The sequence below is a fragment of the Occallatibacter sp. genome (assembly GCF_035317045.1).
Classification (GTDB): domain Bacteria; phylum Acidobacteriota; class Terriglobia; order Terriglobales; family Acidobacteriaceae; genus Telmatobacter.
In genome coordinates, this window is record NZ_DATHHT010000023.1 from 1 (window position 1) to 115,343 (window position 115,343).

The following is a 115,343-nucleotide window of genomic DNA, read 5'->3' on the forward strand; positions in this document are numbered from 1 at the left end:
GGCCAACGGGATGGAATCCCGATACCCGCAAGCCCCGGTAAGCGCTGAAGAAACGCACGATTCAAACAGATTTCAACTTGGCAGAAGCACAAATCCTCAATGAATTTGCTACAACACGGCGAATTTCAACGAGTTCCTAGGTTACGTTGTTGGGAATCAATCTGGGCCTGGTGAGTTGCGCGGAGATGTTGCCGAAGATCCCCGTCAAACTGAGGTTTGGATTGCTTGCCGAGGTGCATTGGCCCTTGTTCTGAGACGCTGTGGCGTCTGAATAGAAGTCGGGTGCATTGCTCGGCGACACGTACCCCGAAGACATCTGCGCCATGGCCTGACAAGGCGAGATGGAGAGACCGCCGGTGTCGGTGGAACAGCCCGAACTCGAGGCGCCGTAAGCGATCGAATACACCGTTGTTCCGTTTGCCGTAGCGTATTGCGCCGCGGTTATGGCCTGGTGGCATTGGTCATCAAGCGAGGGATAGGTGTTGCCATTGTGCCCGACATTCGTCCCCGGTGGGCTCTGCATTTTTCCGCTCGAGGCACTTGCATCACCGTCGCTGAGGATGATCATGATGTTGCGAGACCCCGGAGCCGCCGCCTTTGCAGCCACAAGCGATGACTGGGCGGCATAGATGGCTCCGGCGTAGTAGGTTCCGTCGCCGCCCACTGAGTCTATACCCGAGCAGGATCCTGTCGGTCCGCCAACACCGTTTACGAGGGACGAGGAGCTACTCAATGCTCCACCTACCTGGTTGGAAGAAGTCCAGTTGCTCGTATATGTGGTGAGCTGATAGGTGCCGGCCGTTCCTGTTGGAGCCGACCAAGTGGCTCCTTTAACGGGAGTAGTGTACGGAAGGATGGTTGGTGCGGTGCCGCTGCAATCGGTGTCATACGTCGTCGTATTCGCCTGGATGGTGGGGAACGTAAACAGGCTCACTTGATCATAAGGAACGCATGTCGCCGTCGATTTTGAAGTTGAGGCGCTGCAGGGCGCGAGAAGGCCCAGCATGGTTCTGACCCCCTGCAATGCGCAATAGATTCGTGTCTGTCCGCAGCTCGCGTCCGTGTCGTTGGTGTTCATGGATGCCGTAGCATCAACGACCATGGCAACGTTCACCTGGTCGTTCTGTCCGCTCGCCATGGTCGCGGACGCTGTTGATGTCAATTTGAGCGACTTGGCTGGGTTGATGCCGATGGCTGACAATACCCTGATAAAGAAGGTCGGGATGGTCGCGGTCTGTGTAACGTGAATTACGTTGTACCCAGTGTTCGAATCTTGGCAGGACGCCTGAACCATGTTGGAATCTGACACGCAACTGAAAGTCACGGATACTGTCGGACTGGGTAGATTGGTATCGAAGTTAGCACCGCCGGTCGTCGAGGCGTAAAGGCCAACCTGGGTAGTGACGCTACCCTGAGTCGCTGTTCCGTTGCCCAGTTCAACTGCGCCGGCAAGAGCTGCGGCGTCTGTCGATGCCTGGAGTTGCCGGTAGCAGACATAAGCGTGACCAAGATCGATGGAGAGGCCAGCAACGCCGATAATCAGCACGCTGAGAAACCCCATCCACGGGATAATCTGACCGCGCTCATCTACCAGAAAGCAGCCGAACAAGGAATGAACTCTCCGTTTCATTGAATGACCTCCGTGACCTGGGTAGTGACCGAACAGCTTCCTAGTTTGGTGTTATAGACAAAAAAGCTGCACGGATATGTCGCCTGAATCTGTGCCGGCCAACCTGTCTGTAACGCGGCGGCGCCGCCATTGCCCGCGGCTGTGCATGTAGGAGCTGTACCCTTTGTCCCGCCATAAATCGTGCCGCCGGTTACCGTACCACTGGTGTTCGAACCGCCCAGCGTGAAGGTGAGCGTCATGCTGGATTTTGCCAGGGCAGGCGCGGCCGCGTAGATGGCATTGGCCGTCGTTGCACAGGGATCTGTATCACCGCGCTCAAGCGCCATGACGCGACCGGCGTTGCTGACGGCCTCGCCAAGTTGGAGTTTCTGATAGAGAACGACGGAGAAGGAGAAGATGCCGGTCAGCATCGCGAGCATGATGGGCATGACAAGCGCCATTTCAACGAGTGCGCCGCCGTGGTCTCCACGAATCGAATGCCGAAGCATTCGAGTAGGTCTTGATCTTGATCCGAAAAGTTTGAGAGCAGCATGGGAAGGCGGAACGGCGCTAGGCGCCCAACCTGTGGCAGCAAAGCCTGGGACATACATCGTTGCCCTTTCATCTCAGGCTAGCGTCCGCCTCCAGAGGCGACGGTTGGAAGTGTCACCGCTGAACGCAAGCCTAAACGGATTCTAAGAGTGATCGACTTAATACGAAATGGCTCGAATGGGCAATTAGTACCTACCTCTTCCGTAACGAAGGAGTTCAAATCTGAGTACGAAAGTCCACTAATTCTCCCGCAAGGACCGGAATCAAGTAATCTTTGAAATTTCTTGCAATTCGATTCAGAGGGACCGACGATTTTGTGAAGAGGGCTCGAAGCGCATCGCGATTCAAAAGTACCGCCTTGTGCTGCGAAAGTTGTATTTGCAGTATGGCGAAGCGCACTTATGGTTTGTCTGGGCCCCTCTTGGTTGGTGACGGGTGGACTGGGTGAATGGATGCTTCCAGCCGACGCAGATCAAAATCCGACGCTCCCCGCCTCGGCATCGGACGACGCAGATGGACGTTCGCCAAAGAAAGACGAACAGTTTCGGGTTTATAACCGCTCCGGGGAAAACTTTCTCAGCTTAGAAGTCGCAATTTTCGACACGACTGCAGAACCCCTGAAGAGACTTTTTGATTTCCTCATCCACGGCTCCGATATCGGATTGTGGTTAAAACCCTACCGAGGTATTCCGGCTTCGCAGGGTGCCAAATATTTCGATCTGGTTTATCTCGACGAAGAGAACCGCGTCGCGTGGAACGTAGATCATTATCCCAATCCCCAATTCCTCGTATTAGAGGAGGAGCCGGCGAGCGCGCTGCTTCTGCCGGCGCACACCGTTTTTGCTTCGCAGCTTCGCTCAGGCGATCAACTTTCAATATGCGGCCTGTCGGAACTCGAGGGCATCCTGGAAACCCTCGCCATCACAGATGGGGATGCGCGCGCGCATGACGTGGAGATTGCGGAACAAACACAAACTGGCCGCAACGAATTTCTCCGATCGGACTCCGGCTCACACCGTGTGCCTGTGCAGCAGGTCGCGGACGTGGCTGAGTCGAAGCCGAAAAAAAGCCCTTCATTTGCCGCCAGGATGAAGAAGTGGTTTTCCTCGGAATCGGAGAGCAGCCAGCGATCGAACCGTAAGATTCTTCCGGGCCTGGTTGCGTATCACTGGAGCGGTGGGACGCCGCAACCCTACCAGCTCGGCAACATCAGCGAATCCGGATTTTTCCTCCTCACTGACGAACGCCCATATCCGGGAACCCTGATTCTCATGACGCTGCAAAGAACGGGGAGCAAAGGCGAGAAACTCGGGAATTCGATCGCGGTGTACTCGAAGGTGATTCGCTGGGGTCCTGACGGTGTGGGATTTGCATTCATTGTCAAGGAAAACGAAGACCCGAGAGAGGACGATCGCGCACCGGGAAAACTGGCATGCAGGAAGTCTCTGCAAGAGTTTCTGAAGAGAGCATCGTAGTTTGGAAATGTAGTTCAAAGATGAGTGGATTCGATTGTATGAGTCAGTCCAACTGACTTTGTAAACGGTGGGGAAATGGTCGGTCCCGCCGGGTTTCACCCTCTGGAGGACCATCACAGGCAGGCATGGTAGCCAAGCCGCCACAGCGACTCGACACGCCTTCGCGATTCGAGTAGGGAGTCACTGTGAGATTGCCAAAGGATGAAACAGGGCAGACGCTCGTGCTTGTCGCGTTGTGCATGACGCTCCTGCTGGCATTTATGGGGCTGGCGATTGACGTGGGCCTGCTGTTTCGCGCACGTCGCAACGCGCAAACGGCGGCCGATGCTGCTGCCATCGCTGCAGCTCTGGACTACAAATACAACAGCTCAGCCACATCTGCGAGGACCGCTGGAAAAGCGGCATCTTCTGCCAACGGGGTGACTGACGGCACAGGTGGCGCGACTGTCTCGATCAATATTCCCCCGAGCGTTGGGCCCTTCGCAGGGGAAAGCGGATTCATCGAGGCAATTGTCGTCGATCCAAGTCCGACAATCTTCATGAACATGCTCACGCATAAGAGTTCCCTAAACGTCGGAGCAAGGGCTGTTGCCGGAACCGGTTCGACGGACGGATGTATCTGGACACTCGCCAAGTCGGGCACGGACGTTTCGCTGACCGGCTCGGGCGCGATCACTGCGACCAATTGCGACATCTACGACGACTCCAGCAATACATCCACGGCGCTGACGTTGACTGGAAGCGGTTCGATAACGGCTCAGGAGATTGGCATCGTGGGCGGTTACAAGGAAACAGGCTCGGGGAGTATCAGTCCAACGCCAGTGACGGGAATTGCGCCTGCGGCAGACCCGCTTGCAGGACTGACGGCGCCTCCAATTCCAACGGGTACTTGCACATCCTGCGATAAAAGCTTCAGTGGCTCCAGCAACAATACATTGAGCCCCGGAACTTATCATTCGATCTCCAACACGGGAAGCGGCACGCTTACCCTGACCGCTGGGAATTACATCATCAACGGCGACCTGAAAAATACCGGCAGCGGAGGCCTGATTTTGGGAGCCGGGAATTACACGATCGGCGGGGACTTTACAACTACTGGCAGCGGTGCGCTGACAATTGGTTCTGGTCTATATATTGTCGGCGGCGATCTGTCACTGACCGGTTCGGGATCGCTGACCGGGGGATCCATCACCTTTTACACCGAAGGCAGCACGACCGTGACGGGAAGCGGCAACATGAATCTTACGGCGCCGACTTCAGGAACCTACAACGGTGTGCTGTTCTTCCAGTCACGAACCGATTCGAGCGCATTTAAGCTGACCGGTTCCGGCGGGGACAAAATCCAGGGAATCCTTTATGCACCGGATTCGCCTCTGACTTTGACCGGGTCGGGCAGCATGAATGTGTCACTGGACATGATCACAGATTCCATGACCGTTACCGGAAGCGGATCCATCAAAGACACGAATTATTCAGTGGTAGTCAACCCCAATTCTGTTCTTTCAAAACTTGCACTTGTGGAGTGAAGATGAAGACTTTGGTTTTTCGTGATTCGAAGGTCGTGCGCTCCTTTTCGCGGGCTGCAGTGCGGACAAAATGCGATGCGGGAAGCGCGCTTGTGGAGTTCGCACTGACGCTGCCAGTACTTGTCGCGATGATCTTGGGAGCAGTTGAACTCGGATGGGTGACGTACGGGTCGATTGAGGTAATGAATGCCGCGAGGGCAGGTGCTTCTTATGGCTGCCAGAATTCGACCGCGGCAGGGGATACGACGGGAATACAGAACACCGCCGCGCTGGACGCACCGGATATACCTTTAGGAACGACAACCGTCAACACCTCGTGCATCTGCTCGAATGGAACGGCCTCCACATGCCAGCCAACGGACTGCTCCGGTTCGAGCATTGAGACAATTCTCACGGTGAATACCCAAGCCACTGTAACTCCGTTATTTCGTGTGCCGGGACTGCCGACAACGCTTACGCTTCACGGAAAAGCCGTGGAAAAGGTGCTGCAATGATAAAAACAGCGCACCTGACGCGAGAGACAGGCATTCTGATGCAAAGAGATTGGGAACATCTCAACCGCATCAGCTTTTCGATTGGTGAGCAACACATTCATGGTGCGAGCGGCGATGAAGGGTCAGCCATTGTGGAGATGGCCGTTGTGAGTTCGCTCCTGTTTGCGGTTCTGTTTGGAATCATCGAGCTGTCGCTGGCACTGTATACCTACAACTATGTTTCGGACGCCGCAAGGGAAGCGACACGGTATGCCATTGTTCGTGGATCGGCATGCACTCAACTCACCAACTGCGGAGTGACTTCAGCGCAGGTTCAGAGTTATGTGCGGAGTCTGGGATATCCTGGAATGACTTCCACAAACACGACTGCGACAACGACATGGTACAGCCCGAGTTCTGCTCCCCCCACGACGTGGACGGCATGCGGAACGCCGTGCAATGCGCCGGGCGACGCAGTGCAAGTGAAAGTCACTTACAGTTTTCCTCTGAGCATTCCGTTCGTTCCCAAATCGACGCTCAGTCTCAAGAGCACGTCGTTAATGGTGATTGCCAACTAGGCGAAATCTGCCGCTTCCTGATACTCGACACGTGTTGTATCCTCCCGCTAATGTCGTTCCTTCGCGATTTCCAGCGACTGAGTTCGTCGCAGCGTCACACGTTTGTCGCGTCTTTCCTTGGATGGACGCTGGACAGCCTTGATTTCTTTCTGCTGATCTTCTGCGTGAAGGCGATCTCCGCGGACTTCCACGCCAAGCCGTCGGATGTGCTGAGCGCCGTATTTTTGACGCAGGCCTTTCGTCCTGTTGGCGCGCTGGTATTCGGGATGCTGGCCGATCGGTATGGCAGACGGCCGGTGTTGATGTTCAACATTTTCAGCTTTTCGGTGATCGAGTTGGCCTGCGCGTTTGCGCCCTCACTGGGCGTACTGCTGGTTTTGCGCGCGCTGTTCGGCATCGCCATGGGCGGCGAGTGGGGGGTGGGTGCGGCGCTGGCTTTTGAGACGCTGCCCACAGAGGGTCGCGGCGGCTTCTCGGGAATTCTACAGGAGGGCTATGCGTTCGGATCGATCCTGGCTTCGGCGGCCTATGCGCTTCTGTTTGCGGGGACGCACTGGCACGGGATGACCATCCTTCCGGCAATCGGTTGGCGCGGGCTGTTCATGCTGGGGGCGAGCCCGGCGCTGCTGGTGTTCTATGTGCAGGCGCGGGTGGAGGAGTCGCCGGTGTGGCTTGCCGCAGATCGCAAGCGGCGGTCCGATCCACCTGGTGAGTCTTATGCAAAGAAGATTGCGTCGCTCAAGGCATTCGTGCCGACATTTCTTTTCCTGATCGTGCTGATGACGGCGTTCATGTCGTTTTCGCATGGGACGCAGGATGTGTATCCGACGTTTCTCCAGGTACAGATCGGGTTGTCGCCGAGCGTGGTGGGGACGATCGGAGTGATCTACGGATTTGCGCAGATCCTGGGCGGATTCGTCTTCGGGACGCTCTCGGAGAAGTGGGGCCGCAAGCGCGCGATTATCACGGCCGCGCTGCTCTCGCTGCTGGCAATACCGGCGTGGGCTTATGGGCACTCGGCAGTGACACTGGCTATCGGCGCCGTGGTAATGCAGTTCATGGTGCAGGGTGCGTGGGGAGTGGTGCCTGCGTATCTCGCCGAATTGACGCCCGCACCGGTGCGCGCGACTGCGCCGGGACTGGCGTATCAGCTTGGCGGACTGGTGACTTCGTGGAATGCGAATGCGCAGTCGCTGGCGGCGGAGAAGTGGGGAAGCTATCGGAATGTGCTGGCGATTACGGTGGTGATTGTGGCGCTGTCCCTGGCGCTGCTGGCTTCGCTGGGCCATGAGGTGAAGGGCAAGGATATGGCGGCGGACTGATGAACTCACGAGCAGTTGGTCGTTAGCGGCTGTAACGTGCCATGAGTTTGCCGCGAGCGACGACGTGGGTGTTCATGGCGTCTTCAACCTGGGCTCGAGTTGCGCCGGCGGGCAGATCGAGGGTCGAGTTGAGCGCAAAGAGATCGAAGAAGTAGCGGTGGGTTGAGCGGCGCGGCGCGCAGGGACCCGCGTAACCGATTTTAGCGAAGTCGTTGCGTCCCTGGCGCGAGCCGTCGGCAAGTTGATCCTGTTTTGGGATATTTTCGGGGAGGCTCTTTGCACTGGCAGGCAGGTTAAACAACACCCAATGGGTGAATGTGTGCGCATCGGGATCAGTCACGGTGAGAACCAGGCTTTTGGTATTTGACGGCGGAGCAGTCCAAGCAAGTGCCGGAGAGGTGTCTTCGCCGTCGCAGGTGAACGCCCTGGGAAATTGGCCGTCCTGCAAACTGCTGCTGGAGAGCACAAGAGCAGCGTTCGGTTCGGCGCCTGCAGTTGCCACTGGTTCTCTCACCGGATCGCTGTGGCGACATCCGGCGAAGAAGGGCGCGGCCAGCAAAAGAGCGAGAAGCAGCAGAATGCGCGCCATGAGCCCCGCGGAATAGTCGATCAACCTGGAAGGGAGAGCCGATTCGCAGAGGTGCATCAGCAGGCCTCCTTTGTCGTTGCCCTTGGTGGGCCTGACGATCGTGGGGACCAGTATAGTCTTGCGGGCGGCGCAGATGTGGCCTGCTATTTCGGACGGATGAGTTCGATGCGATCGCGGGTGCGCACCCAGGTGTTGCCGGCCATGCGGCCAACGGCGTCGAGACCGGCGGGGTCGACGCGGAAGTCTTCGATCAAGTCTTCGCGGACGTGGAAGCGGACCACTTCTCCAAGCACGACAACGCCGCTCGCTGGCTTATCGCCCGTGTAGATGATCTGCGTAACGCGGCACTCCATCTGTGCCGGCGACTCGGCAACACGCGGCGCCATTACTGCTTCACTCTTGAGCGGGGTCAAGCCGGAGAGTTTGAATTCGTCCACTTCAGGGGCGACATTGGCAGCGGTCATGTTGGTTTGCGCGGCGATGGCATCGCTGACAACGTTGACAACAAATTCACGAGTCTCTTCCACATTGCGGAGAGTGTCTTTGCGCTCCCCGGCTCGATCTTCGTTACCGGGCCGCAATGCTGGGCAAAACAATACTGTAGGCGGCGCGGCGCCAACGCCGGCGAAAAAGCTGAAAGGCGCAAGGTTCACATTTCCGGCGGCATCGACGGTGGAGACCAACGCGATGGGGCGGGGAACGATGATCCCGACCATCAGCTTGTAGATCTGCCGTTGGGGGTGTTGGGCGGGATCGAAGCTCAGCAGTGACTTTCGTGTCGAACTTGAATCACTCATTCTGTTAGCCTAGAACACCGGACTCCAGCGTGGGCGACGGGTTGGATTGGTGACCTTGGCGCGCAAGCCGTGTCAAATCAGATGCTGCAAGGGAAATTTGTCACCCCTTAACATGGGCTGATGCACAATGGTCTTTAGGAGAAAAACGGGCCGTGCCGCGAATTCACTTTCAAATTCAGCTTGCTGAACTCAAAGACAAGCTGCTTGCCATGGCTGCCCTGGCGCAGCAGGCGGTGGAGTCCGCGGTCGACGCCTACATCCTCCGTGACCAGAACCTGTGCCTATTCGTCAAGCAGAACGAGACGGCGATCGACTCCGCCCAGCGCGAACTGGACGAGATGGCGTATGAATTGCTCGCCAAGGAACAACCGATGGCGATCGATCTGCGCTTCATTCTTGCAGTGATCAAGATCAATGGCGACCTTGAACGCATTGGCGACCAGTCGATGGGGATTTCGCGGCGCACGCGCGACATTATGAAGACCGAGCCGGCGGAACTGCCGGTGGACTTTACGGCCATGGGCGAGGTGGCTGGACGGATGATCCGAACGGCGATCCTGTCGCTGCTGGAAGGCGACGCGCGACTGGCCGATGCGGTGCGCGAAATGGACGACGAGATCGATCGCATGAATCGCCGGGCGCAGTCTGACCTGCTGAAGATGATCCAGGAGCAGCCGAAGTTTACGCAGCAGGCGATGAACGGGCTGATGGTTTCACGGAGCCTGGAGCGGATCGCTGACCACGCCGCCAATATTGCGACTGACGTGATCTTCTGGATTCGCGGCGCTGATGTGCGCCACCAGCTTAGCCTGTCGATGGACTGAAGCCGTTTCGCATACATCAGCGGCCTTCAGATACCCATATCTGCGCGGTAAGTATGTTTAGCTCAGAGGCTTACCGAGTCGGGACTTACCCGCCAACCGTCGCTTCGAGCTGCCGGGTTTAGAACGGACCGAAGGAATTATTGCTTTGGCCCCACTGGATTGCTTCGCTCCTTGGATTTCCGCGCAATGGCCTCGACCACTGCTTCAAGAATCCATTCACTGGGTGTTTGTCCGCTCGACTTCGCCGCGGCCGTAACTTTCTTCAATACTTCCGGCTGAAGGGCGATTTCCACCATTTCCTCCGCGTCTTGAATACTCGGTACCGTCCGGTGCCTATCCGGTTTGAGGTTCCGCACATTGTTCGACACTGCAGCCATTGCGCTGTTCTCCTGTCCAGAGGGCCTATCAGTTTTTATTGAATCACGGTCCGGGTACGAAGGTCGATCATCGCCACATCCAACCAAACGCAAACCAAACCTGTCCTGGCGATTGAAGTGCGTTGCCTTGGCAAGCCGAACAAAAGTTCAATGAGTGGCGAGTCAATCCCGAAGTGGTCATCGAGATCTAAGGTTCGTTCCGTTTGCACGAGAATAATGTACAAACCGGTCACTTTCTATCGGGGAATGTCTTATTTTTTTGATTTCTTTTTGCACCTGACAACCGCAGTTCTTTTGGAGCGCTGGAGTTACCGGGCGGGTGAGTCGTTGCGAATGCGGGCTGAGTATTTTGCTTCCTCCCTGATACGAAGTGTTCGAGCGGCGACGCCATTCAAATACTAGTGGCAACCATCAGCCAACAATGAGTGCACCTTAGCCACTGCCCCGCAACGGCCAATTGCGTAAGTCCTTATCGGGTGAATCGCTTTAGCGACCAATTATACTCAGGCACGAATAGCAATTTCTCCGATACTATTTTTCCTATTAGAAACAGCTTCAGAGGACGAAGACATGCCTGACACACCCGACTATCTATTGCGAATTCGGCGGCATCGATCGGGCAAAGATCCGTTGGAGGCGCAGGCACAAACGCCAAATATTCTGGCGGAACTCGTTGGCAAGGTCTCTGACGCACGGCTCACAGAACGACCGGGTCCCGGCAAGTGGTCGATCGGGGAGATTCTTGCGCACCTTGCCGAAGACGAGATTGCAACAGCATGGCGTTACCGCCAGATAGTGGAGCATAGCGGCATTGAACTGGCCGAGTTCGATCAGGATCTCTGGGCGAAGATCGGCAACTACGGCGGGCGTGTTCCTCAAGAATCCCTGACGTTGTTCAAGCTGCTGCGCGGCGCAAATCTGGAATTCCTGCGCGGACTGAGCGCGGAGCAGTGGGACTGTTTCGGGATCCACGCCGAGCGAGGCCGCATCACCGTTATGGATCTGGCTGCTCACATGGCCGGCCACGACGCCAATCATATTGAGCAAATTCGACGGATCCTGGGCTGAGTCCGGGTGTCATTCGATGGCGAATACGGCATAGAACGAGACGGTGCACTCTATGCGTCGTGAATTGATTGCCAGCGGCTGGTTTCCGTTCTGTATGCCAGAAATGACTCCGGTTCCCATTCCAAATCGATCTGCAGCGAACGCTGGTCCGCCGTAAGAATCCGGTGTCTGATTTTGCGCCACACTGATGAGTTGACCGAGGCGGACGTCGGACTTCTGCACGATCTGCTGGGCAAGCGCGCGGGCCCCGGCAACCGCTTTGGCTGATGCCTCTGCCTGTAGAGTGCCAGGGTCCTGGACAATCCATTCGATCCATCCGCTTTCGTTTGCTCCGGCGTTGATTGCAGTGTTCAGTGCCCCGGCCGCATCGTCGGGTTTTACGCGAATGATCCAACTCTGCAGGGCGGTGAACTGGCGATTTCGCCACTCATCCGTGTTCGTTGGGTACTGCTGATATTCATACTGAGGAGTGTGCTGGAGGATCTGGCTGGTGCTTTCAATGGCGCTCTTCGGAATACCGGAACGCGTCAAGGCGTTCATGACGGCACTGGATGTCTCCGTGGCATTCGCATAGACAGCTTTCGCATCTGCGCCGTAGAGCTTATATCCAACGCGCACAATTGCGAGATCGGCATCTGCGTTGACTCTGCCGATGCCAGTCACGGAGATGGTTCGCTTGTCAGGGCAGGTATTGCACTGAGCGAAGGACGAGGAAGGGACTCCTGACAGAACAGACAGGAAGAGAATTGAGCTGACGATCAAGCGCATACGGGAATCTCTCCTTGAAACGCAGGTGTTTGACGTTCTATAGAATCGCAAGTGAGTTTCTCACGCGTGTCCACCCCATCGACCAGGACCTGTCATTGGGGACCCCGCACCTGGGGCAGAGGCAATTTCTGGGCTACTTCTTCAGACCTGCGAAGCCGTCGGGCCATTGATGCGCTACGGCGCCGGACGCATCGAGAAACTGCATGGTGGGGGTTCCGTCCGCGGCGACGCGCAGCAGGATGCGTGTGCGGCCTTCGGGATCGCGCAGGCGCAAGTCGGCGGACTTGTCGGGATCGCGTTCGATGGAGGCGCGAGGGTGCAGCTTGATCGGATACTTCGCCTTGAGATCCGCGAGGGTTCTTTGCTTTTCAGGACCGTCGGGCATGGCCATGGCCTGCTGATATTTCGAGTAGACTTCGGGCGTCATCAGAGTGACGTTGTTGTCGTTGATCTGGTAACTGCTGGCGCGTTGCTCGCCCTCCTGGTATGTATCGAGAGACAGTGTCTGGTCCTGCTCGTATTCATCAAAACTCAAGTGGCCGAAGGAGTGGAGCGATCCATCCTTGTCCTTGTAGCCGCCGATCAGCAAGCCGCCGTTCTCGCTGCCCTCGTCGTTGATGAAGAGCATTCCCGCCGAATCGCGGCGGTCGGGGCGCGCGAACTCCTTTGCGTGGTAGAAGGAGCCGGGATATTCGGCCTTGTCCGCAATGATCAGGCGAGGCGTGCCATCCGGCTCAACAATGTTGATGCGATGGACGGTGATCTGGTCGAAGTCCGCACGTTGTCCCGCTTTCTGTTCAGCGGCAGAGACGCGGCTCGATGCAAAGACTCCGCGCGCGAGTCCGAAATACACTGTGCAAACAAAAACGATCGTCAGTACGCAGGAATAGATTGCGAGAAAGCGCGTATTCGAAATCAGTCTCATCCTTTTTAGGATGCGAAGCCCGCATTTGCGTTGCTGGTTTAGAGGGACGCAAAAAAGGCGCCGTTTCCGCTTGGAAATGGCGCCCTCGATCGACTGTGAATGGTTGAAAGGTTATGCGATCTCGACCGGGTGGGTTGCGTAGTGGAGCAGGCAGGCTACGGCGCAACTGGTGAGGCGCGTTTCGGCAGAGTCTGCGCGGCTGGTGAGGATGACAGGTACGCGAGCGCCAAGGACGATGCCGGCAAGCTGCGCGCCGCCGAGGTATTCGAGCTGCTTGGCGAGCATGTTGCCGCTCTCAAGGTCGGGGACGACGAGAATGTCAGCCTGTCCCGTAACCGGCGATTGAAGGTGCTTGATCTCCGCAGCATGGGCGCTGACAGCGGTATCGAAGGCCAGCGGCCCATCGAGGATGCCTCCGGTAATCTGGCCGCGATCGGCCATCTTGCACAGCGCGGCTGCTTCCATCGTGGAAGGTATCTTCGGGTTTACGGTTTCGACGGCGGAGAGCAGTGCGACCTTGGGCTCGGGAATGCCGAGGGCATGGGCCAGGTCGATGGCATTCTGCACGATGTGAATCTTATCTTCGAATTCGGGCTTGATGTTGATGGCGGCGTCGGTGATGAGGAGGGTGCGCGCATAGGCCGGCGTATCCATGACAAAGACGTGCGTAATGCGGCGCGAGGTGCGCAGGCCGGTATCGCGATGCATGGCGACCTTCATCAACTCGTCGGTGTGCAGGCTACCCTTCATCATGGCCTGGGCGCTTCCGCTGCGGCACATGCTGACGCTGATCTCGGCGGCCTTCACTTCGCTGTCCGCATCGAGGATGGGGTACTGCGAGATGTCGACGCCAATTTCCGCGGCCAGGGCTCGCATAGCGGCTTCGTCACCGATGAGCGTGGGCTTGATGAGGCCTTCCTCCGCGGCTTCAGTGGCGCCTCGGAGCGCGACGTCTGAAAGTGGCCAGCAGACGGCGGTGGTGATCGCGGGCAGCGATTTGCAGCGGTCCAGAAACTTGTGAAAGACGTGGTAATCGGCAGGGTGGCCGACCAGCGGATCGACGACAACTGCTTCGGCAAGGGGGGCAAGATCGCTCATCGTGTTCATTCTCCATGGCCGGGGCAGGATTCGGAGCCGTTCGGCCTGACGCTTTCATTCTTACCCGGCAGCGGAAAATGGGGTGTGCGGAAGGTCACACCACGGCTCGAGTTGCGCAATGCGGTATTGGGAAGGAGCAGGGAACTAGGGACTTAGGGACTAGGGACCAGGGATAACTCGAAGGTCCAGAGGTGTCCTCCATCCTAACCGCAAGGGAGCGGTTAGGATGGGGCAGCCAGATTTGATGCTTTCTACTTATTCAGCTCGGAGGGCGGTGACGGGATTGACCTGGGCTGCGCGGCGTGAAGGCAGGTAGCAGGCTATCCAGGCGATTGCAATCACAACGACGGTGGCAAGCGAATATGTCCAGGGATCCATGGGGCTGACCTTGAACAGGATCGACGCCATGAAGCGCATGGTGGCAAAGGCAGCGCCTACTCCGAAGACCGCGCCGATGGCCGCCAGCAACAATCCCTGCCTGACAAACATCCCCGTGAGTGTGTCGCGCTGCGCTCCGAGAGCCATGCGAATACCAATCTCGCGCGTGCGCTGTGAAACCGCGTAGGAGATCACGCCGTAGATGCCGACGATGCCCAGCAGCAGGGCCATGCTTCCGGCGACGCAGAGCATCACCAGCGTGAAGGATGTGCGCGCCATCGACTTGGTGTAGAGTTCTTCAACTGTGACGGGTTCGGCCAGGGGCAGGTCTCCGTTAATCGACCATACTGCCTGCTGCACCTGGCTCAGGAATGCGGCTGAGCCCGCGCGCGGCGAGCGAATGACAAACGATACGCCGCGGTGGACGTCTTCCGGCTGCCCTTCAAATTTGGCCAGCAACACCGGCCAATAAATCGTTGTCGGCGGCTTCTGGCTCACACCGTCGTAGTAGACGTCCTTGGCGACGCCGATGATCTCGCGCCAGTCGTCCGTATTTCCTACGCGAATGTGTTTGCCGAGCGCGTTTTCGGCAGTGCTCCAGTACTCGCGCGCCATGTTTTCCGATACCAGTGCGACTGGACGCTTCTCGTAAGTCTCAGCCCAGGTCAGGTCGCGCCCTGCAACCAACGGCGTGCCCATGGCGGAGAAGAATCCGGGAGACACCCAGACGAAGCGCCGGATCGGCGGGATCTCATTATCTCGATAGGTGCGATCCTGCGCGAACAGAACATCGTTTGAATTGTTTCCATCCATAGGAACATGCGTAGAAAAAGCTACTGAGGAGACGTTGGGAATGGCGGCAAGCTTGTCGGCAATCGCCTGCTCCATGTGAACCACGTTGGCTCTTTGAGTTTCGGGGACGGTCGTTTCAGGAACATAGATGCGGAATTTCAGAAGTGTTGTGGGATCGGCGAATCCCGGGGACACATTTGCCAGTGCCTTGAATGTGCGAATCATCAGGCCGGAGCAAATCAGCAATACAAGCGCTAGAGCCACTTGCACAACCACCAGCACTTTGCGTGCGCGATGCCGTTCGCGGCTCTGGCTCAAAGCGCGTCCGCCTTCGCGCAGGCCGGTATTGATCTGCACTCCAGAGTACTTGATTACCGGAAGCAGGCCGATCACCATGCTGACAAAGAGCGCTGTCCCGGCGGCAAACAACAGAACAGGAAAATCGATTCCGATCTCGTGAAGTCGAGGCAGGCCTGTGGGAGCGGCCGCGACCAGCACGCGCAGTGCTCCAAAGGCCAGGGCGAGGCCGATTACGCCGCCGGTAACTCCCAGGACCGCGCTCTCGAATAACAGGCCCATCGTGATGTTGGCGCGCCCTGCGCCAAGAGCTGAGCGGACTGCCAATTCCTGTCGGCGGCCTTCAACGCGCACCAGCAGAAGATTGGCAACATTGGCGCATGCAACCAGAAGCACCACGACAATCGAGCCCATCAATACCCAGAGGACATTTCCCACATCCCCCACTACATCCTGTTTGAGGGTGTGCAGGTTGGCGCTGATTTTGACTTTGTCGAAGAGCGCTGCACTGAATCCATCGGGCGCCGGAAAACCGTGATTTGCGATCGGCAGCAGGCGATCGATATCCGCATTAGCCTGCTTCAAGGTCACTCCGGGCTTCAGGCGGGCGATTCCGGTAAAGCTGAAGTTGCCGAGCTTCACCTTGCTGCGGTCCAGTTGCATGGGCAAAAACAGCGCGGCGTCGTAGTTGTCCATAAACTCGAAATTACGGGGCAGCACGCCAATGATTTCGCGGTTCGTGCCATCGATATTGAGGGTGCGGCCGACGACGGAATCGCTGCCGCCGAATTTCTTCTGCCAGTAGTTGTAGGAAAGAATGACCGTCTTGGGCGCGCCGGCGGTGTCATCTCGGCGGGTGAAAAGCCTTCCTAAAACCGGTCGTGCGCCTACCAGCGGAAGGGTCCCATCGGTGACGTCCATGCCTGTCACGTGCTCCGGTTGCCCCACGCCCGTGATGGTATTGGAATCTCCGTTGTACATGCCGACGTCTTCAAAGCTCGTGCTCTGTTCACGATCGATGAAGTAGAGATAGGGCGCCATGTTCAGGCTGTCAAAGCCGATCGCCGGTGCGGAGTGCCAGATACCGACGAGGCGATCTGCCTGCGGGTAAGGCAAGGGCTTCAAAAGCACGCCTTCAACAACGCTGAAGACGACCGTATTTGCCCCGATGCCGACGGCCAGCGTAATCAGCGTGATCGTCGTGAACAAAGGCGCTCGTGAGAGCCTCCTGAAGACTTGTTTGAGCTGATCCTTGAAGAACGCCATGGCTGGCTCCCTGACCTGCGGGGGATGCGCGGACTTCCGCACGCAGCCGCGACGAGCATGCGGCCGTAAGAAAGGGTACGGCTCGATCCGGTGAAAAGTTCGCAGAATTGTGACGAAGCGGAACGTTGGCAGGACAAATCGGCTTGTCCCACCAGCCGGGGGTCTACTTGATGCCGACGACCATGGAGTCGGGGCCGACTAGATGCTCGACACGGGTTTCGCGGAATCCGGCCTCCTTCATCCAGCCAATGCAATCGGCGCCGGTGTAGTCGAAGCCGCCGGGGGTTTCGATCAGCATGTTCAGGCTCATCATCAGACCAAATGCGTTGGTTCGCCTGTCGTCATCGATGATGGAGTCGTAGGCAATAAACGCGCCGCCTTCGGGGATGGCTTCGTATGCCTTACGGATGAGCATTTTTTTCTCGTCGAGGTTCCAGTCGTGGAGGATATGTCCCATCAGGATGACGTCGACCTTGGGCAACGGATCTGCGAAGAAGCTGCCGGGCCTGAAGCTGACCCGCGAGGACAGGCCATTGTGCTCGACGTACTCTTCAAAAATCGGAGCTACTTCAGGAAGGTCGAAGCCGGTGCCGGTAATGTGAGGATTCTTCAATGCGACCTGTACGATGAGATCGCCCTGCGCCGTGCCGCAATCGGCAGCGGTTTTGTATTTGCTCCAAGGGAACTTGCCCGCGATGGTGATGTTAGCGCCGTGGCTGATGCCGGTCATGGCGCGCAGAAAGCCTTTGAGCCGGGTGGGATCGGCGTAGAGCGCGGCAAACGGCTCTACTTCTCCTGAGGCTTCATTCTGGTTTTCGCCGGTACGGATGGCCGTGGTGAGATGCCGCCAATGATGGTAGAGACGCTTGTTGGCCATCTCGAGGATTCCACCGAGGTACGACGGCTTGTGCTTGTCGAGGAAGAGATCGCTCGAAGACGTGTTGCGATAGTGGCCGTTCTCGCGCTCAAGGAAACCGAGGGCGACGAGGGCATCGAGAAAGTCGCGCGAGGAGCGGGGGTGGAGGCCGAGACGGCCGGTCAACGCGTCAAGGCTCTCAGGGCCCTTGGCGAGTTCGGTGAAGACTTCCATCTCGACGGCGCTAAGCAATGTTTTCGAGGCCCAGAAGGCGAGGCCGGTTTGCAGTATGTGATCGGGTGAGGGAATCGAGCCTGTTGGATTCGCTGCGGGCGCGGTTGCTGTTTCGGACATCATTTATGACCTCTTTGAGATTTTGTTTGGTACGGAATGTTGAGTGTTTCAGGCTTCAACTTGCTCTGTTTCGGATTGCGCGACCGGAGCGAACGCCTTTTGTATACCCTCGAAGAACGCGCTTTCGTCGGACCCGTGCAGTTCAATCCACATTTCATCTGATAACTGCTTGCGCCAGTTAACCAGGCCGGCAGCATCGGGCCCGGCCAGGTGACGCAACTGCGTGGTACCGCTCTCAAAAACGTCGAGTATCTTCTGCGCAACAAGGCTGGGCGGAATTGGATTTTTGAGCGATGCGGTGAAGACAGCCGAAAATCGCGCGAGGTGGGGATAGATTGACGCGCTTGCGGCGTTGCCGAGCCGTCGTGCCATGGAAGTATCGATGATTCCGGGCTCGATGATGGCGACACGGACGTTGAAGGGTTTCATCTCGCAGGCAAGACCTTCGCTGAGGGCTTCAAGCGCCCACTTGGAGGCGCTGTAGGCGGTGAGCGGCGGGTTGGAGAGTATACCCGCGACTGAAGTGATGTTGATGATGCAGCCGCCGCAACGTTTCCGCATCTCAGGGATCAGAGCCTGGATGCAGCGGAGCGCACCGAAGTAGTTGGTTTCCATGGAGGCGCGAAACTCCGATAATGAAAGTTCCTCGATGGAACCGGCGCGTTCGATCCCGGCGTTGTTGACAAGAATGTCGATCTGGCCGTGGTCATTTCGAATCGCGGCGATTGCAGAACTGACGGACGAATCGGAATCCACATCCATCTTGAAGATGTGAATAGGCAAGTGCTCGCTGGCTGCGATCTGACCGAGTTCAGGGGAATCAGACGGGCTGCGCATCGTAGCGAAGACGGTGTGTCCGGCTCGGGCGAAGGCGAGGGCAGTTTCGAAGCCGATTCCTTTGCTGGTTCCGGTGATGAGTACCGATGGCATGGAGCCTCCTGGTATTTCTTCAGCGATTAATGAGAGGGAGAAGCCATGTGGGTAGGCAAACCGTAAATTGCAAAGGCATGGACGGTCAATTGAATTGTCAGGAATGCAGCGAGCGGTCGAAAAGGCACAGGCTGCAAGGGAGAGCGCTGCGGCAGTTTGCCTTGCTTCCCGCCGCGCACCAGAACTGGTATGCTGCGTGCGCGGTGGCGGAAACAAGTCAATGCTCCAGCGCAATCTCAATATGCCGGTGGATGGTGTGCGGCTGGGCAGGGCCACACTTGGTTAATTCTGCATCCTCGCAGGTTCGGCCGCTCGTCACCACGGGGTTGTCCATGCTGGCGGAGAGTATTTTGCCGTCCGCCGTACTTACGATAATTGTGTCGTCGAAGGTCTCTTTGCCAACTGCCGCCGTGTACTTCCCGTCCTGGGTCTTCGCAATTTCTGCCCAGTTGTTTGCCGTGTCCGCGACAGGAGCCTGCATCCACTCCGCTGAAAGCTTCAAGTCGGGATGGGATGGAGGCACGTGGCGGACGACAACCACGGCTGTCTGTTTCGCCGTGTCGATCGATTGAAGCGTCAGATCGAAGTCGATGTGGCTCTTTCCAACAAGTACCCTCGTGCCATCTGCCCATGAGCTAGCCTGTGGATTTGGCACGCGAAAGTGATCCCCAGCGTGCTTGAAAATTCCGATTTTATTCATGAGCCACACATCGACATAGAAGGTCATCAGATCCGTAATCGGCCCAATCAACTTCGGATCCACTTTGGTCAGATCGGGCATGGAAGGCGTCCAGTTGGGGTCAAGCGAAAGCGGCTGGCGAAACTGGGCCATCGCCGGTCCCATCGGACTGGGCTGTCCATTGGACGTCATGCCGGTCCAGCGAAATTCTTCGACGAAATTACCGTTGGCCGTCTTCTCCACCGTGTCGGAGGCATCCGCGGTGTAGTGCCAGTCTTCATTGGTTGCGGTCATGTGATAGGTCAGCGTTTCACCATCGCGATAATGGCGCGCAATGGGATTGCCGGCCGGTGGGGGTGTTTGCGCGGAGACGAGCGTGGTGGCAAGAAGAACTGCGAGCAGGGTAAACGAGCATTTCATTGTGTCTTCCTCAGGATGCCTTGGGTAAAAAACTGCATTTGCTCCCGAACCACCTTGGCGGTCTGCTGAAAGGGCGGCCCTTCAACAGCCCACAGAGCAGTCAGGCCCAGATGCATAGTCTTGAAACTCATAATGAGTTGTGAAACGTCGATGTCGGCCCGGAGCAGTCCGCGCTTTTCGAAGGTCGTGAAAAGTGATTGCAGCGGAGGATCGATGTATTTCTGCATTTCCACCATGTACGGCAAGAAGCGATCGGTATCCATAAACATCTGCGCCAGAAATACCCGCACGAAGGCGTGGTAGGGCTCTTTCAGACGAAAGTGCAGCAGAACGTAATCGGCCAGGGCGCGATGAACTGACCGCCGCTCCTGTCTGAAGCGGCTGATCTGCGGCGCCATGTTCGCCTCCAGATCGACCATGAAGGCCACGATGATGTCTTCTTTCGTGGCGAAGTAGTTGTAGATGGTTCCCTTGCCGACATCGGCAACCGCAGCAACCTCGTCGATCGTTACTGCTTCGAAGCCACGCTGCGAAAAAAGCTTGATCGCCTTGGACAATATCTGGGACCGAACGGCCACTTTCTTCCGTTCGCGCCGTGTGCTGACTACAGTCATAGATGACTGTGGTCATAATTCTGAAACCCTCCATTGTCAAGCAAAGATGTCGTGCAAATGGAAATATCCTCTTGTGATCGGAGAGAAGGGAAGGAATTTTCAACGCCGGGTGTAAGAATTGGCTTCGTGAAGTACGTGAGGCCGTTTTCCGGCGTCGACTAAAGCTGGTATGCTGCGTGCGCAGAGAAAACCGATTTACGCGAGGAGTGCAAGGAATGTGGTTCCTGGGAATGGATGTGGGTACGGGTGGCACGCGGGCCGTTGTGGTGGATGCCGACGGAAGGCTGATCAGCGGAGCATCGTGCGAGCATGCTGCCTTTCGCACGCCGCATCCCGGATGGGCTGAGCAAGATCCCGAGGACTGGTGGCGCGCCGCGCAGGAAGCCATCAAGCTGGCGCTGGCGGCCGCGCCGGAACCACACCAGCCCATTGCCGGAATCGGATTGACCGGGCAGATGCACGGGGCGGTGATGCTGGATGAGAACGGCGCGGTGCTGCGGCCTGCGCTGATCTGGTGCGACACGCGTACGCAGCCTGAGTGCGACTGGCTGACGGAGAAGATCGGCTACGAGAAGCTGATTGAGTTGACGTGCAATCCGGCACTGCCGAATTTCACGCTGACCAAGCTGTTGTGGGTCAAGACGCATGAGCCGGAGATTTTCAAAAATATTCGCCACATCATGTGTCCGAAGGATTATGTGCGCTACCGGTTGACGGGTGAGTTTGCAATCGATGTGCAGGAGGCCAGCGGTACATTGCTGCTGGATGTGACGCATCGGCGCTGGTCGAAGGAAGTAGCCGAGGCTGCGGGAATTCCGGAAAGCTGGTTGCCGAAGGTGTATGAATCGCCCGAAGTGTGCGCGCGCATCAGTGAGACGGCGGCGGGGCTGACGGGAATGAAGGCGGGAACGCCGGTCGTCGCGGGTGCGGGCGACCAGGGCGCGGGCGCGGTGGGCATGGGGATTCTGCAGCCGGGTTCGGTGTCGGCGACGATCGGAACGTCGGGCGTGGTGTTTGCGGCGACAGCGAAGCCGACGAAAGATCCCAAAGGACGCATGCATACGTTCTGCCATGCAGTGCCGGGTTTGTGGCATGTCATGGGGGTAACTCAATCGGCGGGGTTGAGCCTGAATTGGCTGAAACAGACTTTCTTTGCCGGTCAGAATTATGACGGCATGACGGCAGCAGCGGAGAAAATTCCCGCCGGGAGCGAAGGGCTGATGTGGGCTCCGTATCTGCTGGGCGAGCGGACACCACATCTCGATCCGCAGGTGCGGGCGGCGTTCGCGGGAATCTCGACGATTCACACAGCGGCGCATTTTACCCGCGCGGTGTTGGAAGGCGTGGCCTATTCGCTCGAGGACACATTCACGTTGTTTGCGGAGCTTGGGATTCCGGTGAGCGCGGTGCGACTGGGTGGAGGCGGCGCGCGCGGTCCGCTGTGGCGCAAAATTCAGGCTGGCGTTTACGGGCAGACGGTTGAAGTGCTCACGGCGGAAGAAGGTGGGGCATTCGGTTGCGCGCTGATGGCCGGTGTTGGCACTGGACACTGGGCGAACCTGGATGCGGCATGTGGGCAGGCGATTGAGGTAGCGCAGCGCATCGAACCGGATGCAGCCGATCTTGCCGCGTACAAGGCGGGATATGCGGAGTGGCGAAAGCTGTATCCGGCGCTAAAAAGCTTGGAATAAGCGAGCGTTTCGGCTTCGGTTAGCCGGTTTTTTGATCATTTGATGCTGAAATGACGATTTCTGCGTATACAAGCGGAATGGCCATGCTGTAGCCTTGCTGCAAATTGTTTTGCGGTGAGGGCTTGATGCGTCTACTTCTTTCTTTGATTTCATTGCTATTTTTGTGCGCCGGTTCCGGCGCGATTGCGCAGGCGAACGCTGCGCCGACTTGTGCGGATTTAAAGCTGGTTCCGGCGGTTAGGGAGTGTCAGGACGTTAAGGAAATCAAGCTTGAGCAGCACGGACCAAGCTATTCGTCTGATAAAGGCTCTGCCGATGAGGTTGAGATCCTGCATGATTTAGCAGAGTCCCTTCATCGATCGACTCCGGGAGTTGTTTCCTTCGACACAAACACAATCGTCCTTTCGCATCCGAACACCGCTCTCGCGCGGAAACTCCTCGCAAAATATCACTTGAATTTCGAGCCGGCGATGCATGAAGAGGGGTACATCATCGTCCCCTCGGTTAACGCCGGGTTGGCGGTGATCGCGGAAACCTCCGCCGGGCTCTTCTATGGCGCCCAGACGGTGAAGCAACTCATTCGCGGCTCGGGCAAAGACGCGGTTCTTCTCGTCCCGACCATTCGCGACTGGCCGGCCATGGCGCATCGCGGACTCTCAGACGATTGGTCGCGCGGGCCGCTGCCGAATATGGACTTCCTCAAGCGCGAGATTCGCACGCTGGCGGCGTACAAGTACAACATCTTCTCGCCGTACTTCGAGCACACGTTCGCGTATGCCGGCACGCCGGTCGCGGCGTTTCCGGGTGGAGCGATGACGCCGGAAGAAGGGCGGGAACTGGTCGAGTACGCGGCTAAGTATCACATCACGATCATTCCGGAGCAGGAGGCCTTCGGGCATCTGCATCACGTGCTCAAGTTCGAGCAGTATTCGCAGCTGGGAGAAACACCGCGCGGCGCAGTGCTGGCGCCGGGTGATCCGGGAAGCCTGCCGCAGATCGGCGAGTGGTTCGGCGAATTGGCCAAAGTTTTTCCCGGACCCTATGCGCACATCGGTGCAGATGAAACTTCGCAGCTTGGACTGGGACGCACGCACGACGAAGTAGCGCAGAAGGGACTGGGGACGGTCTATCTCAGCTTCCTCTCGCAGATTCACGAGCAGCTTGCGCCGCTGCATAAGCGGCTGCTGTTCTGGGGAGACATTGCAGAGAATTCGCCGGAGTTGGTGGGTACGCTGCCCAAGGACATGATTGCTGTCTCGTGGCACTACGACGCGAAGCCGGACTTCACCAAGAACCTCGAACCGTTCCTCAAATCCGGGTTGGAAACATGGGTGGCGCCGGGCGTGAACAACTGGAATCGCGTTTACCCCGATAACAACGAGGCCCTCGGCAATATCCGCGCGTTTGTACGCGACGGGCAGAAGCTGGGCGCAACGGGGATGCTGAACACGGTGTGGAACGATGATGGCGAAGGCATCTTCGACGAGAACTGGTTTGGTGTTTTGTTTGGAGCGGCGGCGGGATGGCAACCGGGCGAAAGTTCTGAAGCGGAGTTCACTGCTTCGTACAGCCAGGCATTTCATAGGGATGAAACAGGCAAGATCAGCCAGGCGCAGCAGGAATTGATGGCGGCACACACAGTTTTGAAGAAAGCCGGTCTCTATGATGCGCAGGATTCGCTGTTCTGGGTCGATCCGTTTTCGCTGGAGGGACAGCAGGTTGCAGTGAAGCTCGTACCCGTTGCGCCGGAGATGCGGCTGCATGCCGAGAAGGCCATCACACTGCTCGCGCAGGCTCGCGCGGCTGAAAAGCTGGACAACACGGAAGCGCTCGACGCGATGGAACTCGGCGCTCGACGTATCGACTTCATTGGTTACAAATTCGAAGCGGCGGAAGATTGCGCCGGTCTGTATGCGAAGGCGCAGGCTGCCGCTGGGGACAAGAGCCGGTGGAGCGAGGTGTCGGAGGCGCTGTATACGATCGGCTCAAACAACGGCCGGCTTGAGGACATTCGCGACGGATATTCGCAGCTTGGACAGCTTTTCCACGATGCATGGCTGCGTGACAATCGGCCTTATTGGCTGGCGAACAACATGGCTCGCTACGATCGCAATACCGAGATGTGGATCGGACGCGGCAATGCGTGGAATAACGTCATCCAGAATTGGTGGAACACGCACACGCTGCCGCCGGCGAGCGAAGTCGGCCTGCCTGCGCCACTTGCCCCTGCTGAAAAATAGACGCTCGCTGCCCTCTTAATTCGCGAAATTTCAGAGGAGCAGCGGTGCGCTCCTGCACAATTTCTTGCCACTTGCTCATTGTCCGCTCGCATGCGTAGCAGGTCGCGTGAATTGGCTGAGTTTTTGCTTGACGGTCCCACACCCTGCGCGGAAAATTGGGTTCCCACCGAAACTGACCATGGAGGTCCTATGTCCCCAACAACTCTTCGCAATGCGCTGTTTCTCTGTTCTGCCGTTCTGATTGCGGGTTCGTATCAGAGCGCCTCGGCCGCAACCCTGTGTGTAAATCCCACAGGCTCGCATGGATGCTACTCAACAATTACAACCGCCGTTGCTCATGCCTCGGCAGGCGATGTGATCAATGTTGGCCCCGGTACGTATAAGGAAGACGTCGTGATTGGAATGCCGCTCTCGCTGATCGGTGCAGGTGCGGGCGACTCTATCATCGACGCCACTGGCCTTGCCGACGGCATCTTTGTCGACGGTTTTGATAACGCGGGTCTGAGCCATGTGACCATTGCCGGATTCACGGTCAAGAATGCGAATTGGGAAGGCGTTCTTGTCGTAAGTGCTTCCGACGTCACCATTCGCGATAACAAAATCACAAACAATACCAAGGCCAACGCAGTTTTCACGGGCGCGCCGATGGGCTGTGCCGGCCAGCCGGCATTCGAACTGGACGAGACGGGCGACTGCGGCGGTGGATTGCACTTGATTGGCGTTTGGGATTCGACCGTTTCTGGAAATACGATCACGAAAAATGATGACGGCATCCTGGTGAGCGACGAGACCGCGGCGAGCCATGACATCCTGATCCTGCAGAACAACGTCACGGATAATCCGGGAGAGTGCGGCATTGTTCTTGCCTCGCATCCGCCTGTGGGTGCAATCGGGTCAAAACATCACGGTGTATTTCACATCACCGTCGATGGAAATGACGTAGAAAACAACGGTGTCGAGGTTGGTGGCGCGGGTGTAGGCATGTTCTCTGACGGGAACGGCCAGGGGCGTTCCTCACAAAACGTGATCACCCACAACAAGCTGATCGGCAATGGACTCGGCGGCGTCGCCCTGCACAGTCACGTTGGTCCGAACTTCGGATTGCTGCCCGACAACATGGATGGCAACGTGATCACCGGCAACTACATTGCCAAGAATCTTGCGGACCTGGACGATACCGCGACAGGCGGCCGTGTGGGCATCAATATCAATAGTGGTATGGGCGGAACGCCGATCAATGGCACCATCATTTCCGGCAACGTCATCACCGACGAGGATATTGACATCGCGTTCAACACGCCGGCCTGGGTCAATATTCACTTGAATGATCTGCGCGGCGGAAAGGTCGGCGTGGCGAACGTCTGCACTCTCGATGATCCGAGTTGCAAGGGCGGCATCATTGCCACTGAAAACTACTGGGGATGCTCGAAGGGGCCGGGCTCAGGGAACTGCTCGACTACAAGCGGTCCCAACGTCCTGTTCACTCCGTGGCTGAATAAGTCTGCGACCGATCTCGATCACGATCACGATTAGTCGCAAGTGCACCGAACGGAAAAGGCCTGCCGATATCAGTCGGCAGGCCTTTCCATTTGCGAGAGTGATTTCTAGTTGATGGTCAGGTCGGCTTGCAGGGGAGTGTTCTCGCCGGAGTCGGCCAGGGTCGATCGTCCAGTTGTGCTCTGACTCATCCCAGTGGCTGAAGGCGCGCGCATCGAGCGAGAGCGTCAGATGCTTTGTTTCATGTTGCGCCAAGTAACTGGCGCTGTAAGTTCCTTCTTTCGTTTCATTTGTGACCACAGTCACAGGAAGGAGTGAATGCGGTCACTGCCACGGTCCCAATGCGGGAGGAGACTCAGTAAACGTCAAGGTCCGCATCGACCGGCGCATCCGGCGCCAGCCGAGGGTGGTGCAACGAGGGAAGTCATGAGTTTCGCTTCTGGTTTAACGACGATTGTCGTAGCAACGGATCTGGATGGGCGCGCGGATGCAGCATTGGAATACGCGCGCAAGTTGGCCCATGCATACGGCGCGCGGATCGTGCTGGCCCATGGGCTCGATCCCCTGGATTACGCTTCAGTCGTTGCGGTGCCCGGCAAGGTTCTGCGCAATCTGACGGAGCAAGCTCGCGCGACTCTCGATCAGATGTCTGCAGACCTGGTACGCGAGGGGATTCTGAGCCATTCTGAGATTCACCAGGGAGAAGTGGTGCAGATGCTGGTGGATGTTGCGCACCAATACGAAGCCGGGCTCATCGTCATCGGAACGGAAGGGCGACAAGGCGCAGGTCCGGTGGTGGTTGGAACAATTGCTGAGCAGTTGGTGCGCCTTGCGCCGTGTCCGGTGCTGGCGGTGGCGGCCGACTATAACGCAGGAAGCTTTCGCCCGGTGCCGGGCGGTCCTGTGATGCTCGCCATGGAGCGCAACGAGGCAACGGCGGAGGCCGCGGCCACGGCCTGCTCGATGGCAGAAATCTTCCACAGAACATTGATCGTGGTGCACGCACGCAAGCCCGAGGAAGCCATCGCATTTCTCAATCCCATTGCCACGACGATCAAGGAATTCGGGATTGTTAGCGAGGGGCGCTTTCCGGTGCGCTGCATCGTGAAGGATGGCAAGCCTGCGGATGCCATGGCGGAAGCAATCGGACAATTTCATCCCAGTGTGCTGGTGATCGGCGTCAAGCGCGCCAGCGAAACTCCGGGGCCGCATGGCACCGCATTCACCCTCCTGGCCCGGTCGCGCGTGCCGGTGCTCTGCGTTCCACCTGCGGCGGTAGTCACCGCGCGAGAACAGGAAACCTGCGCTGGCGTTCAATCCTGAGAACATCAGCAAGGCTCAACGAACGGAGCGGCAACGGAAGGTAACGGCGCCGCGAGCCAGATCCACATGGAACCGCAGCTGGTTGAAAGACGAGTTGCCGCACTTGGCAGGGGAAGCCGCCGAATTCCGAAGAGGGAAGCGAGACCGCGGGTGAGCGAACGAGCCAACCGCGGTCAGTCTGCAATGCAGCCCCTGGCGCCCAAACCAGGAAAGGGGACACGGAATGATGCAATCGAAGGCAATACCGGAGCGACACGATGTCGCCGCGCCCCACCCGATTGCGGAATTGCTGGCCTGTCCGCCGACTGTCGGCAATATGCTGAATGCGTCGGCGGAGAGCATTGAGTTTGATGCCGGCGATATCCTCTTCCAGCAGAATGATCTCTGCAGGGGGCTGTACGTACCGATTTCCGGATACTTGCTCCGTAAGGCGGCGCGCCTGGACACCCGCCTGACGCTGGGAACGGTGCGAGCCGGGGAAGTGGTGGAGTTGGCTGCAATGTTGGGTGACGTACGTCACACATATACGCTTATGGGGCAATCGAAGGGAACGGCGATGCGCTTGCCCAGGGAGGCGCTGCAGCGCGCGTTCGAGTTATATCCGACCCTCAGAATGCGCCTGCTGGAAGAGCTAGCTCGCGAAGTATCAAGGGCATATGGCATGTGCTGTGTTGCGAAGCTGTCGGGATTACGGCGCAAGCCCACAGCCACACTGCCGACGGAAATTGATGTGCATTGATCACAACGGATCATTGAGGTCCGGAAAATCTACACAAAAGAAACATGGTTTCGGGGCCTCTGCGTATCGAGATGTAGAAGAAGTGGGATATACTCTGAACAATTCTTCGGAAATATTTATGGCTGGACTACATACTCATCACCCCCCGGAAGACTGTCTCAACTGCGAGCACCGCCATCTGCGGATGTTCTGCAACCTCACATCCGAGGCACTTCAGGATTTCGACAAAATCGGAGTCATGATGAGCCATGCGCGTGGGGCGAAGCTGTTTACCGAGGGTGATGTGGCACGGAACGTTTTCATCATCTGTTTCGGCCAAGTCAAGATTTCGTCGACTTCGCGCGACGGCAAGACGATGATTCTCAAAATTGCCGGTCCGGGTGATGTGATGGGCTTGAGCGCGGTTCTGGCCAACGTTCCACACGAAGTGACCGCCGAAGCCATTGAGCCCTGCCAGGTCAAGACGATTCGGAAGCAGGAGTTCATCGACTTCCTGGGGCGTCATGGAATTGCCAGCATGCATGCGGCGCAGTCACTATCGGGCGAATACCTCACGGTCTTTCACGATGCGAAGCGACTGGCTCTTTCGGGCTCCGCTGCGGGCCGTCTGGCGCGGCTGCTGCTTGACTGGGGCAATGCGTCTTCCAGCGGGAAGCCGGAAATTCGCTTCACGATGGCGCTCACGCATGAAGAGATCGCCAATATGGCCGGTACTTCACGCGAAACCGTGACGCGCTTGCTGAACCAGTTTCGCCGCGACCAGTGGATCGTCATCAAGGGCGCCAGTATGACCATCTCCAAGCCCGATCAACTCGAACGCCTCACCGCGTAAACTTCTTCCCTGAGTACCTTCTCAATTGCCGAGAGGAGTGGTACCTGTGTCTCGGGAAGAAACCCTGCAGCCGATCATCGATTTCATTCGCGAGCTAGACAAGCTGAAGGGCGTGGAGCGCAAGACTCGCCCGCTGGGACTGGCGCGCTTTGAAAACTCCGCGGAACATAGCTGGCAACTTGCCGTTTTCGCGATGGCCTTGTCACGTTATGCCGAAGGTCCGGTCAGGCTCGAACGCGTCGTCAGCATGCTCTTGCTGCACGACATCGGCGAAATCGATACGGGCGACACCATTGCTTATGCCACTGAAGGCATAGAGCAGCGCAAGATTGCCGAACAGGCCGCGGTCAAGCGCATCTGCGCGATTCTGCCGGGCGAACTGAGCGGCCAATTCGAATCGTTGTGGCAGGAGTTCGAAGCGGCCGAAACGCCGGAAGCGAAGTTCGCTCATGCCATGGACCGGTCGATTCCGATCATTCTGAATCTCGCCAACAACGGGCAGAGCTGGCGCGAAAATGGAATCCGCTACGAGCAGGTCATCAAGCGCAACGGGCCCGCCGTCGAGACAGGATGTCCGGCGTTGTGGACGTACCTCCAACAACAGCTCGAAGAAGCACAGGCGAATGGCTGGTTTGGTTTTTAGCGGCTCGCGTTGTTCCCCTTGACATCTAGGGTTGAACGCGGCTAAGCTTCCGTTACCCTCGATATCTAGGGTAAGAGAACAATGGCTAAAAACGATCTGCAGGGCGCGCTCGATCTGCTCATTCTCAAAACTCTTTCGCAGCTCGATTCCATGCACGGGTATGGGATTGTCCTGCACATTCGCCGCGTATCCGATGAACGGATCATCGTCGAGGAAGGCTCGCTTTATCCCGCGCTGCACCGGATGGAGCAGAACGGCTGGGTGCGCGCGACGTGGGCAGTGACCGACTACGGTCGCAAAGCGAAGTGGTATGCGCTCACCAAGGGCGGCAAGGATCAGTTGGCCAGCCGCGAAAAGAACTGGGAGCAGGTGGTCAAGGGCGTCGACGCAATTCTGCGTTTTGCATGAGGTAAGGGATGTCACTTCTTGGTCGCATCGTGATGCTGGGCCGGCGTTCGCGCATGGAGCGCGAGATCGAGGCCGAATTGCAGGAGCACATGCAGATGTGCATCGACGACAACATGGAGGAAGGCATGAGCCGCGAGCAGGCGGTGCGCGAGGCGCGATTGCGATTCGGAAGCCCGACAGCGACGCGCGAACGAGTGTGGGCCGAGGATGCCGCGCTTGGCCTGGAGAGCCTGGGCCGCGATGTGCGCACCGCGCTGCGCGGGTTTGTGAAGAGTCCAGGCTTCGCGCTTGTGGTTGTCGCGACGCTGGCTCTCGGCATTGGAGCAAACACCGCGATCTTCGAGTTGCTGGATGCGGTGCGGATGCGTACGTTGCCTGTGCGCAATCCCGGCGAACTGGCCGAGGTGAAAATCGCGGGAGGCAACGGCGGATTTGGAATCAACAACGGCCTGCTTGGAAACTTCACGGTGCCCATGTGGCAGGAGGTGAAGGACCATCACGAGCCTTTTGCGGGGATTTTTGCCTTTCGTACGGACGACATGCTGATGGGAAAGCCGAGCGATCCGCGCCACGTGTATGGGCTCGAAGTCAGCGGGAACTTCTTCAACGTTCTGGGTGTTGCTCCATGGCAGGGGCGGTTGATCGGGCCGCAGGATGAGGCCGGATGCGGCCTGACGAAAGTGGTCGCGAGCTACGGCTTCTGGAAATCGGAGATGGGCGGAACACCGATCACATCCAACTCCACGTTAATGGTAGATGGAAAAACAGTGCAGGTGCTCGGGGTGACACCGCCGTCCTTTTTCGGACTGGTGGTGGGCGACCGGTATGATCTTGCGTATCCAACGTGCACGCCTCCCAATCCGCGTCGCGAGGTGTTCGCGTTTACAGTGATGGGGCGGCTCAAGCCGGAGTGGAGTCTGCAAAAAACAACCGCATACTTCAATGCGATGAGTCCGGGACTTTTCGAAAGCACCGCGCCCGAAGGGTACAGCCCAGACAGCATCAAGACCTTCAAGGCATTCCGCCTCGCAGCGTATCCAGCGGGAGCAGGGGTGAGCTACTTGCGAGACCAGTACAACTCTTCGCTGGAACTTCTGTTGGGCATAACCGGACTGGTCCTGCTGATAGCGTGTGCGAATCTGGCCAACCTGATGCTGGCGCGGGCAAGCGTCAGGCAGCGCGAAATGGCCATTCGCATGGCACTCGGCGCCTCACGCGGCCGCTTGCTGCGACAGATTCTGCTGGAGAGCGCATTGCTTGCAGCGATTGGCGCAACATTGGGCGTTGCCCTCGCACAACCGCTAAGCAGGGCGCTGGTGACTGCCCTGAATACGAGCCAGAACTCGATTCATCTGACGATTGCACCGGACTGGCGCGTGTTGCTGTTTGCCGCGGCGGTTTCGATCGCGACCTGCGTCCTGTGTGGAACGTTTCCAGCCATGCGCAACGCAAACGCAGAGCCGATCGCCTCGATGAAATCCGGCGAACGGGGAGTTGTCGGCAACCGCGAACGCTTCACGGTGCAGCGCGCGATGGTGATCGCGCAGGTGGCTGTGTCAATGGTGCTGCTAGTGGGAGCACTGCTGTTTGTCCGTAGCTATCGGAACCTGATGGCCTTTAACGCGGGCATCCGGGAGAGCGGAATGAGTTTTGGATATTTCGGCTTTCCCATGGCGAAGATCAAGCCGGAAAATCTCGCGGCCTACAAGCGGCAGCTCGTTGATGACGTACGCACTCTGCCGGGTATCGAAAATGCTGCGGCTACTACAAATGTTCCGTTGTCCGGGGGCAGCTGGAGCCACCACGTGGATGTGGGGGCGCTGGATGGATCGAGCAAGTTCACCTACGTGAGTCCGAGCTACTTTGCGACGATGGACATTCCGCTTCTGACGGGACGCGGCTTTACCGAGCACGACACCAGCGGCGCTCCCCTGGTCCTGATCGTGAACCATATCTTTATTCGGAAATATATTCGCACGCCCTCTCCTATCGGCCAGCATGTGCACGTCCGGCCTGAGCCCCAGTATCCCGATCGCACATACGAGATCATCGGGACGATTCCCGACAGTAAATACAACGACATTCGCGATGAGACGCCGCCGATGGCCTTCGTGCCCATCGACCAGTTTCCCGTGGAGGCGCAGGGACCGGGCATGGCCATCATGTTTGCGGCGCGCGATCGAGCGGCGGCTGTAGAGACGGTGCGGCACATGTTCGAAGAGAAGCATCCGGGGACGATCATGCAATTCCACGATTTCGAACAGGGAATTCGCGACAACCTCGTAGGCGACCGTATGCTGGCGATGCTTTCAGGATTTTTTGGTGTGCTTGCCGCTTTGCTGGTTGTGGTGGGTTTGTACGGCGTTCTGTCGTATTTCCTTGCGCAGCGGCGCAGCGAGATCGGCATCCGCATCGCGCTCGGAGCAAGCCGGGGACGCGTAATCGGCACGTTGTTGCGTGACGCTGCTGTCATGTTGCTCATCGGGCTGGGAGCGGGAACCGCGCTGGCACTGCTGGCAGGCCGCGAAGCCAGCAGCATGCTTTTCGGACTGAAGCCTTCGGATCCAATGACGCTCGCCGCGTCGGCCCTGCTGCTGGGCATTGTGACGCTGTTGACCAGTCTCGTTCCCGCACTCAAGGCAGCACACGTAAATCCGATCAACTCGCTTCGTGTGGAATGACATTGTTGGAAGGCTGCCGATTTAGAGGCTGATCTTGTCGTGTTCAGGCGGAAGCGGGGCGAGCACTTCTTCTTCGTCGCGGAGAGTGAGCACCGGGCAGCGGGCATGCGCCAGTATGCGGTAGACCGTACGATCGTGGGTGAGGTTGTGGAACGCCGAGCGATGCGTAGATCCAAGCACAATGAGATCGGCTCCGAGATCCACTGAAGCTGCGAGAATCTCGATCGCGGGGTGACCGTGCGCTACGCGCGCATCGACCTCGACGCAGCAAGAATCAGTGGCGCCGATCTCTGCTGCGAGAATGCGCAACTCGCGCATTGCTGTCGAGTCCAGTCCCGTAGGCAGATGCTCGCGCTGCATTTCATCGATGGGAGGCAACACGTGAAGCAGAACCAGTTTCGCTCTGCGGTTTGTCGCGATCTGGCAGGCAAGCGCTGCGCTCGGGCTTGAGGTCTCTCTTAACGTGGTGGCGTGCAAAACGACCCTTTGCCGGGCGTTGTCGCTCACCTCGAGATGAGCCTCGGGTCCCACGGTAATGACCGGGAGATTTACCGAGCGCAGCACTTGTTCCGCAACGGAGCCGAGGAGGAGCTTGCTGACCTTGCTCCGGCTCCTGGTCCCGAGAAATAAGCGATGGGCGCTGAACTGGCGCGCTGCTGCGATGATCTGCTGTGCGGGCGCGCCTTCGCGAACGATGGCATCGCAGGCAATCTCCTGCCCGCGCGCTTTCATCCTCCAGGGCTCTATCGCCCTGATCGCAAAATCGATGGCACTGGCCGGATCGTAATAGGGCATGCCTGCGGCGTCGGCCGCGATTCCAGCCCCGGGGCCGAGAACGTGAAACAGGATGATGCGCGCATTCGACTGGTGAGCTTGTTGCAGCGCAAATGGAATGAGCCGGTCCAGGTCGCTGAGATCCGTTGCGACCAGAATTACGGATGAATGAGCCCATCGGCTGAGTCTGGCTTCCGCCATGGCACACACCTTATACGCGAAAGCGTCGCACCGAAGACGTCGGCAGGATGTGCCCGGGCGCACGGGATCAGGTGAGTTGAATCACGTAAACTGCGCATTAAAGTCACATGCAAGCCTCGTCTCTGCTTAAGACGCTCGTCTTTTCAGCATTGGAAAGAAGGAGGCAACCGAGCCATCGAGGCGTGAAAAAGCTAAGGATTTATCGGGTTTCCTTATTGCTTCCTTATTTGTTTGCAATCTATTGTTGGGAATGGAACCCCAACTCCATACTTTCCATCCTTCTAAACATCCCAAGAAAAAATAGGCCGCATTGCGGGCATTTTGACGCCCTGTTCGCCTTATAAGGCGGTCGCACTTTTCAAGGGCGCAGACCAACAATTCACTGAAGCTTCTGGAGGTCCGATGCAAATGGTTCATCGACATACCCGGCGTGTACTCAGCGCAATTCTGATGGCGGTTGCTCTCGTGGTCGCCTTGCCAGTCAGCAGCTTTGCCCAGACGTTCCGCGGCGGAATCAACGGAACCGTGACGGATCAGTCCGGTGCGGTTGTCGCAGGCGCAGCGGTCGAAGCCACGGATGCTGCTACAGGCGTAGCCCATAAGACCGTGACCTCCAGCGCCGGAGAGTACAGTTTTCAGGACATGCCGCTCGGCGCCTACACCGTCAAGATATATGGCTCCGGCTTCAGGGAATCTGTGATCAAGAACGTGCCGGTGACAGCGGGCGTAATCTACACGCTGCCTGTGAAGCTTTCGGTGCAGGCTACCGGCGAAACCGTCGAGGTATCTGCATCGGGCCTTGCGCTCGATACCACTTCGGCCACGCAGACGACCGATATTCCGGAGACGACGGTTCAGGACATTCCTTTGAACGGCCGCGACTTCACCCAAATGATCGGCCTGGCGCCGGGCTTTGCCGGATACGCATTGGGCGGCTTCGGCTCCGTCAATGGTACGCGCGGAAATCAAGTGAATTGGCAGATCGATGGCGCCGACAACAACGATTGGTGGCATAACATTCCTGCCGTCAACCAGGGCGGCGTTGAAAACATCGCCGGTGTTACGTTGCCCATCGATTCCATTGAAGAATTCAGCCTGCAGACTCAGTCTTCTGCCGAAGTCGGACGAAATCCTGGCGGAAGCGTGAACCTGGTCACCAAGTCCGGTACCAACACCCTGCATGGCTCCATTTATTACTACGAAAGAAACCAAGCCCTAGCTAAGACCAACCCCTTCAATACGCTTGGCGATTTGCCTCTTGAGAATGTGCAGTGGGGCGCTTCACTTGGCGGTCCTTTCTACAAGGATCACACATTCTGGTTTACCAATTTCGAGAAGCAGAAGTTCAACATTGCAACCGGCAACTCGGGTCTTGAGCCGAATGCCTATTACCAGACAGCAGCCCTGCAATTGCTGAACGATGCGGATGTCCCGGTTGATGCGGCCACCCAGAAACTGCTCTCGATTTTGTGGCCCGCGAACCTGCTGACCGGAACAACACCAGGCTTCTTCCAGTCGGCGGCGCCCGAATTCGGATATAGCTACAACGGCGTTGCCAAAATCGATCACACCTTCAACGCAAAGCACAGCATCTACGCGCGCGCTTTCATGGGTCAGGGCAATCAGACGGCGCCGGTGGGAACGACCGACATCAATCCCTACTTCTTCGAAATCGGCCCGCTTCACGTCTACAATTTCTCGGCCGGTCACAACTGGGTGATCTCGCCTTCGATCAGCAACAGCGTCACGGCCGCAGTGAACTATTTCAATCAGACCTTCTCCGATGCAAACACGAACTTCACAAGCGTGACCGATGCCGGTTTCATCACCGGTGCGCCGTTCCCGAATGCGCCGAATATTCAGATCGGCAACGATTTTGAAACAACAGGCAACACGCCTCCCGAAGGCCGTCAGGACGTGACGGGAGTGATTGACGAAGCGTTCAACATCGTCAAGGGTAAACATCAGCTTCGTATCGGCGGCGAATTTCGTCGTGCCCAGGTGGATGAGTTCTACCACCGCCACGCTATCGGCAACTATCAGTTCCTCGGCGGGCAAGGACCGAATGGCGACGGCTCGACAGCTTGGAATACAGATGATCAGGACGTTGCGTCGCTTGCTGATTTTCTCGCCGGCTACCTGACCAAAGCTTCCATCGCTGTTGGAAATCCGGAGCGCACAGTATTTTCGTCCGGCTACGATATATTCGCCCAGGACAGCTTTCAGGCAACCCAGAGCCTGAATTTCAACTTTGGCATTCGCTACGACTACATGCAGCCGATGCATGACAGCAAGAAGGATCTCTCTGTCTTCAGACCGGGACTGACTACTAGTGGCATCGCCTTCCAGGGCACGGACATTAGCAGTATCTTCGAGCCCGATCACACCAGCTTCAGCCCGCGCATCGGCTTCAGCTACAAGCCGGCAAATTCACCGACAACTGTGATCCGTGGTGGCGCCGGAATCTTCTTCGATACGCCGAATGCGAACCCGTTCCTGGATAATCGTCCAGGCAACTCGGCACCGAACGGACTCGAAGGAAATCCCGGCGGCAGCAATCCGGTATTCACCCTTACCACCGCAGCAAGTACGGGAAGCCCCGTTCTCATTGTCCCCGGCCAGGAAATCATTCAGACTGAGACGCTCTCGTGCGCAGCGAATCCCTGCGGAGTTTTCAGCGTCGACAAGAACTTCCGCTCACCGTACAACGTTAACTTCAACCTGCAGATCGAGCGGCAGGTCGGCAAGGCCTTCTTCCAGCTCGGATATGTCGGCAGTGAAGGTCGCAAGCTTCTGAGCCTTCTGAATATCAACCAGCCTCATCTCGGCGGAGCTCCCGGTGCCTACACAGGCAGCGACGGCGCATTCGGAGGAAACCTCTACTCTGACATCAACCAGATCGAGAGCATTGGCACGTCGAACTACAACTCGCTTCAGGCTGTGTTCCGCACCTCGAGCTGGCATGGCGTGATTGCTCAGACCTCATATACATGGGGACATAACCTCGACGAAGTGACGCAATATCGCGGTGCGCTGCCGCAGGACAGCTACAACTTCAAGGGCGATTACGGCAACTCTGATTTCGATACGCGCAATGGTTTCAAGGGATACGTGAACTACTTGATCCCATCGGCACCAGCGATGAAGCTGCTGACAGGAGGATGGGAGCTCAACACGGCATTCGCATTCAACGGCGGCCAGCCCATCACTGTCTTTAACGGCGATGACACCAGCGGCACCGACGAATTCACGCAGCGCGTTAACCGGGTGTCGAATCCGTTTGCGGGAATCAGCCATAGCATTCAAACCGCGAACGGAAGCAAATTTGTTCAGTGGTTCAACCCGAATGCATACGTTGAACCGCCGGCAAACACCTGGGGAACAGAAGCCCGCAACAGTATCTATGGACCGGGATATTCCGATGTGGATCTTTCGGTAATCAAGAATACGAAGATTCCGATTAATGACTTCCCGGTGAACGTGCAGTTCCGTGCTGAAATGTTCAACCTGTTCAACCGCGTAAACCTCGCCAGCCCCGCCTGCACGCAGCTCTGCAACGACTACTTCGGCGGCGGCAGCTTTGGCAGGACGGGATCGACGATCGGTTCCGGCAACTTCTCGCCGGGCATTGGTCCTGGGGAACCCTTCAACGTTCAGCTGGCGATGAAGATACTGTTCTAATGGAAACTCCAGTGAACTGAATCTGCGGTCCGATTCAATCAACCGGATGCCGGTCGCCTTCAAGCGACCGGCATTCTTGCAGAGCCTCGCCGTTCTCTCCACTTCCAGCAAAAAGCCCCGTCCGAAGACGGGGCTTTCAACCTAAGAACTGAAAACTGACGACTGAAAACTGTGTTACGACAGGTGCGTGAAGGGCGTCCGTTGCAAACGCCGCGGCAACTCGGGCGGGGCGAGCCCGGCAGTGTTGCTGCCCATCACGGCGGTGAAGTCCTTGCGGAAGGCCGCCATCTCGTCGGGTGTGCCGACGGTGATGCGGAGGCTGTTGGGCCATGCGGGCCAGATACGTCCCACATACATGTCCTTCGCTGCCAGCGCGGCCTGAACTTCCTTGCCGGGCTTGCGAACATCGAGCATAAAGCAATTGCTTTCGGACGGCGTGGTCGCAAAGCCCTGACTCTTGAGCCATGCGATAGTCTCAACGCGCGTGTCGGCAACGATCTTTTTGCGTGTCGGGACAAGGTCGGCATCGAGCAGGCTGGCCTTGGCCGCGGCAACAGCGGTAACGGGCAGCGCATTCATTCCCCCGAACGCAGTGATCTTCGCCAGCAGATCGGGACGGCCGACGGCGAATCCCATGCGAATGCCGGCCATGCCATACAGCTTCGAGAAGGTGCGGAGAACGATGACGTTCTTGCCTTCCTTCACGAAGTCGAGCGAGCGCGGTGCGTCGCAGAGATGGATGTAGGCCTCGTCGATCAGCACCACCGCGTCCTTGGGGGCATTGGCCACGACGTATTCGATATCGCTGCGCGGGGTGCAGGTGCCGGTGGGATTATTGGGATTGCAGATGTAGATCACGCCTGCGTTCGAAGCGGCGGCCAGCATGGCCCTGACGTCGTGCTTGGCTTCGCCCTTGGGATCGGCCAGCGGCACCTTGAGAATCTGTGCGCCACTTACCTTGGCTGCCCACATGGGCGCTTCGTAGCCGGGATCGGCGACCACCAGCGGCCTGTCCTTGCTGGTGAACGCGAGCACCGTGTAGTGCAGCGGCTCGCTCGAACCGGCAAAGGGAGCAATCGACTCGACGCTCAGCCCTTCCTGCTTGGCGAAGATTTCAACCAATTCTGCTTCACCGTTGAAGAGGTAGCGGCCGCCCCGTGGAACGATGTTGACGATGGCCTGGCGCGCACCTTCCGAGGGGCCCATCGGGTTCTCGTTGGCATCGATGTGGATGCCCTTGTTCGGGTCGGCAAATTTGGGGCGGTCGGCGTAGGCGAGATGCGCCTCGGTGACGATGGGCAGGCTGGCCAGCGCGGAGGCTCCGGCGGCGAAACGGAAGAAGCTGCGGCGCGAAATTCCACTAGGAGCTAAAGGATCGACGGTCGGGTACATCGGCAGGACTCCTTAGGTTGGGAATGGAGTTGGACAGACCACCGCCGCGAACGCGGCGAAAGACAAGACCGGAGGAAAGAGGATGAAAGGAAGGGGAATGACAGTCCCATAACTCAAGGTATCGCTCCGGGCCAGCAAAAACAAGAAGGAAATGCGGTTCTGCAGGTCGAATTTGATGGTGCGAGACCGAGGTAAATTCTGCTAACCTGCGGTCAGCGCCAGGGACGCATCCGGTCCGCGGAAAGGGCTTTAAGCCCACCCGATTTACCCAATTCCACACACCTTCTTTCAGCCCGCACCGCGGACATCGGGCGCAACAATGAAAGGAGGCTGCATGTCCGCCGATTCTCCTCATCTACTTCCGGAACGTCCCAATCTTCGCCACCTCAAGGACCAGGCAAAAGCACTTCTCAAGGCTGGCAAAGCCGCGTCGCTCAGCGAGTCGCAACTGAAGGTTGCACGCATGTACGGCTTCTCAAGCTGGCCCCGTCTGAAAGCGCATGTCGACGAGAAGAACCTGGGGTTAGAAGTGAACGAGTTGAAGCAGGCGATCGATGCCAATGATCTCGATCGCGTGAAACATATGATGAAGCGGAACACCGCGCTGCATCGCGCTCCAATCGGCTACGGCAAGAATGGGCCGCTCACCTGGGTAGCGGAATGCCGCGTCCCCTGGGAACCACCAACTCCAGTCAGACTCGCAATGGCGCAATGGATGATCGACAACGGGTCGGACATCCACCAGGGGAGCGACGGTCCGCTGATGCGCGCGGCGCTCCGGGATGATCGCATTCCGATGATGGAACTGCTCTTTCGCAACGGTGCGGACGTGAACGCTGAGTGGGGAGGTTTCTTCCCAATCATTTTCGCGCCATGCGAAACGCTCGCGCCGGAATCGCTGCGATGGCTGATCGACCATGGCGCCAATCCCGATTGTGCGAGAGCTGGGCGAAAATATCCGGACACAGCACTGGACTATGTGATTGGCACGTATTCACGGTCAGAAAGGCTCGCCCGATGCATCGATACTCTGCTCGCCGCCGGCTGTCCGGCGAGACGCAACATTCCCGCAGTCCTCGAGATTCTGCGCGGACGCATCGATCGGCTGGGCGAACTTCTCGATGCCGATCCTGGGTTGGTGAGTCGCCGATTCGGTGAGCTCGATTTCGGAAGCACGGGAAATCGCAGCCTGACGCTTCGCGGGGGCACACTTCTGCACGTCGCAGCGGAATATGGAAATGTCGAGGCGGCCCAGCTGCTTCTGAGTCGCGGCGCGGTTGTCGACGCGTGCGCTGAGATCGACGAAGCTGGTGCAGGAGGACAGACACCACTCTTCCACGCGGTTTCGCAGTTCTTTGATTTCGGTTTGCCCATCGCGGAATTTCTGGTGATGCACGGCGCCGATCTCGGGGTTTCAGCCAGGATTCCGGGGCACTATGACCGCCCTGAAGAGGTAGTCGAATCCACGCCCTTTGGATATGCGCTGTTATTCCCGGGCGGCGAAAACAAGACGACGGCATTCCTTCGAGCGGCGCGCGCGCCTGGGTAGCGAATTTGTCAACCATCCGTACGTGTTGTGCTTACGGCCAACTGTGGTAGACTCCGTGCCGGAAAACGTACCCCTTTGCAACGGCTCGAATTCCTCGGGGGGTTCTGCGCCGCGAATTACGAGCCACGATTGTTTTGTATGAGAGCTTGACAACTATTGGAGTAAACCCATTTACTTATGGGCGAACGTCCGCGTCGCAACTGGATGTATTCACCCGATTGCAGGTGATTCAATGCTCGCTTCAATTCCAGGTTTAACGGCCGTTGGAATGCCCCCTTCTCCCGCGGCGCTTGTCGCCCTTGCCGCACCATCGCTCGCACATTTGAGTTGGCTCGATATCGCCATTATCGCGATCTACTTCGTGATGGTGATCTGGATCGGCTTCTACCTGAAAGGCCAGGCCAACACCAGCGAAGAATTCTTCATGGCCGGCCGCGAGATGACGGCGTGGATCGCTGGCTTGAGTTTCGTATCTGCCAATCTCGGCTCGCTGGAACTGATGGGCTGGGCAGGCTCCTCCTACCAATACGGAATCCTGGCCGCACACTGGTATTGGGTCGGCGCCATCCCCGCCATGCTCTTTCTCGGCATGATCATGATGCCCTTCTACTACGTCTGCAAAACTCACTCCGTCCCCGGTTACCTGAAGCTTCGCTACGGACAGGGATCCAGCACCGTGGCCGCAGTCTCTTTCGCATTCATGACTGTTCTCATGAGCGGCGTGAACATGTTCGCCATGGCGGAAGTGATGAAGATCGTTCTCGGCTGGGATCTGAACTTCTCAATCATTGTTTCCTCCCTCGCGGTTGCCGCGTATGTCGCGCTTGGCGGACTGCGCTCGGCCATCTTCAACGAAGTCCTCCAGTTCGTGCTCATCTGGGGCGGCGCAATGCTGGTTCCTATCCTCGGGCTGGTTGAAGCCGGAGGCTGGAACGGATTCAAGGCCAAACTCGCGCACAACATCGCGACCGGCGCAACGGCTCCAGGCGACTACACACACATGTGGCGAAGTATGGGCCACTTTGCCGATAATCCGATGGGTATCCACTGGACCGGCATACTATTTGGCCTCGGATTTGCCATCAGCTTCGGCTACTGGACTACCGACTTTCTCGTTGTCCAGCGCGTACTCGCCGCCAACAGCCTGCGTTCCGCGCGGCTGGCTCCGGTGATCGGGTCGTTCTTCAAGATGGCGGTGCCATTCATCGTCATCCTTCCTGGCCTGCTCGGTCTTGTGGTTCTGCAGAACGCCGACGGAAGCCTGATGCATCTGGTCGGCGAAAACGTGGTCGCCGCGCACCCTGGCGCGGGCCTGCATAGCTATAACGAAGTGCTGCCGCTGATGATGGTGCGCTATCTGGGACCAGGCTTGCTCGGGCTCGGAATCACCGCACTCATCGCCGGATTCATGAGCGGTATGGCAGGCAACGTGAGCGCCTTCACCGCCATCTTCACCTACGACATCTACCAGCCGCACATCGTCAAGCATGCCAGGGACGAGCACTATGTTCTCGTCGGCCGCATCGTGACCATTGTCGGCGTGGTCATCTCCATCGGCGCAGCGTACCTCGTCATGCATGCTGCCGGCATCATGGATTACGTGCAGGCGCTCTTCAGCTTCTTCATCTCGCCGCTGCTGGGCGTGGTGCTGCTGGGCATGTTCTGGAAGCGGGCCACTAAGGCCGGCGGATTTTGGGGCCTGCTTATGGGAACTCTCACCTCCATCGGGCTCTGGGCGTGGGTGTATTTCTACCCACCGGCGCTTCGTTATGTGGCTCTTTCGCCTGACGCGAAAAACATGGCCGAGAACATGTACCGCGCCCTCTGGTCCGTTAGCACAGCGGTCGGCGTCAACGTGATTGTCAGCCTGTTAAGCAAGCCGCGACCCCTTGCCGAGCTGGCCGGAGTGGTCTATGGCGCGACGCCGCTGCCCATCGAGGAGCCGGTTCCCTTGTACAAGAACGAATGGTTCTGGACGGCGATCGCCATCGTTATCTTCCTCGCCCTCAACATCTACTTCTGGTAAGGAGAACTTATGCACTCGACAGCCATCCCGATCTGGTTCTTCATCGGCGTCTTGCTCACCGTTTACGGCGCGCTGATTCTCGGTTACGGCCTCTACGAGCTAAGTACCGGAACCATGGCAGTCCCTAACTACCACGCCTCAGTCTGGTGGGGCGCGCTCATGCTGATTCTCGGCCTGTTTTACAGCCTGCGCTTTCGTCCGGGCCGCAACGGGTAACGTTTCACTGTGTCACTTCAAGGAGTAAAAGAAAATGGAAGCACAACGAAAAATGACATTCGGCGTAATCGTCGGCAATCGCGGATTCTTTCCTGATCACCTTGCCAAAACAGGGCGCGAAGAAATCATCTCAGTACTCGAGGCAGCAGGCGCGCGCGCAATTGTCCTTGGCCCGGAGCAATCAAAATACGGTGCGGTGGAAACCTACACAGAGGCACAACACTGCGCCGAGCTGTTCAAGAAGCATGCCGAAGAGATCGACGGCATTATCTTGACGCTTCCGAATTTCGGCGAAGAGCGCGGCATTGTTGATGCGATTCGTCTTTCGGGGCTGAAGGTTCCGGTGCTGGTGCAGGCCACACCTGACCGCTCCGAAGCCATGACGATTGCCACGCGGCGCGACAGCTTCTGCGGCAAGATGTCCGCCTGCAACAACATGATGCAGTACGGCATCAACTACTCGCTGACGACGCTGCATACCGAAGCGCTTACATCGGCGGAGTTCAAGGCTGACCTCGAATGGTTCTCGGCCGTCTGCCGTATCGTAAAGGGCCTCAAGAATCTGCGGATCGGCGCTATCGGCGCGCGTCCTACGGCATTCAACACGGTCCGCTACTCCGAGCGCATCTTCGAAACCAACGGCATTACGATTGAGACGATTGATCTGTCAGAGATCTTCGGCCGCATCAATCGCATGAAGGACAACGACGACGCGGCGCAGGGCAAGCTGGCTGCGATCAAGAAGTATGTAACAACGTCGGGCATCCCTGAAGAATCGCTGCTGAAGATGGCAAAACTCGGAGCGGTGATTGACGGCTGGATGAAGACCGCTCCGGTTACGATCAGCGCGGTGCAATGTTGGACATCGATGGAAGAGTTTTTCGGCGTCGTGCCCTGCACGATTATGAGCATGATGAGCGACAACCTCCTCCCCTCAGCTTGCGAAACGGATGTGCCCGGCACCTTGAGCATGTACATGCTTGCCTTGGCCTCCGGGACACCCTCGGCGTTGCTCGATTGGAACAACAACTACGGCAGCCATCCTGACAAGTGCGTGTGCTTCCACTGCTCCAACCTGCCTAAGCACTTCTTCAAAGAGGTCAAGATGGACTACCAGGAGATCATCGCCGGCACGGTGGGCAAACTGAACACCTTTGGCACCTGCGTGGGACGCGTGAAGGCGGGCGGGATGAGCTTTGCGCGCTACTCCACCGACGATCGCCGCGGCATCGTGCGCGGATATACCGGCGCAGGCCGCTTCACAGATGATCCGCTCGAGACCTTTGGCGGCGCCGGCGTAGCGGAGATTCCGCAATTGCAGAAGCTGCTGAAGTTCATTTGCCGCGAGGGATTCGAACACCATGTTGCCGCAAACTTCAGCGACGTGTCGAAATCGGTGCACGAGGCTGCCCGCTACCTTGGATGGGAAAGCCACTATCACCCGCAACTCGAGGACTGATTCATTTGCGTGCAAAGGCGGGCGTCGACTGCTGCGTCGCCGTCCAAATTTGTTTGAGGAGATTTTATGGATACGGCAAGCATGACCAAGCGGATCAATAAAGACCTGGTAGTAAATGGGACCACAATCGTAACCGAAGCAGCGTGGAACGAGGAATTGAATGCGAAGCATGACAAGCTTGTCACTTGGCTTCGTGCGCAGGAACTCGAAGGCGTGCTTCTTCGCCGGCACGAAAACATTGCCTGGCTGACGGGCGGTGCGGCGGAGGTTCGCGTATTGACGCCGGGCGAAACCGGAGTGGCTTCGCTGCTGGTGACGGCGGAGGGCAAGCGTTACTACTTCACCACCGAGAACGAAGCGCCCCGCCTGCAGGACGAAGAATTTTGCGCGCTCGACTTCGAGCCTGTGGTGTTTCCCTGGTTTGCCGACAGTACGTTTGAGACGGCGCAGCGATTGGCCGGCGCCCATCTCGGCTCTGACACTGCGGGTCCCGGGCTGATACCGGTTAATCTTTATCCGCTGCGCCAGTCCTTGAACGAGAGCGAAATTGCGCGCTACCGCTGGCTGGGAGCGCAGACGGCCGACGCAACCGTTGTGTCGCTCCAAGAGGTCGAACCCGGCTTGAGTGAATACGATCTCGAAGCGCTTACGGCGGCGAATCTTCTGCGGCGCGGCATTATGCCGTCGGTCTATCTCTTTGCTGCGGACGACCGCATCTACAAATACAAGCACGCGGTGGCGCGGGGTGCGCGGCTAAAGAAATTCGGGATGCTCAACCTCTGCTCGCGCAAGTGGGGCCTGGCGATTTCGATTACGCGCTTCGTACATTTCGGCGAACTTCCGGCAGAGCTTGGTGCGAGATTTAGATCGTCTGCACAGGTGAATGCGGCATTGTTGGATGCGACGAGGGTCGGCGCGACTTCGGCTGAGCTGTTCCGCGCGGCACAGGCTGCGTATGCTGCCGAAGGATTTCCCGGCGAAGAGCGGTTTCATCACCAGGGTGGGCCTACCGGTTATGGCGAGCGCGAGTGGGTTGCAACGCCCGACGGGAAGCAGACCGTCGTCAATCACCAGGCCTTCGCATGGAATCCGAGTATTCGCGGCGGGAAGGCGGAAGATACGGTCATTCTGCGCGGTGAGGAGATTGAGTGGCTGACGGCGACGCCGGAACTGCCTGTGATCAATGCGACTGTAAACGGAATCGTCTATCCAGCGGCTGGAGTGCTGGTGAGATAAGGCAGGGATGAGGGATTAGGGAACAGGGAGTAATAGCAGATTCCTGAGTTACTCCGCCGCTTTTGTACCTATCGGCTGCAGTGTTAATCGCGCGGTGAGCACGACAAGCGCGGCCCACAAAATATCAGCACCTAAGAGATGCGCGACCTGCAGCCACACCGGGGCCAGCAGCACTACATCGAGTACGCCCAGAACGTACTGAGCGGCAAGCAGGATCAATACCAGCGCCGACAATCCGCGATTGTCCCATTCGGTAGTCCGCTGGGCTGCGCGCACTAGGATCCAGATCAGGAAAATGCTCGCCAGAAACGCGATCGTTGGGTGCGTCCATCTCCAGCGCACGAGCCAACCGCTTGTTGAAGAAAAATCTGCGGCCAGCGCGGATCCAAGCGACGTTGCCGGGAAGAGCGTGTCCCCAAGCGCAGCTAGCGATCCTGTCACTCCCACGCCGAGCACAACCAGGATCCCGGCGATTGCGCCAGATGGAGCAACCAAGCGAATTTCGCCGCGCATGTATCCGCGTTTGCGGCTCAGCAGGTGTGCGGTGAGCGTGAGCGCGGCCAGCAGCAGGAGCGTGTTGGTGAGATGGAGCGCGAGATACCAGGGCCGCAGCGGCGACTGGCTCTGTGCAGTCAGACCTAGCTTGACCAGCATGGCGCCCAAGATCGCCTCAATGAGCGTGAACCCGACCGCCGCCACCGACGCCCTGCGGGCCAAATGCCCACGCATGGTTGCAGCAAAGGTCCATACGAGCAGGGCCACCGCAGAGAAGAACGACAGTCCGCTGGTGATGCGGTGCGTGAATTCGATGATCGTGTTCGCGCTGGCGGAATATTGCATTACCGTTCCGTTGCACAAGGGCCAGTGATTGCCGCAGCCCGCGCCCGCGCCTGTGGCCCGCACCACCGCACCCCACAGGATAACGGCGACGAAATAGGCGAGCACTCCCCACGCAAAGCTGCGAAGAGCCTTCGACGGCGGGGGTTTAAGGCGAATCGGAGTTGCGACAGTATGCATGAAAGCTCAGTTCGCGTTCATTTATCAGTTTAGAACAACGGCCATTCCGTGTGGGTTGGATGCCGGCTTTTGCGGTAAGCGTCAGTCACCCAGCAGGCGCACGACATGATTCACAATCATCAGGTCTTCGGCAGGCGGGATCACGCGAACCTGGACGCGCGAAGTGTCGGCCGAAATCACCGCTTCGCCGCGCACGTTGTTCCGTTCCGGATCGATTACGATGCCCAGCGCTCCCAACCCCGCACAGACTTCGGCGCGGCATGCGATGTCGTTTTCGCCGATGCCCCCGGTAAACACGAGCATGTCGAGTCCGCCCAGCTCTGCAATATAGCCGCCAATCCACTTCTGGATCGTCCAGACGAATTTGTCCACGGCCAGTCGCGCCTTTGCGTTGCCTTTGCTGATAGCCTCGCGCAGATCGCGCATGTCATTGGACAAATCGCTGACGCCTAGCAGGCCAGCCTTCTTGCTCGCAACGGCCTCCAGCTTGTCCGCGGCCTCGCTTGCGTCGCTGGTAGTCTCCGCAATTTTGCGGAGGATGAACAACAGCACGCCGGGGTCGATGTCGCCGGTGCGGGTTCCACTGATGATGCCGCCGGTCGGTGTGAGGCCCATCGAGGTATCCAGGCAGACGCCATTGCGAATGGCGGAGATCGAAGCGCCGTTGCCCAGGTGCGCCGCAATCAGCTTCTCCGGAACGTTCGGCTGCAACTGGTAAACAATCGACTCGTAAGAGATTCCGTGTGCTCCAAAACGCCGCACACCCATCGCCGAGTACTCCTCCGGGATCGGCATGTGCATTACCACTTCCGGCATTGTGCGATGAAAATAAGAGTCGAGGCACACAAAGTTTGGCACGCCGGGGAACAGACGCAGCGACTCACGCATGATGTACACGGCGATCGGCGTGTGCAGTGGCGCAAACGCGGTGTACTTCTCCATTTCGTCGATCAGCGCCGGCGTGATGAGCTGATTTTCAAGAACCGTCGGACCACCGCAGACCATGCGGTGACCGATGGCTGCAGGGGCAGGGAAGTCCTTTGAGTGAAGCGCGTCCGCGACCAGGCTGAAGGCTACGGCGCGGGTCGGTAGAGCAGGCGTCTGATCCACCAGCTTGTTGCCGCCGGCATCCTTGATCCAGAACTTGCCAAGATCGGTGCCGATCCCGTCGACCGCACCTTCATGAAGTTTGGTGCGCCGGCCATTGCCGGCTTCGTAGATTGCAAATTTGATAGAAGACGAACCGCTGTTCAAAACCAAAATCGGTAAAGACGACATTCAAAAGAACCCCATGCTTTCAATCTGAACTTCTTCCAATGAAGATCTATTGTGTTTTATCCGGCTGCCACTTCCAGTTCTGAATCTCGGGCAGATCTTCGCCATTTTCCGAAACGTAGAGCCGGTGCCGCTGTATCTCCTCGGAGTACCATTGACGCGCCTCGTCGACCTGCGCTGCCAGCCGCGAAACGCGCGTAATGGCGTCGAGTGCGAGCTGGAATCGATCGATATTGTTCAGCACGCACATGTCAAAGGGAGTGGTCGTTGTGCCCTCTTCCTTGTAGCCGCGCACGTGCAGGTTGTCGTGATTATGCCTGCGGTATGTGAGCCGATGGATACCCCATGGATATCCGTGGAAAGCAAAAATCGTCGGCACCTTAGGTGGGAAAACGAGGTCGTATTCCTCGTCCGACAGCCCATGCGGGTGCTCGGATGATGGCTGCAGCGTCATCAGGTCAACTACGTTGACAAAGCGAATGCGCAGGTCGGGCGCCTGCGTGCGAAGCAGCATCACCGCGGCGAGCGCTTCCATCGTCGGCACGTCGCCGCAACTCGCGATCACAACATGGGGATCGCCGTTGTCGTTCGAGGCCCACTTCCAGATTCCCAAGCCCGTGGTGCAGTGCGCGACAGCTTCATCCATCGTGAGCCACTGCGGAGCAGGCTGCTTTCCGGCAACGATCAGGTTGATGTAGTTCTTGCTGCGCAGGCAGTGGTCGGCGACGGAGAGCAGGGTGTTCGCATCGGGTGGAAGATAGATGCGCACCACGTCGGCCTTCTTGTTCACCAGGTGATCGATGAACCCCGGATCCTGGTGCGAGAAGCCGTTATGATCCTGCCGCCACACCAGTGAACTGAGCAGGTAGTTGAGCGATGCGATCGGCTTGCGCCACGGAATCTGACGCGTCACCTTCAGCCACTTGGCATGTTGATTCACCATCGAATCGATGATGTGGATGAAGGCTTCGTAGCAGTTGAAGAATCCGTGACGGCCCGTGAGCAGGTAGCCTTCGAGCCAACCCTGGCACATGTGTTCGCTCAGGATCTCCATGACGCGGCCAGTGCGCGAAAGGTCTTCGTCAACCGGAAGCGTCTCGGCCTCCCAGGTTTTTCCGGTTCCGACGATTACATCCTGCAGGCGGTTTGAGGCTGTTTCATCGGGCCCGAAGACGCGGAAGTTCTTCGTGTCCTTGTTCGCTTCCATCACCGCATGCAGTAATTTGCCCAGCACGCGGGTGGACTCTGCGGTCGTCGCTCCAGGCGTGTCGACCTTCACCGCAAAATTGCGGAAGCTCGGCACTTTCAACGGCTGCCACAGCAGGCCGCCGTTGGCATGTGCATTCATGCCCATGCGTAGCCGGCCCTTTGGCGCGATATCGGCCAGATCTTCCCGGAACGCGCCTTTCTCGTCGAACAGTTCTTCAGGCTTGTAACTGCGCATCCAGTCTTCCAGCAGGCGCAGGTGATCGGGCTTCTCGCGCAGTTCAGCGAACGGAACCTGGTGAGCGCGCCAAGTGCCTTCCACCGGCTTGCCATCGACTTCCTTCGGGCCGGTCCAGCCTTTGGGCGTGCGCATGATCAGCATTGGCCATGCCGGTCGATCCGTCGATCCGCCTTCACGCGCAGCTTTCTGGATAGCTGCGATGCGATCGAATATTTTGTCGAAGACCGCCGCAGCTTTCTGGTGCATGGTTGCAGGGTCGTGGCCTTCCAGGGTGAATGGCTCGTATCCATAGCCCCGCATCAGGTCTTCAAGTTCCGCATGAGGAATGCGCGCCAGGACCGTAGGATTTGCGATCTTGTAGCCATTCAGGTGAAGGATCGGCAGTACCGCGCCATCGGTTGACGGATTGATGAATTTGTTTGAATGCCAGCTCGTGGCCAGCGGTCCGGTTTCTGCTTCGCCGTCACCCACCACGCATGAAACGATCAGGTTGGGATTATCGAAGGCTGCGCCATACGCGTGCACAAGGGAATAGCCGAGTTCTCCGCCCTCGTGGATGGAGCCCGGGGTCTCCGGCGCAACGTGGCTTGGAATGCCATAGGGCCAGCTGAACTGCCGGAAGAGGCGCTTGATGCCGTCGCGATTCTGCTCGATGTGCGGATAGATCTCGGAATACGAGCCCTCTAGGTAAGTATTCGCGACGAGTCCGGGTCCACCGTGTCCGGGACCGATGACGTAAATCATGTCAAGGTGGCGTTCGCGGATCAGGCGGTTCCAATGCACGTAAAGGAAGTTGAGCCCGGGCGTGGTGCCCCAGTGGCCAAGGAGACGCGGCTTCACGTCGTCGAGCGTAAGGGGACGTTCAAGCAGTGGATTGTCTTTGAGATAGATCTGACCGACGGAGAGATAGTTAGCGGCGCGCCAGTAGGCGTCCATCTTTTGCAACTGCTCGGGACTGAGAGGGCCTTCGCTTTTTGCCTCGGCCCGTTTGATTTCTTTTGTCGCGGTGGTCATGAGGGCACCTTGGGGGAAGATTCCCGTTCCAATTCAGCCTAGCAGCGAAGTGTTAACGCCGGGGGTGATTGGAGTCACAATCTGCTGAGATGCGGAATCACAGAATGGGACGGCGCTGGAATGCCTGGAAGTGGGGTTCAGGGGACCCGAGAACCGGGCGACCCGGCACTATCGAATCACCCGGAGCGGAAGTTCTCTTCGAATTGACGCGGAGTTTAGTTGCCACTGACCGTCAGCGGAATCTCCAGGGAGCCGACGCGTACGCCAAGGATGTCGTGCACGGCAATGCGAAGTGACTGCTCCTCGGCGGAAAGATCAAGAGCCATCCTAACGGGAATTCCGGTTTTCATGAGCTGTGCGTACTGGCTGGAATTGAGCGAAAACTTGGTGGCGCGGTCCATAAGGTTCAAGCGCTTTCCGTCGGGGTCGTAAGCGACGAGCGTAAATTCGATCGAACCGGTTCGTGTTCCGTCCCCGGATGAGTCGAAGATCACCGTGTGCGGATCGACGACAAGGTCAACGATATAGCGATGTGCGGGACCCTTCAGCGATGCGGACAATTCGCCGGCTGGACCAGCTGGAAAGTTGACTTCCTTGAACTCGGGATCAGTCGCCGGCAATATGCGCGTCTGGAACAGAACCTGCGTCGACAGCGGCCCGCCATGCAGCGTGGCAGCGGTCATCAGGCTTGCCTGGTTGAATAAAAGCGAGCCCGGCTTGTCTGGCGGATCGGCATAGTATCCCGGACGGTATTCAAGATCGTACTTGCTGTTGTCGAGCTTCACCTTGATTTTGCGGAAGTCTCCATCGAATTTCTTCGACTCCGGAACATAGCCAATCGTGTAATAGCTCTCGCCGTTTTGGATCGCACTGGCAATCGCAGCTCGAAAGCCATTTGTGTTGAAGAAGGCCTTCCCGCCCGTATCGCGGGCGATCTGTTCCATGCTGAAGTGTGAGTTGGTATCGGCTGACATGGCCCGGGAATTGATATTGGCGAAGCCTCCTCCGCGGTTGGGAGAATTAAGGCCATTGTTTGCGCTGTCGAAGCCGGGCAGCGTCATCATGCCCCTGGCATCGACGGGGTAGACTGCGACACGCGCCGCCGAGAGCAGATCGCTGGTTGCGCGGACCTGTTCTGCGTAGCTCCGCACGTTCTGCAAGGATTGATTTCCAGGATCCGGGCCAAGAGCAATGGGGAACGAACCGGAAAACCAGATCAGGTTCTTGCGACCAGGAACAGCGCTGAGATAACGCGCAAGTTGCTGCATCGCCTCGAGGGTGATCTGGACGCGGCGGTCCGTCTGAATTGCGCCGACATCTGATTGAAACCCCTGGATCAAGGCGATTGTGTCTGCTGGCGCACGTACCATTGTGAGATTGCCAATTGCGGAGTCGAACGCGTCGCCGGCGCTTGTGTCCAGCCCCACCGATTTCTGAGGCTGGGTCTTGGTGCTGTCGAGCGCTTTGACAAGGTCGTCAATGTTCGAGGTAAATCCCTGCACCATGCGCAGCCGCGATGCCAGCGTGAAGATCGCCAGTGTTGTTCCCGGCGTGATGGTTTTGACGTACGCGATCATCTGCTTGCGTACATACCCCTGATCGGCCACCGGAGTATTGAGGCCGTCAAGCAGGAGAATGTTGACTGCACTGCCCGGGGCGTGGTTCGGCACATTGTCGTAGTAATGCGGCGGCAGCGCATGCCTCTGCGCCGTAGGCCCGGCGCCTGACTCCGGCTTATGCTCGTCAAAGAAGCTGATTGGTTGTTCGCGGCCGTTCTCATAGATGTGGAATTGCCTGGGATCAATGCCATGGACCGCAACGCTCTCGTTGGTGACAACCACATCCACCAGGACGGAGTAGCTTGTGGTCTTGAATATGGTCTCTTGCTGGATCTTGTCGGAGGACTGCGGCCCGGAGCTTGCCGTCGGAGCGGCTGATTGTGCCTGGACGGCGATTGCCAAACCGCTGACGAACAGGGCGACTGCCAACTTGACGACGTGCATCGTGAGACCTCGACCGGGAATGTGCGGATGTACCTAATTATCCTGACGGGTTTTGGCGGGATTTGTTCTCAAAAAACCGCTTGAGCCGAAGGATTCTGGACTCAAAGCCGTACCAGAGTGCCGTGGCGACCAGGGTGGTGGCGACGAGTCGAAAAACGACGACGGCTATGCTGCCGGGCATACCGTAGTGGTCCATGCGGGCGTCGAACCAGCCGAAGTAGATGAAGACCATAATGTGCGTCATGTAAAGGCCGTAACTGATGCGCCCGTAAAAGGCGAGCGGGCCCCGGCTGAGGATTGCATTGATCGGATTGCGTGCGCCGGTGGACGCAATCGAGGACAGGACTGCGCCTGCGAAGAGCGTGGTGAGCGCGGTATCGAGAAAGGCTGTGCCCCCGGCGATGGTACCGGCAGAGATGAAGCCAAGGGGCATGGCGATGAGGCCGATGGCGAGCCAGACGCGCCGACTGATCGGCAGCGTGTAAAGGCCCAGCGAGAGCAGGCTGCCCATGGCGATGCCGTCGATATGCGTGAGCGTGTGCGTCGACGTGATCCACGAAAAGTGACTCATCCGGAAGAGCGGCGCAGCGATGAGGAAACTGCCGAGAGTGCAGGCGAGCAGCCACGGTGCGCGCAGGACGCGCACCACCGGCGCCCACAGAAAGTAATACTGCTCTTCGATAGCCAGCGACCAGGTTGGGCCGATGGCAGGCGGCAGCGCGAGGTGGAACAGGTTCTGGATAAAGAGAATGTACGCCCACCACGGTGCTGTCCTGATCGCAACCCAGACGGTAGGACCGATAAACCACGGAGCGTTGAGATAGCAGACGACCAGGACCAGTACGTATACGGGCCAGATGCGGAGCGCGCGGCGTCCATAGAAATTGCGGAAGTAGTGCGGCCTGTTGCGCGACTCAAGCAGGATCGAGGTGATGAGGAAGCCGGAGAGAACGAAGAAGAGGTTGACGCCGGTCCAGCCCCAGAGCGATGCGGGGTATAACCATGTGCCGGTGAAGCGCGGATGGCAGTGATACAGGACGACGGACAGGACGGCGATGCCGCGCAGTCCCTGAAGTTCGGGAATGAAGGAAGGCAGCCAGGATGGGCGTAGGATGGGCAAGGTTGAAGGTTAACAGTTCGCCGCTTCAGGATTAGTGGATTCCCATGTCTCAAAACGAGACATGGGGCACCCAGCATTTCCAGATTGCCGCGGTTATCCGGCGGCCAATTGCTTGGCGCGTTCGGTGGCGCGCATCACCGCTTTGATGAGCGTAACGCGGAGGCCGCCTTCCTCTAATTCCAGAATGCCATCAACAGTGCAGCCGGCAGGGGTGGTCACTTCGTCCTTGAGCAGTGCCGGATGATAGCCGGTTTCAAGCACCATCTTTCCCGCGCCGTAAACCGTTTGCGCCGCGAGTTGTGTCGCCGTGTCGCGAGGTAGTCCGACCTTGACGCCAGCTTCGGCCAAGGCCTCGATGACGATATAGATGTAGGCCGGCCCGGAAGCAGAGAGGCCGGTGACGGCATCCATATGTTTCTCGTCGACGATGACAGAGCGGCCCACGGTTTCGAAGATGCGCTGCGCCAGGTCCATTTGCGCAGCTTTGACGAAGCGGCCGCGGCAGAGCCCGGCAATACCGGCGCCGAGCGCAGAAGGCGTATTGGGCATGGCGCGAATGACCGGGATTTCGATGCCGGCAGCGTCCTCAATGGCGCGGGTCTTCACCGATGCCGCAAAAGAGACAATGGTCTTCGCGGTAGTCAGCGCGGGCCTGATTTCGGCGATCAGGTCAGGCACCTGGAACGGCTTGACGCCAATCAGGATCAGGTCAGCCTGTTGCGCGGCAGCCACGTTGTCCGTGCCGACATCGACACCCCATTGGGCCGCGCGTGCGACTGCCTTTTCAGCGTGGGCGACAGTGGCGTGGATCTGGTCCGCAGCAAAGAGATTCTGCTTGAGAAAGGCCTGGAGCAGAATTCCACCCATTTTGCCCGCGCCGAGAACGGCGACGTGCAGATCGGGCAGTTGCGCGGGTACTGCGGTGGACTCAACGGCTATCTCCGCCATGGTGTTCCTTTGAGGTAAGAGTGATCTTCAGTTTCAAGGATAAACGTTGCGGGAAGCCGATGCGCCCGGCTCATGAGACTCCCGGCCACGTTTGCGGCTCAGCGCGAGTAAGAAAATGTGCCGCAGACGTCGCTCGAGTTACCCAGGGCTTCTGGCGTCATGACCGGCACGTCTGATCCGGAGAAGAAAGCGACATGGAGGGCGCGACCCTGGACGTAGGTTGCGAGCCATTGCGTGTCATCCGAGCCACAGAGGGTGTTGCGGTGGAGGAATCGTTTCTGCGCCGGCACATTGAGCCGGTAGAGATATCCGCCGCCGGCCGCGCCGGGGTCCGCATCAAACACCGCGCTGAATTCTGCCGGCTTAAGAGGTCGAATCTGGGCGATGGGGAAAGCACTGAAATTGATCGTGATCTTGTCGTTCGTAATTGATACGTCGCCGGTGATGTCGTTGGCGTTGGAACTGACAGCGCGCCAGTAACCCTTATCCTGTGCTGCAAGAGGAAGGGAGCAAACCAGCATCAGACTGGCAACGGCGCCGAGCAGAATTCCACGACTCATCTTCTGAGGATGACATTCATTGCCGCACTCGAGCAAGCGACCGATGTTCAGTCGTCTTGGCCGAATGGATCGAGCCAATTTGTGACGAACGAGAATACTTTTTGAGACCTCCATGCCGATCGTTCGTCTTACACTGAGCCAGTCCCCGGTTTCGCCCCATCCCACGATGGTTTGAGGTTTCAATCATGGGTGCACTGAAGATTGCCTTGGCGGCAACTGTGGTCTTTGTCGCGACTTCCGCCCGCTCTCTGGCCCAGACGCCTTCTTCTGCGGATGCGGCGGACCCTCGTTCGGCCTCGTTCGACGTTGCCGACGTTCATCTCAGTCCGCATAGTTTGCGTCCCTTCATGGACGGCGGCAATCTGAATGGCGATCGTTACGTGGTGCACCAGGCGACGCTGGCCGACTTGATTGCCACGGCCTACAACCTCGATTCCACCCATGTGCAGGGCGGCCCGAGCTGGCTTGACTGGGATCGCTTTGAGATTGTTGCCAAGGCTCCGCCGACTACTTCGAAGGCCGATCTTCGGTTGATGCTGCAGGCGCTTCTGACGGAGCGCTTCGGACTTGTGACGCACGAGGGCAGTGCGCCGATGCCGGCCTTTGTGATGAAAGCGCAGACCGGCAAAGTGAAGCTGAAGGAAGCACAAGCCGCGGAGGGCGAAGGGAACTGCGAACCTCAGCCTCCGCCCGCGAATCCGCCGGCCGGGGCGATTCGCCAGATTGTCGTGATCTGCAAGAACGAGACGATGCAGAAATTCGCCGACGATATTCACGACATGGCCGGCGGGTACCTGGACAAGCCCGTCGTGGATGCTACAGGCCTGAAGGAGGCTTACGACTTCACCATCACCTGGACGCCGCGTGGTCAGTTGGGTGCCGCCGGCGCCGAGGGGATTTCGATCTTTGACGCAGTCGACAAACAACTCGGGCTGAAACTGGCGCTTGAAACTGCGCCGCGGCCTGTGTTGATGGTCGACAGCGCAAACAAGACTCCTGCCCCCAATCTGCCGGATCTTTCCGAAAGACTGCCCGCGCTGCCGCCAGCGCAATTCGAAGTGGCCACGATCAAGCCGTCGAAACCGGATACCCAGCCCGTGGGCCGCGTGAACAATGGCGAGGTGGATGTACATGGGCTGACTGTGAAGCAGATCATTTCGTTTGCCTGGGATCTAAATCCGGCTGACAGTGAAGCGATTGTGGGAGCGCCAAAGTGGATCGATGGCGATAAATTCGACATCCTGGCGAAAATCTCAACCGACGATTCCGGTGATGCAGCGAAGAAGGCTCCGCAGGTCGATGCCGAGGAATTACGGCAAATGTTGCGGGCGTTGCTTGAGGACCGCTTCAAGATGAAGGATCACTGGGAGGACCGGCCGGTAACGGCTTACACCCTGAAGACCATGAGCCCGAAGCTGACAAAGGGAGACCCGACGGCGCGCACGCGATGCGATGAGGGGCCGGGTCCGAATGGAAAAGACCTTCGGCTTGGAAACCCGATGATCAACCGGCTGATCTTCTGCCAGAATGTGACGTTGGACCAACTGGGCATCCTGCTCCCGAATCTTGCGTTCGGATATATCTATTATCCCGTTGCTGACGGTACCGGTCTCCAGGGATCGTTCGATCTCACGCTGGCCTTCAGTTCAGTAGATCGCACGCTGGCGCCGCCGCCGGGAAGCAACAATCAACAGGCCGGTGGGGCAATGGCAGCGGATCCCAGCGGTGCGGTGTCGCTGTTCGATGCCTTCAAGAATGAGCTGGGATTGAAGCTGGAGAAAGAAAAGCGGCCGATGCCGGTGCTCGTGATCGATCACATTGAGGAGCAGCCAACGGCGAATTGAGGGGCGAACGCCGTTGACGCTATGCGATCCGCTTCTTGGCGCGTTTCTCTTTGTACATTGCCTTATCCGCGCGGGAGACAATGCTTTTCAAAGTCTCTTCCGTGCTGTGGTCGCTTGCCGCATAGCCCATGCTCAGGCTCAGGAAGAACTGATTGCCGGCGAGTTGGGTCCTTGCAGCGGCGCCGGAACGCAGGCGATCGATCGCGTTCGCGATTTCTTCAGAGTCGAATTGTCCAGCTACCACGAATTCGTCTCCACCGAGGCGGCCGATTACATCGGTCTCGCGGAATGTTGCAGATAGGAGCTTCGCAGTTTCGATTAGCGATATAGAGCCTGCGTTGTGTCCTAGCTCGTCGTTAATGATCTTAAGGTTATCCATGTCGACGAACAGTATGCCAAATGGCATTTTGGCGCGGCGGGCCAGGCGAAACGCCTGCTCGGCAAATAGGTTGAACCCGCGAAAGTTGTAGAGGCCGGTCAACTCGTCCCGCAGCGTCAGGCCGTGAATTTCGGTCTGCATGTTGTTGATGAGGCGTACCAGAACAAGCAGCAACGCAAATGAAACGACGGTTGCGATAGACGCGAGGATTGCAGTGGCGTAAGGCATGGAAACCACGTGCGTACTCAACAATCGAGCCCGGCCCAGTTCACGCAGGAAAGGCAAGATGAGCAGAATCGGGGCCAGGATTCGTGCGATCCGGCCGCCGATTCCATCACCGAGAAAAACTGAAAAGACTCCGTATTCCGCTCGGCGAATAATCGAAACCAGAGCCAGCAAAGCAAGGCAAACCAGGGTGGGAATGGAGGGAAGCGCTTCGGTCGACGATCCCGGGATTCCTGCTGTCGCAAATATGTACTCAAACAGGACGATCAACACCAGCATCACAAGGAACGTAGCTGCTGCATCTGCGATGCTGCCGAAGAGCGAGTCGCGGGAACGCAGGAAAAAAATCACTATGCCCAGAAGCACGAAAGCCAGAGCAACAGCATGCATTGGACCCCGGCTCTGGGAAATCTGTCCTCGATTGAGAAACTGGTCGAGCTGTGCGAGCACAACGGCAGCAGGCGCCCAAAACGTCATGGCTGCCGTCAACGTCGTAAGGCCGGCAAGAACTTTTCCAGCGCGATAGAGCCTTTGGTAGCGTCTGCCTTCCGTGAAGAAGAGAGCCAAGGTCGCGGAAAGCACGGCGAGCGCCGAATAGACCCGCATGTGCAGCATACCCGCGGGCAACAAATTGTTTACGACGACGAAGACACGCGAAAGCAGGTTGATGAGGACAATTTGAATGGCCAGAGCGAGGCAGATCTGCTCGGCGAAGTAGGCCTTGTGAAGGAGGTTCTGGTTCGGCTCGTGTGCCGGAAATGTGGATTCAATCTGCATCAGTCCGGCAACCATCACCAATTGCGGCTTCTGCGAACAGTCGCAAATTCCTGGATGTCGTGTCTCTTTATAGCAGCATCGCGTCAGCCGGCAAATGCAACTTCCGTTTGACGGATGTGCCACAGAATGAGCGGATACCGGCTCCGGCGGTGATCCCGAAATCGCAGGAAAATGGTCGCAAATTGCTTTTGCTGTAAAGCGACTGTTACTGGGCCTTGGGAGGATGGAGGCTGGATGCCTGTTCGACGGTGGCGGTGATGGGGAAAAGGTGGTCGGTCTTCGTGGTTTTGAAGAGATCGAGAACACGAGGCGTAACGCCGGCTGCGATGAGCCGGACACCCTTGTTCTGACAACGGACGAAGTGACCGATCACGAGGCCGAGGCCGCAGGAGTCCATGTAGGGAACTTCAGTGAGATCGAAGATGTTGACTGAGGGCGCGGGGTGGGGCGGGGCGGTTTCGAAGATGTTGCGCAGGGCAACGGGGCTCAGCGAGGAATACATGTCCCGTGCGGTAAATGGACCGGAGAATCGGAAAATGACCGCATCGGCAGCGGGGATTTGTTTGCGTTCGATGGTGAAGGTGGCGCCCTGCCAGATCTGATCTTGCATTTTGGACATTAAGTCTTCCTCAACGGAGCCGCGGCTGCTTGCGTCGCGCATTTGCCACATCGACAAAAAGCGGGGCCAGACGTCGTTTTACGACGCGGCGACACACTACGTCCCCGGATTGTTACTGGACTTGAGGGAAAAGGCAAGGTGAATCTTGCCGGAATTCAACCAGAATATTCATTTCAGAGTGACGTATGTTACTTACAAAACCACCCATTTCTTGTGTAGAATCCAAATAATCAATCAACAGCTGGAAAGCTCGGGCTGATCTCGCGGCTCCACGTTTTGGGGACTGCCAGGGGCGATTTCTGTTGGGTTCAATCCAAACGCGGATGCGCGCTTGGGGGTCCTTTTGTTGCCTTCGTTGTCTGACGGATTCGTGTGCCTGGGTGGCGGCTCTGCAATTTCTGCCGAGCAGCGCCTGAAAACATCCGTAAACAATCGACTGGCGGCGGGGTCCGCAAACGGCATTTCGCCGCCGCGGCGATCCTTGCTTTTTGCCATGTCGTGCTGTGTCCTATGCGTCTTGGGCTCCAGCGCTGCGGCGAGGGCAGACGGGACAGCCTACTACATCAACAATCAAGCTGGCTCAAACTGCAGCGATGGCGGCCCGCACACTTTGGCACAGCCGTGGTGCAGCTTTGCGCCGGCAAACAAGATCAGGAGTTTCCTGCCGGGCGATCAGATTCTTCTGGCGCGAGGCGGCTCCTGGAACCAGGAACTGTCGCTCACTGGGCGCGGGTCGGCGACTGAGCCGATTACGCTGGGTGCTTACGGAAGCGGCGGGAACCCGAAGATCCTGCGCAACCAGCAAATCAGCGATCTCTGCGTTCTTCTCACCGACGCCAGCTATTGGAAAATCAGCGACCTCGAAGTGGGCCGGGCGAGCGTCGGGATTCTGATGCATTACACGCAGCTCTTCAATAACGGGATTTCGATCAGCAATATTTATGCACACGACAACAAGGGCATCTGGGGCGGATATTCGACGGAATATGCGGTGCGTCATCACGTGCGGGATCCCTTTGCTACGAGCTTGAATATCAATCTTTCGTCGGGGATCCTGTTTAATGTCGCGTCCTATTTGACCTACTGGAACTCGCAGTATGTGCTCCGGGATGTGACGGTGAGCAATGTGCGAGGAACGAACAACCTGGACAGTGTGGCGTTTGATGCCGAGGCCGATACGATCGACAACCAGGACGGGCACAACGCATTCCAGAATGTGACGCTGAAAGGGCTGTTTCTCTCAAGCGATAACGCCGGTAGTTCGAAGGCATACGAGGCAGCCGGGTTGGGGTGCAGCGACTCCCTGCGGCTGTTGGGGATGACGAACGTGACAGTGATGAATTCTGTCATGTTTGAGGAAGCCGGTTGTCGCACGGGATCAGGAACCGCGGCGGTGATCGTGGGCCGCGTGAGCCACGTGACGTTCGTGAACAATATCATCTTCGGTGTCCCTTCAACCGGCAGTCCGGATGAAACAGGGATCGACTTTGAATGGTCGGAAGACCACGTGGCACTGCAGTCAAACCTCTTTGCGGCGAACGCGGGACCCGGTGTGGAGATTTTGAATATTCATCCCGGCGACCATTCAATTGAGCTCGACTTCGATGGCAACACGTTTGCGCAGAACGCAAACGCATATCGGCCCGGGGCTGCATCCGTGTGGGAAGAAAACAAGGGACGCGGTTTCGCGACGCCCGCGGGAAAGATCCGCAATAACCTGTATTTCGAGCCGCACGGAAGGTTTTTCAGCGGCAGGAGGATTGGCTCGATCGCAAGTGTCGGCAACTTGCAGACAACGCTTACAGCTAACTATGCGGCCGAGCAATTTTCAGCGACGCAGGGAAAGAACCAGTGGCGCTATCTGTACCAGACTCCCGATTCAATCTGGGCGGAGATGCCGCATTACTCCGCGACGGACATCGGCGCCTGGGAAGCGAAGCCAGGACAATATGTAAGTGCGTTCACGATGGCCCCGGGAGGTTGCACGGCAGGCTGCGAGGTGAGCGGAGTCGCCCGGGTTTGGGTTGCGGTTCATCCCGGAACGATCAGTATCCGCGGACTGGTAGTAGCGGCCGGCGGTGAGAGTGGAACGAGTGTTTCGGCAGCAATCAATCTTGTTTCGGGCAGAAATGTGATACCGATCTGGCCGAACCAGGGCGGAAGGCCGTTGATCGAGTCTCCGAACCAGCCGGGTCTCGCTACGGACGTGGACAACGTTCAGGTCGCCGCCGGGGACACGATCCGCTTCGAGGTGCATGGCAACGGCAGCAGTGCGAGCGATGCGGTGAGCTGGACGCCCTCGATCGGGTACGTGACGAACAAGCCGTAAGCTAACGAGTTCTGAGTTCGCAGTTCAGAGTTCACAGATCCGTAGTGCCCATCGCCAGAACCTTTGCTGTTGATCTCATCGTCAGGGCCCGGCAAACCTGGCGCTGCCTTTACGCGGAATCACAAAACTACGAACTCTGAACTACGAACGGTGAACTACGAAGTCAATCGACCCTCAGCGCCTCGACGGGGTTGATGGCTGCGGCGCGCCTGGCGGGGAGATAACTGGCGATACCAGCAGCCGCGGCCAGGACAAGCGGGACCGAGAGGTAAGTGATCGGATCGAGCGGACTGATCCCAAACAGCAGCGACTTCATGGACTGCGTAAGCGCCGCGGAGGCAAAAATTCCGACGCCGATTCCGATTGCGGTCAGCGTCAGGGCGGAGCGGACGAACATCCATTTAAGCTCGCGTTTTGGTGCGCCGAGTGCAAGTCGAATTCCCATTTCGCGGGTTCGCTGCGAGACGGCGTAGGAGATTACACCGTAGATGCCGATGATGCCGAGCAAAAGAGCCATGGAGCCCGCGATTGCAAGCATGGCCAGGGTGAAGGAAGTGCGTTCCATCGATTTTGCGTATATATCCTGCATTGTGCTCGTATTGGCCACCGGAATACTTCCGTCGATGGACCAGACCGCTTGCTGGATATCGGCTGCCAGAGACTCGTTTCCAGCGCGATTGCTGCGAATGGCGTAGGAAACCGCACGCGGAGGCTCAATGGTTGGTTTCGACGTGTAGGGACTATTGATCATGGCAGGCCAGTAGATAATGGCCGGCGCTTTTTCATCCACGCCGTTATGCCGCACATCCTGAACAACGCCAATGACCACCTGCCACGGCATTGAGGAGAACTGGCGAACACGCTTGCCCACGGCGGCGGGAGCAGAGCCCCAGTTTTCACGTGCGAAATTCTCAGAAACCATGACGTACTGCTGGAAGATGTAGATGTCGCTCCAAGTAAAGTCGCGGCCCGCGATGACACGGGTTCCTAGAGTTTGGAAGTAGCCGGGAGACACGTAATTGAAAAGGCGGAGCGGGGGCTCATCGTTGTCGTAGTGCTGACCCTCGACGCTCAGTTCGTCCCAATTGGGATCGATGCCCTCGATGGGCAGTCCGCCGCTGAAGCCAACGGAAGTAACGCCGGGAACCGCCGCGATTTTGTCGACGATTTCATTCTGTATTCGGGTCACGCGGACCGGATCAGTGACCAGTAAATCCGGGATATAAATGCGCATGGTCTCGAGATGAGTGGGATCGCTGAACCCCGGATCGACGTTGCGCAATGCGGCAAATGTACGGATCATTAGCAGCGCGCTAATCAGCAACACCATTGCCATGGCGACCTGAGCCACAACCAGAACGCTGCGCGAACGCTGGCGGTCGCGGTTGACACTGGAAGTACGACTGGTGCCGGAAAGCGCGGCGGCAGCTCCCGTGCGTGCGTACTTGTAGGCGGGAATGGAGCCAAAAAGGAATCCCGAAAAAACGGAGAGAGCGAGCGTAAAGGCGATGGATCGTCCGTCGAGAGCGATCTCACTCAGCCGAGGCAGATCGGCGGGTCCAAAGGCGATTAGCAGATGCAACGCGCCATACGCAGCTCCGAGCGCCAGCGCGCCTCCGATGATTCCGAGGGTGACACTTTCAAACAGAAGCTCACGGGCAATGCGGGCACGGCCTGCTCCCAGGGCCGCGCGAATTGAAAGTTCATGTTGCCGTGATTCCGCGCGGACGAGAAGCAGATTGGCAATATTGACACACGCAATCAACATCACCAGGCCGACCGTCGCCATCACGACCCAGAGAACTTTGGAGACCTGGCCGACGACCTGTTGTTTGAGCGAGCGGAACTGCGGCGTGATCTTCCAGACCCGGTAGTAGAACGGATTGGTTTTAGGCCCATTGCTATAAGAATGCATCCATGTTTCGATCAAGCGGCTGACGTCTGCGTCGGCCTGTGCAATGGACACGCCGGGCTTGAGGCGGCCGATTCCGTTGTAGCCAAATCCTGCGAGCTTGAGCGCTCCCCGGTCGAAGGCCACCGGAACAAGAAGATCGAAATCGCGATCGACAACACGAAAACCGCGCGGCATCACACCGACGATTTCACGCGTTTGCGAGTCGAGTTGGATGCTGCGGCCGATCACACCACGATCACCTCCGAAGCGCCGCTGCCAGTAGCCGTATCCGAGCATCACCGTCTTGGCGCCTTTGGGGTCCTGATCCTGCGCGGAAAACCAGCGGCCGACGGCGGGAGGAACATCGAGCGTCTGCAGGATGCCGTCACTGATCTCCAGCGTGTGAGCCTGCTCAGGTTGCGCGATGCCGGTGACGTTCGCGGTGCTCGGGACCCAAACGCCGAGCGACTGAAACGTGTGGTTGTGCTCGGCAAAAGTGAAATACATCGAGGGTGAGAGCCGAAGGCCCGCCTCGAAATTGGAGAGCCCCGCGGCGCCGGGCGCATCGAGCCACAGCGCGACTAACTGATTGGAATCAGCGTAGGGAAGCGGCTTGAGCAAAACGCCATCGACAACGCTGAAGACCGCGGTATTGGCACCGATGCCAATGGCCAGTGTCAGCAGGACAGTGATGGCGAATCCCGGAGATTTGCGAATGCGGCGGAGCGTGAATTTGAGGTCGGAGAGAAGCGATTCAAGCGCGCGCAACTGCCACTGTTCGCGGCTGTGCTGCTGTACGAGTGCGACATTGCCGAATTCCCGGCGCGCGGTCTGCTCAGCCTGTTTGCGCGGCATACCGTCTGCCTCGAGTTCGTCAGCACGTTCCTGGATGTGCTCGCGGATGGAGACGTCGATGTCGTTGTAGCGGCGGCTGCGACCGAAGATCCGGGAAAGGGTCTGCATCGTTGTTCTCCTTAAGCTTTGTCGAATGCGAGGACGCGCGTGATACCGGCGAACATTTTCTCGAAGCTCTGGACCTCGCGCTCGAGATGGTGGAGGCCCTCCTCGGTAACGCTATAGATCCGTGTGGGACGGCCTTTCGCGGAGATTCCTTCTTCGGACTGAAGCAGACCGTCGCGGAGCATCCGCTGGAGGGCTGGATAGAGGGATCCTTCTTCCACCTGGAGCAGGTTATCTGAGACCTGCTTGATGTGTTTCACCAGAGCGTAGCCGTGCATCGGCGTGAGCCGGAGCGACTTGAGAATCATGATCTCAAGGGCGCCGGGGAAGAGACCGCGGTCGTCAGGGTGCTTCGCCATAAGTAGGATAGTAGTCTGCGGATACCTATTTTGTAAATAGGTATCCGCGGCGGGGTTTTGCCGGCTCGACCCTCTCCGACCCTGCACCTGTCCCCAAATTGGCCCTACTTGCGAGTTGGCGGTAGGAACAGTCCCGCGATGTCGATGGTGGTGCCTCAGTTCGGCCTTCTACGCATTTCCGAGATGATCGATTTAAGGCGTTCCATGTCGGTCTTGGGTTCTCTTACTTGGTGGTCCGGTATCGGCGAGTCATGTTTACCGCCGGCGCTTTGTGTCGACGCGCTTGGCGGCCACACTGCTCGCCGAGGGGGCACCCTGCTTCGCCATCTGCGCCTGCCCCGCCTTGGTCTTCAAGCGCGATTGTTCGTACATCTCGATCCACTTCTCGCTGGAAATCGTCGAGATCAGCCCGCCAATCGCTTCGAGCGGCAAATCGTCCGGCGACTCGAAATGAACGCAACACTTCCCCATGTCGAGCTTTTTCCCCGCCGCCTTGAACGCCGCCTTCAACTGCTCGAGCTGACTCGCACTCCAAAATGCGCCCATCAGGTAGAGCGAGCAGTAGTTCTTCTGCGAAGAGAGCGCGACGTAGCAGATCGGCTGCTTGTTGTAAGTGTCTGGATATCGAGACAGGGGGATCGTCCAGCCGATCGTGCCCCAGACGAGGCACTCATCGTAGCCGCGCGGAATGTGCTTGTTCACGAGTGCGCGCACCTTCGCGATCGTCTTCGCGCGATCGGCGGGGAGTGAGGCGATGTATTGCGCTGGCGTCTTAACGTTCGATGGTGGTTTCATGGATTCGTCTCTGGCCTCACTACTGACCGCCGGTAGCTTCTTTCTGCGTGAGTGCGGCGTCAATATCCTCCGCGCGCAGCACCGAGCGTGCCGAATCTCGCGGGTCCACACGCACCATCACGTTGAGGCCTTTGCACGAGTCTGCCCAGTCCTTCGCGTCATCCTCGGGCCCAAAGGAGCGAGAGTAATCACCCGACTGCGGTTCTGGATTGCGATACGAGTAAGTGAGCAACGCCTTGTGCTCATAGGTCGTCGGAGTCGGGGGGCCGCCTCCCGCCAGCGGTTCGTCCTGCTCCCAGGTAGCGGTCGTCACGAGGTCGATTACCGCAGGAACCATCGGCCAATCGCGGGCCCATTTCTCTTCCCACCATTTGACCAAGTCTGGCCAACAGTTGACTTCGACCTGAACGAGGCCGATCGCAATGATACAAGCGAGAACAAACACCGGGAAGAAGTCAAACTTCGTCCCACCGCTAAGCAGGACGATGGCAATTGGCGCGATCACGGTTACGTTCGTCCTCGAAAAGTTAGGCCATTATTGCATGGGAACTGAAGCCGCCTATCAGAGAATTTGAATCCGAACTGCAGCCACATCGACGAGAAGGAATTCCTGCAGAGGCGGGGCCGTCTTATCGCTGTGTTCATTGGTTCCGGTTTTGTCGAAGTCGATTCGGAAGTAAGCCGAAAACAGCTTCACTTCCCAGCAGATTTCTGGCTGGCAATCCATGCTGTGATGCGTTCCTCGAGAACATCGAGAGGCAGCGCGCCGGAGTCAATGACCTGATCGTGAAAGGCGCGGATGTCGAACTTGTCGCCCAGCTCCTTCTTGGCGCGGTCGCGGAGCTCGAGAATTTTGAGCTGTCCGATTTTGTAGGCAAGGGCCTGGCTGGGCCACGCGATGTAGCGGTCGACCTCAGACTGGACGTCGGTCTCGTCGATTGCCGAGTGGTCGTGGAAGTAGTCGACCATTTGCTGGCGGGTCCAGTGCTGCGAATGGACACCTGTATCAACTACGAGGCGAATGGCGCGCCAGATGTCTCCTTCGAGGCGGCCATAGTCGGAGCGGGGGTCCTGGTAAAGGCCCACGTCTTTGCCGAGGCGTTCCGCATAGAGTCCCCAGCCCTCAGAGAAGGCGGTGTAGTCGTCGAATTTGCGGAATTCGGGAACGCCCTGCTGCTCCTGCCCAATGGAGATCTGGAGATGATGGCCGGGCAGGCCCTCGTGGTAGGCGATCGCCTCGACCGCATCCAGATTCCGATCGCTCGCGTTGTAGGTGTCAATAAACAATCGTCCTGGGCGGCTGCCGTCGGGCGCCCCCTGCTGGTAGTAAGCCGTTGATGAATTTTTCTCCAGATAAGACGGAACGGCCACGACTTCGAACGGGGCCTTGGGCAATTTGCCGAAGAGCTGCGGAAGCTTGGCTTGCATTGGAGTCAGATAAGCGCGATAGGCATCGAGTAATGCCTGGGGCGATGCAGGCTTCAACTTGGGGTCGGATTTGAGGCTGGCCTGAAAACTCTTCAGGTCCTGGAAGCCGAGCTTCTGCGCGATGGCGAGCATTTCGGCTTCATCTTTTTTTACTTCATCGAGGCCGATCTGGTGGATCTGGTCGGCGGTGAGGTTCGTGGTGGTGGTGCGGCGGATGAGGAACTGGTAGTACTTCGCGCCGTCGGGGAGGGAGGAGATGCCGGGATCGGTGCGGCCGGCGGGGATGTAGGCGGCTTCAAGGAAGCGGGCGAATCGGTTGAATGCAGGAAGGTCCTCTTTGGTGATCGCGGCGAGCATTTCGGTCTTGATCCGGGTCTGCTCGGCGGCAGAGATGGACGCGGGGATCTTTTTGAGCGGCAGTGCGAGCGGCGAGTCTTCAGGTTTTTGACTGGCGAGCTGCTTGACCTGCTCGAGAGTTTTTTCGAGGAGATACTTCGGCGGAACGCGCTTGTCGTCGATGCCGATGGACATGTTGGCGGTGACCTGGTCGAAGGCCTTGGGGATGGCGTGGAGGCGGGCGATCCAGTCGTCGTAGTCCTTCGTCGTGGTGAAGCTGAGCTGGGCGACGAGCTGTGGATAAGTGGAGTAGATGCCGCCCATCTGGTTGACAGGCATTTCCCATTCCTTGAATTCCGCTGACTCCTGATCTTCTTGGAGATCGCGAAGCAGAAGATCGCGGCTGGTCTTGTCTTGATCGGAGAGCCCAGTGGCATCGACGGCCGCGAGCTTCATCAAGTACTCCTGCTCGGTGGCGAGCCAGTCGTTGATGGCTTTCACGGAATAGTCGGAGACCTGGTCGTTGTAGCGCTTGTCGCCGAGGATGGAAGCGAACTCGGGCTGATTCTTTAGGGAGGCTTCCCAACAGTCGTGGAAGAGGACATGGAGGGCCTTGGTGCGATCTTCCGGCGTTGTGGGCGCGGCAGCGGAGGAGGTGAGCTGCGTGGAGAGGAGCGCGGGAGCGAAGAGAAGAGCGGCGAGAAGAAGCGAGGCAAGTCGTTTCAACGGGGTGATTCCTCTGGATTGAGTTGGGGAAAAGGGCATCGGCTTGAGTTTAGAGCATGGGGATGCCTCCGCGTCCAGCGAGGAGACATCGGCAGATCAATCAGAGTGGCAAAGGAGGACTGCCGGCGAGAAGCCGATAGAGGGTGGAGCGGCTGATGCCGAGCTGGCGCGCGGTTTTGAGTTTATTGCCGTGGTTCAGATCGAGAACCGCGCGGATGTGGTTGAGAATGACGGCGTCGAGGTTGAGGGTCTCCGGCGATGGGCGGGCGGGGCGCTGCAATGCCAGCGGAGTGGATACGATTGCGAGGTCTTCCGCGCGAATGATGCCATGGGCGCCATTCAGAACTGCGGATTCAAGGACACTGGAAAGCTCGCGTGCGTTGGCCGGCCAGTCGTGCTGCAGCACACGGGCGGTGGCGTCTGGAGCAAGACTGAAGCGCGGAAGGTGATAACGCGCGCTGATGCTTTCCAGAAAGAAATTGGCGAGAGGTACGATGTCTTCGCGTCGCTCGCGAAGAGGCGGGACGGCCAACTGAATGGCCGTGAGGCGAAAGGCGAGGTCGGGTAGGAATCGGCCTTCGCTGGCCATGTCGCGGAGGGAGTTCTCAGAGGATGCGAGCAATGCAAACGCTCCGGGGCGGCGATTTTGCAGCGAGCGGAGCACGCGCAGAAGCAAAGCCTGGCCGGGCGCTGCGAGCAGATCGACGCGATCGAGATAGATGAAGCCGGAGACGAACTGCGAATCAGCCTCGGCGAGCAACCACTCACGGGCGTCGCAACAGTGGAAGGCGGAACGCGCAAGAGCGGATCGGTGATGCATCAGTTGCCCCCGAGCTTGTTTGCCGACACCGGGTTCTCCTTCGATGGTGGCTATCTGCAGGTGCGGAGCGACAACCTCGACTTGTTGGACGAGCCTGCGTGCGGCGGTGCTGACGGCGATGTAGGGGGCTTGTGATTCGGCGTTTGAGAGACCGAAGGATCGCGGTCGAAGATCCTGCGGTTGCAGAAAGTTCTGAGCTGACATCCCCACGCCTCGCCTCTACGGCCGCGATCGGAGCGGCCCGCAGTGAATCTATCGGCGTAGATGAGAGGAACGTGAACGGCAGGAAAACTGGGGACCGAGGGAAAGAGGGAGCAAGAAAAAAAGAGAACAAGGGAAGTGAAAATCGGGCATAGGAAATGAAGGAACGCGGATCATTCATCAACGCGCAAGTTTCTAAACGCGCAAACGATTCTTCGCGAGGCCCGAGAAGGCCTCTTTCAGGATGACCCGATTGGAATATGCACCTATGCTATGTGCGGAAGCGCTTGGAAGGCTCGTCGGAGTAGATCTGGCCATCGCGAATATGGACGACGCGATGCGCATACTCGGCGATATCGGGCTCGTGGGTGACGAGCACGATGGTGTTGCCCTTGGCTTGCAGTGTGTCGAACAGCGCCATGATCTCGATGCCGGTCTTGGAGTCAAGGTTGCCGGTAGGCTCGTCGGCCAGGATGATCGAGGGGCTGTTGACCAGCGCACGGGCGACGGCGACACGCTGGCGCTGGCCGCCGGAGAGCTCATTGGGCTTGTGGTTCATGCGAGATTCAAGGCCGACGCTGATCAGCGATTGTTTGGCTCGTTCAATACGCTCGGCAGCAGGCGTGCCGTTGTAGATGAGCGGCAACTCAACGTTATGCAGGGAAGTGGCACGCGACAGAAGGTTGAAGGTCTGGAAGACGAATCCGATTTCCTTGTTCCGGATGCGCGCCAGTTCGTCATCGTCGAGTTCGCTGACGAGCTGGTCGTTAAGCCAGTACTTGCCTTTGGACGGCGTGTCGAGGCAGCCGATCAGATTCATCAGGGTGGACTTGCCGGAGCCGGACGGGCCCATGATGGCGACGTATTCGTTCTGCTTGATGCGGAGATTAACGCCGCGCAGTGCCTGCACCTGCTGTTCGGAACCCATGTCATAGGTGCGCCACAGATCCTCGACCACGATCATGTCGCCGTTCGGTCCAGAGGATTGCTGCATTTCCACCTCGGAGATGACGCTGTTCAGAGCCATGAGAACGTAATCCTTTTCTGCCTGTGCCTGCCGCACCCTGCGGATACTTCGTTTGACTTGCGCGCCTGTCCGTTCCGGGACGTCAACTCGTCGTTGCCGTTGTCGCCGGAGGTGTTGTATCGCGTTTCAAGAGTGCGCCGTTCTTCAAGACCCGCAGAGTCTTGTAGGGGCCAATCACAACTTCGTCGCCCTCGTGGAGACCGGTGAGAACCTCGATATCGGTTGCACCTGTGATGCCAGTGGTTACGGGGACGAATTTGGCCCGCTGTTTGCCATGCGCATCCTTTTCGACAATGTAGACGCCCTGCACCGGGGGGGTCTTCGCGCCGGAAGAGGTGGATGCGGCTTCGACGTTTCCGTTGCTGGTCGGAGCGGGCGGCGTGTACATAGTGAGTGCCTGGATGGGGAGCGACAACACACTCGGTTTCGCCGCTGTCGTTATCTTGGCAGTCGTGGAGAGTCCCGGCCGCAGCTCGTCGGTGGGGGTGTCGAGCGTGACAATGACCTTGAAGTCCTTCGCCTCTTCCGTGCCAGTTGTCGACTGCGAGGTAGCTACGCCCGTTGAGCGCAGCAGTGCCTGATCGCCTACCAGGGTGACGTGCCCCTTGAAGCTCTTGCCGGGAATGGCATCAACGCTGACCTCGGCGGGCTGACCGTTTTTAATATTTACGATGTCGGTTTCATCCACCTTGACCTCAGCGGTAACGACGCTCATGTCGGCGATCGTCATCAGCGTAGACCCTTCGGCATTCTGAATGCCGACGACGACCGTTTCTCCCTCGCGCACAGGCAGATTCGTAACGATGCCATCAAAAGGGGCGATCGAAACAGTCTTGCTCAATGCGTCTTCGTTAAAGCGGAGCTGGGCCACCTGCTGGTCAAGGTGCCCGCGGGCTGAGGCTGTTTGCGCCTTGGCCTGGTTCAGTTGGGCCTCGGCCTGGGATACCGAAGCCACATCGGTGTCATAGGCGGCCTTCTTGGCGTCGAAGTCCTGCTTGGCCATGATGCCCGCTTTCAGGAGGCTTTGCGCACGGTCCCAATCGAGCTGTTTTTGCTCGAGGTCGGCCTTGGCATGTTCGACGTTGGCTTCCGCGGTCTTTTCTGCGGCGATGTACGACGAAATGTCGGTCTTGGCGGCAGAGATGGTGGCTTTCTGGGACTGGACGTTTGCCTCCGGTTGCACATTCTCAACGGTGGCAATCACCTGGCCCCTCTTTACGTGGTCGCCTTCCTTCACCATGAGGTGCGTAATCCGGCCGAACGAGGTCGCGCCGACGTTGACATATGTCTTCGGCTTGATTTGGCCGGTTCCGCTGACAACAGTGGCAAGATCCTGGCGATGGATCTTGGCGGTGAGAACCTTGGTGTAGCCCGACTGCTGCTTGACGACGAAGACGGCAACAAGGACGATAGCCACAATAACGGCAGAAACGATCAGAATGATCTTTTTCATGGGCGCTGTAAGACTCCAGGAAGCTCCGAATTCATTCTACGCAAAACCTTCCCGCCCGGTTCCCAAAGTGTGTCAAATTCACGCGTGGCGCGAATTCAAAGTCTTACGGATTGCGACCGTGCGGCGCTGCATGCACGTAGCGCAGGCATCCACGCTGGTGATGTCCGGGCACCTGGCCCAGGCCCCGGAGGAACGACCAGCCAGTTTCAGAGAAGATTGCGTATTCTTTCTTGACGTGGGAGAGTTGCCGTTTGTCTCCGGATTTCGGGCTATTTTTGCGGAAAACAGGCTCTTGGAGGTGACCTATCGGTTACCCGGGCGTCCAATTGGCAGCGACAGTTGCATCATGCCTTGCTCCGCACGTTTTGGGCCCGTAGAATAAGGCACTGTAGGGAGTTTCCGACGCAATGACTTTCAATGGCCGTTCGATCCTCTTAGTCGCACTCGGCTGCGGCCTGATCGTAGTACCCAAGTTCCGGATTCAAGCACAGCAGACGCCAGACCCGTCCTTGCAGACGCGGCCCGCTTCCGACCAGGATCAGCAACCGGATCCCTTGAAGCGCCAGCGCTCGGATGAAGAGAAGTTCAAGGCACAAGCGGAAGTCCGGAAAGAGTTGAAGGGCGCCTACAAGACCTGGCTGGATCAGGATGTGGCGTACATCATTACCGAGGAAGAGCGGAAGGCTTTCAAGAACCTGAGCAATGATGAGGAGCGCGAAGCCTTCATTGAGCAGTTCTGGCTGCGGCGCAACCCCAACCCCGACTCCCCCGACAACGAATTCCGGGAGGAACACTACCGGCGCATTCAGTATGCGAATGACCACTTTGCCGCCGGGAAGCCGGGTTGGAAGACGGATCGCGGACATATGTATATTGCCTTTGGCGCGCCGGATTCCACTGAATCCCATCCTTCAGGCGGATCTTACCAGCGCCCCGTCGAAGAAGGCGGCGGCGAAACTTCAACCTTCCCGTTTGAAGTCTGGCATTATCGCTATCTCGCGGGTATTGGCGAAAACATCGACATGGAGTTTGTGGATACCTGTCAGTGCGGCGACTTCCACTTCACCATTGATCGCAGTGAAAAGGACGCGCTGTCCAAGGTTCCCGGCGCCGGTCTGACCCAATGGGAAGAGATGGGCCAGGCAAAGAAAGCTGATCGATTCAAGGGAGGGTTTGAGAACCTGGGTGCGGGTCCGATGTCGAGCCAAAATCAGTCGAAGGAATTCGACCGCATCGAATTGGCTGCCAAACTCTTTGCTCCGCCGCAGATCAAGTTTACGGATCTCGAGAGTGCCATGACCGAGCACAAACTGCTCTCAGGGCCGATCTTTCCGTTCGATGTGCGAACAGATTTCGTAAAGGTGACCTCCAGCACGGTGCTGGTGCCGGTCACAGTGCAGATCAAGAATCGAGATATCACGTTTGTGACCAAGGACGGGGTTGCCAAGGGTGTCGTGAATATCCTGGGCAAGGTAACGACCCTCACCCACAAGACGGTCCAGACCTTCGAAGACACCGTGGAAGTGGAGCAGCCCTCCGAACTGCTGGAGAAATCACTCGACCGCAAGTCCATTTACTGGAAGGCGGTACCGCTTCTCCCGGGCCTGTACCGGCTCGATATCGCCATCAAGGATGTAAACAATCCAGATCACATTGGAGTGTACGGGCGAAGTCTGGAAGTGCCTGCGTATCATGACGAAAAGCTTGGCACTTCGTCTCTCATTCTGGCCGACAAGATTTATGCGGTCAGTTCGCACGACATCGGTCAGGGTAGTTGCGTCATTGGCAACGTTCATGTCTGCCCGCGTGTGACCCCCAATCCGGCCACTCCAGTCAGCTTCAAACGGGATCAGGACCTCAATTTCTGGATGCAGGTCTACAACCTGGGTATTAATGACCAGACCAAGAGCAACGAGGCGAAAGTAACGTACCAGATCATTGATTCGGCAACAAACACGGTTGTCTTTGAGAAAGAGCAAGATTCCAAAGACTTTGGCGAACACAGTGACCAGTTAACGGTGGAAAAAACCATCAAAGTGGCTGGCCTGCAACCGGGCAAATATAAGGTGACGATCAAAATAAATGACGAAATCTCAAAACAAGAGATTGCGCAATCGGCACCTTTTGTCGTGGAATAGTACGAAGGCCCCGCATATTCGGTTAACCGGCATCAGATCGGGAAACCTGCGGGCACTTGATTCCCAGGACTTAAGCCAGGACGCCGCCGGGTCACCAATACGAGTGATGATGCGCAGGCTCCATCTCGTTTCCATGATCGCGCTCTTCGCGGTGGCGTCACTGCCCCTGTGCGCTGCCTTGCCCGGTTCGGTTTCCGGGGTCGTGCGCGATTCCAGCGGTGTTCCCCAGATCGGCGCCGTGGTGCAGTTGTTGCGGCCCGACATGAGCGTGATTGCCGCCGTCTACACCGGCAGCAAAGGCGACTTTAGCTTCAGCGGCATCCTTCCCGGTAAATACGCCGTCAAGGCGATGGGCGCTACGTTCCTGCCCTCCTTGCGGGAGAATGTTCGGGTTCACACAAATACCATTGTCAACCTGACCCTGAACACTCTGTTCGAAGTGATGCAGTGGTTGCCGACGGAACCGCGTGCGACGAATGCGAAACAGGATGACTGGGAGTGGACGCTGCGTTCCGCGGCCAATCGGCCTCTGCTGCGCTGGCTTGAAGATGGACCGCTGGTGGTGGTCTCGGATCGACCGGGAGGCCGGCCGAAACTGAAGGCTCGGTTGATGGCGACCGGACAGGACGGTACGTTCGGCGAGAGCGGCGAGCGGTTTACCGCCAGCGTGGAAGATACACCATCCAACAGCCGCGAACTGCTGGCGCGGGTCGACTTTGCGCCCGATACGGATGCCGGCATGGAGTCGATGCTCGGCTTCCGGCAGGATCTTGGATTTGCGGGATCCGTCGAGTCTCTGGCGGCAATCTCGATCCATCCTGTGATTGAAGGATCAGGCGGCGAAGGGCTGGAAGAAGCCGCTTTGCTCAGTTCCGAAACCATCCATCTCGGTGACGAATTGGAAATCGATGCGGGAGCACAGCAGGTGATGGCTCGCTTCAGCCAGGATTCTCCGAATACGATTCTTGCGACACTGCCCTTCGCAACGGTGTCCTGGCATGGTGGCAAGTCAACGGTGAGCTACCGGATGGCAAGCGCGCCGGTCGCTGCGAATCAGGGTGAGTCCCGGGCGGGATACTATTTGCCACAGGTTTCGATGCGGGGGGCCCAACTGGCGCTTCAGCACGGACTGCACCAGGAACTCGGCTGGGAGCGGCGGACCGATGCTTCGGGCATGTCCTTTGCGGTGTATTCAGACCAGCTTGAAAATCCGGTGATCGAGGCCAGCGGGCGCACCTTTGCAGGCGATGGTGTGTTGAGCGACCCGATCAGCGGCCTCATGCGGGGCGCGGGACAGAACTATGCGAGCGCTGGAGTGATGGCGGCGGTCGAGCATCGCATGGCGGGTGGCAGCAGCATCCGCATGAGCTACGCCAACGGCGATGCTCTGGTAATGCCGGCGCTCGTGCATGCGACCGCGCTGAACCAGGTATTCAGCGCGGCAAGGCCGCGGCACGCGCAAATGTACGCCATATCGCTTTCGGGCAAGATCGACGGAACTGGAACTCGCTGGCGCGCCAGCTATCGATGGCAACCAGCGGACACGGTGACGCCGATTGCGTCGTATTCCGTCGGTGCAATCCAGCCGTATCTCAATCTGCACTTGCGGCAGCCGATTGCAACCCATCACGATGGCCTCGGTATCGAGGCGCTGCTGGATGTGAATAACCTGCTTGCCGAAGGATACCGGCCGTATCTGCTGAATGGCGGAGTGGTAGTGTTCGCGCAGGATCAGCGCAGCGTTGGAGCAGGCGTGGCATTCACGTTCTAGTCAAAGACCACAAGAACAAGCCAAAGGTAAAAGCAAAGGAACAACGAACCGCGATACCGGCGCTGGCATTTGCATTGTTGGCGCTGCATCCGACACTGCGTCAGTGGGTCTGGTAGTGCGGTGCAAGAGTCCGGGCGGCGCGCGGTACGACGCAAAGGCGATCGCGTGCTGGGAATGCACTGCTTTGGAGGAGTGCCTCGCACTGTGTTATATTTTTCAAGGGTCAGTGATGATTTTCACTCGGATCCGCGCCACGCAACTTTCCCACTGCATAGCGTTTTCAAACCCTCTGGACGCGTAGCTCAACTGGCAGAGCATTCGGCTCTTAACCGACAGGTTGCTGGTTCGATTCCAGCCGCGTCCACCATCTAAAATCCCCAATAAATATGCAGGTTCCAGTGATTTTCTACATTATCCGCCCGGTCTCTGCTCCTTCTGACTGGAGTGGAAACTGGAGTGACTGCTTTTGTGTGGCCTGTTTCTTGATCTTCTTTGCAGGCTCAGTGGCCGTGTCGAATGCCGCAGTGATGGCTTGCCGTTTGGCCGTGTTCCCGATGTGGCTGTATCGCTCCAGCATCTTCTTCGATACGTGACCCGCAAGCGCCATGATGGTTCGATCCGAGACCGCACTTTCTCCGATCTTCGAAATGAACGTATGCCGTGCGTCGTGCCAGCGACATTGCACCTTGGCCTTCTTACGCGCCGCGTCCCATGCAACCTTGAACGAGGAGATGTGCTTCGTTGGGTCGATAGAGTGGGGAACAACTTTGCCGCTCTTGTGGCCCTTCTCGCCGTCCAGTCCGTACTGCTCGGATGGAAAGACGAAGTGCTCAGACTTGGCACCGGGGAAGTTCTTGCACCACCCCTTCAGGCAGTTGAGGGCATCTACGGAAGCGGAACAATTCTGCCCTCGCCTGCCTGCGTCTTAGATTTGCCTACAGTGATACAGCCGTTTACAAGATCGACGTTGCGCCACTGGAGATTCAGTAGTTCGCCGCTACGCAGACCTGTACGCAGACTGACAAGAAATGCAGGATACAGGCCACGCGACCTGTTGGCCTTGCACGCGACCAGTAGACGGTGCTGCTCATCGTCGCTGAGTGCGCGGCCCACTCCTTCACTGGTCTTGAGCATCCGTGTGTCTAGTTGGATGTTCGCCCACAACCTGTGCTTGCGCATGATGGCACGAAGAGACGCCGTTTCCAGATTGATTGTTTTTGGTGCTGCACTTTCATCTTTGCGCTTGGTCTGGTACCGACCTACATCATCGCCGCTGATGTCAGTGAGCAGCATTTTGCCGAAATGCGGAGTGAGATGCTTCAGGTTGTATGACTCGATCCGATGTTGGTTTGGACTCCAGCGGGCCTTGTTGATTTCGAGCCAATCGGTAGATGCTTTTATGAACATGACCGGCTTCCGCTCTTTCAGGATGTGGTGAACACCCTCGATCAGTTCGCGGCGTCGTTGATCCATCGCTTTCTGCGCGAGTTGTTTGCTCGTGGTGTCTGAACTGCGCTGATAACGGACTCCCCTGTAGATGAAGTCGTAGTACCAGTTCTTCGAACCGGCTTTCTTGAACAATCCCATTTCGTCTTCCTTCCGTGTCGTGTTATATATCTCCGTCTCCTACAATGTGTACCTGCGTAGACGTCGCGCCTTTGATGCGAGAGATTCATTAAGCGGCCAAGTACGTATACAACGTCTGTCGGCTGATGCCGAATTCACGCGCGATCTCCGACTTCTTCGCACCCTTCGCCTCTATAGAGCCAAGCGCACGTGATACAGCTTGAGAGCCACCAACTTTTGAGAGATGTCGAATGATGATGACCGCCAAGCGATGTTTGTCAGCCAAGGCAGAGATGCCGTCAAGCAACGGACGTGTCTCGTTCGCCTGATTCATGTTGACCTTCGCGCCCAGGAACGATTGCAGAGGATCTACGATGAACAGCTTTGCTTTCGACTTCGTTACTGCCTGCTCTAGCTCAGCGATGTTTTCGAGCGTAAGGTTTACAGACTTGTTAGTAGAGTCCACCGCACCAGTGAGAATGAACAGGCGCGTGAGATCACCGCCCATCGCTTTGAAGCGGCGTCGAATCGTTTCGGGCAAGCTCTCATTGGTCCAGTACAGTGTGTTGAACGGTCTGATTCTCTTCCCGGTGAATGTGTCGATGCCACGTGAGCCATCGGCCGCAATCTTTAGCCCAACCCACGTCTTGCAGCTACCGGGATGCCCACACAGGCCGCTCAGCATACGCAGCAAAATGCGCTGGTCGAGTAAAAACTCCATCGGCTTATCCTCTACAGTGTCAGCACGCAGAAGCGAGAGCTTGATGCCTGTACTCTCATCGGCAGCAGCACCGCTCCATTGAGGCATGGTGAGGGCGAGATCCTTGATAACACCAACTCCCCACCGCGCGATGACATCGCAGGGCGAGGCACCTTTTTCTCCGGGCAGCGGAGGAATCGGCAAGACACACACCCGAGCGCCAGTTTTCTTTCTTGCCATCACACTGCCTCCGCAAAGAGCTTTGCAGCGGCGTGCGCAGACTCACGCACATCTTGATTGGTAAGAACATCGCCGTCGAACGCCAAGAGCACCCGACGACCACTCCACTTGATGTTGCTCAAATACTCGTGCAGCTTCTGCTTCTTTGTTCCAGCCATGAACACGCCATCTTTGCCACCAGTGCCTATCGCATAGAAGTCGCGTTCCGCGAGCGCAAGTGCACTACACTCTGACTCAACGATGTAGAAATCGACGGACGTGTCAGCAAAGGCGGGCTTCCAATTCAAGCTGGAGGGGAAGTAGAGCACATTGCCCCCGCCGCGTTTACGGGTGAACTTCATCGGTTTGCCCGTCTTCGTGTCGATAGGTGGAACCTTGTGCCGCGTGCTCGTAGCATCAAGGTCTCTGCCTGTCAGTGGGCAGATGCGATGGAACAAAATCCGGTCGTCGTAGATCTTCACGTGGCTGCGCAATGCGAACTCCACACTGACTGCATGATCCGTGAGGTATTGTTCAGCCCATGGCTTCACCTTGGGCTTTGCGCGCCGTACTGGTTTCCGCTTTCGATTGACTTTCACTGAACCTTCCTCCTGATGACGGCCGCTCTGCCGTTCTTGTATTCGTTGAACAGTTACGCAACATACCTTCTAGCGGGTGCCGATCATAAACTTCGGGTTCACGGGCCGGGTGCTGGTAGAGATGACCCGATCAAGCTCAGACCGCTTGATACGTACCGTGCGAGAGTTGAGCCTGACAGACTCGATCTGGCGGGCAGCGATCATCTTGTAAACGGTGATGCGGTGTATATGTAGTTCAGCAGCGACTTGATCCGCAGTAAGTAGCGCAGTGGGTGTCGCTGGCGGCTGCTGGTGCAGCATGCGGGGGCCACGTGTTGCAGGCACACGATGCCCTGCCGAACTGGACACAGGTGTGCGCCTCTTCGATGTTGTAGCCATCGGGGAAATCTCCTGAGATTGGATTTTGGTGGGGAATGAACTACGGAGTTCTCAGAGACGCTCGGTTGGCTACATCAACGGCACCGAGGTTGGCCGTTTAGTCGTTCCCGCGTTGCACGGGACCGCAACTATACGAAGGCGCGGAACCTTCACTATTCCGAAGGCCCGAATTTGGTAAGCTCTCACCTCTTCAGGGTGAGCACCTCTATTATACCAAATCTGCTGTTGACTCCTGTACACAACAGGAGCACCGCACTAAATATCGCTAACGCAGGTACATACGGTCAAATGACCTAGAGTGGAAACTGGAGTGACTATGCTGCTAAATGCGGCTATCTTGTGCTAACACCTACTACTGAATTTATGAGGCCAGATCAGCATAAAACCCGCATGGATACTAGGGAACCCGCATATTCATTGAGGATGATGGAGCAACCTTGAAATCAACATCTTTCTTCTCTTAACCGACAGGTTGCTGGTTCGATTCCAGCCGCGTCCACCAACTCATCAACAACTTAGTAAACACGTTCCGGGGCGGGAGAGATGCTTGCCAGTTTTCTGGAAAAAACTCTCAGCATTCAACACCTCGGATTGTACGAGCGCGTTTCGGAATCGGCAGCACACTACGCACAGAAGTTGCTGAAGCGAGAAGGTCTGAGCAAGGAAGATGCCGACAAATTCGCACGCCAGTTGCTATATGGCTACAAAGATCACTCGTTCGCGATTGACTGTGATGAGATTAGAGACGTTCTCGGAGACCGGATCGAAAAAATCGAAACTGCTGAATACAAACTTGCAAATCAGATTCACCAATACATGGAGAGAGCCAATCTCGCCTACGGGATCTTTCACAGGAAATATTGTTCTCTGATCGGAAGAGCGGATGGCCAGAAGCTCGAAGATTTAGACAGCGATTCGAACCCCAAATGATTCGATGTGTGAAGCCACTCTGATATCAGAGTGCTCATTCTGCGCCTCGCAGGGAAAGCCAGTAGTAACGCCGCCAGCAGAACATGCAGCGAACCGGCCGAAGAGCAAACATCGCCAGGAGCCCATCAATCGAACGCAACTCACCGGGTTTGAATTGATCCGAGTTGCAGGAAGGGCAAACGCGTCGGGGCCACAGAACATGCGGCAGCCAACTTGGCCAGGTTGTGGTTGCAGCAGTCATCCGGAACATCCTTTCAGTAAAACGAGAGCGAGTTTCACCGCGCAACCCCATCGCCCGAACTGGGATTTGCTTCCAGCCAGGCGAGAAATGCATGGATGCTGCCCGTGGCCATGGCAATGCACGAGTCGGCTGCACCGTAGTAGAGATTGATGGTGTCTCCATCGGCCCCAATTGTCTGTCCGCACGGAAACACGACGTCGTTCACGTCTCCACTGCGCTCATAGGGTGCATCCGGGCCGAACATCCAGGATTCTCCCCGCTGCAAGCAAACTTCCGGCTTTTCCAGATCGAAGAGCGCGAGGCCCAGGCGATAGATACTTCCGGATGCAGTTTGCCGCACCCCGTGATAAATCATCAGCCATCCCTTTGGTGTTTCGATCGGAGGGGAGCATAACCCAATCTTGTTCGCATCCCACCATCCGCCGCGTCGGGCTTCCAGGATGACTTTATGGCTGCCCCAATGCCTCAGATCCGGCGAATACGAAATCCACATGTGGGCGCCAAGCGTAGTTACCGGACGATGGATCATGGCCCAGTATCCGTTGATTCTCCGTGGCAGCAATGCGGCATCTTTGTCTTCAGGCGGCATGATTACGCCGTATCGATCAAAGGTTCTGAAGTCCTTCGTGAGAGCCAGTGAAACTCCGGGGCCGCCGCGGGCAAACGAGGTGTAAGCCACCGCGTATTGTTCGAGCTCCGGGACGAAAGTGATGCGGGGATCTTCGATGCCCCAGACTTCTTCAGGATACTCGCGCGGATTTGCAACGAGCGTGGGTTTCTGGTCGATGCGCCATCCATCGATACCGTTGGCAGAACGAGCGGCGCAAAGGTGTGAAATGCCGCGCCGGTCCTCCACGCGACACAGTAGCAATGTGTCTCCATCATCGAGACGCACAGCCCCGGCGTTGAAGACGCTGTTGATTGGATAGGGCCAATTTTCCCTGCTCAGAATCGGGTTGTGCTCGTAGCGTGTGAGAAGGTGAGTTTCGCTGGATTCGACAGCCGGCGAATCATGAAACGGAGCTGTTGCGGTATTCGAATTCAACGGGGAACGCTCTTTCCGGGTACGTTGTTTCTGCGCTTGTTTCAGGTGATGCCTGCATGTCAAGCTGGGCCATCAGGAAGGAGAGCGTAGATTCAGCTCCCTGGTTCTCGTTGACGCGATCTGGATGCAGTCCGTCCTTGCACCCGCCTGTTGTGGCATCGTATAGCGCCACGCGGAGGTCGTTCTTGCCAAGGAACCAATCGAACACGCGATTTGCTTCATCGCGCCAACGCTCGTCCCGCGTCAGCTTGTATGCCTCCAGGCAGGCAGAGATCGTGCCGCAAGCTTCCACCGGTTGCTGATCAAAGCGCGGTCTCTCTTTGCCCTCACTGAAGGATCCGCTGGAACCGAGAGGCACGAACATCATCGAGTCGTCCCGGTGCTGCGCCGCAACGAGCCATTCCAGCGCCTCGACTCCGGCAGCAATCATTCTCTTGTTTTCACTGTGCCATCCGGCCAGAATGAGCGCCTGCGGCAATCTTGCGTTTGAGTAGGAAAGGCTTTTCTCAAACCAATGCCAAGTATCATTGGAGCTTCGTAGGTAAATATCCAGCAGGCGATCGGCTAGCGTGTTGCGATGGCTTTGAATCTCTCTGTCGCCTGGGAAGCGTCCAAGATATGCCTGCATTCCGAGCACGCTGAACGCCCATGCGCGCGGACTCGTAAACATCATGGCTGAAGGAACCGCGGCCTCGAAGAGTCTTCCTGCAGCGCCGCGCAATCCGGCATTCTGCGATTGCCCCAGGACAGTTCCCAAAGCCCACAGAGCACGTCCATGGCTGTCTTCTGAACCAATCTGTTCCAGCCAATTGCGGTCGTAGCTCAGGAAGTTCCTGAAACGCCCCGCATCGGAATTGAACGCGAGCCAGAGAAAAGCAAGGTACCTCCGAGAGAGATCAAGGTGCCTGGATTCATCCACAGCCTCAAGGCGAGTGGAAACAATGAGCGCGCGAGCGTTGTCGTCCGTCGTATAGCCCTCGCGTGAATTGGGTACAGAAAAGATTGCATGCTGCAACATCCCTGTGTCATCCGTCATGGTCAAAAGATGGCGGATGTCGAGCTCCGGCAGCAGATCTTCAGACTCTGCCGGTGGCACAACTAAATCATCCGGGTGGCTCGCCTTCGGCTGCAATGAACGCTCGAACCGTGCGCGCTGAAAGCTTGCCATATAGGCCTTCGCCGTTTTCGGCCAGGTTGTCCCACGGGAGTAGAGATAAGCCCTCTTGCGCATCGCGTGGCGTTCCGCAGGGTTCTCGAGTAGAGCGAGAACTGCCTCGGAGATGGCGTCGGGTTTCTCAAAGGGAACGACGACGCCTCTCTTCTCAGCAAGCAGCTCCTTGGCATGCCAATAGGGCGTTGAGATGATCGCTTTGCCTGCTCCAAGCGCGATGGCAAGAGTGCCAGACACGATCTGCGCTTCCTGCCGATAAGGAGTGATGTAGATATCCGCCGCCCCCACATGCTCCACGAGCTCTTCCGCACTCACAAAGCGATTGTTGAGAATCAGGTGATCGCTGACGCCGAGCTGCTCGGCAAGCACCTGCAGGCTTTCGCGGTAGACCTCTCCTTCACGTCGCCGGATGTGTGGATGCGTTACCCCGGAAACGATATAGACCACGTTCGGATGGCGCTTCAGAATCGCGGGTAGTGCTCGAATCACGTTCTCAATTCCCTTGTTAGGGGATAAGAGTCCAAAGGTGAGCAAGACGGATTTTCCCTCGGTGCCGAACTTGTCCTTGAAATAGTTGGGATCCATGAAAGGAAGGTCCGGCACGCCGTGCGGGATCACGTCGATCTTCCCGCTTGGAACCGAATACACATCGCGAAGAAGCTGGGCCGCTAGTTCGCTCATTACAACCAGACGATCAGAGAGCTGCGCGATTTCTTCCAGCACGATACGTTGATTTGCATCGGGCTCGCGCAGAACGGTGTGTAGCGTCGTCACCAGCGGCATTTTCAATTTGCGAAGCAATGCCAGAATGTAGCGGCCGGCGGCGCCTCCAAAAATACCATATTCATGTTGCAGGCAAACAAGGTCGTTGCCATTGAAGTTGAGAAACTCTGCGGCTCGCTCGTATGACGCTAGATCCTCTTGCTCCAACTCAAGACGAACCTGCTCCGGGTATTCGTAACTTGAATCGGGATCGTTGACCGGAATCGCAAAGAGGCGACCGTGGCCGAATTCGTCTGTAAGAGCATTGCACAGGTCGGTCGTGAAGGTTGCGATGCCGCACTCGCGCGGCAAATAGTTCCCCACAAACGCAATGCGGGTAGGCAGTGGCAGGGTGCACTCTTCGAATGGGACCGAGAAAGAGGCCGCAGGAAGCGATCCTTCAAAAGGTTTTACAGAATTCTTCGTATTTGGAAAAAGCATTTGTCCTGCTTTCAGTTTTAGTCTACGTCGTGCATGACGGATTGCACCCATTACACGCGGGTGCTTCGATCATCATTTGGCTCTCGTATTGTCCCGCAGCTTATCGTGCGGGAATTGCCAACGGGTGGCTCTCGACAACAACGTCCAGCGATGTGTTTTGCTGAATCTGCCGGGCTTCCATTGTGACGTTCGCGATGTAGAAGCCTGGAAACCGCGAGATCCGGAGAGAATCAAACTCCGCGGCATTGAATCGCTTGTTGATCCCTCTCAGCGCACGGGCTAAGGCGCGATGAATTGCAAGTTCTTCTGTTCGCCCGCATCCTTGCCGCGAACAGGATCCCTGCACCCACATGAAGTGCCAGCCGGCTCTACGGATCATTACATCGAAATTCGACGCTTCAATCTTTTCAACATGAGCCCAATTGTCACAAAAGCGCTCTCTAAGCGGGTCAACACGATCTGGCAACGTGCACCCGCTGCGTAAAAAGATGGAATGCAACATCAAGCTTTTACGCTTTTGGAAGTGGCCGTCGGAGTGGTATCCGTCTCAGGAGTGGTGGGAATATTGAGTGGATTGTCCACCGAATCGTGCACTTTGGAATCTCCGCCTGTGGAGTCCTCATGCGCGAAGCCGGTTGCATCTGACTGGCTCTCGGGTCGAGCCAGGTGAATCTCGCTGCGGTGGCGGGCGGAAAGGTGGTTCTTTACGTCCGCTTTCTTGATGAGGCTCATGGCAGCTCCAGTCGTTTGGTTGCTTGCTTGGAAGATGCTCGTCTGAAGCGAAGCCTGGAGTGCCGAAGGCGAGAAAGGGGGAAACAGTGTCTCCTCCAAGCATACGCTGGCCAAGGCTCGCGTGCCGGAATGCCAAAGGGATTCCGCCGCGGGCGTTTCGAGGTCGCTACGCACTCCGAAGCCGTCGAGTCGGCTTACGCATGGTTGTTTTCACAGTCTTAGCCGCGGACTTAAGAACTTTCCTGGGAAATGGGATTGGTGGCTTCTTGGCATTGTGCTCTGGCAACTGGTCGAGCAAGACTACATTGAGCAGCGATTTATGAACCTGGATACGGCCGCTATAGCTTATGAAACCAAGCTTGCGAAAGCGGTTCATAAAGAAGCTCACGCGGGACCGCGTGGTGCCGATCATATCCGCCAATGTCTGCTGCGTGATTTGCGGAATAAAAGTCTCCGGTTCACCTGGTTTGCCGAATTCCGCCATCAATAGGAGAATCCGCGCAAGACGTTTTTCGCTGGAATTGAAAAGCTGATCGACAAGATCAGCCTGGATTCGCATACTGCGGACCAGCAGGAATTTGAGGAAGATCTCGGCAAAGGCCGGCTCATCATGCATTACGCGGATCATCTCTTCTCTGCCAATCTTTAGCGCTGTGCAGGAATTGACGGCAGTAGCGGTCGCCAGGTGCAAGCCCACGATTGCGGCCAGAGATTCCTCTCCAACAAAATCAGTAGCAGATAGAAGAGTGATCGTAGCCTCTTTGCCGTTCTCTGAGACAACGGTGAGCCGTGCTCGGCCCTTCTGCAGGTAAAACACGGAGTCCGCGGCGTCTCCCTGGCAAAAGAATGTCTGCTTCGGCTTCAACTCGATAATTCTCCGGCCAAGTCCAGCACTTGCCAGAAAGCCAGCGGGATCGAATGTTTTAGGGTCAAGGCTCGTCAGGATAGTTACCTCGTTACCGTCCTTCTTGTACGGACTGCCCACCTTTGCGGCAACGCTGTCGGAATTGCCCATCGGTGCATAGAGGTACACTGCATGCGGACAGACGGTCTCAGACCGACCGCATCTACGATCACTCTCTGTCCATCATCACGTGGTTCGAGCGCGCGTGTCTGGTCAAAACTGCTCACTTTGTTGCAGACAAACGCGAGACCGTGATCTGTGGGCGACGATCTGGTCATCCGCACCTACTGCGATTGGATGTAACCGCTTCGACTGGGGCGCAAACAGCGACGGCCGGGCAATCTGCCCGGCCGCTGCCAACGAATTCAACCTGCACTCAATTCTTCTTGTCAGGTCGATCCTGCTTGTTTTGCTGCTTCGGCTGCCGAGCCTGCAAGGACTGTTGCTGGGCCTCGTGCCTGTTCGATAACTGTTGTGTCTGCTGCTGATGTTTCTGCTCAACTTGCTGTGTCCGGGAATCGGTGGCCTTTTGCCGGCTCAACTGCTGATGCTCCGAGTCTTGCCTCTGCTGAAGGTTTTGGCGATCCTGGTTCTGCCTGGTAATCAAGTTGCCCTGCTGCTGTTCATACTTCCGATCCGCCTTGGCATTTCCTGAGTTTGTTGGGTCGGGACGTGCTATGGGAGTTAGATCATTTGGATGGACAAGCCTTCGAGTCTGATTGTTTTCAGGCTGCCTTGTTGGCTGCTCGGCGCGAGGCTCCACTGTCGCGCCAGCGCCTTCAGGCCTTATAGCTTCGATTACCGGTCTGGGTTCTGCAGCCCGATGTTCATTGACTGCTTCCGGTCTCGTGCTCACTGCGCCTGGCTGGTTACCGCGATTAGACGATGACCGAAAAGTTGGACTAACTCGCGCTGTCTGCGCATGTTCAATCTGAACCGCTACGGGTGCAACATGTCTCTGTCTCCCTGCGGCCTCTTGCTCAGAGGAAGCCCGTGCCTCGATGCCACCGCTGCCGCCGTTGAAGCTGACACGGCTTTCGTTTTGGCTCCTGAAGTGTGTGTCATAGACATTGCGATTTCTTGCGACATCCACGTTGTTGGCCGAACGGTTGTAGAAGAACTGCCCGTGGTCCCAGCGTCCTCCATCATAGCCGCTGCCTGAGTACCCGAAGCCGTAGTTAATGCCGCCGTAAAACCCAACCTCGGATCCCCAGTAGCCTTCGTGAAAGCGATACCCGCCGTCTCCCCAACCCCAGTAGGGGGGAGTCCACAGCAAGCCCTGTTCCGGAGCCATCACCCATTCACCGTCGACCCAGTAGTAGCCGGTAGCGCTCTCGTCATAAGCCCAGTAGCCGGGTGTCCAAAGATAGCCATCTCCAGGGCAGAGTGGCTGCTCGTAGACAGGCAGAGCAGGCGGGCCGATCGAGATGGATAGCTGAATCTGCCCGATAAGTGTGGCCGGCATGGCCAATGCAAGAGATGCGAATAGAACCCGAATCGTACGCATAGGATCCTTTTGACCGATCATCCTTCGATTACTCGCCTGCGCAGTACCATATCGAGCTGCGAGGACTGATAGGCGACGTGTTGCACGTCATGTTGAAGGCTCCCACTTAGATAGGATCAAGTCTGTGTAGTAATGCTCACCTTCCGTAGATATCGCAATCGATCAAGCATGACGCATATCGAAAATCTTTTCTTGCTGCAAAGGCGCCGAATCCATTCAGGCACATAGATATGGCAAGGTTGTCGCCAAATGCAAAGCGGCTGAGCTGGTATGGTATGCTCCACCGCTTCATGCCGCAGCTGAACGGTACTTGTGATCGCCGCCAGCATGGTTGCCATCGCCTTTGTCGTGCGATCCGCCTTGCCCGCCATCGGCCTGTCGCGAGTGTGGCATGGCGGAACTCTTTTTGACTGCTCACTTTTGACTACTCTCCCGGGAAAGCCGCCTATCTCGGGCGGCGCGCTTTCGGGCGACTGATTGTAGCTATAGGTGATTCTTGCCTTTCAGCGTTGTCGTCGGGCAACTGCTTCGCATTTCACAAATAGAGCGCTATTGCTCAGACAGATGTGCGCGGCCCCCCTACCGTGAGAAGTACCTCGTGCGCCTTAGTGTGCGGAAAGCAGGCGCCGATGCGCACAGGTAGAAAATGGTGTTTGAATGAAGAAAGCTATCACCTTTGTTGCACTACTCAGTCTGACCAGCATTGGCTGGGCGGGAACCAATCGCGAAGCAACCAACGACCGGTTGGACCATGCGGGCAGTGTTTTGCACGAGATCATGGCCGCGCCGGATAAAGGTATCCCGCAAGAGGTTCTGGAACACGCAAAATGCGTTGCCGTCGTTCCCCATCTCCTCAAGGGCGGCTTTGTGTTCGGCGCGGAAAATGGCCGCGGCGTAGCCACCTGCAGGACTCCGGACGGCTGGAGCGCGCCAATCTTCTTTGCGATCACAGGCGGCAGCTGGGGATTGCAGATCGGCGTCGAAGGTGTGGACCTGGTCATGATCATCCAGAATGAGCGGGGAATGAAACAGCTGCTCTCCAGCAGGTTTGAATTGGGTGCGGACGCCTCAGCGGCAGCCGGACCGGTAGGTCGCCACGCTTCAGCCGACACCGATTGGAAAATGGATGCAGAGATCCTGACCTATTCACGAGCCAGGGGAGCCTTTGCCGGACTAACTTTGAACGGTGCTTCGATTCGCCATGACGAGGATTCCACCAGGGCCGTTTACGGCCATGACGTCTCCAATGCCCGAATCTTGAAGGGTGAAGTTGCCATGCCGGGCGAGGCGCACTCCTTCCTCGAGGCCGTCAGGAACGCAAAAGCGCAAGCAGTCGCCTCGAACTAACAACAGTCGTTCTAAACACACTGCGGACTCTCCCGGCAGATTCCAAGCCGGGACGTCCGCACTCTTTTGAGAAGGGGAATATATGCTTTGGACAATTTTTGCAGTCATTCTGATTTTGTGGCTCCTTGGCTTTAGCCTCCACTTGGGCGGCGGGCTGATTCACTTATTGTTGGTGATTGCGTTGATCGTTCTCGTCTTCAACCTGATCAGCGGACGACGGTCCGCTCTCTAAGGCGAAGGGAATGCTATCGCGCGCTCGGTCGATAAGAGGACACGAAGCTGAGAGGGTTACAATCGAGGTATGCCACAATTGCCGGCACTGCAAACGAGATATGACGAGAACGGCATTCCCGTCTCAGCGAAGTGTTCTCTGTGTGGCGAACATATGCCTCAAGGCAAACCGCGCATCACGTCCCCGATCGACAACGTTGCGTGGTTTACTGCCCAATTCACCCTTCACGTTGCACAAATTCATCCGCCCGCCGCGCCCCGCAAATCCACTGGATGACGCACTTCCGGAGTTCCTGGATACTTCGGGTTGACTTGGCTCGCCAGGAATTCACCCGAAACTGTTCAATATTGACCAGCCCTCGGAAGTGATTCGGTGAGATCTTGAAAGTAGTGTGGCGCTACCCTATTCGCTCACTCCCCCTTTCTGAGAGATCCTCTGAAACCAGTGGCGAAGATTGAAGCAGGTAGCCAACGGGACCTGAGATTCAGACCCCTGATTCGTTGAGTATCGGCGGAATTATGCGAATGTCAGAATTCTTCAAACGGGATAGGACGTTCAGACAGCCAGCCATCTGGATCACAATCTTCTTCATGGTCTTGTTTCACGCCGGCGCAGTGGCAGCGCTGTTCTTCTTCAGTTGGAAAGCCCTCCTTCTCGCGGGACTGCTGTGGTGGGTTGCTGGGAGCCTCGGCATCGGGATGGGATACCACCGGCTGCTCACGCATCGTGGTTACAAAACGACCAAGTGGATGGAATATGTCCTGGCCGTGTGCGGTACTCTGGCCCTGGAAGGGGGACCGTTACTCTGGGTTGCCACCCATCGCATGCATCACCAGAACACCGATAAAGAGGGCGATCCGCATTCTCCCCACGATGGTGGTTTTTGGGCTCATATGGGCTGGGTTCTCACCGGTCAGACCATGCAAAAGAATTCAGCTGCGCTTATGCCCTATGTGCCCGAGCTGCGTAAAGACCGCTTTCAAATGTGGATCAGCCGCTGGCACTGGGTGCCGATCACGATACTGGCCTGTCTGCTTTTGGCCATCGGCGGATGGCGTTGGGTTCTCTGGGGCATCTTCCTTCGTACGGTAATTGGGCTTCACTCCACCTGGCTGGTCAACTCCGCCACGCATATGTGGGGAAGACGGCGCTTTGGCACGCATGATGATTCCAGGAACAGCCTTTGGGTGGCGCTCCTGACCTTTGGGGAGGGCTGGCACAACAACCATCACGCCTATCCTCAATCAGCCCGTCATGGGATGGCCTGGTACGAATTCGATCCGAACTGGTATGGAATTCTCGTCCTGCGCATTCTCGGCCTTGCCTGGGATGTGAAGGCGCAAAAACTCAGTCGCGGCAACGCCAAAGGCATTGAAACACAACCCCCTCGCGAGAATTTGTCGCCGCAGAATGTGTAGCTAAAGAGTCGCGTTGCCACAATACACCGAGTCTGACGCAATGCCCGCGGTATCCGGCTCGGGAGCCGCTCTCACGATTTCTAGATAGTCCTTCCGCGTCCCTCCTGACAAAACCAGAATCTGTTGCGCCGGTCTTTCCGCGTTCACGATATCCCCGCGAAGGAAATGCATCATCGGCAGATTACCGCGTGGCGGAAATCCGGAAGAACGGGTCCGCGTTCATCAGATTTAAACAGAACTGTCAACGTTCTTTCGCAATTGGTCGTTACTCTGAGGAAAATTATTCCCCAATTCTCACTTGTAACGTTCTTTTCACGGAGGCAACAAGTTGAACATCTCAGTTCTGCATAAGTGGCGGAAAGCCATGCAGGTATTCGTGTGCCTTGCGTTGGTATTGGCAGGCTCGAGTCTCATTCAAGCACAATCGACAGGCAGCATTCAGGGCTCGGTTGTCGATCCACGCGGACAGGCAGCCCTGGGCGTTTCGGTTGCTGTCTCCAGCGCGGACAAGGTGGAACGCACCCTGGTGACAGGCGCAGATGGCAAGTTCAAGGTTCAGGACCTGCCTCCGGGCGCCTACACCGTTGAAGTTTCGGGAACCGGATATGCGACCGAGCATCGTCGCGCCGTTGTCTCGGCGGGCACGGCCGCGGGACTATCCATTCGCCTGACGCTGGCATCGGTTTCCGAGGAAGTCACCGTCGAAGCAGAAGCAGACACCTCCATCGCATCTCAGCTTTCACCCGTCAAGGCGGTCCTCGACGCCGGTTCGGCGCGGACTGAAATTACGAGCCAGTACGTCAATGAGTACACTTCGCCCGTAACCGACTTCAGCGACATCATCCAGGCTGCTCCGGGCACCGTGAGCTGGAGCAACAACGGCATCGGCAACGGCCAGGCAAAGATCTACTTCCGCGGTTTTGTCGACGACGACTACACGATGACCTGGGACGGCGTTCCGTTCGAGGATGCCAACGATCCCAGCCATCACTCCTGGGCCTATGTACCGGCGCCGGCCATCGGCTACGTCGACTTCGATCGCAGCCCCGGAACCGCTTCTGACATGGGACCAGCAAACTTCGGCGGATCGATTCACCTGTTTTCGCCGAAACTGGGCGACGCCATGACTTTCCGCGCCGAGGAATCCTACGGCTCGTGGAATACCCAGCAGTACCTGGGCGAATTCAATTCCGGTCTCTTCGGCGGAAAGAATCCCAAGTCCAATCTATGGTTCGAGGGCCATCATCAGACATCCGACGGCTATCTCACCAACAGTCCGCAGGTGCGTACGGCGGCGAGCCTCAAGTTCAATTACAAGGTTTCAGATCAGACTAACTTCACATTGATAGGCACGTCGATACTTGTCGACGCCAACACCCCGAACAACGACGCAACCCGCCAGCAGATTCAGGACCACGGCGATAATTACCTTCTCGATGCCAACCATCTCAATCCCGATGGGACGCTGAACGGGAACTATTATCGCTACTACACCTACCATGTCCCCACTAACTTCGAAATCGCAACGCTGACCTCGGACCTGGGTCGCGGCTGGAGAGGCGAGTCCAGGTCCTACACCTACTCGTACTCCAACCACCAGCACTACCAGAACGACCAGACTACCGACCTGCTCGCGTCCACGCCGACTGAAGCCGCGGTGAACGCCACGAGTGGCATCAACAAGATGAACCAGTACAACCGCATTGGCGAGATCGGCAGTCTCAGCTATGCCTCCCGCTTCGGCGTCTTCCGCACCGGCGGCTGGTGGGAATTGACGCCGACGAATCGCTATCAGATCAAGAGCGATCCGGACACATGGGTGGATGCCCCCGGAATCAAAAACATCAAGTTCCACGAGAACTTCAACATCACCACAGTTCAGCCCTATGCCGAGTTCCAATTAGTCGCGATTCCGCGCGTGACCATCACAGCAGGTATCAAAGATGCCTACTTCCACTTCTGGCTCAAGCAATTCGCCGACGGAAAAACGGTAGGCAGCCTGAATGGAAACGCCTACGTCACAAACACAGCCAACTACAACTCCTGGCTGCCCTCGTTCGAGGCCAACTTCCGCATCCGCAACAACTGGTCGGTGTATGGCCAATACGGACGCGGCAGTATCGTTCCCTTCAGCAGCGTCTTCGACGTGACTGGAGCGCAAGTCGCAGTGACGCCGCCACCCGCCATTGCCTCCACCTACCAGGGCGGAACCGTGTTGAAGCTGAATCACCTCAGCGTTGACGGCGATTTTTATCACATCCACTTTGTGAATCAGTACTCGAGTTTCACGCCCTCGTCAGGACCGGATGCGGGGTTTACTTTCTACTATGCGACGCCGCCTTCCAACACCAACGGCGTGGAAGCCGAGGGCAATCTCTACATCGCCCGCGGAATCAGCCTCTTCATGAACGGCACCTTTGGCCAGGCGAAGTACGAAGCCAGTTCAGGAACCGCGGCCACAGGTACTTCACCGGCGGTGCCGGCTTCTCCGTCGGCTTGGGTGGCCAGCGCCCCGCATGATACCGAGAGCACCGGCCTCACCTACCAGAAAAAGTCGTGGGATGTGGGCTTGTTCAGCAAGCGCGTAGGCACCCGCTGGAACGATGACGGCGCATTCCACCAGGTAGTTCCGCTCGATCCATTCTGGATGAGCAACCTCTTCTTCAATTACACAATCCGCAGCGAATCGCGGTTCGATCAGTCGAAGATCAAGCTGAGCTTCAACAACCTGTTCGACAGCCACGACGTCGTAACCATCGGTCCAGCCAACGCGGTTGCAAACTCGCTGGTTCAATATACGCCGAGCCCGCTCGATACCATGCAGTTGCTGCCGGGACGCAGCGTAATGGCTACGTTCCAGTTGGGCTTCTCGCCGAGGAAACACTAAACCGACGCGCGCTTGCATGCAGTGTGCAATCGATTTAGAAAGCCTTCCAGCCTGTACCTGCTCCTCACAGTTGAGGGGAGCAGGGCAGACCGGAAGGCTTCTTATTTTGGAGTAGAATTCCGTCGATTGGCATGAAGACCGTGAACTCAAGCTCAGCAGTCTGCGGTTTCGATGAAGTTAGCCGAGAGAGACCTTGCAGCGATCGTATAGGTCCAGGCCGAGACGACTGGGAGTGATATCCGCAGCATAGTGCGTGGAAGTCGATGCACTTTTGGCGCGTCTTTCCAGCAATCCAAGACCATACAGATGATCGAGGTCGCGTTCGATCCGAAGAAGTTCGCGTGAAGCTGAGATTTCCATGATTTCTTCTCTTCCGCAGATCACGGGTTCCAATGAAGCCGCCCCGGATTCAGACCGAAGTGCACTGACGCGTACGCATGCATATTTCAAGATGCGGACGTGAACAGTGGCGAGTTTTCCGAGAAGGTCAGCGAAGACCTCGTTCGAGTCATCCTTTTGGGGAACGGTGCAGGATGAAACGAGTAGCCCCGCCCATAGTTGCTGAATCCAGCGCTCGTCTGCCCATGAGCCATATTGAAGAACCTTCACAACGAGGCCCGGCCGGGCGTTTATGCTTTCGGTGGAGAAAGCGGGTGGCAGCAGGCATTCTGCTTTAAGCAAAATCTCCACGGCATTCGCGACTCTCCCCTTTGTCAACCCGCCATAAACCAGTTGCGTTACTTCCTTGGCTCCCAGTGGCCATAGTCGGCTAAGGAAGGCGATCGCCTTGGCAAGGCGTGCGAGGTCAAGAACGCCATTCGGTTCCGATTGCTCTGCCGCACTCTCAAGAAGAAACTTCCACGGGCGGGCATCAGTGTTATCGGGCAAAATGAACGAGAATCCGACCCCGTCATCTCCCCAACGAACGGTCTTGGCCTGCACGGCGATCCGGCGCTCTGAGATTTCTTCCAGCGGACTCTTCATCTGCAGCGTAAGCGAAATTACGGTGCCTGGAAGCCAGCGCTCTTCCGTAAGCAGATAGAGCCCGGTGGAACTAATATCCTTGATCTCGTCCTGGCGCGCGGCTTCACCGCTCCAATAGTGGGCGACGAATCCATGTGCCGGTCGCCGCTCAGCTCTTTTGGAATCCGCGTGCGAGAGCTTTTCGAATACATCTCTCAAGGATTTCATGCTGTCTCCGTTCCAGGATCGCGCATTAACGACAGGAGGGCGCTTTCCTTGGCGGACCGCTCCGATCCACTTCACTCTGCGCGTCACGCATATGTGGGTTCTAATCGAGCATGTTAACCCGTAAAACCATGTTTTTCAGCAGTCACGAAGCGGAGCTTGGGTACGTTCGTCATGGCAGGGCTTGAGGCGACACGTACCTCAGGGGGAGTCGGCGACCTGGCCTGAGACGCCTACCTGGGACTCGCCTTAGGGCCTGGGCGGGCCTTGGGAGTCCGGGAGGGCCGAACTTGCGCCTGCCTGGTGCTGATACCGCCCGAGATTGGCCCGGAGACTGGCAGCGAGTCCGGCATTCTGTTGCTTTTCGGCCAGGTCAAGCGCCAGCTGGGCGGTGCCTATGGCCTGTGCATAGTTGCCGGTTTCGGAATACATGGCAGCGAGCATCTGCAGGATCGCGGGCTCGCCGTTCGCAGTGATCTTCGCGGCGGCCTCGAACTGGGGCAGGGCATCGCTGAATCGGTTCGAAGCGGCGAAGGCACGGCCGAGATTGAATCGGCACTCGGCCGAGCCCGGTGCGAGCGCGACCGCCTGCCGCAGTTCGGGGATGGCTTCGTCGAGCTTGCCTTCGCGCGCCAGGATGACTCCGTAGATATTGTGGCCATCGGCATTTTTTGGTGCGGCTTGAATGCCAAGGGCGAGTTGCTCGATAGCCTCAGATCGATGTCCCGTCACTTCCAACAGGTGTCCGAGGTTGATGTGCGCGGTGCCGTTGTCGGGGTCAAGTTCGATGGCCTTTCGGATATGAATGATGGCGTCCTCGAAGCGTCCACCTTCAGCCAATGCGCTGCCGAGATTGTTGTGAGTCTGCGAGCTGTCGTTGTTCATCACGAGCGATTTGGCGTAGGCGTCGATCGCGTCGCTGGTTTTGCCGGTAGCGGCAAGCGCCACGCCAATGTTGTTCCATGGGCGCGCGTCCGTGGGGTCCTTGTCCGCGGCTACCTTCCAGGCGGGCAGTGCCTGCGCGTATTTGCGTTCGTCCTGCAACTGCTGAGCAAGATCGAATTCGCGATAGAAGTCGATTGCCGGCGTCTCAATATGATCGAGATCGTCCGGACCGATATTCAGGAACTCCGGAATATTTACTGCACGGTTCGACGCGGTGGCGTTTTCAACGACGACGGCCGGGCTGGCATGACCCCGATCGGCGATGTGTGTGAGATAGAGATGCGTATAAAGCGAAGGGCTCTTCGATGAGAATGCGAGCCAGTGGCCATTGGGATTGAAGGTATGCCACGAGTTCATCCGCGCCAGGTTCGACTCGAGCGGGCGCGCCTCTCCGCCTTCAAAAGGCACGATATAGAGCTTGCTGTCGGGACGCATCAGCAGGCCATTCTTGCACTCGACGAAGACAATCCACTTGCCGTCGGGCGACACCTTGGGGAAGTTGTTGCTCATCCCGTTCTCCGAGGCCCCCACGATGCGCTCGGGAGCTCCACCCTTGCCGTTATTGAACGGGATCCTGTAGAGGTCGTATTGAATTTGCGTTTCGTTGGGATCGTTGGCGTAGTTTGAGCGCTTGTAGCCCGGCGGATAGGGATCGCGGGCAGCGGCACGCGAATAAACCAGATACTTTCCATCGGGACTCCAGAACGCCGAAGTTTGGACGAAGTCGGGATTGTCGGCGCCCGGCAAAGGCAGCAGCTTGCCTGTCTCTTTGCTGTACCAGGCGAGAACACCGCGCGTTGGATAGAAAACCTGGCCAAATCCATAGCTCTCGTAAAAGCCGTTGTAGAGACGGTCGAGCACGCGGGTGCCGTGGGCATGCGGTACGTCGATGGAGTTCACAACGTACTTACCGTCAGGCGAGACCTGGCTCATAAACCCGAAGCGCTTTTGCGAATGCTCTTCAGAGAAGGAACTCCAGTGGATAAGGTAGTCGTTGGAAATCATGCTGTTTTTCCTGAGAGGGACGAGCGCGTAAAGGCCTTTGTCGTTGGCGGGTCCATCGACGTCAAGGCCCATGGTTTTGCCGTCACGCGAAAAGGAGTGGCAGTTCCCGCAGGTGGGCAGGTTGGTCATGATCACCTTGCTCCCGGTCTGATTGACGTAGCGCAGTTGCCACTTGATTTTGGGCAGGGCTGCATCGGGAAGGGGTTTGATGACCCCGCGCTGCTCGGTTTCGCGACTCGGTGGAATCAACGGCACATCGCGATAGAAGATGGGCGCGCCGACAGGTTCCTTCGCGGTCGAAATGATGGCTTCAGCGCGCGCGAGCGGCTTGCCGGAATTCTGGCTCGCGTATGCGGTGATGACCACCGTTGCCGGTTGCGTGACGGAGCGCTTCTTGATCGCCTCCCAGGTTTTGGGGTCAGGCCGCCAGGTATGGTCGTCAGCTTGTTCCTGCGTGAGCGTGGGCGGAACGTAGCCGACAAGAGTTTCGTCCACAGGACCAACTTGCATCTTTTCGCCGGTCGTCCATATCTGAATCGGCCGGGCCTTTTCGCCGAACAGGATCTCGATCCGCCAGACCGTAGCGGCGGGGTTGCCGTCGCGCCATGCGAATTGGGGAGGGATAAGATCCGGCGGGTAGATGGTGCTGTTAACCGGAATATCGATCGTGATCTCCGGCGATCCCGTAGCGTTAGGCTCCTCCATGGGAACAGGTCTGAGGTACGCCGGGACCAGGCTGGCCGCGGGCGAGTTGGCTTTTTCGGCGCTTTTGGCTGCAACTTTGGCTCCAACGCTCGAAAAAACAGCCAGCAGGATTACGGCGGTCCCGATTGACACCCGATGCATGTTGTCTCCCAGTCGATTCTTGAGGACACAAGCACCGGCTAGCTGTGAGGTAGCTCACATCTGTGCCGAAGACTTGGAATCTCTCGGGTCGGGTGTTATTTGGAGGGCGGAGGGCCCGGAGCGCTTTCAACGACTTGAGGGCTCTCAACAACTTTGAGGGTCTGGTCGGCGGGAACATTCACGAGTGTTTGCACAATGCCGCTCGGCCAGATGATTTCGACGCTCTGGGCCACGGAGTCGGCGCCCAGACCGAAGTGGACCGGACCGAGGCTCGACGAGGCATAGCAAACGCTGGAAGTCTGGTGGTTGTATTGCGTTCCGCCTTTGGCAACAACCTTGATACGGGCTCCGATGCCGTCCCGGTTGCTCTTGACGCCCTGGAGCGCGACGTCGAGCCAGTGGTTCTGTCCGGGGCTGCGATTCATCCAGAGTTCGGCGTTGTCGTCCATCGAGGTGACGACGGCATCGATCCGGCCGTTGCCGTCAAAGTCACCAAAAGCACAGCCACGGTGCCGTGCTGCAGTGGCGTCGACGAATCCAGCCGCCTCCGTCAGCGCCTGCCATTTTCCGCTTGCGCCGAGGTTCCGAAAAACCGTGTTGGGCTGCTTGGGCTTGGCGCCGGGAGGATGCGTTGCGGAAACATGTCCGCGCGAGACAAAGAGGTCTTTCCAGCCATCGTTGTCAAAGTCGTAGAGTGCCGGGCCGAAGCCTGCCATGCCCAGGCTCTCCGCACCCAGACCGCTGCTGTCGGTGACTTCGACGAAGTCTCCTTTCCCGGTGTTTCGGAGGAGGGGAAACGTCTGCTTATTGAGCGCGACGTATGCGATGCCGGGATAGCCGCTATTGTCGAAGTCTCGGAAATCAAGGCCCATGCCGGAGATAAATGCTCCCTCTTCAGGCAGCGCAGCATTCGCCTGAAAGGCAACCTCTTCAAACTTGTTGCCGAGGTTGTGGAACAGAAAATTGTATTCGGAGTCGTTGGTGACGAAGAGGTCCGGCTTCCCGTCAAGATCGTAGTCGGCGACGCCAACGCCCATGCCTTTTCCAATATGATCGCGGATGCCCCATTCCTTTGAAATATCCTTAAACGTGCCATCACCCTGGTTGAGGAAGAGCTGGTTGGGCGTTCCCTTGTAGTAGCGCGGGTGGCAGTATTCCGGAATACTCTCGATGACGCAGAGCGGCTTGTCGGAGTACTCCCACTGCATGTAATTGACAACAAACAGATCAAGCAGACCGTCGTTGTTCACGTCGACCCAGGCCGCCGCAACGGACCAGAGCGGTCCATATTGAGGGTCATGCCAGTTGTCGAGGCCTGCCTTTTTCGTGACATCGGTGAACGTACCATTCCCGTTGTTGCGGTAGAGGGTATTGCCGTGAACGCCTGCAATAAAAATATCGGGACGGCCGTCGTTGTCGTAATCTCCGATCGCCACTCCGACGTCAAATCCTGTGCCCTTCACACCAGCTTGTTCCGTGACGTCGGTAAAGACGCCGTTGCCGTCGTTGCGGTAGAGGCGATCCCAGTATCTGGGGTCGTTCTTTTTCCCGGTTGCCAGGGGCGCGCCGTTGGCGAAGAAGATGTCGGGCCGCCCATCCCCGTTGTAGTCGAAAACAGCGACTCCGCCGGCCATCGTTTCCGGAGCGTTACGCGCTGGACTTTCGTCGCTGTTGAGTCGAAATGGCAGTCGCTTGAGCTCAAACGAAATTGGCGAGGAGGGCGCCTGCTGGCTGGCGAGGGAAGCGGCAAGGATAACAACGCCAATAAAGATTGCGCAGGAGGGGGCTAAAGGATTGAGCAAACTGCGCATAGAAGAGGCGTGCTGAGAATTGAAGGGATTGTACTACCCGAATTGGCGATCGAACAGCGTTTTCTTGCTTCCGAAATCCCTTGAGAGATGGTGTCTTTGGAGACGTCAACTGCACAGTTACCTGCGCAAATCGGGTCTTCTCAGTTGCTGCGCATCTTCCCTCCGCGCGAGTAGAATTGCACGAGTCAAAAATCCGCATCTGCACGTCTCTGAAATACCGAACTAAAAGGGTTTTTCAAGGCGTCCGCAGTCATATCGCCGCAGGTGCAAGCGGAGAAATCGGGCATTCGTTTATGGACTATTCTCAGCGGTTTGATAGGGATCCCAAAGGGATGAACGGCCGGCACCATGCGTGGTGTGCTGTTGCTTTGCTGGCGATTGGAGCCTGCACAATGCAGGGACAGACGCCTCCGGCGCAACCGGCCCCGGCCACGACGCCACTGGCGTCTGAGTCCTCGCAGGATAGCCAGATTCCGACCCTCAGTTCAAACGCGAATGAGGTCACGCTCGATCTGGTGGTTAAAGACAAGAAACACAAACCCGTTCTCGACCTGAAACCGGAAGACTTCGTGGTCACCGACAACGATGTTCCGGTTAAGCTTTCCGGGTTTCATCTTGTGAGAGGCAATGCCGAATCGGACGAGCTGGTAACGCTGGTATTCGACCATTACACGGGTCCGACAGCAAAAATCGCTCAGGTCATTGCGCTCAAGATTCTCAAAACGCTTCCCTCAAAGGGCTATTCCTATTCGGTTTTCGATATCCCTGGACGCTTGCGTCTGATTCGGGGCTTCACCAACAACAAATCCGCTGCCGATGCAGTAAGAACCATCACCGAAAAAGCTGCTGCGGATCGGACCCAGAAAATCGAACTGACGTACACCGGCGGATCTGTACATAGGGCCGATCAGGAAGATCCCGATGTCACCAATGCGGCTGCGGAGGCCGAAAAATTTGTGATCGCCGTGACGCGAACCGGCGCCGATCCGTCAGGGAAGCACGTGGACCTGAAGACCCGTGCCGAGTATCAGACTTTGCTGAGTGCGCTGCAGGATTCGCAGAAAGAAATGCAGGATCACCACACGTTCCCGAACCTGGCAGGGCTTTTGGCCGTGATCCGATCGCAGCAAAAAATTTCAGAGAGAAAGTCGCTCATCTACTTCACGCAAAACATGCAGATGGACTCTGCCGGCAAAGAGATGGTCAAGACCATTACCGGCGCGGCGGGCCAGGCGGGCGTGAGCATCTACATCGTGGATCTGGACGCGATGAACAGCCAGGGGCGATACCAGATGGTGAACGCCCTCATGAATGGCCAGAAACCCTACAATCCAGCTCCGATCGTGATTGGCGCGGGTGCGGGAGGAAGTGAGTCGGTAATACCGGTGCATCAAGAGGGTCCGGCCGGCGTTCAGGGTATTCCCAGTTCATCAGGGCCGACTTGGGGCGCGGCGCAGGATATCGCGCAGATGACGGACTTTCAAAGAAACGGTCCCGACTTCAAAGAAATGACGGCGCCGAAGAATCCCCTGGCCGACATGGCAACAGGCACAGGCGGCCTCTACATCGACGCGCAGGACAATGTGAAGAGACCTCTGGAGCAGATGCTGCAGGATATGACGACGTTCTACCAGGCCTCGTATATCCCGCCGATCCAGGATTACGACGGATCATTCCGGACCATTGCGGTGAAGCCCGTCAATGCCCGGCTCGACATTAAAACGAAGACCGGATATTTTGCGTTGGCGCCGGGAGCGGAAGCGGGGATCCGGCCATTCGAAGTATCGCTGCTGAAGCTTTTCAACCAGTCAAATCTGCCCCAGGACGTGAAGTTCCACGCGAAGGTGCTCCAGTTTGGCAACCTGCCCGATGGCAATGCCAGCACCGTTGCCGTTGAAGTGCCGATCTCGTCACTACGGGTGAACAAGGACACGCGCACTAGTCTCTTCACGGCGCATGTTTCGATTGTGGCTGAGATCAAGGACAAGGATGGCACGGTGGTGGAGCACTTTGGCGAGAACATTGCCAAACGCGGTGCGGTCGAATCGCTTACGGCGGATCCTGCGGCGAGCATCATCCTGCAGCGGCATTTTCTTGCGATTCCGGGGCAATACATGCTCGACGCGGCTGTTTACGATGAGCAGGGCCTTAAGTTTGGCGCGCAGCGCACGGTGTTTGAAATTCCGCAGTCGCAGCCCTCACCGTCGCTGAGTCCCATTGTGCTGGTGAAGCGCGTAGACAACATCAACGACGACAATGACGATCCGCTGGAACCGATGCGGTACGAAAAGGGAAAGATCACGCCGAACTTGGTGGGGGTTGTTCCCGCGGGCGCGAAAAACGTGTCGCTGTTCTTCATCCTGCATCCGGATCCCAAATTGAGTGGGCCGACCACCCTGGAGATGGAGGCGAGCCATAACGGCCATCCCGGGCGAAGGGTGCCCCTGCAATTAAAACTAGATCCATCCGCGCAAACTGTGCCGTATCTGGCCAGCTTCAAAGGGGCGGCGCTGACGCCTGGCGACTACGACGTGAAGGCAATCATGACACAGGGCGGAAAGACCGCCGTGCAGGAGGTCTCGTTCAATGTGGCGGGAAGCGTTGCCGCGGCATCTGCACTCGGAGCGGAAGGGCATGGCGGCGGAGCTGTCGGCGATTTGACTGTCAGCAGCGAATCGAGCGATGCGTACGGTGGCGGCGCGCTCGCCATTACTTCCGAGACCAATCCTGTGCCGCCACCGGAACCCGAAGAGATCGCGAAGCTGATCGAAGATGCGCGTACGCGGGCGGTGGGTTACATGGATTCGCTGCCCAACTTCATGTGCATCGAGGTCACGAATCGCTCGACCGACACAAGCGGCGCCGGAAACTGGAAGCATCGCGACACGATCGCGGAACTGCTGCGGTATCACGACAAGGCCGAGACGCATACCATGCTCGAGCTTAACGGTCAGGCCAGCACCGCCGATCGCGACGCATTGCTGAAGCAGAAGGGCAGCACTCTTTCCGGCGGCGAACTCGGCGGAGTGTTGAAGGCTGTATTCGCGCCTTCGGCAAAAGCCGATTTCCACTGGAAGGAGACGGATGCCTTGGGCTCCGGCACCGTCCAGGTGTTCGACTACGAGGTAGCGAAGCAGAATTCGATGTTCTCTGTGGTCGGATCGAATGACCAGCAAATAATGGTTGGATTCCGCGGACAGGTGTTCGTCGATACCTCCACCCACAGCGTCCGGCGGATCAGCCTGCAGGCGGAGGATATTCCCAAGGGTTTTCCGACCGAGGCTACCGTGATAGGCGTGGATTACGACTATGTCTCCATCAACGGGCAGGATTTCCTGATGCCTGTGAGCGCCGAGTTGAGGGTCAGGCAGAGCCATCGTCAGGCGGTACTGAATACCATCGAATTCCGGGACTACAAGAAGTTTGGTTCTGCGATGAAGATCGTGGACTACAAGGCGGTTGAGAATCAAAAGCAGTAGTTGGCCGGCGCAAGATGGGAAGCCAGCGCGACAGCGTTCATAGCCGCAACATTGCACGGCAACGTTGCTTTATCCTAGTATTCATGCGATCAGTTTCAATTGTGTTGTTAGCGCTGACCCTGCATGCGGCCTGGGCTCAGACAAGCAAGCCGGCGCCCATGAATGAAGCGGACGACTATTTGCGCCAGGGCATTGCCGCCCAGCAGCGCAAGGATCTGAACGCAGCCATCGACGACTATCGAAAGGCTCTCGCCATTGATCCGAAACTGGCGGAAGCGCGCGCCAACCTGGGAGCGGCGCTGTCCGAGGCAGGCCAGTTTGATGCTGCCATCGACGAGGATACAAAGGCCCTGGCTTCGGCACCGGGGCAGACCGCCGTGCGGATGAATCTTGGCCTGGCCTACTACAAGAAAGGCGACATGGAAAATGCTCATGCCGCTTTTTCGGCCGTGCACATCGCGCGACCGCAGGATGTGGCTGCCTCCGTTCTGCTGGGATACACAGACATCAAGCTCGGCAAATCGAGCGATGCTGCGGCGATGCTGACGCCACTCGAGACGGGGCGCGAAAGCAATATGGACCTGGAATATGTCCTGGCCTACTCGCTGATCGACTCCGGTGAAGAGACGGTCGGCCTGCCCCGCATGGAGAAAGTCGCAAAAACAACGCAATCCGCGGATGCATACTTCATCGCAGGGACCGCGCGATTGCGGCGGAGAGAGTTCCACGAAGCACGGGCTGATCTGGATGCAGCAATCGATCTGCATGGGGATTTTCCCGGCCTCTTCACAATGGCGGGCCAGGCACGGGATGCGCTGGGCGATACGGATGCGGCTCAGTCCGCATTTGAGGTGGCGATCAAAGCAGAACCAAAAGACTTTACCGCGAATCTTTACCTTGGAACCATGCGCCTGAAGCAGCGTAACCTCGACAGCGCACGGCCTATGCTCGATCTCGCCTTGCAACTGCAACCGAAGTCGCCAATGGCGCGGCTTGAGATGGCGAAGCTGAATGGCATGACCGGAAAATATGCCGAGGCCGCCGCGACTCTGGAAGAGTTGGAGAAGGCAGATCCGAACTGGATCGATCCCCACATTGAGCTCGCGCCGATTTACTACAAGCTGCATCGTCCCGATGACGGACAAAGAGAACGGGATATTGTGCAGCAGATCGAGGCCAGGCAGCAGACGGCCGGCCCGCCCAAAAAGTGATTCCTATTTTTTCGGTGAAGTGGACTCGGCGGGTTCGGTAACCTTGAGAATCTGGTCTGCTGCGACATTCTCGAGCGTCTGCACGATGCCGCTCGGCCAGTGGATCTCAACCGTGTTTGCCTTTGTCTCCGCGCCAAGCCCGAAGTGCACCGGTCCGAGACTCGAAGAGGCGTAGCAGACGCTTGAAGTCTGGTGGTTGTACTGCGTGCCGGTGCTGGTAACGACCTTAATGCGCGCGCCGATGCCATCGCGGTTCGATTGAACGCCGCGCAATGCAATATCGAGCCAGTGGCTGGCTTCGGGGCTCCTGTTCATCCACAGTTCAGCGGGCTGATCGAGGCTCGTTGCGACAATATCGATGCGTCCGTCACCGTCGAAGTCTCCAAAGGCGCAGCCGCGATGACGTGCTGCGGTAGCGTCGGTAAACCCGGCTTCTCCGGTGAGCGCCTGCCATTTTCCGCTTGCGCCCAGATTGCGAAACACCACGTTCGGCTCGGCAAATTTGTATCCGGGCGGCCAGACTGAAGTGACTTGTCCGCGCGTGACGAAAAGGTCCTTCCATCCATCGTTGTCGAAGTCATAGAAGGCCGGCCCGAAGCCGGACATGCCCATGCTGAGGTTCCGCATGCCGCTCGGCGCGGTCGCCTCGGTAAAGTCTCCTTTGCCCGTATTCAGGTAAATGGGAAAGGTCTGGCCTTTGAGCGCCACATACACGATATCGGGATAGCCGTCATTGTTGACATCGCGAAAGTCATTGCCCATGCCAGAGATGAATGCCGCATCTTCAGCCAATGCGACGTTGGCCTGGAACGCGACCTCTTCAAACTTGTTGCCGAGGTTGTGAAAGAGGAAAGCATATTCCGCGTCATTGGTCACGAACAGATCGAGCTTGCCGTCGAGATCGTAATCTGCCATCCCCACGCCCATGCCCTTGCCGACGTGGTCGCGTATACCCCACTCCTTTGAAACATCCTTAAAAGTACCATCGCCCTGGTTCAGAAAAAGCTGATTGGGGAGTCCCTTGTAATAGCGCGGATGGCAGTACTCCGCCACACCTTCAATCACGCACTTGGGAATATTGGAATACGTCCACTGCAGATAATTGACGACGAACAGATCGAGCAGACCGTCGTTATTCACGTCGACCCATACAGCAGCAACCGCCCACAGCGGGCCGTATTCCGGATCGTTCCACTTGTCCAGGCCAGCTTTCTTTGTCACATCCGTGAAGGTGCCGTCGCCCTTGTTGTGATAGAGCGTGTTGCCGTGAACGCCGGCGACGAAGATATCGGGGTGACCGTCGTTGTCATAATCGCCGATGGCGACACCGACATCGAAGCCTGTACCCTTGAGCCCCGCTTGCTCAGTGACATCGGTGAAGGTGCCGTCCCCATTGTTGCGAAAGAGGCGGTTCGAATACTTGGCCGAGGATTTCCGCAGCGTGGCGATATCTGCGCCGTTGGTGAAGAAAATATCGGGCCGGCCGTCGCCGTTGTAATCGAAGACCGCGACCCCGCCAGCCATGGTTTCCGGCACATTTTTGGCGGGACTTTGACTGCTGTCGAGTCGAAAGGGAAGTTGTTTGAGGTCGAATCGTATGGGAGCAGCCGGCTGGGATGCAGCTGCCTGTTGGCACAACGCTGCCCGGTTGATGCTCAAGCTCCCAACCGCCAGCACTACGAGATGAAAGGGGACGAACGCAGACCTGCGCATGAATTACGAAAATGCACCCGCAATGCAGCCACTTTTGGATTCTACTATCTGCGCAGTGTCGGCAGAGCGCGGCAATCGGGGATGTTCTATCCTGTGAAAGCGATGCGAGTTTTGCCCATTGTGTGCGCTGGTTTGCTGGCTCAAGCCGCGGCCGGCCAATCCGCGAAGCAACCTGCCGCCGGGGACGCTGAGGCATCCCTGCGGGATGGCACGGTTGCGCAGGAGCACGGGGACTTGAAGACGGCAATTGCCGATTTCAGAAGAGCGCTCGCCCTCAAGCCTGACCTGGTGCAGGCCCGCGCGAACCTGGGTGCTGCGCTCGCGGCTGCCGGCCAGATGGATGCGGCAATTGAAGAAGACGGTCGCGTGCTTGAGATTTCTCCGCAGAATGAGGCCGTCCGGATGAACTTGGCGATGGCCTACTACCGCACGGGTAACCTCAACCAGGCTCGACTCGAATTCGAAAAGCTTCACGCCCTGCATCCTGCCGATCTGAACACAGCGATTCTGCTTGGCTACACCTATAACAAGCTTAGGCGCGAGGCCGACGCGGCAGCGCTGCTGGCGCCACTGGAGCCGGGGCGCGAAGATGATTTCGATTTTGAATATGTCTATGCGTACGCGTTGATCGGGTCAGGGAAGCAGGATGCGGGGCTGCCGCGCATGGAGAAGCTGGCGAAGGCAAAGAACTCCGCCGAGGCGTGGCTGCTCGCTGGTTCTGCACGGTTCTATCGCGGCGAGATGCAGACCGCCCGCGCGGACCTGGATGCGGCAGTTGAGTTGAATCCGAAGCTGCCGGGTCTCTTCACGATGGCCGGGCAGGCGCGATATGCCATGAAGGACATGCCGGCAGCAACCAGCGCGTTTCAGGCGGCCCTGCGCGCCGATCCCACGGACTTTGTCGCGAATCGCGATCTCGGGGCCATGCGCTTGAAGGAAGGCGACACGGCGAATGCAAAACCGCTGCTGGAACTTGCATTACAGCTGCATCCAACTGATCCGCTGACCCGGCTGGAGATGGCAAAGCTCGACGAACAGACAGGGAAGTATGCTGAGGCTGCGGCGATACTTGAGGCCCTCACCAGGACAGATCCGAACTGGCTCGACGCCCACTGGCTGCTGGCGGCGGTGTATGCCGAACTGAATCGCCCCGAAGATGGCAAGCACGAACGAGCCCTTGCACACGATATCGAAATAAAGCAAAAAGCTGCGACGCCTAAAAAAGACTGAACAGGGCATCTCAAAAGTCGATTCGAGCTGGCGCCCTTAAGACATTAAGGATTCCAATTCCGCGGCACAAAAGAGAGGGGGTGGCATTGCGCCACCCCCTCTGCTTGTCTGCTTCTGAACTGAATCAGAAGTAGTATTTGGCTGCGAACTGCATCCAGCGGAATCCAACCTTGTTTTGCGGAATACCGGAGGTGCTCGAGTTCGAGTTGTAGGTCAGCGCCGAAGCAGTGCTGAGCCCGTTGAACAGCAGCTGGTTATCCGAGGTACCGGCCAATCCGAAGACTGCATTCGGGTGGTTGAGCCAGTTGGTAGCCGAGATGCGAACCTCGACACGCTGGGCATCGGTAACGCGGAATGCCTTGAAGACTGCCAGATCGCTGCCGAAGTAATGCGGATTGCGGATATAGGGCCAGATGGTCTGACCGTTCTGTCCGAACGCCGTTGCTGTCGGCGGGAGAGGCGCTGCAAAGCAGTTGGGGTTGAAGTACTGACCCTTCAACAGGTTTTTGCGAGGATCGCAAACAACCAGAGGCTGAGCCTGTTGCGTTTCGTACTGATTCGTGCCCAACCAGGTAGTTGAATTGATCGCGTACGTCTGGTTGCCACCGACCGCCGTTGCCGGGATCGGCATCGTGATAGCAACGTTGTGAGTTCCACCGGATGCATCATGGAACTGTTGATAGTTCATGTTCATGTTCGCTGAATTGGACTGGTAGGGCGATCCGTCTTCATACGTGGTGTAGTTAGACAGCTGCCACCCGTTGATCAACTCGCCCAATGCCCAGTTGTTGTGGATAGGCTTGGGGAGCTTGTAGCTGAATGAGAGGTTGAACGTCTTGGTATGGTCGTAGCCGAGCGTACCGTAGTTGTCTCCCAGGCTGAACGGATTGACTGCCGTACCGTTGCCGTTTCCGTTCGAGGTCGATCCGTCGCGCGTTCCGAGGACCTTGCCGAACGTGAAGTTGGTAAACATGTACAGGTTGCCGGACTGCTTCTGTGCCGAAACCTGCAAGGAGTTGTAGTTTGCATAACCACCATGCGACTGGAGGTAAATGCTCCCGTAATTGATCAACTTATGCCAATCGTTGATGCTTGGGCCCGTGCCGGTGATTGGAGCTGTGTTTTCGTAGGTACCCGTCTTCGGATCCACGGTGAAGGCGGCTCCGAATGCAATCGGGTTTAGATCGTTGATGTGGCCGTTCTGCCCATTCTCGAGCTGGTTGCGGCTCATGCTGCCTACATACGAAAACTCAGCAACGGTATGGCCAGGCAACGCCTGCGCAATGCCGAGGCTGTAGGTATTCGCATAAGGCACCTTGTTGTCGCCTTCCTGGTCGGCAATCAGGCCGGATGTGCCGTTCTGATTGACGCCCTGCGGAATGGTGAGCGTTGTGGTGGCTGTGCAATTTCCATTAAAACCACCGGTGATAGCGGTGCACATGGTGCCACCTTGAATTGCGTTTCCGTAGAAACCATTCAAGCCGCCGGTTCCCGATGTGTTGTAGTCAAACGATCCGAGTGGGCCGTTCATGGCCTTGCTGGCGTCGTTTGACGATACCTGGTAGCGGTAAGTGCCAAAACCGGCACGTACCACGGTTCTGCCGGTGCCGAATACGTCGAACGCGGCGCCGAGGCGTGGGTTGTAGAAGAACAGCGGGCTCACCCAGCCTGAGCTCGGAATCCTCGAAGCAATCTGGTGCCACAACAAACCGGTATCGACAGGCGGGTTCGGCGTGTTGACGTAGCTTGCCGGATCCCAAACCTGGGTTCCACCGATCTTGTCGTACCACTGGCCTTCGTGATCAAAGCGGAGACCGAAGTTGAGGGTAAGCTTGCGGGTAGCCTTCCACGAGTCCTGTGCCCAGAGCGACCACTCGTGCTGAGTGATAACCGGAACCACGTCCGAGTTGAACTGGTCGTAGTTCTGCGGACGCATCATCAAACGGTCGAGCGTGAGGTTGTAGGTCGATGAAGCACCCCACGTTTCGAAGTCGTAGTTGCCGTTGATGTCGCTGCCGTTGGCCTGCAGGTTCTCAAACGTATCCCAGTAGAAGCCAGCCTTCAGCGAGTGTGTGCTGACGATCTTGGTGAAGGTATCGCTGATGGCAGGTGCCTTCGAAGTCTTGCCGAAGGTGCCCGCACCGTAGATGCCGCTGTTGAAATCAAACTCATTGATTTCGGTCAGGCCGGAACTCCAGCCGCCCGTCGAGTTCGGAATCTGGTCGGTCTTCGAAGCTCCGAAAATACTCTGAGCCGGGAAGCCGATTGCCTTGCGGCTCGATGCTGCCAGGTTGGTGAGCCCAACGTCATTGACGAATTCCGCATAGGAAAACACAAACTCGTTGGTCGTCGTGGCGCTGAACACGTGTGTGTAGTTAGCCAGGTAGACGTGAGCTGTTTCCTTTGCGACTGGTTCGGACGGATAAGGAATGGTCCATTCCGGCGCCCACCAGACTTCAAGGGGATGCTGATCGGTTTCCGTCTGGTATGCGTAAGATCCCCACAGTTTGTTGTTGTCGTTAAAGGCGTAGGTGACCTTGCCGGTAACTTCCCAGCGATTCTGCGGTGTGCTGGGCGTGATGCCGTAGTTGTTCCAGCCATTGATCGCGCTGGGCGTCTGGTTGGGAGCCGGGTTGAATTTCGACAACAGCAACCCTTGCGGATCGAAATAGGCGCTCACGTTGGGAACTGCGCCTGTTCCATAGGAACCCCAAGGTGAAGTCGTCGTGCTGCAACCCTGCCATCCGTCATCTGTGTTGCAAGGAAGCGCATACGCGCCTGGCCAGGCAGAAATGACGTGCGAATCAACACCAGTGTTGCTGAAGTCGCCGCTCATCTGAGCCGGGGTCGGAACGTTCATTTCGGTCGGAGCGCTACCGAAACAGCTGTTGCAATACGGGTGCTGGATCATGTACTCGTAGCCAGCCCAGAAGAACAGCTTGTCGCGGTTGTGGTTGAAGTGCGGGAAGAACACCGGGCCGCCCACGTTTCCGCCCATGTAGTAATAGTTCTGAGCGGGTAGCGGATGGCCGGATGCATTGTTGAACCAGTCATTCGCAAAACCAATCGCCGAGTTGCGGGCGTAGACGTAACCTTCGCCGTGGAACTTCTGTCCGCCGCTCTTTGAAAAGGCCTGCAAAACTGCCGGACCCTTCGCATATTCAGCGCCGTAGGAGGCCGACAGGAACTTGACGCTGTCCGTCATGTCCTGGTTGATGTTGGCAACCTGCGTTCCGGCGTTGCCCGGATCGATCAGGTTTGCGCCGTCGAGAATGACAACCGTTGAGCCGTAGGGCTGTGTGCCGTTGGCCGAGAAGTTGCCCGCGGGTCCGCTGTTGGTGCCGGTTACCTGGCCGTTAAAGCCAGAGCCTGCGCCGCCGGAGTTGTTGAAGGTGACGCCAGGCATCATCTTGATCAACTCGGATGCGTTGCGACCCGACAGAGTGGCGGAGTCAACCAGTTCGTTGTTCAGGGTGGCGCTGACTTCCGCGCTGTCTACCGGAATTTCAGCGTCGGCGCCGGAGATGACCGTGACGGCCGTTGCCTCGGAACCGATTTTGAGGTGAATGCTTGGGATAGTTCTGCTGTCACCCTGGTTGAGCAGGATGCCATTCTCTTCCCATGTGGCGAAGCTTTTTCCGGAAATCGTGACCTTGTACGTGCCAGGGATCAATGCTGTGACTGAAAAGAATCCCTGGGCATCGGCCTTGGTTTCACGAGTGTCGCCCGTTGCCTCGTTGTTTACAACAACTCTCGCCCCGGGTACGCGGGCGTCCGTTTGGTCGGTGACAGTGCCACTCAACGTCGCGGTCAGTTGCTGTGCGTGTGCGATGGAAAAGGCCAACACCATGACTGGCAAAACCAGCCAAGGCACTCGCCTAAACCACTTCGACATCGATGAAACACTCGATGTCTTCGTTTGGTTTGTAAACATTTACCAAGCCTCCTGAAGCGTTTGTTGTTCTTGTTTTTTAATATCTGGCACACAACTGACCTCGACGCGCCGAAGTTAGCCATTGCCAGAAAACCATCTAAGTGAATCGAGTATCGATAACACAGTCGATACACCATGGGCAAGCGCTTTTTGGGCCTGGAACCCTCAAGTAAAACGGTTTCCCATATCACTCAGATTTCTCGAGATTTATCCGGGCAGGCCTCATGGCCAATTGTCATTCAATTGTCACCGGACTCGACTTTTTCGGTTGTCGGCTCGAAATCCGCCCCAGGAAGGGAGGAAAAGTCCCCAAAGGTCACCAATTAATTGTCGGCTCGAAATCCACCCCAGAAGGGAGGAAAATACCCCAAAATCAGTACGGCTGGCACCGCTTTTTGGATGTGATCCGAATCACGATTAGCTTCACGCTTTCCGGAACGGCCTGCCGGGAATAATCCCGTGACCCTCGAGGATAGTAACTAGCTGGTTGGCAGATTGTCCAGAGTATTTCTCGATTGCTCCACTAGGCCAGATTACTTCGAGGTCAACATGCGTCTCCGATCCCAGCCCAAAATGAAGGCGTGGGTCATTTGAAGACATATAACTCGCCTGGCTCAGGACTGCCTGTGCCTGCGTTTTGCCCCCATATCGGACAAGCACGCGTGCGCCAATCGCGCTGCGATTGCTCTTGGTTCCCTCCAGCCGCACCTTGATCCAATGGTTCTCTTTGGGCGCGTCGTTGCGGAGCAGCGATGGGGGTTCGTGCTGGTTCATGATCACGATATCCAGGTCGCCATCGTTGTCGAAATCGCCAAAAGCGCAACCCCTGCTCACATGGCGGGCGCCGATCGCCGGGCCCGCCTCATCGCCCATCCGGGCAAAAATGCCATTGCCCCGATTCCGGAACAGCACGCGAGGCCCTTTGTACGGGAATTTGGGGTTGATCTTCTCCACTTCTGCGTAAACGTTTCCCGTAACCCAGAAGATGTCTGGATAGCCGTCGTTATCCAGGTCGAAGAGGCACGTCCCCCAGCTCACATAGGTCCGTTCTCCGGCAAGTCCCGCCTGATGCGCTACGTCGTCGAAGTTGCCTTTCCCATCGTTCTTGTAGAGCCCGGTGGCCTGCAGCTGGAAGTGGGTCTTGACGACGTCGAGGTGTCCGTCGAGATCGAAATCGCCCACACCGATCCCCATGCCGGCCATTTCCTGTCCGTCAGGGCTGATGGCGACTCCGCGCATCAGTCCTTCTTCGCGAAAGGTCCCATCGTGGTTATTCAGCAGCAGAAGGCTCTGCGTGGTGTCGCATGCCACAAACAGATCAGGCCAGCCGTCTTCGTCGACGTCGAAGGTGACCGCGGTGAGTCCGTACGAACTCTTGATCGCTGCAATCCCGGATTCCTTGGAGACGTCGGTAAAAGTGCCATCCCCGTTGTTCTTGTAAAGGAAATGCTGCGGCGCCTTCAGGCCTTTCGGACCGCACGCAACCGGCACACCCTCGTAATTGCAATTAAGAATGTTGAGCGACGGCTTGAGCGCGTGGTCCATGTCGATATCGACATAGTTGGATACAAACAAATCGAGCAATCCGTCGCGGTTGTAATCGATAAACGTGCATCCCGCGCCGAAGCGAATGCCGTTGTGGGTGAGGTGCGCCTTCTCCGTAACATCGGTAAAGGTGCCGTTTCCATTGTTGTGGTAGAGCTTGTTTTGCCCGTAGTAGGTGAGAAACAGGTCTTCGAATCCGTCGTTGTTGTAGTCGCCGACGCACACCCCGACAGCCCATCCGGCATCCCACAGGCCCGCTTCTTTCGTTACGTCCTTGAATGTCCCGTCGCGATTGTTTTTGTAGAGCCGATTGGACGCTCCCGGCGGAACGTTCTCCAGCGTCCGGCCGCCGAGGATGAAAATGTCCATCCAGCCGTCGTTGTCATAGTCGAAGAAGGCGCAGCCTCCGCCCATCTCTTCGATGATGTAGGTCACGGCTTCCGGAACGCCGTAATACATCGTGGCCGTGAGGCCGGCGCTGGCGGCGACGTCGGTAAAGGTTGAAAAAGGCTTGGCCACAGCGGCAGCATGATGGTCGGCTTGTGCAGCCCTCAGGCCACGCGGGAGAACCGCCGAAGCGCACATCGCCGAAGCCGCCTGCAACAGCTTTCGCCGGCTCCAGCCGGAATTGGGAAAGAACTTCATCCTTTGAGTTTCTTCATTTTGACACTGCTTCGCCGGAAGCGGCAAACAGGCCCGGATTGTGATTTGACGTGATCACGGATGAGCTTGCTGTGCTGCAGAATCGTGAGAAAGGCGATCGTTCAGCTTCTGCGCGCGGTCATTCTCAGGCTCCAGGCGCAGCGCCATCGCGATCGCATCGCGAGCCTCCGGGAACTGTCCCGCCATGGCAAATTCCGCCGCGAGGTTGATCCAGGCGTCCACATACCCTGGCGCCGCATGGACTGCCTGACGAAAGTGTTCGATGGCGCCTGTGGAGTCTCCGCCGCGCGAAAGCAGGTAGCCCAATTCGTTCTGCGCGCCTGCCAGGCTGGGATCCAACTGGACGGCCTGCTCCAGTTGAGCGCGTTCCCCATCGGCATCGCCAGTTTTATGGAGTGCGAGAGCCAGCCTATATTTGTAATTCGCGTTGTCAGGTTTGGCAGCGACAGCTTCCTTGTAATGGCCGATGGCATCCTGTACCTTGTCGTTCTTTAGTTCATCGTCGCCCTGCGATGCTTTCATTGAAGCTTCAAGATTGGCCTCGTCGCTCGCCTTCTGTTGCTCGTAGGCGCTAAGCTCCTTCCGCGCAAGGTCAGCCTCGCCAAGCCCGCGCAATGCGAGCGCCAACTGGTAATGCGCCTGCGGTTCCTTTGCGCCCATGGCGAAGGCTTTCTCCAACTCCTGTCGCGCCGGAGCCCAATCCTTCAGAAAGACAAGCACCATGCCCAGTTCGTAGTGCGAGTTGGGCGAATTCGGATCGGCGGCGACTGATTGCTCAAGCAGTTTTCTCGCGCCGGGATAGTCTCCCACTGAGCGCAAAACGATTCCATTCAGGTAAAGAACCTCGGGATCGTGTGGCCGCGCAGCTAGCAACTTCGGTCCGATGGGCCGCGCAGCATTGATGTGGTTGGTGAGAACCAGAATGCGAAAGAGCTGCACCACCGCATCCTGATTGGTGGGATTGGCATCGGCGATGTGCTGCGCCAGGTTGATTGCGTCCTGAAAGCGAACCTGCTTCACCAGCACGACAATCAAAGCGCTCGAAAGCGGGAGGGAATTAGGATGGGCGCTCAGAGCCTCCGTCAGCGTATCGCGGGCCTCGTCCAGCATATTCATATTGCCTAGCGCGCGCGCCAGGTTGATGGTGAGCTTTTCAGTGTGAGGGGCGGAACGCAGCAGCACCACGACGTCGATGTACGCGTTGCGATCGAGCAGCTCCTGGCTGAGGCCCTCAAGAGCGATGGTAGATTTTGGATCGATCGCAAGAGCCTGGTGCCATTGTTGCTCGGCTTCCTGCCGCCTGCCCGTCTGATCGAGAACGAATGCCAGCACCTCGTGTGGCTTGATGACCTCCGGATCGAGTGCGATGGCCTTTTGCAACTCCGGAAGCGCCTCGGCGTTCCGATTGCTGTCGAAGAATGCGAGGCCGGCGAGATAGTGGAGTTGCGCCGACTTCGGATCACCGTTCAGCGCAGCCCGAAACGTTGCAACGGCACAATCGAATTGCTTGTGGCTGGCATAGTAGCTCCCCAGCAAAACCGCATTGTCGGTCGTGGGATGAGCCTTGAGCTTGGCCAGCAGGTCGGCGGGGCCGGTGCACGCGCCATGGGCGGTCGCGGCAAAGCCCAAAACAACGGCCAGCACAAAACCTGCAAACTTCGCGCCCAGCCGAGTGCCCACTGAAAGGATCTCCTGCCAGCAAGGATAACAACTTCACGGTAAATCGTCTCTCGTTCCCGCCAGGGGCCGGCTTATGCCAAACTGCATCTGAGGGATTGAGGGCATAAAGCATGGAATGGCAGGACCAGGGGGTCAGTTCGGACATTGAAGATCGCCGCGGCCAAGGCGGCGGTGGCGGCGGATTCGGTTTTGGCGGCGGCATGGGCATCGGCGGATTCATCCTCGTGCTCATCATCAGCGTCGTTACCGGCCGCAACTTCTTCGCCGGCAGCGGTCAGTCGAATGTTGACCCGGGTCCATCGAATGCGCCGGTCACCCAGTCCGCCGGCGAACAGCGCGACGTGCACCTCATCAGCTTCGTGCTCGACGATGCGCAGAATACCTGGGCCAAGATCTTTGCCGCGCATGGCCGTCAATACCGTCATGCCAAGTTGGTGCTCTATCGGGATGTGACCTATTCCGGTTGCGGGACGGCGCAGGCCACCACCGGTCCCTTCTACTGTCCCCAGGACGAAAAAGTCTACATCGACCTCTCCTTCTGGCAGGAGTTGAAGCACTTCGGCGGAGACACCGGTGATTTTGCGCAGGCGTATGTCGTCGCGCACGAACTCGGTCATCACGTCCAAAAGCTTCTGGGAGTCGAACAACGTATGCGCACGCTGTCGCAGCAGGACGAAGGCGAGCAGAATCCACTTTCCGTCGATCTCGAATTGCAGGCCGACTGCTTCGCCGGCGTCTGGGGACACTCGACCGAACAGCGAAACATCGTCCACGAAGCTGACGTCGAAGCCGCGCTCAAAGCCGCCGCCGCAGTAGGCGACGATCATTTGCAGAAGATGAGCGGCCGTGCCGTCAGTCCGGAATCGTGGACCCACGGATCAAGCGCCCAGCGCACCGAATGGTTCAAACGCGGCCTCGAAGGCGGCCAGGTAAGCAGCTGTCCCACCTTCAACGGCAAGCTCGCGCCATGAAAAAAACATGGGACAAGGGAGTAGAGAATGGGGCGGGTGCCCCCGGTCTCGGGTTCGAGACCGGGGAAAGTACGAACCCGCCCCAGCCCGTGTCATCCTGAGCGCCGCAAGCTTTTCGGGGTCCCCACGCAGTGGGGTAAGCGGCGCGAAGGATCTGCTTTATCTACCCTGCAGTAGGATCGTCGGGGGCGTGTGGCCCAGGTCCGGGCTGTCTCCATTTGCAGGAATCTTGGGTGCCCCATGTCTCGATTCTGAGACGTGGGAAAGCACGAACCTGACCCAGCCCCTCCGCAAACACCAACAAGGCGCAACAAGTCGCTATGTCGCCTGCGACCCACCCAGAAGCAACTGCAGGTTCCTCCGCTCGCTGCGCTCGGTCGGAATGACAGCGTTTTTTCATTTCTCTTGTTCTTGCTCATCGGGCGCGTGGCCACCCTACGCGTTTCCACGATCGAGGGTGCCCCATCCTAGCTCCGCTAGGGTGGGAAAGCACGATTCCTAACTCCGCAAACATCTGCGAAGCGCGGCTAACCCCGCTCACCCGTCAACCCTCCCCGCCAAAATTCCCTCCAACTCCCTCATTCCATTCGCCAAAAACTTCCCGCCATTTTGCAGATAATTATCCCCTCCCGGCGCACAATGGAATCGTGATTGAAACCGCTAGCTCCGCGAACATGCGCCTGGCGCACGCTAACTCCGCCAGTACCGCCATCACCGCCTCTCGCGACGCTAAATCCAATCCTCACAGACCTCTACAGCGAACCTCAATCCACGCAGACCTATAGCGCCACCCCCGCTCGGTAACGGCAATAAAACGCTTGACACACATGTGCGTGAAGCGTACCATTTAACCATGGACGCACCCGAGACACTTCAGCAAGCGATGGCCTTCTTCAGTGACCCGCAACGGGCCTTTGAAGCGGCGAAAGAGTTTCGTTGGCCGGACGGCAACCCGACATGCCCTCGTTGCGGGGGATCGAAGCATTCCTTCATTAAGACCCGCCGCCTGTGGTTCTGCTATGACTGCAAAAAGCAGTTCACGGTGAAGGTCGGAACCATCATGGAGGATTCGCCGCTCGGACTCGACAAGTGGATGTGCGCGATCTGGATGCTGGCGAATTGCAAGAACGGAATCAGCAGCTACGAACTCGGCAAGACTCTCGGCATTCGTCAGAACTCGGCATGGTTCATGCTTCATCGGATTCGGGAGGCCATGAGCCAAGAGGACGCGCACAAGTTTGGTTTCGGCGGTCCAGTTGAATCTGATGAGGCATTCATTGGACCGAACCCCGCAAAGATGCACAAGAGCCGCAAGGCGCGTGTACAGGCTCGCGACGGCATGAAGGGTGGGTTTGTCGGCAAGACGGCGGTTCACGGGATATTGGATCGTCATTACAGACAGGTTCGCGCAAAGGTGGTTCCG

The 115,343-nt window shown here is 57.6% G+C and carries 85 protein-coding genes and 1 tRNA gene (1 of these 86 running past the window's edge); 36 read left to right on the plus strand and 50 right to left on the minus strand.

Going from position 1 to position 115,343, the window contains the following annotated elements:
- Window positions 1-136 precede the first annotated feature (136 nt).
- Both VK574_RS10315 and VK574_RS10320 read right to left on the minus strand, forming a co-directional pair.
- Window positions 137-1,630, minus strand: a complete 1,494-nt coding sequence (locus tag VK574_RS10315; RefSeq protein WP_472799762.1) for a pilus assembly protein TadG-related protein — start codon at window positions 1,628-1,630, stop codon at window positions 137-139.
- The gene (locus VK574_RS10320; protein WP_472799763.1) at window positions 1,627-2,118 is read right to left on the minus strand and encodes a TadE family protein; all 492 of its coding nucleotides are present in this window, start codon (window positions 2,116-2,118) and stop codon (window positions 1,627-1,629) included. Before VK574_RS10320 ends, VK574_RS10315 begins: the two co-directional genes overlap by 4 nt.
- A 495-nt stretch (window positions 2,119-2,613) precedes the next feature.
- Here VK574_RS10320 and VK574_RS10325 point away from each other — a divergent pair, with 495 nt between their 5' ends.
- The 5 genes from VK574_RS10325 to VK574_RS10345 all read left to right on the plus strand — a co-directional run bounded on the left by VK574_RS10325 (window position 2,614) and on the right by VK574_RS10345 (window position 7,535).
- Window positions 2,614-3,636 (plus strand): hypothetical protein, encoded by a 1,023-nt coding sequence (locus tag VK574_RS10325; protein WP_472799764.1) that lies wholly within the window; start codon window positions 2,614-2,616, stop codon window positions 3,634-3,636.
- 185 nt (window positions 3,637-3,821) lie between these two features.
- Window positions 3,822-5,162 carry a pilus assembly protein TadG-related protein gene (locus VK574_RS10330; protein ID WP_472799765.1) on the plus strand — a complete coding sequence of 447 codons (1,341 nt, stop codon included), beginning with the start codon at window positions 3,822-3,824 and terminating at the stop codon, window positions 5,160-5,162.
- Window positions 5,163-5,164: 2 nt separating this feature from the next.
- Window positions 5,165-5,656 carry a TadE/TadG family type IV pilus assembly protein gene (locus VK574_RS10335; RefSeq protein ID WP_472799766.1) on the plus strand — a complete coding sequence of 164 codons (492 nt, stop codon included), beginning with the start codon at window positions 5,165-5,167 and terminating at the stop codon, window positions 5,654-5,656.
- Window positions 5,653-6,213 (plus strand): TadE/TadG family type IV pilus assembly protein, encoded by a 561-nt coding sequence (locus VK574_RS10340; RefSeq protein WP_472799767.1) that lies wholly within the window; start codon window positions 5,653-5,655, stop codon window positions 6,211-6,213. Before VK574_RS10335 ends, VK574_RS10340 begins: the two co-directional genes overlap by 4 nt.
- 50 nt (window positions 6,214-6,263) lie before the next feature.
- Window positions 6,264-7,535 carry an MFS transporter gene (locus VK574_RS10345; protein ID WP_472799768.1) on the plus strand — a complete coding sequence of 424 codons (1,272 nt, stop codon included), beginning with the start codon at window positions 6,264-6,266 and terminating at the stop codon, window positions 7,533-7,535.
- A gap of 22 nt (window positions 7,536-7,557) precedes the next feature.
- On the opposite strand, the gene VK574_RS10350 is transcribed toward VK574_RS10345, so the two are convergent.
- Together VK574_RS10350 and VK574_RS10355 are read right to left on the minus strand one after the other, a co-directional pair.
- The gene (locus tag VK574_RS10350) at window positions 7,558-8,181 is read right to left on the minus strand and encodes a YbhB/YbcL family Raf kinase inhibitor-like protein (protein WP_472799769.1); all 624 of its coding nucleotides are present in this window, start codon (window positions 8,179-8,181) and stop codon (window positions 7,558-7,560) included.
- Window positions 8,182-8,267: 86 nt separating this feature from the next.
- A complete protein-coding gene (locus VK574_RS10355) occupies window positions 8,268-8,921 on the minus strand; it encodes a flavin reductase family protein (protein ID WP_472799770.1) in 654 nt (217 codons plus the stop codon).
- Window positions 8,922-9,073: 152 nt separating this feature from the next.
- Here VK574_RS10355 and phoU point away from each other — a divergent pair, with 152 nt between their 5' ends.
- Complete coding sequence (phoU, locus tag VK574_RS10360) at window positions 9,074-9,745, plus strand: phosphate signaling complex protein PhoU (RefSeq protein ID WP_472799771.1); 672 nt, start codon at window positions 9,074-9,076, stop codon at window positions 9,743-9,745.
- Between the two features lie 137 nt (window positions 9,746-9,882).
- Here phoU and VK574_RS10365 read toward each other — a convergent pair whose 3' ends face one another.
- Window positions 9,883-10,122 (minus strand): hypothetical protein, encoded by a 240-nt coding sequence (locus VK574_RS10365; RefSeq protein WP_472799772.1) that lies wholly within the window; start codon window positions 10,120-10,122, stop codon window positions 9,883-9,885.
- Window positions 10,123-10,692: 570 nt separating this feature from the next.
- Here VK574_RS10365 and VK574_RS10370 point away from each other — a divergent pair.
- Window positions 10,693-11,190, plus strand: coding sequence for a DinB family protein (locus tag VK574_RS10370; protein ID WP_472799773.1), 498 nt, complete (start codon window positions 10,693-10,695; stop codon window positions 11,188-11,190).
- Between the two features lie 9 nt (window positions 11,191-11,199).
- On the opposite strand, the gene VK574_RS10375 is transcribed toward VK574_RS10370, so the two are convergent.
- The 8 genes from VK574_RS10375 to VK574_RS10410 all read right to left on the minus strand — a co-directional run bounded on the left by VK574_RS10375 (window position 11,200) and on the right by VK574_RS10410 (window position 20,531).
- On the minus strand, window positions 11,200-11,958 hold the full coding sequence (locus tag VK574_RS10375) for an SIMPL domain-containing protein (protein ID WP_472799774.1): 759 nt from the start codon (window positions 11,956-11,958) through the stop codon (window positions 11,200-11,202).
- 133 nt (window positions 11,959-12,091) lie between these two features.
- Window positions 12,092-12,883 carry a hypothetical protein gene (locus VK574_RS10380; protein WP_472799775.1) on the minus strand — a complete coding sequence of 264 codons (792 nt, stop codon included), beginning with the start codon at window positions 12,881-12,883 and terminating at the stop codon, window positions 12,092-12,094.
- Window positions 12,884-12,994: 111 nt separating this feature from the next.
- Window positions 12,995-13,981, minus strand: a complete 987-nt coding sequence (locus VK574_RS10385) for a bifunctional enoyl-CoA hydratase/phosphate acetyltransferase (protein WP_472799776.1) — start codon at window positions 13,979-13,981, stop codon at window positions 12,995-12,997.
- A 255-nt stretch (window positions 13,982-14,236) separates the two neighbouring features.
- On the minus strand, window positions 14,237-16,714 hold the full coding sequence (locus VK574_RS10390) for an ABC transporter permease (RefSeq protein ID WP_472799777.1): 2,478 nt from the start codon (window positions 16,712-16,714) through the stop codon (window positions 14,237-14,239).
- A gap of 163 nt (window positions 16,715-16,877) precedes the next feature.
- Complete coding sequence (locus VK574_RS10395; RefSeq protein ID WP_472799778.1) at window positions 16,878-17,927, minus strand: methyltransferase; 1,050 nt, start codon at window positions 17,925-17,927, stop codon at window positions 16,878-16,880.
- A gap of 45 nt (window positions 17,928-17,972) precedes the next feature.
- A complete protein-coding gene (locus VK574_RS10400) occupies window positions 17,973-18,854 on the minus strand; it encodes an SDR family oxidoreductase (protein ID WP_472799779.1) in 882 nt (293 codons plus the stop codon).
- A 217-nt stretch (window positions 18,855-19,071) separates the two neighbouring features.
- Window positions 19,072-19,953, minus strand: a complete 882-nt coding sequence (locus VK574_RS10405; protein WP_472799780.1) for a hypothetical protein — start codon at window positions 19,951-19,953, stop codon at window positions 19,072-19,074.
- Window positions 19,950-20,531, minus strand: a complete 582-nt coding sequence (locus tag VK574_RS10410; RefSeq protein ID WP_472799781.1) for a TetR/AcrR family transcriptional regulator — start codon at window positions 20,529-20,531, stop codon at window positions 19,950-19,952. Before VK574_RS10410 ends, VK574_RS10405 begins: the two co-directional genes overlap by 4 nt.
- 251 nt (window positions 20,532-20,782) lie before the next feature.
- Here VK574_RS10410 and xylB point away from each other — a divergent pair, with 251 nt between their 5' ends.
- From xylB to VK574_RS10425, 3 genes are all read left to right on the plus strand, one after another.
- The gene (gene xylB, locus VK574_RS10415; protein WP_472799782.1) at window positions 20,783-22,258 is read left to right on the plus strand and encodes a xylulokinase; all 1,476 of its coding nucleotides are present in this window, start codon (window positions 20,783-20,785) and stop codon (window positions 22,256-22,258) included.
- Window positions 22,259-22,383: 125 nt separating this feature from the next.
- On the plus strand, window positions 22,384-24,498 hold the full coding sequence (locus VK574_RS10420; protein WP_472799783.1) for a family 20 glycosylhydrolase: 2,115 nt from the start codon (window positions 22,384-22,386) through the stop codon (window positions 24,496-24,498).
- A gap of 189 nt (window positions 24,499-24,687) precedes the next feature.
- Window positions 24,688-26,031 (plus strand): right-handed parallel beta-helix repeat-containing protein, encoded by a 1,344-nt coding sequence (locus VK574_RS10425; protein WP_472799784.1) that lies wholly within the window; start codon window positions 24,688-24,690, stop codon window positions 26,029-26,031.
- Here the strand turns inward: VK574_RS10425 and VK574_RS10430 are convergent.
- A complete protein-coding gene (locus VK574_RS10430; RefSeq protein ID WP_472799785.1) occupies window positions 25,939-26,301 on the minus strand; it encodes a fibronectin type III-like domain-contianing protein in 363 nt (120 codons plus the stop codon). The genes VK574_RS10425 and VK574_RS10430 overlap by 93 nt on opposite strands.
- 120 nt (window positions 26,302-26,421) lie before the next feature.
- Here VK574_RS10430 and VK574_RS10435 point away from each other — a divergent pair, with 120 nt between their 5' ends.
- The 6 genes from VK574_RS10435 (at window position 26,422) to VK574_RS10460 (ending at window position 32,621) form a co-directional block, all read left to right on the plus strand.
- On the plus strand, window positions 26,422-27,318 hold the full coding sequence (locus tag VK574_RS10435; protein ID WP_472799786.1) for a universal stress protein: 897 nt from the start codon (window positions 26,422-26,424) through the stop codon (window positions 27,316-27,318).
- Between the two features lie 223 nt (window positions 27,319-27,541).
- The gene (locus tag VK574_RS10440; RefSeq protein ID WP_472799787.1) at window positions 27,542-28,057 is read left to right on the plus strand and encodes a Crp/Fnr family transcriptional regulator; all 516 of its coding nucleotides are present in this window, start codon (window positions 27,542-27,544) and stop codon (window positions 28,055-28,057) included.
- 118 nt (window positions 28,058-28,175) lie between these two features.
- On the plus strand, window positions 28,176-28,889 hold the full coding sequence (locus VK574_RS10445) for a Crp/Fnr family transcriptional regulator (protein ID WP_472799788.1): 714 nt from the start codon (window positions 28,176-28,178) through the stop codon (window positions 28,887-28,889).
- 46 nt (window positions 28,890-28,935) lie between these two features.
- Window positions 28,936-29,532 (plus strand): HD domain-containing protein, encoded by a 597-nt coding sequence (locus VK574_RS10450; RefSeq protein WP_472799789.1) that lies wholly within the window; start codon window positions 28,936-28,938, stop codon window positions 29,530-29,532.
- Window positions 29,533-29,613: 81 nt separating this feature from the next.
- A complete protein-coding gene (locus tag VK574_RS10455) occupies window positions 29,614-29,940 on the plus strand; it encodes a PadR family transcriptional regulator (protein ID WP_472799790.1) in 327 nt (108 codons plus the stop codon).
- 8 nt (window positions 29,941-29,948) lie between these two features.
- Entirely contained in the window at window positions 29,949-32,621 is a 2,673-nt protein-coding gene (locus VK574_RS10460; protein ID WP_472799791.1) for an ADOP family duplicated permease, read from the plus strand.
- A 21-nt stretch (window positions 32,622-32,642) separates the two neighbouring features.
- Here VK574_RS10460 and VK574_RS10465 read toward each other — a convergent pair whose 3' ends face one another.
- Window positions 32,643-33,596, minus strand: a complete 954-nt coding sequence (locus tag VK574_RS10465; protein ID WP_472799792.1) for a universal stress protein — start codon at window positions 33,594-33,596, stop codon at window positions 32,643-32,645.
- Between the two features lie 408 nt (window positions 33,597-34,004).
- On the opposite strand from VK574_RS10465, the gene VK574_RS10470 reads away from it, so the two are divergent.
- Window positions 34,005-37,277: a TonB-dependent receptor gene (locus VK574_RS10470; protein ID WP_472799793.1), complete on the plus strand. Its 3,273-nt coding sequence runs from the start codon at window positions 34,005-34,007 to the stop codon at window positions 37,275-37,277.
- A 174-nt stretch (window positions 37,278-37,451) separates the two neighbouring features.
- Here VK574_RS10470 and VK574_RS10475 read toward each other — a convergent pair whose 3' ends face one another.
- Window positions 37,452-38,669 carry a pyridoxal phosphate-dependent aminotransferase gene (locus VK574_RS10475; protein ID WP_472799794.1) on the minus strand — a complete coding sequence of 406 codons (1,218 nt, stop codon included), beginning with the start codon at window positions 38,667-38,669 and terminating at the stop codon, window positions 37,452-37,454.
- A 334-nt stretch (window positions 38,670-39,003) separates the two neighbouring features.
- Between VK574_RS10475 and VK574_RS10480 the strand changes: the two genes are divergently transcribed.
- From VK574_RS10480 to VK574_RS10500, 5 genes are all read left to right on the plus strand, one after another.
- Window positions 39,004-40,218 (plus strand): ankyrin repeat domain-containing protein, encoded by a 1,215-nt coding sequence (locus VK574_RS10480; protein ID WP_472799795.1) that lies wholly within the window; start codon window positions 39,004-39,006, stop codon window positions 40,216-40,218.
- A 232-nt stretch (window positions 40,219-40,450) separates the two neighbouring features.
- Window positions 40,451-42,244 (plus strand): sodium:solute symporter family protein, encoded by a 1,794-nt coding sequence (locus VK574_RS10485; RefSeq protein WP_472799796.1) that lies wholly within the window; start codon window positions 40,451-40,453, stop codon window positions 42,242-42,244.
- 9 nt (window positions 42,245-42,253) lie between these two features.
- Window positions 42,254-42,460, plus strand: a complete 207-nt coding sequence (locus VK574_RS10490; protein WP_472799797.1) for a hypothetical protein — start codon at window positions 42,254-42,256, stop codon at window positions 42,458-42,460.
- Window positions 42,461-42,494: 34 nt separating this feature from the next.
- Window positions 42,495-43,919, plus strand: coding sequence for an L-fucose/L-arabinose isomerase family protein (locus VK574_RS10495; RefSeq protein ID WP_472799798.1), 1,425 nt, complete (start codon window positions 42,495-42,497; stop codon window positions 43,917-43,919).
- 66 nt (window positions 43,920-43,985) lie between these two features.
- A complete protein-coding gene (locus tag VK574_RS10500) occupies window positions 43,986-45,155 on the plus strand; it encodes a M24 family metallopeptidase (protein WP_472799799.1) in 1,170 nt (389 codons plus the stop codon).
- Between the two features lie 48 nt (window positions 45,156-45,203).
- Here VK574_RS10500 and VK574_RS10505 read toward each other — a convergent pair whose 3' ends face one another.
- The 7 genes from VK574_RS10505 to VK574_RS10535 form a co-directional block, all read right to left on the minus strand.
- A complete protein-coding gene (locus tag VK574_RS10505) occupies window positions 45,204-46,172 on the minus strand; it encodes a COX15/CtaA family protein (protein WP_472799800.1) in 969 nt (322 codons plus the stop codon).
- 81 nt (window positions 46,173-46,253) lie between these two features.
- Window positions 46,254-47,450, minus strand: a complete 1,197-nt coding sequence (locus tag VK574_RS10510) for an acetate/propionate family kinase (RefSeq protein WP_472799801.1) — start codon at window positions 47,448-47,450, stop codon at window positions 46,254-46,256.
- Window positions 47,451-47,496: 46 nt separating this feature from the next.
- The gene (locus VK574_RS10515) at window positions 47,497-49,908 is read right to left on the minus strand and encodes a phosphoketolase family protein (RefSeq protein WP_472799802.1); all 2,412 of its coding nucleotides are present in this window, start codon (window positions 49,906-49,908) and stop codon (window positions 47,497-47,499) included.
- Between the two features lie 215 nt (window positions 49,909-50,123).
- Complete coding sequence (locus VK574_RS10520) at window positions 50,124-51,911, minus strand: VWA domain-containing protein (protein ID WP_472799803.1); 1,788 nt, start codon at window positions 51,909-51,911, stop codon at window positions 50,124-50,126.
- Between the two features lie 37 nt (window positions 51,912-51,948).
- Window positions 51,949-53,031 carry an acyltransferase family protein gene (locus tag VK574_RS10525; RefSeq protein WP_472799804.1) on the minus strand — a complete coding sequence of 361 codons (1,083 nt, stop codon included), beginning with the start codon at window positions 53,029-53,031 and terminating at the stop codon, window positions 51,949-51,951.
- A gap of 93 nt (window positions 53,032-53,124) precedes the next feature.
- On the minus strand, window positions 53,125-53,979 hold the full coding sequence (gene proC / locus VK574_RS10530; RefSeq protein WP_472799805.1) for a pyrroline-5-carboxylate reductase: 855 nt from the start codon (window positions 53,977-53,979) through the stop codon (window positions 53,125-53,127).
- A gap of 98 nt (window positions 53,980-54,077) precedes the next feature.
- Complete coding sequence (locus VK574_RS10535; protein ID WP_472799806.1) at window positions 54,078-54,539, minus strand: hypothetical protein; 462 nt, start codon at window positions 54,537-54,539, stop codon at window positions 54,078-54,080.
- Between the two features lie 185 nt (window positions 54,540-54,724).
- Here VK574_RS10535 and VK574_RS10540 point away from each other — a divergent pair, with 185 nt between their 5' ends.
- The gene (locus VK574_RS10540) at window positions 54,725-56,383 is read left to right on the plus strand and encodes a TIGR03435 family protein (protein WP_472799807.1); all 1,659 of its coding nucleotides are present in this window, start codon (window positions 54,725-54,727) and stop codon (window positions 56,381-56,383) included.
- Between the two features lie 19 nt (window positions 56,384-56,402).
- Here the strand turns inward: VK574_RS10540 and VK574_RS10545 are convergent, their stop codons facing one another.
- Together VK574_RS10545 and VK574_RS10550 are read right to left on the minus strand one after the other, a co-directional pair.
- Window positions 56,403-57,764, minus strand: coding sequence for a GGDEF domain-containing protein (locus VK574_RS10545; protein WP_472799808.1), 1,362 nt, complete (start codon window positions 57,762-57,764; stop codon window positions 56,403-56,405).
- 205 nt (window positions 57,765-57,969) lie between these two features.
- Complete coding sequence (locus VK574_RS10550) at window positions 57,970-58,383, minus strand: STAS domain-containing protein (protein ID WP_472799809.1); 414 nt, start codon at window positions 58,381-58,383, stop codon at window positions 57,970-57,972.
- A 331-nt stretch (window positions 58,384-58,714) separates the two neighbouring features.
- Here VK574_RS10550 and VK574_RS10555 point away from each other — a divergent pair, with 331 nt between their 5' ends.
- Window positions 58,715-60,712: a hypothetical protein gene (locus tag VK574_RS10555; protein ID WP_472799810.1), complete on the plus strand. Its 1,998-nt coding sequence runs from the start codon at window positions 58,715-58,717 to the stop codon at window positions 60,710-60,712.
- A gap of 163 nt (window positions 60,713-60,875) precedes the next feature.
- On the opposite strand, the gene VK574_RS10560 is transcribed toward VK574_RS10555, so the two are convergent.
- The 8 genes from VK574_RS10560 to VK574_RS10595 all read right to left on the minus strand — a co-directional run bounded on the left by VK574_RS10560 (window position 60,876) and on the right by VK574_RS10595 (window position 70,711).
- Window positions 60,876-63,569 carry an ADOP family duplicated permease gene (locus VK574_RS10560; RefSeq protein ID WP_472799811.1) on the minus strand — a complete coding sequence of 898 codons (2,694 nt, stop codon included), beginning with the start codon at window positions 63,567-63,569 and terminating at the stop codon, window positions 60,876-60,878.
- A gap of 11 nt (window positions 63,570-63,580) precedes the next feature.
- The gene (locus VK574_RS10565; RefSeq protein ID WP_472799812.1) at window positions 63,581-63,925 is read right to left on the minus strand and encodes a PadR family transcriptional regulator; all 345 of its coding nucleotides are present in this window, start codon (window positions 63,923-63,925) and stop codon (window positions 63,581-63,583) included.
- Between the two features lie 255 nt (window positions 63,926-64,180).
- Window positions 64,181-64,720, minus strand: a complete 540-nt coding sequence (locus tag VK574_RS10570) for a DUF1801 domain-containing protein (RefSeq protein ID WP_472799813.1) — start codon at window positions 64,718-64,720, stop codon at window positions 64,181-64,183.
- Between the two features lie 19 nt (window positions 64,721-64,739).
- On the minus strand, window positions 64,740-65,225 hold the full coding sequence (locus VK574_RS10575; protein ID WP_472799814.1) for a hypothetical protein: 486 nt from the start codon (window positions 65,223-65,225) through the stop codon (window positions 64,740-64,742).
- 188 nt (window positions 65,226-65,413) lie between these two features.
- On the minus strand, window positions 65,414-67,210 hold the full coding sequence (locus tag VK574_RS10580; protein ID WP_472799815.1) for a DUF885 domain-containing protein: 1,797 nt from the start codon (window positions 67,208-67,210) through the stop codon (window positions 65,414-65,416).
- 100 nt (window positions 67,211-67,310) lie between these two features.
- Window positions 67,311-68,234 carry a sigma-54-dependent transcriptional regulator gene (locus VK574_RS10585; protein WP_472799816.1) on the minus strand — a complete coding sequence of 308 codons (924 nt, stop codon included), beginning with the start codon at window positions 68,232-68,234 and terminating at the stop codon, window positions 67,311-67,313.
- A gap of 268 nt (window positions 68,235-68,502) precedes the next feature.
- Complete coding sequence (locus VK574_RS10590; RefSeq protein WP_472799888.1) at window positions 68,503-69,225, minus strand: ABC transporter ATP-binding protein; 723 nt, start codon at window positions 69,223-69,225, stop codon at window positions 68,503-68,505.
- 115 nt (window positions 69,226-69,340) lie between these two features.
- Window positions 69,341-70,711: an efflux RND transporter periplasmic adaptor subunit gene (locus VK574_RS10595; protein ID WP_472799817.1), complete on the minus strand. Its 1,371-nt coding sequence runs from the start codon at window positions 70,709-70,711 to the stop codon at window positions 69,341-69,343.
- A 407-nt stretch (window positions 70,712-71,118) separates the two neighbouring features.
- Between VK574_RS10595 and VK574_RS10600 the strand changes: the two genes are divergently transcribed.
- The 3 genes from VK574_RS10600 to VK574_RS10610 all read left to right on the plus strand — a co-directional run bounded on the left by VK574_RS10600 (window position 71,119) and on the right by VK574_RS10610 (window position 74,987).
- Complete coding sequence (locus VK574_RS10600; protein ID WP_472799818.1) at window positions 71,119-72,849, plus strand: GWxTD domain-containing protein; 1,731 nt, start codon at window positions 71,119-71,121, stop codon at window positions 72,847-72,849.
- A gap of 106 nt (window positions 72,850-72,955) precedes the next feature.
- Window positions 72,956-74,620: a carboxypeptidase-like regulatory domain-containing protein gene (locus VK574_RS10605; RefSeq protein ID WP_472799819.1), complete on the plus strand. Its 1,665-nt coding sequence runs from the start codon at window positions 72,956-72,958 to the stop codon at window positions 74,618-74,620.
- 291 nt (window positions 74,621-74,911) lie between these two features.
- Window positions 74,912-74,987 (plus strand) — tRNA-Lys (locus tag VK574_RS10610).
- Between the two features lie 39 nt (window positions 74,988-75,026).
- On the opposite strand, the gene VK574_RS10615 is transcribed toward VK574_RS10610, so the two are convergent.
- The 10 genes from VK574_RS10615 to VK574_RS10660 all read right to left on the minus strand — a co-directional run bounded on the left by VK574_RS10615 (window position 75,027) and on the right by VK574_RS10660 (window position 85,815).
- A complete protein-coding gene (locus tag VK574_RS10615; protein ID WP_472799889.1) occupies window positions 75,027-75,491 on the minus strand; it encodes a tyrosine-type recombinase/integrase in 465 nt (154 codons plus the stop codon).
- A 14-nt stretch (window positions 75,492-75,505) separates the two neighbouring features.
- Window positions 75,506-76,207, minus strand: coding sequence for a tyrosine-type recombinase/integrase (locus tag VK574_RS10620; protein ID WP_472799820.1), 702 nt, complete (start codon window positions 76,205-76,207; stop codon window positions 75,506-75,508).
- Between the two features lie 88 nt (window positions 76,208-76,295).
- Entirely contained in the window at window positions 76,296-77,126 is an 831-nt protein-coding gene (locus VK574_RS10625; RefSeq protein ID WP_472799821.1) for an AAA family ATPase, read from the minus strand.
- Entirely contained in the window at window positions 77,126-77,704 is a 579-nt protein-coding gene (locus VK574_RS10630) for a DUF3854 domain-containing protein (RefSeq protein ID WP_472799822.1), read from the minus strand. The genes VK574_RS10625 and VK574_RS10630 overlap by 1 nt, the downstream gene beginning before the upstream one ends.
- A gap of 69 nt (window positions 77,705-77,773) precedes the next feature.
- Window positions 77,774-78,082, minus strand: coding sequence for a helix-turn-helix domain-containing protein (locus VK574_RS10635; protein WP_472799823.1), 309 nt, complete (start codon window positions 78,080-78,082; stop codon window positions 77,774-77,776).
- Window positions 78,083-79,287: 1,205 nt separating this feature from the next.
- Window positions 79,288-80,298, minus strand: a complete 1,011-nt coding sequence (locus VK574_RS10640; RefSeq protein ID WP_472799824.1) for a glycoside hydrolase family 130 protein — start codon at window positions 80,296-80,298, stop codon at window positions 79,288-79,290.
- Entirely contained in the window at window positions 80,264-82,672 is a 2,409-nt protein-coding gene (locus VK574_RS10645) for a glycosyltransferase family 4 protein (RefSeq protein WP_472799825.1), read from the minus strand. Before VK574_RS10645 ends, VK574_RS10640 begins: the two co-directional genes overlap by 35 nt.
- Before the next feature lie 501 nt (window positions 82,673-83,173).
- On the minus strand, window positions 83,174-83,404 hold the full coding sequence (locus tag VK574_RS10650; protein WP_472799826.1) for a hypothetical protein: 231 nt from the start codon (window positions 83,402-83,404) through the stop codon (window positions 83,174-83,176).
- A 166-nt stretch (window positions 83,405-83,570) separates the two neighbouring features.
- Entirely contained in the window at window positions 83,571-84,419 is an 849-nt protein-coding gene (locus tag VK574_RS10655) for a Crp/Fnr family transcriptional regulator (RefSeq protein WP_472799827.1), read from the minus strand.
- Window positions 84,420-84,684: 265 nt separating this feature from the next.
- On the minus strand, window positions 84,685-85,815 hold the full coding sequence (locus VK574_RS10660; RefSeq protein ID WP_472799828.1) for a YXWGXW repeat-containing protein: 1,131 nt from the start codon (window positions 85,813-85,815) through the stop codon (window positions 84,685-84,687).
- A gap of 657 nt (window positions 85,816-86,472) precedes the next feature.
- Here VK574_RS10660 and VK574_RS10665 point away from each other — a divergent pair.
- From VK574_RS10665 to VK574_RS10680, 4 genes are all read left to right on the plus strand, one after another.
- On the plus strand, window positions 86,473-87,162 hold the full coding sequence (locus VK574_RS10665; RefSeq protein ID WP_472799829.1) for a lipid-binding SYLF domain-containing protein: 690 nt from the start codon (window positions 86,473-86,475) through the stop codon (window positions 87,160-87,162).
- Between the two features lie 82 nt (window positions 87,163-87,244).
- On the plus strand, window positions 87,245-87,394 hold the full coding sequence (locus tag VK574_RS10670) for a lmo0937 family membrane protein (RefSeq protein WP_472799830.1): 150 nt from the start codon (window positions 87,245-87,247) through the stop codon (window positions 87,392-87,394).
- Between the two features lie 518 nt (window positions 87,395-87,912).
- Window positions 87,913-88,812, plus strand: a complete 900-nt coding sequence (locus VK574_RS10675; protein WP_472799831.1) for an acyl-CoA desaturase — start codon at window positions 87,913-87,915, stop codon at window positions 88,810-88,812.
- Window positions 88,813-89,140: 328 nt separating this feature from the next.
- A complete protein-coding gene (locus VK574_RS10680; RefSeq protein WP_472799832.1) occupies window positions 89,141-91,699 on the plus strand; it encodes a TonB-dependent receptor in 2,559 nt (852 codons plus the stop codon).
- Window positions 91,700-91,876: 177 nt separating this feature from the next.
- Here VK574_RS10680 and VK574_RS10685 read toward each other — a convergent pair whose 3' ends face one another.
- The 3 genes from VK574_RS10685 to VK574_RS10695 form a co-directional block, all read right to left on the minus strand.
- Window positions 91,877-92,890: an Abi-alpha family protein gene (locus tag VK574_RS10685; protein ID WP_472799833.1), complete on the minus strand. Its 1,014-nt coding sequence runs from the start codon at window positions 92,888-92,890 to the stop codon at window positions 91,877-91,879.
- Window positions 92,891-93,136: 246 nt separating this feature from the next.
- Window positions 93,137-95,683, minus strand: a complete 2,547-nt coding sequence (locus VK574_RS10690; RefSeq protein ID WP_472799834.1) for a tetratricopeptide repeat protein — start codon at window positions 95,681-95,683, stop codon at window positions 93,137-93,139.
- 95 nt (window positions 95,684-95,778) lie between these two features.
- Window positions 95,779-97,494 (minus strand): CRTAC1 family protein, encoded by a 1,716-nt coding sequence (locus VK574_RS10695; protein ID WP_472799835.1) that lies wholly within the window; start codon window positions 97,492-97,494, stop codon window positions 95,779-95,781.
- A 392-nt stretch (window positions 97,495-97,886) separates the two neighbouring features.
- Here VK574_RS10695 and VK574_RS10700 point away from each other — a divergent pair, with 392 nt between their 5' ends.
- A complete protein-coding gene (locus tag VK574_RS10700) occupies window positions 97,887-100,973 on the plus strand; it encodes a VWA domain-containing protein (protein WP_472799836.1) in 3,087 nt (1,028 codons plus the stop codon).
- Between the two features lie 83 nt (window positions 100,974-101,056).
- Window positions 101,057-102,184: a tetratricopeptide repeat protein gene (locus VK574_RS10705; protein WP_472799837.1), complete on the plus strand. Its 1,128-nt coding sequence runs from the start codon at window positions 101,057-101,059 to the stop codon at window positions 102,182-102,184.
- A gap of 3 nt (window positions 102,185-102,187) precedes the next feature.
- Here the strand turns inward: VK574_RS10705 and VK574_RS10710 are convergent, their stop codons facing one another.
- On the minus strand, window positions 102,188-103,897 hold the full coding sequence (locus VK574_RS10710) for a CRTAC1 family protein (RefSeq protein WP_472799838.1): 1,710 nt from the start codon (window positions 103,895-103,897) through the stop codon (window positions 102,188-102,190).
- A gap of 102 nt (window positions 103,898-103,999) precedes the next feature.
- On the opposite strand from VK574_RS10710, the gene VK574_RS10715 reads away from it, so the two are divergent.
- Window positions 104,000-105,127 carry a tetratricopeptide repeat protein gene (locus VK574_RS10715; RefSeq protein WP_472799890.1) on the plus strand — a complete coding sequence of 376 codons (1,128 nt, stop codon included), beginning with the start codon at window positions 104,000-104,002 and terminating at the stop codon, window positions 105,125-105,127.
- A gap of 124 nt (window positions 105,128-105,251) precedes the next feature.
- Here the strand turns inward: VK574_RS10715 and VK574_RS10720 are convergent, their stop codons facing one another.
- From VK574_RS10720 to VK574_RS10730, 3 genes are all read right to left on the minus strand, one after another.
- Window positions 105,252-109,061, minus strand: a complete 3,810-nt coding sequence (locus VK574_RS10720) for an outer membrane beta-barrel protein (RefSeq protein ID WP_472799839.1) — start codon at window positions 109,059-109,061, stop codon at window positions 105,252-105,254.
- Window positions 109,062-109,484: 423 nt separating this feature from the next.
- Complete coding sequence (locus VK574_RS10725) at window positions 109,485-111,251, minus strand: CRTAC1 family protein (protein WP_472799840.1); 1,767 nt, start codon at window positions 111,249-111,251, stop codon at window positions 109,485-109,487.
- A gap of 72 nt (window positions 111,252-111,323) precedes the next feature.
- Complete coding sequence (locus VK574_RS10730) at window positions 111,324-112,949, minus strand: tetratricopeptide repeat protein (RefSeq protein ID WP_472799841.1); 1,626 nt, start codon at window positions 112,947-112,949, stop codon at window positions 111,324-111,326.
- Window positions 112,950-113,059: 110 nt separating this feature from the next.
- On the opposite strand from VK574_RS10730, the gene ypfJ reads away from it, so the two are divergent.
- Both ypfJ and VK574_RS10740 read left to right on the plus strand, forming a co-directional pair.
- Window positions 113,060-113,920 carry a KPN_02809 family neutral zinc metallopeptidase gene (gene ypfJ / locus VK574_RS10735; RefSeq protein ID WP_472799842.1) on the plus strand — a complete coding sequence of 287 codons (861 nt, stop codon included), beginning with the start codon at window positions 113,060-113,062 and terminating at the stop codon, window positions 113,918-113,920.
- A gap of 853 nt (window positions 113,921-114,773) precedes the next feature.
- On the plus strand, window positions 114,774-115,343 hold the 5' portion of the coding sequence (locus tag VK574_RS10740; protein WP_472799843.1) for an IS1595 family transposase. Its footprint extends 438 nt past the window's final position; the window shows 570 of its 1,008 coding nt (coding positions 1-570); the start codon lies at window positions 114,774-114,776; its stop codon lies off the right edge, out of view.

Coding starts and splice junctions, on each gene's coding strand:
- VK574_RS10315 (WP_472799762.1), bottom strand. CDS start 1,630: ATGAAACGGAGAGTTCATTCCTTGTTCGGCTGCTTTCTGGTAGATGAG.
- VK574_RS10320 (WP_472799763.1), bottom strand. CDS start 2,118: ATGCTTCGGCATTCGATTCGTGGAGACCACGGCGGCGCACTCGTTGAA.
- VK574_RS10325 (WP_472799764.1), top strand. CDS start 2,614: ATGCTTCCAGCCGACGCAGATCAAAATCCGACGCTCCCCGCCTCGGCA.
- VK574_RS10335 (WP_472799766.1), top strand. CDS start 5,165: ATGAAGACTTTGGTTTTTCGTGATTCGAAGGTCGTGCGCTCCTTTTCG.
- VK574_RS10340 (WP_472799767.1), top strand. CDS start 5,653: ATGATAAAAACAGCGCACCTGACGCGAGAGACAGGCATTCTGATGCAA.
- VK574_RS10345 (WP_472799768.1), top strand. CDS start 6,264: ATGTCGTTCCTTCGCGATTTCCAGCGACTGAGTTCGTCGCAGCGTCAC.
- VK574_RS10350 (WP_472799769.1), bottom strand. CDS start 8,181: ATGCACCTCTGCGAATCGGCTCTCCCTTCCAGGTTGATCGACTATTCC.
- VK574_RS10355 (WP_472799770.1), bottom strand. CDS start 8,921: ATGAGTGATTCAAGTTCGACACGAAAGTCACTGCTGAGCTTCGATCCC.
- VK574_RS10365 (WP_472799772.1), bottom strand. CDS start 10,122: ATGGCTGCAGTGTCGAACAATGTGCGGAACCTCAAACCGGATAGGCAC.
- VK574_RS10370 (WP_472799773.1), top strand. CDS start 10,693: ATGCCTGACACACCCGACTATCTATTGCGAATTCGGCGGCATCGATCG.
- VK574_RS10375 (WP_472799774.1), bottom strand. CDS start 11,958: ATGCGCTTGATCGTCAGCTCAATTCTCTTCCTGTCTGTTCTGTCAGGA.
- VK574_RS10380 (WP_472799775.1), bottom strand. CDS start 12,883: ATGAGACTGATTTCGAATACGCGCTTTCTCGCAATCTATTCCTGCGTA.
- VK574_RS10385 (WP_472799776.1), bottom strand. CDS start 13,981: ATGAGCGATCTTGCCCCCCTTGCCGAAGCAGTTGTCGTCGATCCGCTG.
- VK574_RS10390 (WP_472799777.1), bottom strand. CDS start 16,714: ATGGCGTTCTTCAAGGATCAGCTCAAACAAGTCTTCAGGAGGCTCTCA.
- VK574_RS10395 (WP_472799778.1), bottom strand. CDS start 17,927: ATGATGTCCGAAACAGCAACCGCGCCCGCAGCGAATCCAACAGGCTCG.
- VK574_RS10400 (WP_472799779.1), bottom strand. CDS start 18,854: ATGCCATCGGTACTCATCACCGGAACCAGCAAAGGAATCGGCTTCGAA.
- VK574_RS10405 (WP_472799780.1), bottom strand. CDS start 19,953: ATGAAATGCTCGTTTACCCTGCTCGCAGTTCTTCTTGCCACCACGCTC.
- xylB (WP_472799782.1), top strand. CDS start 20,783: ATGTGGTTCCTGGGAATGGATGTGGGTACGGGTGGCACGCGGGCCGTT.
- VK574_RS10420 (WP_472799783.1), top strand. CDS start 22,384: ATGCGTCTACTTCTTTCTTTGATTTCATTGCTATTTTTGTGCGCCGGT.
- VK574_RS10425 (WP_472799784.1), top strand. CDS start 24,688: ATGTCCCCAACAACTCTTCGCAATGCGCTGTTTCTCTGTTCTGCCGTT.
- VK574_RS10435 (WP_472799786.1), top strand. CDS start 26,422: ATGAGTTTCGCTTCTGGTTTAACGACGATTGTCGTAGCAACGGATCTG.
- VK574_RS10440 (WP_472799787.1), top strand. CDS start 27,542: ATGATGCAATCGAAGGCAATACCGGAGCGACACGATGTCGCCGCGCCC.
- VK574_RS10445 (WP_472799788.1), top strand. CDS start 28,176: ATGGCTGGACTACATACTCATCACCCCCCGGAAGACTGTCTCAACTGC.
- VK574_RS10455 (WP_472799790.1), top strand. CDS start 29,614: ATGGCTAAAAACGATCTGCAGGGCGCGCTCGATCTGCTCATTCTCAAA.
- VK574_RS10460 (WP_472799791.1), top strand. CDS start 29,949: ATGTCACTTCTTGGTCGCATCGTGATGCTGGGCCGGCGTTCGCGCATG.
- VK574_RS10465 (WP_472799792.1), bottom strand. CDS start 33,596: ATGGCGGAAGCCAGACTCAGCCGATGGGCTCATTCATCCGTAATTCTG.
- VK574_RS10470 (WP_472799793.1), top strand. CDS start 34,005: ATGGTTCATCGACATACCCGGCGTGTACTCAGCGCAATTCTGATGGCG.
- VK574_RS10475 (WP_472799794.1), bottom strand. CDS start 38,669: ATGTACCCGACCGTCGATCCTTTAGCTCCTAGTGGAATTTCGCGCCGC.
- VK574_RS10480 (WP_472799795.1), top strand. CDS start 39,004: ATGTCCGCCGATTCTCCTCATCTACTTCCGGAACGTCCCAATCTTCGC.
- VK574_RS10485 (WP_472799796.1), top strand. CDS start 40,451: ATGCTCGCTTCAATTCCAGGTTTAACGGCCGTTGGAATGCCCCCTTCT.
- VK574_RS10490 (WP_472799797.1), top strand. CDS start 42,254: ATGCACTCGACAGCCATCCCGATCTGGTTCTTCATCGGCGTCTTGCTC.
- VK574_RS10495 (WP_472799798.1), top strand. CDS start 42,495: ATGGAAGCACAACGAAAAATGACATTCGGCGTAATCGTCGGCAATCGC.
- VK574_RS10500 (WP_472799799.1), top strand. CDS start 43,986: ATGGATACGGCAAGCATGACCAAGCGGATCAATAAAGACCTGGTAGTA.
- VK574_RS10505 (WP_472799800.1), bottom strand. CDS start 46,172: ATGCATACTGTCGCAACTCCGATTCGCCTTAAACCCCCGCCGTCGAAG.
- VK574_RS10510 (WP_472799801.1), bottom strand. CDS start 47,450: ATGTCGTCTTTACCGATTTTGGTTTTGAACAGCGGTTCGTCTTCTATC.
- VK574_RS10515 (WP_472799802.1), bottom strand. CDS start 49,908: ATGACCACCGCGACAAAAGAAATCAAACGGGCCGAGGCAAAAAGCGAA.
- VK574_RS10520 (WP_472799803.1), bottom strand. CDS start 51,911: ATGCACGTCGTCAAGTTGGCAGTCGCCCTGTTCGTCAGCGGTTTGGCA.
- proC (WP_472799805.1), bottom strand. CDS start 53,979: ATGGCGGAGATAGCCGTTGAGTCCACCGCAGTACCCGCGCAACTGCCC.
- VK574_RS10535 (WP_472799806.1), bottom strand. CDS start 54,539: ATGAGTCGTGGAATTCTGCTCGGCGCCGTTGCCAGTCTGATGCTGGTT.
- VK574_RS10540 (WP_472799807.1), top strand. CDS start 54,725: ATGGGTGCACTGAAGATTGCCTTGGCGGCAACTGTGGTCTTTGTCGCG.
- VK574_RS10545 (WP_472799808.1), bottom strand. CDS start 57,764: ATGCAGATTGAATCCACATTTCCGGCACACGAGCCGAACCAGAACCTC.
- VK574_RS10550 (WP_472799809.1), bottom strand. CDS start 58,383: ATGTCCAAAATGCAAGATCAGATCTGGCAGGGCGCCACCTTCACCATC.
- VK574_RS10560 (WP_472799811.1), bottom strand. CDS start 63,569: ATGCAGACCCTTTCCCGGATCTTCGGTCGCAGCCGCCGCTACAACGAC.
- VK574_RS10565 (WP_472799812.1), bottom strand. CDS start 63,925: ATGGCGAAGCACCCTGACGACCGCGGTCTCTTCCCCGGCGCCCTTGAG.
- VK574_RS10570 (WP_472799813.1), bottom strand. CDS start 64,720: ATGAAACCACCATCGAACGTTAAGACGCCAGCGCAATACATCGCCTCA.
- VK574_RS10585 (WP_472799816.1), bottom strand. CDS start 68,234: ATGTCAGCTCAGAACTTTCTGCAACCGCAGGATCTTCGACCGCGATCC.
- VK574_RS10590 (WP_472799888.1), bottom strand. CDS start 69,225: ATGCAGCAATCCTCTGGACCGAACGGCGACATGATCGTGGTCGAGGAT.
- VK574_RS10595 (WP_472799817.1), bottom strand. CDS start 70,711: ATGAAAAAGATCATTCTGATCGTTTCTGCCGTTATTGTGGCTATCGTC.
- VK574_RS10600 (WP_472799818.1), top strand. CDS start 71,119: ATGACTTTCAATGGCCGTTCGATCCTCTTAGTCGCACTCGGCTGCGGC.
- VK574_RS10605 (WP_472799819.1), top strand. CDS start 72,956: ATGATGCGCAGGCTCCATCTCGTTTCCATGATCGCGCTCTTCGCGGTG.
- VK574_RS10620 (WP_472799820.1), bottom strand. CDS start 76,207: ATGGGATTGTTCAAGAAAGCCGGTTCGAAGAACTGGTACTACGACTTC.
- VK574_RS10625 (WP_472799821.1), bottom strand. CDS start 77,126: ATGGCAAGAAAGAAAACTGGCGCTCGGGTGTGTGTCTTGCCGATTCCT.
- VK574_RS10635 (WP_472799823.1), bottom strand. CDS start 78,082: ATGGCTACAACATCGAAGAGGCGCACACCTGTGTCCAGTTCGGCAGGG.
- VK574_RS10645 (WP_472799825.1), bottom strand. CDS start 82,672: ATGCTTTTTCCAAATACGAAGAATTCTGTAAAACCTTTTGAAGGATCG.
- VK574_RS10650 (WP_472799826.1), bottom strand. CDS start 83,404: ATGAGCCTCATCAAGAAAGCGGACGTAAAGAACCACCTTTCCGCCCGC.
- VK574_RS10655 (WP_472799827.1), bottom strand. CDS start 84,419: ATGGGCAATTCCGACAGCGTTGCCGCAAAGGTGGGCAGTCCGTACAAG.
- VK574_RS10660 (WP_472799828.1), bottom strand. CDS start 85,815: ATGCGTACGATTCGGGTTCTATTCGCATCTCTTGCATTGGCCATGCCG.
- VK574_RS10665 (WP_472799829.1), top strand. CDS start 86,473: ATGAAGAAAGCTATCACCTTTGTTGCACTACTCAGTCTGACCAGCATT.
- VK574_RS10670 (WP_472799830.1), top strand. CDS start 87,245: ATGCTTTGGACAATTTTTGCAGTCATTCTGATTTTGTGGCTCCTTGGC.
- VK574_RS10675 (WP_472799831.1), top strand. CDS start 87,913: ATGCGAATGTCAGAATTCTTCAAACGGGATAGGACGTTCAGACAGCCA.
- VK574_RS10685 (WP_472799833.1), bottom strand. CDS start 92,890: ATGAAATCCTTGAGAGATGTATTCGAAAAGCTCTCGCACGCGGATTCC.
- VK574_RS10690 (WP_472799834.1), bottom strand. CDS start 95,683: ATGCATCGGGTGTCAATCGGGACCGCCGTAATCCTGCTGGCTGTTTTT.
- VK574_RS10695 (WP_472799835.1), bottom strand. CDS start 97,494: ATGCGCAGTTTGCTCAATCCTTTAGCCCCCTCCTGCGCAATCTTTATT.
- VK574_RS10700 (WP_472799836.1), top strand. CDS start 97,887: ATGCAGGGACAGACGCCTCCGGCGCAACCGGCCCCGGCCACGACGCCA.
- VK574_RS10705 (WP_472799837.1), top strand. CDS start 101,057: ATGCGATCAGTTTCAATTGTGTTGTTAGCGCTGACCCTGCATGCGGCC.
- VK574_RS10710 (WP_472799838.1), bottom strand. CDS start 103,897: ATGCGCAGGTCTGCGTTCGTCCCCTTTCATCTCGTAGTGCTGGCGGTT.
- VK574_RS10715 (WP_472799890.1), top strand. CDS start 104,000: ATGCGAGTTTTGCCCATTGTGTGCGCTGGTTTGCTGGCTCAAGCCGCG.
- VK574_RS10720 (WP_472799839.1), bottom strand. CDS start 109,061: ATGTTTACAAACCAAACGAAGACATCGAGTGTTTCATCGATGTCGAAG.
- VK574_RS10725 (WP_472799840.1), bottom strand. CDS start 111,251: ATGAAGTTCTTTCCCAATTCCGGCTGGAGCCGGCGAAAGCTGTTGCAG.
- ypfJ (WP_472799842.1), top strand. CDS start 113,060: ATGGAATGGCAGGACCAGGGGGTCAGTTCGGACATTGAAGATCGCCGC.